Origin of the sequence: Streptomyces sp. NBC_01410 (genome assembly GCF_045040195.1) — a bacterium.
Classification (GTDB): domain Bacteria; phylum Actinomycetota; class Actinomycetes; order Streptomycetales; family Streptomycetaceae; genus Streptomyces.
In genome coordinates this window covers 2,456,102-2,571,444 of sequence record NZ_CP109530.1, presented here as the reverse complement: position 1 = coordinate 2,571,444, position 115,343 = coordinate 2,456,102, and the positions used below count along the sequence as shown (strand labels likewise).

Below are 115,343 nucleotides of genomic sequence, written 5' to 3'. Positions count from 1 at the left end.
GTCCCCAACCGCATCGGCAACCTGGGCAGTCTGAGCGAGACCTTTCTGCCATGGTTCGCCGTGTTCATCCCGGTGATCCTGGTTGTCGCCGTGGCGCGGCGTTCGGCCACCGCGCTGATCGCCCTGCTGCTGCCGTCGATCGTCTGGCTCAATCTCTTCGGCGGCCTGATCGCCGACAAGTCGGGCGGAACCGGCAATCTGACCGTCGCCACGCACAACGTCAACGCGGGCAACCCCGACCCCGAGGGCACGGCCAAGAAGGTCGCCGCGTCGGGCGCGGACCTGCTGGCCCTGCAGGAACTGCCGGTGGGTCAGGTCACCGCGTACGAACAGGCGCTGGCCGGGACGTACAAGTACCACTCCGTGCAGGGCACGGTGGGGCTGTGGAGCAAGTACCCGATGACCGACACGGCTCCCGTGGACATCCGGATGGGCTGGACACGCGCGATGCGCTCCACGGTGCGGACGCCCGAGGGCGCGGTCGCGGTGTACGTGGCGCACATGCCGTCGGTACGGGTCAAGCTCAACGCCGGCTTCACCGCGAACCAGCGCGACAACAGCGCGGACGCGCTGGGCGAGGCGATCGCGCATGACCGTACGGGCAAGATCGTGCTGCTCGGTGACCTCAACGGCACGATGAACGACCGCTCGTTGAGGTCCATCACCTCCCAGATGCGCTCCACGCAGGGGGCGGCGGGGGACGGCTTCGGCTTCAGCTGGCCGGCGTCGTTCCCGATGGCGCGGATCGACCAGATCATGGTGAAGGGCGTGGAGCCGGTGTCTTCCTGGACCCTGCCGCAGACGGCCAGCGACCACTTGCCGATCGCGGCGCGCATCAGGCTTTGAGCTTTCCCCAGCCCCGCCCGTTCCCTTAACCGGGGCTCCGCCCCGGACCCCTTGCGGGGGCGCTGCCCCCGGACCCCCGCGCCTCAAACGCCGGCGGGGCTAATTTCAGCCCGTCCGGCGTTTGAGGACATGCGGCCGAAGGTCGCATACGGGGAGGTTGGGGGTCCCCCCGGACGGAGTCTGGGGGAGGGCGGGGTGGGGGCAAAGCCCGCCGCAGGCGCGGGGGTCCGCGGAGCCCCCGCGAGGGGGCCGTCGCCAACGCTGGCAGCGACCGGCGAAGGGGGCCTCCCGCGTCATCGCCGCAGGCGGAGCCCCCCGCACCCCGGACCAGCAGCTCAGTGCGTCGTCTCCCGCCAGCGGTTCGTGATCGGCAGCCGCCGGTCCTTGCCGAAGCCCTTCGCCGAGATCTTCGTGCCCGGCGGGTACTGGCGCCGCTTGTACTCCGCCGTGTCCACCATCCGCAGTGTCTTGGCGACCAACTCCTCGTCGAAACCCGTCGCCACGATCGCGTCCTTGCCCTGGTCCCGGTCGACGTACAGCTCCAGGATCCGGTCCAGTACGTCGTAGTCGGGCAGTGAGTCGGTGTCGACCTGCCCCGGGCGCAGCTCCGCGCTCGGCGGCTTGGTGATCGAGGCCTCGGGGATCGGCGGGACCTGCCCGCGCTCCTCGGCGGCGCGGTTGCGCCACTTCGCGAGCCGGAAGATCGAGGTCTTGTAGACGTCCTTGATCGGCCCGTACGCGCCCACCGAGTCGCCGTAGAGCGTCGAATAGCCCACCGCCAGCTCGGACTTGTTGCCCGGCGCGAGCACGATGTGGCCCTCCTGGTTGGAGACCGCCATCAGCATCGTGCCGCGCAGCCGCGACTGGAGGTTCTCCTCGGCGAGACCGGTCAGGGAGAGCGAGCCCATGTACGCGTCGAACATCGGCTCGATCGGTACGGTGCGGAAGTTGAGACCGGTACGGCGCGCCAGCTCGGCCGCGTCGCCCTTGGAGTGGTCCGAGGAGTACTTCGACGGCATCGAGATGCCGTACACGTTCTGCGCGCCGACCGCGTCGCAGGCGATCGCCGCGACCAGCGCGGAGTCGATGCCGCCGGACAGCCCGATCAGCACCGAACGGAAGCCGTTCTTGGCCGCGTACGCGCGCAGTCCCACGACCAGCGCGGAGTACACCTCCTCGTCGTCGTCGAGCCGCTCGGCATAGCCGCCGGTCAGCTCGGCCTCGTACGCCTCGACGGGCTCCTCGGAGAGGACGACGCGCTCGATGCGCAGCCCGTCGTCCACCACGCCCGAGGGCGGCTCGGCCGAGGCCGCGGGCAGCTCCAGATCCAGTACGACGCTGCCCTCGGCGAACTGCGGGGCCCGCGCGACGACTTCGCCTGCCGCGTCGACGACGATCGAGTCGCCGTCGAAGACCAGCTCGTCCTGCCCGCCGATCATGGCCAGATAGGCGGTGGTGCAGCCCGCCTCCTGCGCGCGCTTGCGCACCAGCTCCAGACGGGTGTCGTCCTTGTTCTGCTCGTACGGCGAGGCGTTGATCGAGATCAGCAGCCCGGCCCCGGCGGAACGGGTGGCCGGGACCCGGCCGCCGTCCTGCCAGAGGTCCTCGCAGATCGCGAGCGCCACGTCGACCCCGTGCACACGGATCACCGGCATGGTGTCGCCCGGCACGAAGTAGCGGAACTCGTCGAAGACGCCGTAGTTGGGCAGATGGTGCTTGGCGAAGGTCAATACCACCTCGCCGCGGTGCAGCACGGCCCCGGCGTTCTGGGGTGCGCCCGCGGGCTGCCCGTAGCGGGGCTGGGCCCGCTCGGAGCGGTCGAGGTAGCCGACGACGACCGGCAGCTCGCCGAAGCCCTCCTCGTCGAGGCGCACGGCGAGCGCGCGCAGGGCGGCCCGGGAGGCTTCCACGAAGGACGACCGCAGGGCCAGATCCTCGACGGGATAGCCGGTCAGCACCATCTCGGGGAAGGCGACGAGATGCGCCCCCTGCTCGGCGGAGTGCCGGGTCCAGTGCACGATCGCCTCGGCGTTGCCGGCGAGATCGCCGACCGTCGAGTCGATCTGATTCAGAGCGAGGCGTAGTTGAGGCACGCGGCCCAGTGTAATCGTCTTTCTGACGCGATGTCCCGGCGGGGAGATGTGGGACGCCCCACGTACCGGCCCGAGCGGCGCCCCACGTACTGCTCCGTGGGGCGCCCCGGGGTGCTACTTCCGGTACCCGAGGACCGTCATCATCCCCGACTCCGAGTGGTAGACGTTGTGGCAGTGGGTCATCCACAGGCCCGGGTTGTCGGCGTCGAAGTCCACCACCACCGTCCTGTTCGGCAGGAGGCCCGCGGTGTCCTTGCGGGGGCCGCCCGGGACCTTCGCCAGGGCGAAGGTGTGGCCGTGGAGGTGGATCGGGTGCCACATCTTCGTGCTGTTGAAGAAGATCAGCCGGACCCGCTCGCCCGCCCGGACCGGATGGCGCTCGCCCGGGGTGTAGGGCTTGCCGTTGAAGGCCCAGTTGTACTTCGTCATGCTGCCCGTCAGGCGCAGCCGGATCAGGCGGTCCGGCTTCCGCGCGGAAAGGGCGACGGACTCGTCCGCCCTGAGCCGGTTGGGGGTCAGCAGCCTGCCGGACAGCTCCTCGGGACGTACGGAGGCGGTGGGTGCGCTGCCGCCGCCGGTGCGGAGCAGCGCCATCGCGGCCGCCTCCCTGCCCGGTGCGTCCTTGCCCTCCGCGACCGCCGTGAGCGGGAAGACGCCGTCGCCCGCGGTCACCAGCACGTCGTACCGCTCGCCCATGCCCAGGATCAGGGAGTCGGCCTTGGCGTGCCGGACGGGGAAGCCGTCGGTGTGGGTGATCGTCAGCTCATGGCCGCCGAGTGCCACCCGGAACGGGGTGTCCCCGCCGGCGTTGATGATGCGCAGCCGGATCCGGTCGCCCGGGCGGGCCCTGAAGACCGAGGGAGCCTCGGCCGTGCGCCCGTTGACCAGGTAGTACGGATACGCGACATCGCCCGCGTCGCCGCCGAGCAGTTTGCTGGTCGCGCCCATCATCATCCGGGACGGGCTCTTCGCCCTCGCGCTCGGGGACGGCGTCTCCATCGGCATGTCCATCGGCATGTCCGCGCCGGAGTGTCCGGCCATTCCGTGCCTCAGCTCGGCCAGCACCCCCTCGGGCGTGGAACCGTCGACGCCGTCGACCCAGTCGTCGAGGACGACGACCCACTCCTTGTCGTACGCCAGGGGTTCCCTCGGGTCCTCCACGATCAGCGGGGCGTAAAGCCCGCGGTCCTGCTGGACGCCCGAGTGCGGATGGATCCAGTACGTCCCCGGGTCCGGGACCGTGAAGCGGTAGTCGAAGGAGCCGCCCGGCCTGACCGGGTTCTGGGTGAGGCCGGGGACGCCGTCCATGTCATTGCGCAGGGCGAGGCCGTGCCAGTGCAGTGAGGTGGACTGCGGCAGATGGTTGGCGAGGGTGAGCGCGAGCGTGTCGCCCGCCGTGACGCGGACCTCCTGGCCGGGCAGCCGGTCGCCGTACGCCCAGGACGTGACCGTGAGCCCGCCGCCGAGGTCCAGCGGGGTGGGCGTGGCCGTCAGCTTCACGGCGCGGACGGGGCCGGAGCCCCGCTTCGCCTCGGCGGCCGCGACCTCGGGGCCGTCGGGGCTGACATAGCCCTTCGGGCCCGCCTCCGCGGCGGCGCCGTGGTTCATCGATCCATGGTCCGTGCCCGGCGATCCGGAACAGGCGGCCAGAACTCCCGTGCCGGCGGCGGCGATTGCCGCACCGAGGACGGTGCGGCGGGTGGGGACGGTGGGGTGAGTGCGCATGACTGAGAGCACCTCGTGGTGTGTGGTGATGCGTGCGGATGGGCGCGTCTGCTGCTTCCGGTGCACCGCTCGCGGCGCGGCGGTTTCCGGGCAGCGGGCCGACCTCTAGATCCGCAGCACCGACAGCCTGGCGAGGAGGGTCTTGCGGGGAGGCGGGTTGGGCCGCAGGGCGCGGAGTATCCGGGCGTGACAGCCCGCGAGCAGCGCGCCGATGTCGGTGCGCAGCAGTCCGGCGACGAGCAGGACGAACGTGAAGGTGTCCAGCACGGCGAGGCAGACGCTCATCGGATCCATGCCCATGCCGGGCACCTTCGGCCCGGCGTACGGGGGTTGGGCCTCGGCAGGGTCGGCGGCGTGGTGGTGTCCGGGATTCGCCATGGCGACGGGGTTCACGGCGCCCGTCGTGCCGACCTCGTGCGAGGGTGCGGCCACGTGCCCCGCCGCGCCCCCGCCGTGATTCGCGACCGGGTGGCCGAGCGTGTGCATCGTGGCGATGCCGAACAGCAGCGCCATGAACAGCAACAGCTGTCCGAACCGCGCGGGCCGACCGATCACCATGGTCCGCAGCTTACCCCCACCCGGTATGCGTCGAGCGCGGGCACACACGCCCGGTGATCCGCGTTCGGCGCCGGCTTGCAGCGGCGCCCGTATCCGCCGACGTGGGGTCGCGGTCAGCCCATGGTGGTCACGACGGAGTCTTCTCCGTGTCAGGGCCGGGCGGGGGTGTGCGGTCGACGGTGGTGAGCCACTGGGTGACGACGGCGTCGATGAACTCGTCGGTGACGTCCCGTCGGTCGAAGAAGAGGCGGGACATGACCGGTCCGAAGAGCAGGGTGTATTCGTCGGCGGTGATCTGGCGGCCTGACGGTTCCAGGAGCTTGTTGAGGGCTGCGAGCCGATCGGTCCCGATGCGTGTGAGGGCCTGGGCGCTGTCGGTGTCGTAGTCGGCCTGGGCGGTGACGGCCAGTACCGCGGGGCGGGTGGCCGGGTCGGTCAGGCCCGCCCGAAGGCTGGTCAGCCATGCGGTGGCGACCGTGCGCAGGTCGTCGCCGGGCTCGGGGTAGCCCACGTCGGGGCCTTCCAGGATCAGGTCGAAGAGCAGGGCGGCGCGGGTGGGCCAGTGGCGGTAGAGGGTCTGCCGGGTCACGGAGGCCCGTTCGGCCAGCAGGGCATACGTCAGGCCGGTGGGCCCGACCTCCGGCAGCAGCTCACGGGCCACGGTCAGGATGCGGGCGCGGGTGCGCTGGACCCGGGGGTTGCTGATCGACGGGCGGCGGGCCCAGGCAGGCGTCGGTTCTTCGGGCATGTGCCCATCATTCCATGTAAATCATACGCGACGTGTGATGCCCGGCGGGCTTACCGGCAGCACTCTCGCAATCATACGCTCTGTGTGATACACAGGAATGGCAATCATACGGACTGGATGAATCAGCTCGTGTGCTGTCTCTGTCCCTCAGGGAGTCCCCGATGTCTACAGCGATCACCTTCTCGGCATACGGCGCCCCGGACGTGCTCACCGTCTCGCAGGTCGAGACCCCCCAGCCGGGGCCGGGGCAGGTCCGGATCCGGGTGCGGGCCGGCGCCGTCAACCCGATCGACGCGCGGATCCGCGCCGGACTGATGGACGGCTTCTTTCCCGTCGAGTTCCCGATGACCCCGGGATGGGACGTGGCCGGCGTCGTCGACTCCGTCGGCGACGGAGCGAGCGCCGCCGTGGGGGACGAGGTCTTCGGGGTCGCCTCCGTCGGCGGCTACAGCGAGCACGCGCTGCTGGACCGGCCGGTGGCCAAGCCCGAGGCACTGTCCTGGGAAACCACAGCCGCACTGATCACCGTCGGTGAGGCCGCGTTCCGCGCGCTGAAGCACCTCGGTGTCCAGGCGGGCCAGACGCTGCTCGTCCACGGTGCCGGCGGCAGCGTCGGCACGATCGCCGTCCAGCTGGCCGCCGCCCAGGGCGTCACTGTTGTCGGCACAGTCGCCGAGGACGACATAGAGCGAGTCGCCGCGCTCGGTGCCACGGCCGTCCCCTACGGCGACGGCTGGGTCGAACGGGTCAAGGCCGCCGCCCCGGGCGGTGTGGACCGCGTCTTCGACGCTTCCGGCGCCGGCGTGCTCGCCGACTCCGTGACCCTCGTCGGGGATGCGGCCCGTGTCATCACCATCGCCGACCCGTCGTTCGCGCAGCACGGGGTGCGTTTCACCGGCATGGACCCGGCCGACCGCTTCCCCGAGTCCCTGCCCGTGCTGGCCGAGCTGGCCGCCTCCGGCAAGCTCACCGTGCCGGTCTGGCGGACCTACCCGCTGGCGGAGGCGGCCCGGGCACACGCCGACGTCGAAGCCCGCCGCAACGACGGAAAGATCATCCTGTTGCCGTGACCCGGCCGGGCCGGTGAGGAGCGAAGAGCGGGTGCCACGGCCCGACAAGGGCTGCGGCACCCGGCAGTTGTCACTTGGGAGCCGTTCGTCAACGGCACCTCGGTTCGTGGCAGGCTTGCCTCCGGTGCTCGCGCCGTCGTTGGCGCGGGAGGAGGAGCGACGTTGACGTTCGTACGAGTGGGAGACGTGCCGCACCATGTGGTCGTCGAGGGCAGCGGACCGGTCTGCGTACTGAGCGCCGGGCTCGCGATGAGCTGGTTCGACTGGGACCCCGTCGTCCCACTGCTCGCCCCGCACCGCACCGTCGTCCGCTTCGACCGGCCCGGGCACGGACTGAGCGGCCCCGCCACCGTGCCGCCGTCCGCGGCGGGCGAGGCCCACCGCATCGCGGGCGTACTGGACGCACTCGGTCTGGACGGGCCCGCCACCGTCGTAGGGCACTCGATCGCCGGGTTCCACGCCGAGGCCTTCGCCCGGCTGCACCCCGCCCGCACCGCATCCGTCGTCCTCCTCGACTCGTCCGTCGAGGAGCACGCGCGCGTGCCCGCCGCGCCCGCGGTGCGCACCGCCGCGGCCCGCGCACTCGGCACGGCACTGTCCGCCGCCGGAGTCCCCGCCGCGCTCGGCCCGCTCACCCGCCGCGCCGTGGTCCGCCTCTCCCGCACCGGCGGCGGCGACCCGGCCCCGGCCGCGCTCGTACGCCGCTGCTACGCCACCTCACGGGTGCTGCAGGGCGGCCTCCTGGAGAACACCCACTACCGCGCGGTCGCCGCCGAACTCCTCGGCCTGCGCGAGCGGTACGCCCTCCCCGACGTCCCGGTCACCGTGCTCGCCGCGAACGCCGCGGGCGAGCGCTGGATGGAGCGCCAGCACGCCCTCGCCCAGCTGCTCGGCGCCCGCTTCGAGACGGTCGCACCGGCGGGCCACCTCGTGATGCTGGACCGCCCGGAAGCGGTGGCCCGGGCGATCCTCGACGGACCGGCTGTGGCGAGCGCCGGACGGGCCGTACGCACGACATGGCCTCAGCCGTTCGCGTAGACCCGCTCCACAAAGGCGTGGATCTGCGCGTCGGACAGATGCTGGGCCAGATCGGCCTCGCTGATCATCCCCACGAGCCGCTTGTTCTCGATCACCGGCAGCCGGCGGATCTGGTGGCCCTGCATCTCCTGAAGCACCTCGCCCACGTCGGAGCCCGCGTCGATCCAGCGCGGCGTGCCCTTGGCCATGTCGCCCGCGGTGACCTGCGAAGGGTCGTGGCCCATGGCCACACAGCCGACGACGATGTCACGGTCGGTGAGAATGCCGCAGAGCCGCTCGTTGGAGTCGGCGATGGGCAGCGCACCCACATTGAGCTGCCGCATCAGCTGCGCGGCCCGGTCGAGGGTCTCGTGCGCGGGGATCCACTGGGCCCCGGGGTGCATGATGTCTCTGGCTGTGGTCATGGCTTCGTACCTCCTGGCATGCCTTGACGGCCCGAGCGAACCCATTGTCATTGGGCCGTTCGGAGTACGCGACCGCAGCAGGCTGAGCTCGCGGAAGGAGCCTTCGGACATGGCACGGCTGACCCTGCGGATCACGGGCCGCGAGCTGCCCGGCAGCTCGTGCGGCGAGTACCGCCACGTTCACGTCGGTACGCAGCGCGGCAGCGAGCCCGACCAGCTGGTGCGCGCCGACGCGGCCGAGGCGGTGTTCGAGATCCCCGTCGAGACCGTCACGGCGCCCGACGGCACGGCCGACTTCCGCGGGCCGTACGTACAGGGGCGGCGCGGTGAGCGCTTCGTCTACCTGACGTGGGGTGAGCTGCCGCCGGGCGGATCGTTCGCGATGTTCCGGCGGGCGAAGCTCTTTCTCGCGGACGTGCCGGTGGAGGCGGTGAAGGGCGGCGCGGCGGAGGCGGGGCTGGGGCTGACGGACGGGGCGGGCATGCCGTTGTGCGCGGGGGTGCGCCCGCCGCGGATCGTGTGGCGCGCGGGAAGCTAGGCGGGTGCCGGGTGCCGGGTGCCGGGTGCCGGGTGCGGGGTGCGCCTGCGGCGGGCTTGTCCCCGACCCGCCCTCCCCCAGACTCCGTCCGGGGGGACCCCCAACCTCCCCGTATGCGACCTTCGGCCGCATGTCCTCAAACGCCGGACGGGCTGAAGATGCGGCCGAGCCGCACAATCCAGCCCCGCCGGCGTTTGAGGCGCGGGGTCCGGGGCGGAGCCCCGGTTTAAGGCAGCGGTCTACGACGTACGAACCTCCGCGCCCCGCTTGTGCAGCAGGTCCACCATCAGTTCGACCTCCGAGCGCTGCGCCGCCACCATGCCCTCCGCCAGCGCCTTCTGAGGGCCGACCGTGCACTGCTTCGCGCAGCCCTCCGCCATCGAGATCCCGCCGTTGTGGTGGACGATCATCAGCTGGAGGTACTCGATCTCGGCCTGCTTGCCGTCGGCCTTGCCCAGCCGGTCCAGGTCCGCCCTGGTCGCCATGCCCGGCATCAGGGCACCGTCCCCGGCCTCGGACGACCCGCCGTGCGCGGAGTGTCCGGACCCGCCGTGCGCGCCCTCCCCGGTCATCCAGGCCATCGGCTCACGGTCCGCCGCCAGCTTCGGCAGCCCCCACAGGTCCAGCCAGCCCAGCATCATGCCCCGCTGGTTGGCCTGGGTGTTGGCGATGTCGTACGCGAGCCGGCGCACCTCGTCGTCCTGCGTACGGTCCCGGACGATGAACGACATCTCCACCGCCTGCTGGTGATGGACCGACATGTCCCGCGCGAAGCCCGCATCGGCCGAATCCGCGGACGGCGTACGCGATGTGGTGTCGCCGCCGCCCCCCGCCGAGGCCACCGTCGCGGCCCCGGCGAAGAGCAGCGCGAGCACGACGGCCGCGATCGCGGCCCAGTGCGTACGCGTCATGCGGATCATTTGCCGCCCAGTCCGTTGGTGCACGCGGCGCCCGGCTCGGGAGTCTGCGGGCCCTGCACGTACTTGGTGAAGAACTGGCTCACGCGCGGGTCGCTCGCGCTGTCGACCGTCACCTGCTTGCCCCATGCGCTCAGCATGATCGGACCGGCCTGGTCCTTGAACGGGCTCATCAGCGTGTACGGGGTCTTCTTGACCTTCTCGCTCAGCTTGCTCACGTCGCCCGCCGAAGCCTTGTCGTTGTACGTGACCCAGACCGCGCCGTGCTCCAGCGAGTGCACGGCGTTGATGTCGGGGATCGGCTCCTTGTAGACGTCGCCGTTGCAGTTCATCCACACCTGGTTGTGGTCGCCGCCGACCGGCGGCTTCATCGGGTAGGTGACCGCCTTGGTGACGTGCGTGCGGCCGAGCTTCTTCGCGTCCCAGCTCTTCTCGCCGGTGACAGGAGCCTTGGCCTCGGCGACCTTCCGGTCCTTGTTGTCCGACTCCTTGTTGAGCACGTAGACGCCGAAGCCGACGAGACCGGCCACGACGACACCGCTGACGGCGATCGTGATGATGCGGCTGCGGCGCTCGCGGGCCTGCTCGGCGCGGCGCATCTGCTCTATTCGGGCCTTGCGGTCGTTGGTGCGGGTAGCCATGATGTGTCGTCCTTCGTCAATGAAGTGATCAAGGGGCTGTGGGGGAGGCGGGACCGCTCAGGTCCGCAGCACTTGAAGGACGTGGAGGCTGGGAGCCCGCGGCTGCGCCCCCGAGCGGGGCAGCGAGGTCCCGGCGGGCGGTGCGCCGAGGTGCTGGGGCTGTGCCCCGGCCTCGACCGGCGCGTCCAGCGGGGGCGCGGTGAGTACGGCCGGTTTGACGAGCGGCATCAGGCCGCAGGCGCCCTTGTCGTACGGGCAGGTGTACTCGGCCGCCGCATCGCCGGGCGCGGACGTGGAGCCGGACGAGGCGCCGGTCGCGGAGGCGGCGGCGTGGTGCTCGGCGGGCGGGCTCAGACAGATGAAGAGCGCGCCGAGGAGCGTCGCCACGGCACTGAGCAGTGCCATGGGACGCGCGGTGTGCGCGATGTGGTTGAGCCGCGGACCCCCCATGGGCGCAGATCGTAGTGTGCGGGCGCCTCCGGCACCTCATACGGGGCCGCCAAAAAGCCATCGCCCGCCGTACCGGACGGGTTGGCAGGGGCCTCAGGGTCGTCTCGCCGCGGGCTCTGACCCACAATGGGCTCAGCCGGTACAGATGGCCGTGGGACGAGGCGCGCAACGCGCCTGAAACCCGCGGATGGCATGCTCGTGCGGAGCAGGCGGCTTGACCAGCAAGGATGGGTGGAAATGGATAAGCAGCAGGAATTTGTGCTCCGTACCCTCGAGGAGCGCGACATCCGCTTCGTGCGCCTGTGGTTCACCGATGTGCTCGGCTTTCTGAAGTCGGTCGCGGTGGCCCCCGCCGAGCTGGAGCAGGCCTTCGACGAGGGCATCGGCTTCGACGGCTCCGCGATCGAGGGCTTCGCGCGGGTCTACGAGTCCGACATGATCGCCAAGCCGGATCCCAGCACCTTCCAGATTCTGCCGTGGCGGGCCGAGGCCCCGGGCACAGCGCGGATGTTCTGCGACATCCTGATGCCGGACGGCTCGCCGTCCTTCGCGGACCCGCGCTATGTGCTGAAGCGGATCCTTGCCAAGACCTCCGACCTCGGCTTCACCTTCTACACCCACCCGGAGATCGAGTTCTTCCTGCTGAAGAACAAGCCGCTGGACGGCACCCGGCCCACCCCCGCCGACAACTCCGGCTATTTCGACCACACCCCGCAGAACGTCGGCATGGACTTCCGCCGCCAGGCGATCACCATGCTCGAATCCATGGGCATCTCGGTGGAGTTCAGCCACCACGAGGGCGCGCCGGGCCAGCAGGAGATCGACCTGCGGTACGCGGACGCGCTCTCCACGGCCGACAACATCATGACCTTCCGCCTGGTCATGAAGCAGGTCGCGCTGGAGCAGGGCGTCCAGGCGACCTTTATGCCGAAGCCGTTCAGTGAGTATCCCGGCTCTGGGATGCACACCCACCTCTCCCTCTTCGAGGGAGACCGGAACGCCTTCTACGAGTCCGGCTCCGAATACCAGCTCTCCAAGGTCGGCCGCTCCTTCATCGCGGGCCTGCTCACGCACGCGGCGGAGATCTCGGCCGTCACGAACCAGTGGGTGAACTCCTACAAGCGCATCTGGGGCGGCTCGGCCCGCAGCGCGGGCGCGGGCGGCGAGGCCCCCTCGTACATCTGCTGGGGCCACAACAACCGCTCGGCGCTGATCCGCGTCCCGATGTACAAGCCGGGCAAGACGGGCTCGGCCCGCGTCGAGGTCCGCTCCATCGACTCCGGCGCGAACCCGTATCTGACGTACGCGGTGCTGCTCGCCGCGGGCCTGAAGGGCATCGAGGAGGGCTACGAACTCCCGGCCGGGGCGGACGACGACGTGTGGGCGCTGTCGGACGCGGAGCGCAGGGCGATGGGGATCGAGCCGCTGCCGCAGAACCTGGGCGAGGCGATCACGCTGATGGAGCGGAGCGAGCTGGTCGCCGAGACGCTGGGCGAGCACGTCTTCGACTTCTTCCTCCGCAACAAGAAGCAGGAGTGGGAGGAGTACCGCAGCGAGGTCACGGCCTTCGAGCTGCGCAAGAACCTTCCGGTGCTGTAAGCGGGTTGTGGCACCAGAGAGGGCCGGCGGCTGGTGACCGTCGGCCCTCTCTGCGGTGAGCCGTACCGCTCCTGGGAGACTTCAGCGGCTCGCGGGCGCGGGAGCGAGTACCGGCTCGGGGTGAGGCTGCTCGGCGTCCTCGACGCCGATGTGGGGCAGCCGAGCGTCGAGCCAGCGGGGCAGCCACCAGGTCGCTCGCCCCATCAGCGCCATCGCCGCGGGTACGAGCACCATGCGGACGATCGTCGCGTCGAGCACGATCGCGGTCGCCAGGCCCAGGCCCATCATCTTCACGAGCGGCGACGGGTTGGCGACGAAGCTGAGGAACACCACCGCCATGATCAGTGCGGCAGAGGTGATCACACGGCCCGTGGCCGCCATGCCGCGTGCCACCGACTCGGTGGTGTCGCCCGTGGCGGCGTACTCCTCGCGGACGCGAGAGAGCAGGAACACCTCGTAGTCCATGGACAGTCCGAACAGGACCGCGAAGAAGATCGTCGGCATGGGCGAGGCGATGAGGAAGGTGTCCTGCAGGTTGAACAGGCCCCCGAGCCAGCCCCACTGGAAGACGGCGACCACCACGCCGTATGCCCCGCCGATGGACAACAGGTTGACCAGGGCGGCCTTCAGCGGCAGTGCGACGGAGCGGAACACCACCATCAGCAGCAGGAACGACGCTGCCAGGATCGCGGCGATGAAGACCGGCAGGGTGTCGGCGAGTTGCTCGGTGAGGTCGTCGGTCATGGCGGTCAGGCCGGATACGGCGACGTTGTCGGGGACGAGGTCACGGACGCGTTCAAGGGTCAGGGAGGTCTCGGCGTCGGCGGGGGCGGTGGTGGGGAACATGGACAGCACGACGGTGTCCCCGGCCGCGGAAGTCTGTGGCTCGCCGACCGTGGCGATGCCGGGGTCGGCGGCGATGCGCCGGGACAGAGCGGGCACGTCCTCGGCCTCCGCGCCGGGGCGGGTCAGGTCGGCGACGATCAGCAGAGGGGCGTTGAAGCCCGGGCCGAAGCCCTCGGCCAGCAGGTCGTAGGCGCGGCGGTGGGTGGTGCTGGTGGAGTCGTCGCCGGCGTCGGGGAAGCCGGTCTCCATGCGCAGCGCGGGGGCGGCGAGTGCGAGCAGGACCGCGGACGCGGCGAGCAGGTAGCGCCACGGCCGGGCGGACACACGGTGGGCGAAGCGCCACCATGCCGTGTCCTCGGCCTTCTTCACAGGGCGCTTGCGGCCGCGGCGGCTCCTTTTGTGGACACGCTCGCCCAGGAGTGACAGCAGGGCGGGCAGCAATGTCAGGGCGGTCGCCACGGCGAAGAGAACGACCAGGGCGGTACTCAGGCCGATCGACGTCAGGAAGCCCAGGCCGGTCAGCCCGAGAGCGGCCATCGCCACGATGACGGTGCCGCCGGCGAACAGGACGGCCGCGCCCGAGGACCCCATGGCGTTCGACAGCGCGGCGCTGTTGTCCTGGCCGGCGGCGCGGTTCTCGCGGTGACGGGCCACGATGAACAGGGCGTAGTCGATGCCGACGCCCAGGCCGATCATCGCGCCGATCGTGGGGGCGGCGGTCGAGACGTCCAGCGCGTTGGCCAGCAGCATGACGCTGCCCAGGCCCGCGGCGACGGCCACCAGGGCGAGCACGATCGGCACCAGCGCGGCCAGGATCGTGCCGAACGCCACCACCAGGATGACCAGTCCGGTCAGCAGGCCCGCCGCCTCCGCGCCCGAGGTCTCTGTCTCGGCGTTGATGAAGACGGCGTCACCGCCCAGCTCGACGACGACGCCGTCCCCGCGTGCGGGCTCGATCGCGTCGGTCAGAGCCTCGATCTCCTTGGGGTCCACTTCCATCGCGGGCACGTCGAACGTGATCCGGGCGAAGCCGATACGTCCGTCCGGCGAGAGCGTGCCGGCGGTGAAGGGGCCGGCCGCGGTGGCGACGTGTTCCACGCCGGCGATCCGGGCGACCGCGGCGTCGACGGCAGGCCGGTGGCGCTCCAGCCGCTCCCCCTCCGGCACGGCGAAGACCGCCATGGCACTGCCGCCGGACGCTTCCGGGAAGCGCTCTTCGAGCAGCTCCATCGCCTCCTCGCTCTGGCTGCCGGGAGCGACCAGGTCGTCGACGAACGAGCCGCCGACGGTTGCGGCCAGGGGCAGTACGAGGAGGAGGGCAACCGCCCAGGTGGCGATGGTGACCCATGGTCGGCGGGCGCTCGCGCTGCCGATGCGACGGGTGAATCGGTTCATGGCTGTGTGGGCTCCCGTGAGATGGCCGCTGTCCGCCGCCGGCCGGTGGCGCGCTGGAGGCAGGAGTTGTGAGCGGTTCCATCGTGGGTTTCCGGCGCCGGTGCTGTCCCCCGCCACCGGACGGGACGGGGGCTCCCGCGCGGGACGGGGACAACGCGGCGGCACCTCCCCCCGGCGGGGGAGTCGGGCATCCGCCCGCGGGCGGGTGACTGCGCCCGTGACCTGGACCTACGATGGCGTGCCCGGTGCACCCTGATGACCAACGTCAGGGCGCCGGAAAGCCTTTTGAGGGAGCGATGATGAACCGCACGGCGCTGCCCTCGGAGACGCTGGTCCGCGGCGTCCCGGGCAGGTTCCGCGGACCCTTCGCCCGGTGGCCGCGGACCGCGGACGCCGTCCTCGCTGCCGCCATGCTCCTGGCCGCGGTGTTCGTGGAGGAAGCTCCCGGCGATGCGCTCCGCATCCGTCCGATCACCGACGTGCCCGTCCCGGTCCTGCTGCTGTACGCCGTGGCGGGCGCGGCGCTCTACTGGCGTGGCCGCGAACCTGTCGCGGTCGTGGCAGTGGCGCTCGTCGCCTGGGGGCCGACGCTGGGGAGCAGCTACTCCACCTCGGGCGGGATCGTGATCGTGGCGCTGTACAGCGTCGGGCGATACGCCCCGGACACCCGGCGGAGCCGACTCTGCACCGCCGCGGCCATCGCCGGCGCCATCGCCGCGGTCGTCATCGACGGCCTGCTGAACTCCGTCCCCTGGGGGGAGATCGGCTTCGGCGCCCTGGTCATGTTCGGGGCCTGGTACTTCGGCCGGCGGCTGCGGCTGCGTGCGCAGCGCGCCGTCCGACTCCGCGAGGAGCAGGCCGCCGAGACGCGCCGGATCGTCGCCGAGGAGCGCACCCACATCGCCCGCGAACTGCACGACGTCGTCGCCCACCGGGTGAGCATGATGACGGTGCAGGCGGGTGCGGCCCGGATGGTGGCCGCCAACGATCCCCAGGAAGCCCTGGAAGCGATGGCGGCGGTGGAACAAGCCGGGCGCCAGGCGCTGGACGAACTGCGTCACCTGCTGGGAGTGCTGCGGCCGGACGCCGACCGCGACCGGCTGGGCCCCCAGCCCCGGCTGGCCGACCTTCAGCAGCTCGTCGAGCAGGTTCGCGAGGCGGGTCTGGACGTTTCGGTCACCGGCGGTGTCGAGGCTGCTCTCCCGGCCCGCGTGGAGCTGTCGGCGTACCGCATCGTCCAGGAGGCACTGACCAACGTGCTCAAGCACAGCGGACGCGGGACCCACACCGAGGTGCGCCTGAACTGCGAGAGTGCCGGCCTCACCATCGAGGTGCTCGACGACGGTCGCGGAGCCGCCGTCCAGTCCGTGTCGGCAGGCGCCCACGGCGGGGTGCCCGGCCATGGGATCGTCGGCATGCGGGAGCGGGCACTCCTCCTCGGCGGCAGCCTCGAAGCGGGGCCGCGTCCCGGCGGCGGATTCCGGCTGGCCGCCCGTCTGCCCACTGGAGGAGAACCCGCGTGAGCATCCGTGTCGTTGTCGTGGACGACCAGGCGCTGGTCCGCCGGGGCTTCGTCATGATTCTTAGGGTCCATGACGACATCGAGGTCATGGCCGAGGCCGGGACCGGACTTGAGGCCGTCGAGGCGGCACGCAAGCATCGTCCGGACGTGATCCTCATGGACATCCGCATGCCCGGCATGGACGGCATCGAGGCCACCTCCCGGATCCTGCGGGAGGCGGACTGGGACGTGCGGGTCCTGATCCTGACCACGTTCGACCCGGACGAGTATGTCTACAAGGCGCTGCGTGCCGGTGCCAGCGCCTTCGTGCTCAAGGACATTCCCCCCGAGGAGCTCGCCACCGCCGTGCGCACCGTGGCCGAGGGCGGGGCGCTGCTGGCACCGTCGATCACCCGGCGCCTCATCGACCAGTTCGCGGAGCGACGTGTCGTCAACACCACCGTGGCGGGCCGCCTGGAGCGACTCACCGAGCGCGAACTCGAGATCGTGGTCGCCGCCGCGCGGGGTGCGAGCAACTCGGAGATCGCCGCCCAGCTCTTCATCGGGCCCGCCACCGTCAAGTCGCACGTGTCGAGCATTCTCACCAAACTCGGTCTGCGTGACCGCATCCAGATCGTGATCTTCGCCTACGAGAGCGGACTCGTCGAAGCGGGCGACCACGACGTCGGTCACTGAGACGTGGGCGTGGTCCCCTCAGTCGCTGTCGGCCGTGCTGGGGCGCAGCACCTCGTACAGCGGCTTCGTGGCCCGTACGCGGTACTCCTGCACCGCCCAGGCGTTGCCGTCCGGGTCCGCGAAGTGCATGAAGGTCCCGCCGTCGCCCGGTGCGACCTCGACCGGTTCGGAGACGTCCACACCACGCTCGACGAGCTCGGCATGGGCCGCCTTGATGTCCGCGACGACCAACTGCAGCCCGGAGTACGAGCCGGGCTCGGAGCCTTTGCCGTCGGGGCCCCCGATGCCCTCGCCGATGACGATCGAGCAGCCGGAGCCGGGAGGCGTGAGCTGGACGATGCGCATGGTGTCGGTGACGCGGGTATCGATGTCGACGTTGAAGCCGACCTTGTCGCGGTAGAAGTCCCTGGCTCGGTCCACGTCCGAGACGGGGACCACGATCACTTCGAGCGTCCAGTCCATGCGGGGGCCTCCGGGGTCAGTGGTCGGCTGCGTACGTGACAAAGTCTGCCCACGTACGGGTCGCGAAGGCGAGTTGTGGGCCGGGTGTGTTCTTGGAGTCCCGTACGTGGATGGTGCTCGGGGTGCCCGCGACCTCGACGCAATCCGAGTCGGGCTCGGGGCTGCTGTAGCTGCTCTTGCGCCACGCCACCTCCACACAGTCGGAGCCGGCTTCGCCGGTGCTGTAGCTGCTCTTGAACCACTCCAGCTCGGGCTCGATACTCATGTCTCTCCCCGCACTTTCTCGATGAGGGCCAGCGACTCTCGTGGCGTGAGAGCCTGCGCTCGGATGCTTCCATACTGCATCTCCAGGAACTGCACCTCCCTCGGCTCGGAGATCAGGCGCGTGAAGTGCAGCACCTCCGAATACCCCAGCGTCGCGCCGCTCCGGAGCTTGAAGATCCTGAACCCACCGGTCAGACCGGCATGTTCCTCGCGGTCCGTCGGCATCACCTGGATCTCGACGTTCCGGAACTGTCCGACCTCCAATAGCCGTTCGAGCTGCCGCCGCTGCACCATTCTGCCGCCGACCGGGCGGCGCAGCGTCACCTCGTCCTGAACGAAGCTGAAAACAGGCAGGGTCTTCGTCTTGTCGACGATGTCCTGTCGTGCCATCCGTGCGCCCACTTCGCGTTCGATGACGTCTTCGGTGTACAGCGGCCGCCTCATGCGGAACAACGCCCGCGCATAGTCCTCCGTCTGCAACAGACCCTGGACCACAGAGCTGTTGTACGCGCCGAGCTCGACCGCCTCCGCCTCCTGCTTCGCCAAGTCCCGGACCTTCTTCGGATACCTGGCCTCCGCCACGTCCCTCTGCATCGCGATGATCTTGCCGCCCGCGCCCAGGACGTCATCCGTCCTCTGCAGATACACATCCTTCGGAGCACGCCGACCGCGCTCCACCGAGGAGACCAGGTCCTCGCTGTACCCGATCGCAGTCCCCAGCTCCGCCTGCCTGAGCCCCGCCGCCTCCCGCCACGCCTTCAGCTGACGGCCGACAATCCTGAGGACCGCCCCGCCCTCGTCGTCCCAACTCTGCTGCTCCGTACCGTCGTCCATGCCGCCGACCTCCACCCGTCCGCACTGTCCGGACGCACCCGGGCGCCGCCCGGACAGTTACGCTGCGTACCGACTTCATTACTCTTCAGAGTAGGTGCGGGCGGCCACGCTGAGTGACGTGAACCAAGAAATCACCCGAACCGTGGCTGCTGTACGCCACTTTCGAGAGCGACCAGCCCGCCGCGTCACTCTGACGCGCCTGTGGTGAGCACGGTGACGTGGTCGACCAGCATCGAACTGCCGGGGCGGGTCCCGGAGGTGGGCGTGCTGTGCCCGGCGATGGCTTTGGGGAAGCCGCCGCCGATGGCCAGGTTGAGGAGGATGAAGTGCCCGTGGCCCGTGGCGGCGTCCCAGGTGGCCTCGTTCATCTGTGCCGAGCTGACGGAGTGGTAGCGCCTCCCGTCGACGTACCAGCTCACCCGCTCCGGCTTCACGCTGCGGTCCCACTCGACGGCGTAGGTGTGGAAGCGGCCGGTGCAGTTCGAGCCGGGGCAGGTGGTGTCGGCGGCGAGGCCCGTGCTCTCCTCGCAGGGGCCGCCCTCGCTCGTCCCGCAATGCATGGCACCCCAGATCCGGTTGACGCCGTTGGCGTTCTCCAGCACGTCGAACTCGCCGACGGTGGGTGATACTCCCTCGCCGGTACGGAAGGGCCTGCCCAGGGTCCAGAAGGCCGGCCAGTAACCCGAGGCCGCGGGGCCGGTGATTCCGGGGAGCTGGATGCGGGCCTCAATGCGGAGCTTCTTGCCGTCCGGTGGCCGAAAGTCACTGCGGCGCGTCTCGATGCGGCCGGAAGTCCATCGTCCGGCGCTGTCCTTCAGCGGTGTGATGCGCAGGTTGCCTCGGCCGTCCTGGCTCAGATTGGCGGGGTCGGCCGTATACCGCTGGACCTCACCGGTTCCCCAGTGGGGCGGACCGCCGGGATAGCCGGTGCCGACGTCGGTGATCCAGTTCTTGGGGTCCGGCGCGGTTCCGGCTCTGCCGTCGAAGTCATCGGTCCACTCGAGGGCCCACCCGTCGGCGGACGGCGGGGTGGCACGCGCCACCGACGGGCCGAAGCCCACGGCGAGGACGGCGAGCGCGGACGTCACCGCCGACAATGTGCGGCGGCTCCTCAGGGGCAGCTTCATCGGGTTGCACCTCCTGCCTGGCCTGAACAGCCGACCCTGCGAGGGCAGTTCAGGGGGCGTTCACGGTCTCGGGCGCGGCCACCCGCGGGAGCCGTGCGGTCACCGTCGTGCCCTCGCCCTCCTGGGAGTGGACTTCCGTCGTGCCTCCGTGGTTCGCCACGATCGTGTGGACGATGGTCAGCCCGAGTCCCGTGCCCGGGATGGCCTGGTCCACGGCGTTCGAGGCCCGGAAGAACCGGCTGAAGAGCTGCTCGCACTCCTTCTGGGGGATGCCGATACCGGTGTCGCTGACGCTGAGGACCACCTCGCCGTTGTCTGCGGCAGCCTGGACGCGTACGTGCCCGCCGCTGGGAGTGAATTTCACCGCGTTGGACAGCAGGTTCATCAGGACCCGGTCGAGCTGGTCGCTGTCCGCCTCCAGCACGAGCGGCTCTTCGGGGCAGTCGGTCTCCAGGACGACGGAGGCCGCCTCGGCGGCGGGCCTGATGGTGTCCACGGCCGAGCCCACCAGTTGGCGCAGGTCGACCTCCACCTTCTGCGAACTGAAGGTGCCGGCTTCGATCCGGGACAGCGTGAGCAGATCCTCGATCAGCGCGCGCAGCCGGTTGGCGTTGCGGTCGACGATGTCCAGCATGCGATGCTGCGGCTCCGAGAGCGGGCCCGTTTCGTCGTCCCTCAGCAGCTCGACATATCCCACGATGCTGGTCAGCGGAGTGCGCAATTCATGGGAGACGGTCGACAGAAAGTCGCTCTTGGCCTGGTCCAGCGCGCGCAACTTCTCCACCAGGGCCGCTTCTTGCCCATAGAGCATCGAGTTGTGCATCGCCCGGCCGACACCGGAGGCCATCGACTCGGCGATGTCGATCTCCACAGCGCGCCAGGGGTGCTCCGGCCCACTGCGGGAGAGGCACACGGCTCCGAGCGGTTCCTCCCCCACTCCGATCGGCGTGAGCAGGACGGAATACAGGCCCATGGCCCTCGCGGCGTCGCGATTCGCCTCCGGCAGGCCCGTCCTGCCGAAGGAGCCGGGGGCGTCCGGCAGTGGCACGCCGTCGGAGAGATAGTCGGGGAGATTGTCGATGGACCAGGTCGTTCCTCGCTGGTAGTGGTCGCGGACCACCTCTGCGGGGATGGGAGGCAGGGCCTGCAACCCCTCGGCCGTGAGCAGACCTTGCTCCGCGTTCCATGCCCGCGCCACCGGGACCACTGCGCTGTCCTCCTGCATGAGCAGGATGAACACATGGTCGGCTTCCAGACCCTCGCCCATCCCCCCGCAGGCCACGTCCAGGACCTCATCCACATCGAGGCGCTCGCGGATCCGGATGCCGACGTCCCGCGCAATCATCGACAGCCGGCGCCGCTCCTCGTCGATCCCGCGCAGCCGCGCGCTCTCGTCGGCGAGCAGGTTCACCGACCGGGCCACCGCGCGGATCTCGGCGGGCCCGTGCTCCTTGGCCCGTGCCGAGTGCTCCCCGGCGGTGAGCCGGCCGAGTGTCCGCTCCACGCCCCTGAGGGGCCGGACCAGGGAACGGGTGGTTCGCACCGACGTGTACACGGCGATGGCCAGCGCAGCGAGCAGCAGGGCAGCGACCCATACGGCACCGACGCGGATAATCCCGTCGGCGCGCTCGTCCATCCGCAGGACTTCCTCGCTCAACCGTTCTTCGAGCTCGTGGTTGGTGGCCTCGAACGCGTTGAACAGGACCGTGCCCTCCCGGGTGAGCCGCGCCGCCTGCTCGCTTCTCGGTGTGGCTCTCGCCTGTTGGTCGGTGATGCGCACATATGCCTGGAGCTGCTGTTGCTGTGTCCTCAGACTCCGATCGGTCGCAGGATCGCCATGCTCAAGGGCGGAGGCGAGTACGGCTGGGTATGCCTGGCGCGCCGTCAGGTAGGCATCCAGCTGCCTCCGATCGCCGGTGAGGAGATAGCCGCGCATGGAACGCTGCATGTCGGAAGCCTCGCCGTGCAACCGCAGATTGTCGGCGAGGGCCGGCTGTGTCCGGTCGACGATCTCGTCGCTCGCCCCGTATCCGATGAACGTGGCGGTCAGCACTCCGGCCGCGACCAGCAGGATGAGGCCGATCAGCACGCCGAAAGCGGTGCCGAGCCGCCGCGTGACGGAGTTGCCGCCCCGTCCCTTGTGTCCGCTCATGCACGATCACCTCCGCCCGTGCGCGTCTGCCCGGTCTCGGCGAATCCGGTGCGCGGTATGGACTCCCACACCTGCGGAGCGCCGCGCAGCCCCTGCAGCATGCCGCGCAGTCGCCACCACGCGGTGAGCTGGCGGTATCCGATGTTCTCGGCAATCGCCCCGACGACAGCACCCCAGATGTCCCGCGACCGCGCGAACCGGTGGAAGGCGAACTCCTCCACCGCCAGCGACACCAGACTGACCACCAGGGCGTAGCCGTACGCGACGAGCAGGAAGCGCCACACGAAGTCCGGATCGACCGCGCCGAGCAGCACGCTCACGGGTACCAGGACGAGACCGGCCAGTTCGATGACGGGGGCGAGCAGTTCGAAGACCACGTAGAAGGGCAGCGACACCAGCCCGATCCGGCCGTACCGGGGGTTGCCGATCATGCGGCGGTGCTTCAGCAGGATCTCCGTCAGCCCGCGATGCCACCGCCGCCGCTGTCCCGACAGGGACTTCCTCGTCGACGGCGCCTCGCTCCAGGAGATCGGCTCACTGACGAAGACGATGCGGTAGTCGCGGCCCTGGTCACGCAGATGCCGGTGCATGCGGACGACCAGCTCGGCATCCTCGCCGATGCAGCCCGCGTCCATGCCGCCCACCGCCACCACGATGTCCCGCCGGAAGAGACCGAAGGCACCGGCGATGACCAGCAGGCCGCCCACCTTCGACCACCCCGTACGTCCGAGCATGAAGGCCCGCAGATACTCGACCACTTGGATCCGGCCCAGCAGCTCCCGGGGCACGCGCGGCTCGACGACCCGGCCCGCGACGACGGAGCAGCCGTTGGCGATGCCGACCACGCCGCCGCTGGCGACCACCCGAAGGGGGTCGTCGCAGAACGGCTTGGCCACCGCCAGCAGCGACTCGGAGTCCAGGATCGAGTCCGCGTCCACCATGCACAGCAGCGGATAGCGTGCCAGGTTGATTCCGGCGTTGAGCGCGTCGGCCTTGCCTCCGCCGTTCTTCTTGCGGGCCACCACGAGCGGCACCGGTCCGCCTCTGGGCAGATGGACCGACTGCACCGCACCGCGCACCGGTACGTCGTCGGGCACGACGCGCTCCACCTCGACGAGGTCGAACGCGTCCCGCAGGGCGTCCAGCGTCCCGTCGGCGGAGCCGTCGTCCACGACGACGACCTCGAAGACCGGATAGCGCAGCAGGAGCATGGCCCGGACCGCCTCCGCGATCGACGTCTCCTCGTTGTACGCGGGCATGATCAGCGACACCGGCGGGGTGAAGGGACTCGCGGAGGCGTCTTCGTAGCCCGCGAAGGATGCCCGGCGCAGCCTCCTGACGAGCTCTCCGAAGGCGACGAGGATCAGCAGCAGATAGCAGGTGTTGATGACCGCGAAGTACACGAGGATCGCGCCGTCGCTCACCGTGATCAGGGTGTGCCCCGCGTCCCGCAGCCAACCCAGCGACGCGTCGCTCGCCAGGCTCCAGGCGCCGGGTGCGTGCACCGGGCTCAGGATGTCGGCAGCGCTCACCGCACTCACGGGGCCGCCTCGGCGACGTGGGCGGAGGAGGCGCCGATGACGGACGACTCCGCGAGCGCCGCCCTGGCCTGTGCCGCCGCCCGAAGGCCCCAACGGCCGTCGGCGGCTGCCCGCAATTCGACGCCGCCCACGTCGCCGAGCCGCAGCAGCGACCGGGCCGCGGTGCCCGCCACATGATCATCCGGGTCGCCGAGCAGCCCCCGCAGCCTGGCCGTGGCGGCCACGGCACCCAGGCTGCCCAGGGCCCCGGCGGCCACCCTGCGCAGGGCGATCGGCTGACCGGGGCCCACCGCGGCCAGCAGCGGCTCGAGGCCGTCCGGCATGCCGAGCCTGCCCAGCGCGCGAGCGGCTCTGATACGTACCTCCGCATCGGGATCCTCGCTCAGAGCGCTCGCGATCTCGGCGGTCCTGGAGACCCCGCCGATCGCGCCCAGCGTCTCGATCGCCACCGCCCGGACGAGCGGCTCCGGGTGGTCCAGGCCCGCCGCGATGCTCCGCAGGGCCTCAGGACCGAAGGACGTCAGCGCCCGGGTGACCACGGCGGGAGGTACGGTCCGCGGTCCGTAGAGGCAGTCCAGCAGCTGCGGAACGACCGAGGGTTCTCCGATCAGGCCCAGCGCCCGCGCGGCGACCAGCCGCACCTCCGGGTCGCGGTCGTGCAGCAGGCGGCAGAGCGGTGGGGCCGCGGGCGTGTGACGGAGCTGGCCGAGCACTTCCGCCGCGCGGCCCCGCCGGACCGCGCCCCGGCGGCCCAGATCCGCCACGGCATCCGCGGTGGCTCCGCGGCGCTCGAACAACTCGATGAGCGCGGCCCTGGCCTGTCCGGAGACCTTGCCGAACATCAGCGCCACCGTTGGCTCCAGCGCCCCCCAGGTGCGGTCGTCGAGCTCCGAGAGCCTGTCCAGCGCATCGCGCTGCTCGTCCTCCTCCGCGCACAGGAGTTCCAGCAGCACGCCTCGCACCGGGGCCACGATCCGGTCTTGTCGGCGCTGCCGGTAGTGACGGACGACGCGCAGGCCGACGATCAGTACCCCCAGCAGCACCACGACGGTCACCAGGCACATCAGTGCGCCGGTGACGAGACTGGTCGCGATCACCGGGAGGCCCTGGTGAGCACGGCCTGGACCCGGCTGCTCAGTTCGCGCGGGCTGAACGGCTTGATGATGTAGTCGTCGGCTCCCGCGGCGAATCCCGTCTCGACGTCTCCCTCCTGGGAGCGGGCAGTGATCAGGATGACGGGGAGCGAGGCGGTCTCGGGCGCCGCGCGGAGGGCGCGGCACACATCCAGGCCGGACATCCCGGGCATGCGTATGTCGAGCAGAGCGACATCGACCGGTTGGCTCTGCGCTGCCTTGAGCGCGGCGGCGCCGTCCTCCACGGCGATGACCTCATGACCGCTCTGGGTCAGTTTGAACGCGACGAGGTCCCGTATGTCGCCATCGTCATCGGCTATGAGGACTCGAGGCATTACGTCTCCTGGGCTGCGGAATTCCGGAAGGAGTCGAGAAGGACCATCACGCTTGAGCGCCGGAACGGTTTGGCCAGCATCGCGTCCACCGCCAGCTCGGACAGGTCCTGCTGGTCGAGCACTGAGGAGACGACGAGGTGGCACTTGTCCGTACGGCTGTCGGCGCGCAGCCTGCGGATGACTTCCCGGCCGTCGATACCGGGGAGCATGATGTCGATGATCGCCATGTCGGGTGGGTCCGCGAAGGCGAGCTCGAGGCCCTGTTCACCCGTGTCCGCGACGGCCACCTGGCACCCCAGCCCCCGCAGATGACGCTCCAGCAGGGCACTGACGTCCGGATTGTCTTCGATCACAAGTACGCGTGGAGTGCCCATTACTGTCCTTGTCACGGAAGTATCGCGTCACCTGCCATCAAGGTATGTGCGTTTTGCCTTGCCTGCCACATTTATGATCACTGTGGGTAACGCCCGGCCGGTGCCCCCGGGACCCGGCGCGCACCGGCCAACTGACGCTGAGGGGCCTGGATTACTGAGGGTGACGAAGGGCGGGGCGGGGGAAGACGGTCAATTCGGCAGGGAGGCAGGCGGGTTGGGTAACGGGCTTGTCAGGAGCGGGAGTTGTGTGACGCCGCACGGCGTCACACACTCGCCTCCGCTCAGCGCTCCGAAAGCGGAGCAGGAGCCTCCTGGATGACCCAGCCGTTGCCGTCCGGGTCCTCGAAGAACATGAACGAATTCCATGTGCCGCCCGGGCCGTCCTCCCAGCCGCTCGCGCCCACGTGCTGGATCTCGCTGACCTCCACCGACCGCTCGACGAAGGCCGCGCGGGCCGCCGCGATGTCCGTCACGCACAGTTGGAGGCCCTGGAGCGAGCCGGGGGCCATGGGGGTCTGGCCGGGAGGGCCCGGGAGGCCGCTGCCCATGGAGACGGAGCAGCGCGAGCCCGGCGGGGTCATCTGGATGATGCGGATGCCCGGAGCCACTTCCTGGTCGAGGTCGACCTTGAATCCGCAGCCCTCCTCGTAGAACTTCTTCGACCGGTCGAGATCCGTGACCGGGATCATGATCACTTCAAGCGTCAGTTCCATCGGTTCCGTGGGTGCCATCGGTGGAGCTCCTCTATGCGGTGAACTGCCAACGGGTCTGGCTGTACGGGCTCTTCGCGAAGCCGAAGGCCGTGCGCGGCTCCACACGGAAGACAAGAGCGGTGCCGGCCTGGTGCACGAACTCGCCGTCACGGACCTCGAAGGTCCAGTCGGAGCCGTACTTCTCGACGTACGCGTCCGCCAGCGCGCGCAGTCGCGTCTCGTCGCTCACGCGTGCCGCCGCGCCCTCGACCACCACGTCGTAGCCCTCGTTGAGGGCGTTGGCCCCGGTGGTGAGGACCACCTCCCGATTGTCGCGGAGGTTCTTCGCCTTGCGCTCGTCGGCGCCGGTGCAGAAATGCAGCCCGCCGTCGTGCCAGACGCCGATCAGCGGGGTGACATGCGGACGGCCCTCCGGGCGCACGGTCGACAGCCAGTAGATTTCGGCCGCCTTCAGGCGCTCGACCGCATCGGTCCAGTCGTCGGCGGTGGCTTTTTCGTCGCTGTAACGGGCGTCCAGCTTGGTCAGGGGTTCGTTCTCGGGCATGGTGCGGTCCTCTCCACTCGGGTCACCGAATGTGTAGACCGCGCGCGGCGCCCCTATTCATCGGCCGACGGGCCGGGCGGGATCACGGGGGTCCTGATCGACCGGACAGGGCCTAGGCTCGGATCAGGGCCTTGAACGGGCGCGACGTTCCTTGAGCGGGCAGGACGGGAGACGACGGGATGACGGTGTCGGGGCGCAGAAGCAGCACCTTCACGCGACTGCTGCGGCACGGCTTCACCGATCCGTCCGCCGCCGAACGGCTTCTCGGCCTCTCCGACATGGCCTCCGTACGCTCCGACCCCGTCCTCCTCGACGCGCTCGGCGCCGTCGCCGACCCCGACCTCGCGCTGCGCGCCCTCGTACGGCTCGTCGAGGCGCAGCCCCCCGCGGGCCGGCAGAGTCTCCTCGACACCCTGATCACCGCGAAGCCCCTGCGCGACCGGCTGCTCGGCGTGCTCGGCGCGTCCGAGGCACTCGGCGACCATCTCGCCCGCCACCCGCGCGACTGGCAGGCGCTCGTCACCTACGAGGCGGCCGATCTGCACCCGGGCGTCGCCGACTTCGAGCGCGGCCTCGCCGATGCCACCGATACGGTGTCGCTGCGGGTCGCCTACCGGCGGTGCCTGCTGTCCATAGCGGCCCGCGACGTGTGCGGTACGACCGATGTCGCCCAGGCCGCCGCGGAACTGGCCGATCTGGCCACAGCCACCCTTCGCGCCGCCCTCGCCATCGCACGCACCTCGGCGCCCGGCGATGCGGCGCAGTGCCGACTCGCAGTGATCGCCATGGGCAAGTGCGGCGGCCACGAACTCAACTATGTCTCCGACGTGGACGTCATCTTCGTCGGCGAACCCGCCAACGGCGCCGACGAGAGCAAGGCCATGCAGGCCGCGACCCGGCTGGCCTCGCATTTGATGCGGATCTGCTCCGAGACGACCGTCGAGGGCACGATCTGGCCGGTCGACGCCAACCTGCGGCCCGAAGGACGCAACGGCCCGCTGGTGCGCACCCTGTCCAGCCATGTCGCGTACTACCAGCGCTGGGCCAAGACCTGGGAGTTCCAGGCCCTGCTCAAGGCCCGGCCGGTCGCCGGGGACCCGGGGCTCGGCGAGGACTACATCGAGGCTGTTTCACCCATGGTGTGGCAGGCCGCCGAGCGCGAGAACTTCGTCCCGGACGTGCAGAAGATGCGCCGCCGCGTCGTCGACAACATCCCCGCGGCCGAGATAGAACGCGAGCTCAAGCTCGGCCCGGGCGGGTTGCGGGACGTCGAGTTCGCCGTACAGCTGCTGCAGTTGGTCCACGGCCGCAGCGACGCGACACTGCACAGCGGCACCACGCTGGAGGCCCTGCGGGCACTGGCGGCGGGCGGCTACGTGGGACGCGCGGACGCCGCCCAGATGGATGCGGCGTACCGCTTTCTGCGCGCAATGGAGCACCGCATCCAGCTGTACCGGCTGCGGCGTACGCATCTGGTGCCCGAGGCCGAGTCCGACCTGCGACGCCTCGGGCGCTCGCTCGGGCTGCGTACCGACCCGGTCGCCGAGCTCAACAAGGAGTGGAAGCGGCACGCGGCCGTCGTACGGCGGCTGCACGAGAAGCTCTTCTACCGGCCGCTGCTGGACGCCGTCGCCCAGCTCACGCCCGGCGAGACGCGGCTCAGCCCGAAGGCGGCGGGGCAGCGGCTGGAGGCGCTCGGTTACGCGGATCCCGCGGCGGCCCTGCGGCATCTGGAGGCGCTCTCGTCCGGCGTGACGAGAAAGGCCGCGATCCAGCGGACCCTGCTGCCGGTGCTGCTCGGCTGGTTCGCAGACTCGGCCGATCCGGACGCCGGTCTGCTGGGCTTCCGCAAGGTGTCCGACGCGCTCGGCAAGACGCCCTGGTATCTGCGGCTGCTGCGCGACGAGGGCGCGGCCGCGGAGAACCTGGCGCGCGTGCTGTCCGCCGGGCGGCTCGCCCCCGACCTGCTGCTGCGGGCCCCCGAGGCGGTGGCGCTACTCGGCGATCCGGAGGGCCTGAGGCCACGCGGCCGCGAGCACCTGGAGCAGGAGATCCTGGCGGCCGTCGGACGCGCCGACACCCCGGAGGGTGCGGTCGCGGCGGCGCGTGGCGTACGCCGCCGGGAGCTGTTCCGTACCGCGGCGGCCGACCTGATCGGTTCCTACGGCACCGAGGAGAGCCCCGCCGAGGCGGACCCGGGCGCGCTCGTGGACCGGGTCGGCAGCGCGGTCACCGAGCTGAACGCGGCGACGATCGCGGGCGCGCTGCGGGCCGCGGTGCGCGAGCAGTGGGGCGACGAGCTGCCGACCCGGTTCGCGGTCATCGGCATGGGACGCTTCGGGGGACACGAGCAGAGTTACGGCTCCGACGCGGACGTGCTCTTCGTCCACGAGCCGCGCGAGGGCGTGGACGAACAGGAAGCGACGCGGGCGGCGAACACGGTCGTCACGGAGATGCGCCGGCTCCTCCAACTGCCCACGACAGACCCGCCGTTGCTGATCGACGCGGATCTGCGGCCAGAGGGCAAGAGCGGTCCGATGGTCCGCACGCTCGCCTCCTACGAGGCGTACTACCGGCGGTGGTCGCTGGTGTGGGAGAGCCAGGCGCTGCTGCGCGCGGAGCCGATGGCGGGGGACCAGGAGCTGGGGCGGCGCTTCATCGACCTGATCGACCCGCTGCGGTATCCGGCGGAGGGGCTCGGGGAGGACGCCGTCCGCGAGATCCGGCGGCTGAAGGCCCGGATGGAGTCCGAACGCCTGCCGCGGGGGGCGGACCCCACGCTCCACGCGAAGCTCGGGCGCGGCGGGCTGAGCGACGTGGAATGGACGGTCCAGCTGCTCCAGATGCGCCACGGCTGGGCGGAACCGGGCCTGCGCACGACCCGCACCCGCGAGGCCCTGCGGGCGGCCCACGCGGCGGGCCTGATCGACACGGAGGACGCGCAGATCCTCGACGAGGCATGGGTCCTGGCAACCCGCGTCCGCAACGGCGTGATGCTGGTCCGCGGCCGCCCGGGCGACACCTTCCCCTCGGACGGCCGCGAACTGGCGGCGGTGGGGCGGTACTTGGGGTACGGGCCGGGGGTGACGGGGGAGCTGTACATGGGGCACAGCGGGGACATGCTGGACGACTACCGCCGGATAACGCGGCGGGCGCGGGCGGTGGTGGAGGTGCTGTTCTACGGGGCGTAGGGGTGCGGGCTGAGGGAAAATCACCCGCCCGAGCGTCGGCTTCGCGGCGGGGAGGGCCCGGGCCCAGGGTCCGGGTAGTGGATGGTGGCCGACGCCTGCGGCGCCCGAGGCCCGGGCTGTCCCGAGCCGGAGACGGCGCGGCACGCACCCGGCTACCGGAATCCGGCTGACGCGCCAGCCGGGCGGCGGGTCATCTTCCCGCGGTGATGCGGGGGAGCCGCCGCGCCTCGCGGTCCGGCCGGTCCACCTGCCGGGGCAGCTGGTGCGGAAGCGCCCGGTACCAGGCGTACGAGACCGCGAAGCCGAAGGCCAGGCAGATCATGCCGCCCACCGCGTCCAGCCAGAAGTGGTTCGCCGTCGCCACGATGACCACGAGCGTGGTCACCGGGTAGAGGACGCCGAGGATCTTCGCCCAGGGCGCGGACGCCAGCGCGAAGATGATGAGGCCGCACCACAGCGACCAGCCGATGTGCATGGACGGCATGGCGGCGTACTGGTTCGACATGTTCTTCAGGTTGCCCGAGGCCATCGAGCCCCAGGTGTGATGGACCAGCACGGTGTCGATGAAGTCCTGGCCGTTCATCAGCCTCGGCGGAGCGAGCGGATACAGGTAGTAACCGACCAGTGCCACCGCGGTCGTTGCAAAGAGCACCAGACGCGCGGCCGCGTAACGCCCGGGATGGCCGCGGTAGAGCCAGACCAGCACGCCGATCGTCACAATGAAGTGCAGCGTGGCGTAGTAGTAGTTCATCGACACGATCAGCCATGACACCGAGTTCATGGCGTGGTTGACCGACTGCTCGAAGGCGAGGCCCAGGGAGCGCTCGACGGCCCAGATCCAGTCCGCGTTGCTCAGGGCCGCGGACTTCTGCTCCGGTACCGCATTGCGGATGAGTGAATACGTCCAGTAACTGACCGCGATCAGGAGTATCTCGAACCACAGCCGTGGACGGCGCGGTGAGCGAGCCCGACCGTTCGGCGCAGGCGTCGATGCCGGGCGTTCCTCGTCCACGATGGGTGAGGGGGTGGCCGTCCGGCCTTCCAGTGTCTTCACGGTCGCTTCACCCATGGGGAGAGAGTCTGCCAGATTCGCGTCCCACACCGATCATCCCTCGGTCTGGTTCAGTACGCATTCTCTCCACCCTATGGACTACTGCTTCCGCGGGTCACACCGAGGGGCGCTGTACGGGTCCCGAAGCGGTTGATCCCCGTACCACCAGCTCAGGCATGAAGACGAACTCGCTGTGCGGGGCCGGGGTGCCCCCGATCTCCTCCAGCAGGGTCCGGACGGCCGCCTGCCCCATGGCGAGGACCGGCTGCCGGATGGTGGTCAGCGGCGGATCCGTGAACGCTATGAGCGGGGAGTCGTCGAAGCCCACCACGGAGATGTCGCGCGGCACCTCCAGGCCCAGCCCCCGCGCGGCCCGGATCGCGCCGAGCGCCATCATGTCGCTCGCGCACACGACGGCGGTGCAGCCGAGACCGATCAGGGCGCCGGCCGCCGCCTGGCCGCCTTCGAGGGAGTACAGGGAGTGCTGGATCAGCTGCTCGGACTCCTCGGCGGAGAGGCCGGGTTGGACCTCCATGGCCTGCTGGAAACCCTCGATCTTCCGCAGGACGGGCACGAAGCGCTTGGGCCCGACCGCGAGTCCGATCCGGGTGTGGCCGAGTGAGGCGAGGTGGGTCACGGCGAGGTGCATCGCGGCCCGGTCGTCGGGGGAGACGAAGGGGGCCTTCACCTTGGGCGAGAAGCCGCCAAGCAGGACATAGGGGACACCCTGGCCGCGCAGCTGGTCGTAACGCTGCATGTCGGCGGTGGTGTCCGCGTGCAGGCCCGAAACGAAGATGATCCCCGAGACCCCGCGGTCCACCAGCATTTCGGTGAGCTCGTCCTCGGTGGAACCGCCCGGGGTCTGGGTGGCCAGGACCGGTGTGTACCCCTGCCGGGTCAGGGCCTGGCCGATGACCTGGGCGAGCGCCGGAAAGATCGGGTTGTCGAGTTCCGGAGTTATGAGGCCGACCAGTCCCGCGCTGCGCTGCCGCAGCCGTACCGGCCGCTCGTATCCGAGGACGTCGAGCGCCGCGAGTACGGATTCACGGGTGGCCGCGGCCACACCGGGCTTGCCGTTGAGCACGCGGCTGACTGTGGCTTCGCTGACCCCCGCCTGGGCTGCGATGTCGGCGAGCCGTGCGGTCACGGGATTGGACTGTACCGGTCGCATGTCAGATTGCCCACCACGCGCAGGAATCGGCCGGAATACGGGCTGTGTCTCCCGATGGTTCCATACCGTCGGAGCAGAGCAACAGCCGTCCCGGCAGCGGGACTTCGATGACGGATCCGGTGGTGTTGAGCGTGCAGACCAGGCCCGGCCGGGACAGTGCGAGCAGCCCGTCGGGCCCGGGCAGCCAGCGCATCGGCCCGCCCGGCAGCCGGCGCCGCAGCTCCAGCGCCGAGCGGTAGAGCTCGAGCGTCGAGTACGGGTCGCCGCTCTGCGCCTCGACGGACAGTTCCCGCCAGCTGTCGGGCTGCGGCAGCCAGCTGGATCCGGGACCGAAACCGTACGGCGCCTCCTGGCCGGCCCACGGGATCGGCACCCGGCAGCCGTCGCGGAAACCGTCCTGGCCCGCCGCGCGGAAGAAGGCGGGGTCCTGGCGCACCTCGTCGGGCAGATCGGTGACCTCGGGCAGGCCGAGCTCCTCGCCCTGGTAGACGTACGCGGAGCCGGGCAGCGCCAGCATCAGGAGCGCGGCCGCGCGGGCCCGGCGCAGCCCGCGCCGCCCGCCGCCGTAACGGGTGGGGTGGCGGACCACGTCGTGGTTGGAGAGCACCCAGGTGGTGGTCGCCCCCACCGAGGCGGTCGCGGCCAGTGACTCGTCGATCACGGCGCGCATCGCCGCCGGGTCCCAGGGGCACCGCAGGAACTGGAAGTTGAAGGCCTGGTGCAGTTCGTCGGGGCGTACGTACAGCGCGAGCCGGTCCGGGCTCGGTGCCCAGGCCTCGGCCACGCCGATCCGGTCGCCGGGGTAGGAGTCGAGGAGCCTGCGCCAGGAGCGGTGGATCTCGTGCACGCCGTCCTGGTCGAAGAAGGGCAGTTTCTGCGCGCCGATGAGCCTGGCCTGTTCCTTGTGGCCGATGTCCGGCAGTCCGACCGCCTTGACCATGCCGTGCGCGACATCGATCCGGAAACCGTCGACGCCGAGGTCCAGCCAGAAACGCAGGACGGACTCGAACTCCTCGTGGACCTCCCGGTTGTCCCAGTTGAGGTCCGGCTGCTCGGGGGCGAAGAGATGGAGGTACCACTCGCCGTCGGCCGTGCGGGTCCAGGCGGGGCCGCCGAAGACCGACTCCCAGTCGTTGGGCGGCAGCTCGCCGGCCGGGCCCTTGCCGGGCCGGAAGTGATAGCGCTCGCGGGCCTGCCCCCCGGACGGGCCCGCGAGCGCGGCCCGGAACCACGGGTGCTGGTCCGAGGTGTGGTTGGGGACGATGTCCACGATCACCCTCATGCCCAGCTCATGGGCGGTGCGTACGAGATCGTCCGCGTCGGCGAGGTTCCCGAAGAGCGGGTCGACGGCACGGTAGTCGGCGACGTCGTAGCCGCCGTCGGCCTGCGGAGAGGCGTAGAACGGCGTGAGCCAGACGGCGTCGATGCCCAGCTGAGCGAGATACGGCAGGCGCTGGGTGGTCCCGCGCAGATCGCCGATGCCGTCGCCGTCGCTGTCGGCGAAGGAGCGCACGTACACCTGGTAGATGACGGCATCGCGCCACCAGCCGCGGCCCTTGCTGGAATTGCTTGCAGGAAGCGGCCCCTCGGCCGCCGTGGGGGCGGGAAGTCCGACGGCGGAAGCGAGCTCGTGGGTCATTCGGGGTCCCTCTCGTCAGGTCCGGGGCGGGGGGACTTACAACTAACGAGGTCAACGTGGGTACGGGCTCGGTGGTGACGGTGCTCCGGGAACCAAAATAACAGCCCTGCAAGAGCTTGCGAAAGTGGTTGCAGCCCACTGTGGAGCGCCCTGGACGGCAGAAACAGCCGCCGTCAAGCGATGCAATGGCAACTGTCAGGACACGTGGATGTAACGATCCCCTGCTCTTGCAGAAAATTGCCGCAAGGTCTTTCGGGTCTCTTTCATCCTTGTTACGTTCTGGCCCGAACCCGGCGCCGCGAGGGAGCGGTCGGCAGGGGGCCTGGTCGCCTCCGCCATCTCGGGCATCTCTGAAGGAGTTCACATGCGGCGTGGCATAGCGGCCACCGCGCTGGTTGCGGCACTGGCAATGGCAGCGACAGCGTGCGGCGGAGACGGCGACAGCGGTGACAAGGCCGGCGGCCCGGTCACCCTGACCTGGTGGGACACGTCGAACGCGACCAATGAGGCGCCTACGTACAAGGCGATGATCGCCGAGTTCGAAAAGGCGAACAAGGACATCAAGGTCAACTACGTCAACGTCCCGTTCGACCAGGCTCAGAACAAGTTCCAGACCGCGGCCGGCAGCAAGGGTGCCCCCGACATCATCCGCGCCGAGGTCGGCTGGACCGCCTCCTGGGCCAAGTCGCAGTTCCTGGCCCCGCTCGACGGCACGGACGCGCTGGGGAAGACCGAGGACATCACCCCCTCGCTCCTCAAGCAGGCCCAGTACGAGGGCAAGACCTACGGTGCCCCCTTCGTCACCGACTCCCTCGGCCTGATGTGGAACAAGGAGATCCTGAAGAAGGCGGGCTTCGACAAGGCCCCGGCCACCTGGGAAGAGATCAAGACGGTCTCCAAGGCCGTCAAGGAGAAGGCCGGCGTCGACGGCTTCCAGCTCCGCGCCGACTCCTACTTCGAGCTTCCCTTCCTCTTCGGCGAGGGCACCGACATGGTCGACGCCGCCTCGAAGAAGATCACCGTCAACTCGCCCGAGGCCGTCAAGGCCGTCGACGCGAGCAAGGCCCTCCTCGCCGCGCCGGGTGTCGCCAAGCTCGATGTGACCGCCGACTCCTACGCCCACATGATGGACGCCTTCAACACCGGCAAGGTCGCGATGATCGTCCAGGGCCCGTGGGAGCTGACGAACATCTACAAGGGCACCGCGTTCAAGGACAAGGCCAACCTGGGCATCTCCGGTGTCCCGGCCGGCTCCACCGGCAAGGCCGGCGCCCCGACCGGTGGCCACAACCTCTCGGTCTACGCCGGTTCCGACAAGGCGCACCAGGCCGCGGCCCAGAAGTTCGTCGGCTTCATGACCTCGGGTGCGACCCAGGCCAAGATCGCGCTGAAGAACGGCACGCTGCCGACCCGCACCTCCGCGTACACCGCCGAGGTCAAGGCCACCCCGGGCATCGCCGAGTTCCAGGCGATCCTCGCCGGCTCCGCCCGGCCGCGTCCGGAACTGCCCGAGTACAGCTCGCTCTTCGCCGACCTCGGCACCAACCTCACCGCGATCCTCCAGGGCAAGGTGAGCACCCAGAAGGGCCTGGACACCACCGCCGAGTCCTACAAGAAGCTGCTCAAGGACTTCTCCTAAGTCTGCCGCCCGTGGTGGTACGGCCGGGAAACCCCGGCCGTACCACCACGGCGCACTCCGTACACCCTCCTGAGAATCTGTCGTAAAGGTGTCGAAGATGACCGTCGCCGTCGAGGGCGGAAGCGAGAAGACCCGCCGTGGCTCTGCGCCGCGCCGCGGGCCGATCAGCCGTATCAGGCAGTCGTACAACCGCAATTGGTATGCCTGGGCGATGGTGGCCCCGGTGGTCGCGGTCATCGGCGTGCTGGTGGTCTACCCGCTGATCCGCGGCATCTATTTGTCGCTGACCGACGCCAACAGCAACAACGTCGGCAAGACGATCGGCGTCAACAAGATCCCCGACAGCTTCTCCTGGGTGGGTTTCGACAACTACACGGAGATCCTCTCCGGGGGCGACCACCAGTTCTGGCCCCACTTCACCTGGACCATCGTCTGGACCGTGGTCTGCGTGGCCCTGCACTACAGCATCGGCATGGGGCTCGCGCTGCTGCTCAACCGCAAGCTCCGCGGCCGCACCTTCTACCGGATGGTGCTGATCCTGCCGTGGGCCGTGCCGACCTTTGTCACCGTGTTCGCCTGGCGGCTGATCCTCGCCGACGACGGCGGCGTCCTCAACCTGGCGCTGGATTCGCTCCATCTGCCCACCGCGCCCTGGCTGAGTGACCCCTTCTGGCAGCGGACCGCCGCCATCATGGTCAACACCTGGGTCGGCGTCCCCTTCATGATGGTCTCGCTGCTCGGCGGTCTGCAGTCGATCCCGTCCGAGCTCTACGAGGCGGCCGAGGTCGACGGTGCGACGCCCTGGCAGCGCTTCCGCCATGTCACGGTTCCCGGCCTGCGCTCCGTTAGCAGCACGGTCGTGCTGCTCGGCATCATCTGGACCTTCAACCAGTTCGTCGTGATCTTCCTGCTGTTCGGCGCGACCGGAGCGCCCGAGGCACAGATCCTCGTCACCTGGGCCTACCGCCTCGGCTTCGGCCAGGACCCGCGCGACTACGCAGGCTCCGCCGCGTACGGCGTCATCATCCTGTCGATGCTCATCGTCTTCGCCTCCTTCTACCGGCGCTGGCTGGCCCGCAACGAGAAGGCCGTCTGACGGCCGCCCCGGAAAAGGAACCAGCCATGACGAAAGAGAGGGGAGCGACCCCCATGAGCACCACCGCAGATGCCCCGGTCGCGGCCGCCGAACGGGCAGCCGCCGTCCCGCCCCGCAAGCCCGCCGCGGGCAAGCGGCAGCTGAAGCGCGGCGAGCGCCCCCGTTCCGCGTCCGTGCTCATCCACACCGTGCTGATCGCCGCCGCCTTCATAGCGGCCTTCCCGATCGCCTGGATCGCCTGGATCTCGCTCGGCCCGGACAAGACCGACTACCTGCACCCGGGCGACATCGCAGACAAGATCAGCTTCGAGAACTACACGACCGTTCTCGGCGACACCGAGTTCCTCCAGTGGTTCGCCAACTCGCTGATCGTCGCGCTCGGTACCTGCCTGCTCGGCGTCTTCATCGCCGCCAGCTCCGGCTACGCGGTCTCCCGCATGCGCTTCCCCGGGCACCGCCAGCTGATGTGGACCTTCCTGGTCACGCAGATGTTCCCGGTCGCCATCCTCATGGTGCCGCTCTACAACATCCTCGCCAACCTGGGTCTGCTGGACACCTACTGGGCGCTGATCCTGGTCTACTGCACCACCGCGATCCCGTACTGCGCCTGGCTGCTCAAGGGATACTTCGACACCATCCCCAAGGAGATCGACGAAGCCGGCCGGGTCGACGGCCTCTCGCCCTTCGGCACCTTCTACCGGCTGATCCTGCCGCTCGCCCGGCCCGGCCTGGCGGTCGCCGCCTTCTACACCTTCCTCACCGCCTGGGCCGAAGTCGCCTACGCGTCGGTCTTCATGCTCAGCGAGGACAAGTACACCCTCGCCGTCGGCCTGACCAGCTTCATCAGCGAGCACGACACCCAGTGGGACCTGATGGCCGCGACCTCCGTGCTCATCGCCATCCCCGCGTCGCTGTTCTTCTACCTGGTCCAGCGCCACCTGGTCACCGGTCTCACCGCCGGCGCCGCCAAATCCTGACCCGTACGACCCGGGGCACCCGGCCCGAACACCGGCCGGGTGCGCCCTGCTGTCCGACGTTTCGCCCGAACCGCTGCACCGAGCCTCCGAGCCTCCAAGGGATCGAGAATGACCCACTACCTGGCTGACGCCCATCGCACCACCGACCGGACCGCTTCGGCGGACTGGTGGAGAAGCGCCGTCATCTACCAGGTGTACCCCCGCAGCTTCGCCGACGGGAACGGCGACGGCATGGGCGACCTTCCAGGCATCCGCAGCCGGCTGCCGTATCTGAAGGAACTCGGTGTCGACGCCGTCTGGCTCAGCCCCTTCTACGCCTCCCCGCAGGCCGACGCCGGGTACGACGTGGCCGACTACCGCGCCATCGACCCGATGTTCGGCACGCTGCTGGACGCCGACGCGCTGATCCGCGACGCCCACGACCTCGGGCTGCGCATCATCGTCGACCTGGTGCCCAACCACTCCTCCGACGCGCACGAATGGTTCAAGCGCGCACTGCGCGAGGGCCCGGAATCGCCGCTGCGCGAGCGCTACCACTTCCGTCCCGGCAAGGGCGCCGCTGGTGAACTGCCGCCCAACGACTGGGAGTCCATCTTCGGCGGCTCCGCGTGGACCCGTACCCAGAACCCGGACGGGACCCCCGGCGACTGGTACCTGCACCTCTTCGCGCCCGAGCAGCCCGACTTCAACTGGGAACACCCGGCCGTCGCCGACGAGTTCCGCTCGATCCTGCGGTTCTGGCTCGACATGGGCGTCGACGGCTTCCGCATCGACGTCGCCCACGGCCTGGTCAAGGCGGCGGGTCTGCCCGACATTGGCTCCGGCGACCAGCTCAAGCTGCTGGGCAGCGATGTCATGCCGTTCTTCGACCAGGACGGTGTCCACGAGATCTACCGCGCCTGGCGCACGATCCTGGACGAGTACCCGGGCGACCGGATCGCGGTGGCCGAGGCCTGGACCCCGACCGTCGAGCGCACCGCCAACTACGTCCGCCCCGACGAGCTGCACCAGGCCTTCAACTTCCAGTACCTGGGCACCCATTGGGACGCGGCCGAACTGCGCGCGGTCATCGACGTGTCGCTGGGCGCCATGCGGCCCGTCGGCGCCCCGGCCACCTGGGTGCTCTCCAACCACGACGTGACCCGGCACGCCACCCGCTTCGCGAACCCGCCCGCCGGCACCCAGATCCGCGAGCCCGGCGACCGTGAACTCGGCCTGCGCCGGGCCCGCGCCGCCACCCTGCTGATGCTGGCGCTGCCCGGCTCCGCGTACCTCTACCAGGGCGAGGAGCTCGGCCTCCCCGACGTCACCGATCTGCCCGACGAGGTACGCCAGGACCCGGCCTTCGGCCGCACCGAGGGCCAGGACGGCTTCCGCGACGGCTGCCGGGTGCCGATCCCCTGGACCGCCGAGGGCTCCTCGTACGGCTTCGGCACGGGCGGCAGCTGGCTGCCCCAGCCGGACAGCTGGGCCGCGCTCAGCGTCGAGGCGCAGACCGGGGTTCCGGGCTCGACCCTGGAGCTGTACCGCAGCGCGCTTGCGCTGCGCCGGGAGCACCCCGCGCTCGGCGCGGGCGACGCGGTCGAGTGGCTGGACGCCCCCGAGGGCGTGCTCGCCCTGCGGCGCCCGGGCGGCTTCGTCTGCACCGTGAACACCACGGGCGCGGCCGTACGGATCCCCGCCCCCGGCCGCGTCCTGCTGGCCAACACCGCCGTCGAGCCGGCCGGCGGCAATGTCGAACTGCCCGCGGACAGCACTGTGTGGTGGACGGAGTGACCATTCCCCCCGCGCGGGGCGAGTCGTCGCGGGGCGGTGCCGTCCAGACCGGCGCCACCCCGCGGCTCGCGGACATCGCGGCCCAGGCCTCGGTCAGCGAGGCGACGGCCAGCCGGGTCATGAACGGCAAGTCGGGCGTCGCGAGCGGTACCCGCCAGCGGGTGCTCGCGGCGCTCGACGTGCTCGGCTACGAGAGGCCCGTACGGCTGCGGCAGCGCAGCGCGGGCCTCGTCGGGCTGCTGACCCCCGAGCTCACCAACCCGATCTTCCCCGCCTTCGCCCAGGCCGTCGAACAGGTCCTGGCCGGGCACGGCTACACGCCGGTCCTGTGCACCCAGCTGCCGGGCGGCGCGACCGAGGACGAACTGGTCGAACAGCTCCAGCAGAGCGGTGTCAACGGCATCGTGTTCCTGTCCGGGGTGCACTCCGACACCTCGGCCGACCACTCGCGGTACGCAGAACTCGTCGGCCGGGGCGTGCCGTTCGTCCTCATCAACGGCTACAGCGAGCACATCAGCGCGCCCTGCGTCTCCTGCGACGACCGGGCGGCGATGCGGATGGCCGTACACCATCTGGCCGAGCTGGGGCACGAGCGGATCGGTCTCGCGATCGGCCCGCTGCGCTATGTGCCGGCCAGCCGCAAGGCCGAGGGGTTCACGGACGCCCTCGTCGGCATCCACGGCTACACCGCCGCGGCGGCCGAACAGCTGGTCCAGCGCTCGCTGTTCAGTGTCGAGGGCGGCCATCAGGCGGCCGGAGCGCTGCTGGACAAGGGCTGCACCGCGATCGTCTGCGGCAGCGACATGATGGCCCTCGGCGTGGTCCGGGCGGCCCGGGAGCGGGGCCTGGACGTGCCGTACGACCTCTCGGTCGTCGGCTTCGACGACTCGCAGCTGGTGGCCTTCACCGATCCGCCGCTGACGACGGTACGCCAGCCGGTGAAGGCGATGGCCGCGGCGGCGGTGGGTGCGCTGCTTGAGGAGATCCAGGGAAGTCCCGTACAGAGCACGGAATATGTCTTCCAGCCGGAGCTCGTGGTACGGGGCTCGACGGCGCAGGCGCGGCGGTAGGTTCTGGCGGGGCTTGTTCCCCACCCCGCCCCTTCCCGTAACTGGGGGCAAGCCCCCGGACCCCGTGCGGGGGCTCCGCCCCCGGACCCCCGCGCCTCAAACACCGGCGGGGCTGAATTTCGCGCCCAGGGCCACGCCTCAAACGCCGGCGGGGCTGAAATTTCCCGCCGGTCGGCCTGAAGAACAGGCCGACCGGCGGAAATTCAGCCCGTCCGGCGATTGAGGACATGCGGCCGAAGGTCGCATACGGGGGTCCAAGGGGCGAAGCCCCCATCCGCGCCGCGAAGCCGGCGCGCGGGGTCTGGGGCTTGCCCCAGTTCGGGAAGGGGCGGGGTGGGGAACAAGCCCGCCGCAGGCGCCCCGATCCGCCGGGACCGGACCGGCCGGCCGGGCGCGTGGGGCCCGGGGCTGCCGGGCCCCCGGCCGACCGGCCCGGAGTCAAGGTTGAACGTAACACCACTGCAAACCTTGCGAAAGGTCTTGCAGTGAGGAACGGCAAGATTTCCGCGGTGCTACGCCAGCATGTCCAAAGGGTTGACCTCGGCCCGCGGGAATCGTACGGTCGCGACCGCAATAACTTTCTGCGTTCTTGCAGCAAGAATCATCAGCACCACAAAGGCCTTACGGGCATGGCGCGTTGCCGGGCAAGGCTCACCGTCACCCGCATTCCCCCACGTATGCACAGTGCTGTGCAGGAGGACACATGGCCAGCAGACCTCTGGCTGCCGCGCTCGCCCTGGTGGCGGGCACGGCGGTCGCAGTGATCGCGCCACCCGGAGCCGCCCGGGCGACGCCGCCCGGCGACAAGGACGTGACCGCCGTCCTGTTCGAGTGGAACTTCGCCTCGGTCGCCAAGGCGTGCACCGACCAGCTCGGACCCGCGGGCTATGGATTCGTCCAGGTCTCCCCGCCCCAGGAGCACATCCAGGGCCCGCAGTGGTGGACCTCGTACCAGCCCGTCAGCTACAGGATCGCGGGCCGCCTCGGCGACCGCGCCGCGTTCAGCGGCATGGTGAACACCTGTCACGCGGCGGGCGTCAAGGTCGTCGTCGACAGCGTCATCAACCACATGGCATCCGCGTCCGGCACCGGCACGGGCGGCTCGAATTACGAGAAGTACTCCTACCCCGGCGTCTACTCCGGCGCCGACATGGACGACTGCCGGTCGACGATCACCAACTACCAGGACCGCGCCAACGTCCAGAACTGTGAGCTCGTCCAGCTAGCCGACCTGGACACCGGCGAGGACTACGTACGCGGACGCATCGCCGCCTATCTGAACGATCTGCTCACGCTCGGCGTCGACGGCTTCCGTGTCGACGCCGCCAAGCACATGCCCGCCGCCGACCTCGCCAACATCAAGTCCCGGCTCAGCAACCCCGGCGTGTACTGGAAGCAGGAGGCGATCTACGGAGCGGGCGAGGCGGTCTCGCCGAGCGAGTACCTCGGCAACGGCGACGTCCAGGAGTTCCGTTACGCCCGGGGCCTCAAGCAGGTCTTCAACAACGAGAACCTCGCCTACCTGAAGAACTACGGCGAGGGCTGGGGCTACATGGAGTCGGGGAAGTCGGCGGTCTTCGTCGACAACCACGACACCGAGCGCGGCGGCGACACCCTCAACTACAAGGACGGCGCCAACTACACGCTCGCGAACGTCTTCATGCTGGCCTGGCCCTACGGCTCCCCGGACGTCCACTCCGGCTACGAGTGGTCCGACAAGGAAGCGGGCCCGCCGGGCGGCGGCGCGGTGAACGCCTGTTACAGCGACGGCTGGAAGTGCCAGCACGCCTGGCGGGAGATCACCTCCATGGTCGCCTTCCGGAACACCGCGAGCGGTCAGGCCGTGACGAACTGGTGGGACAACGGCGCGGACCAGATCGCCTTCGGGCGCGGCACGAAGGCGTACGTCGCCATCAACCACGAGGGGTCCCCGCTGACCCGGACCTTCCAGACCTCGCTGCCCGCCGGCGACTACTGCGACGTGCAGTCCGGCAGGGGTGTGACGGTGAACGGCTCCGGCCAGTTCACGGCGACGCTCGGCTCGAACACGGCGCTGGCGCTGCATGTCAACGCCCGTAACTGCGGGTCGAGTTCGGCGTCCGGCGCGTCCTTCAACGTCAACGCGACGACGGTGACCGGACAGAACATCTACGTCACCGGCAACCAGGCAGCGCTCGGCAACTGGAACCCGGCCGGCGCACTGAAGCTGGACCCGGCGAGCTATCCGGTCTGGAAGCTGGACGTCGCGCTGCCCGCGGGGACGGCGTTCGAGTACAAGTACATCCGCAAGGACGCGGCGGGGGCGGTGACGTGGGAGACGGGCGCGAACCGGTCGGCGACGGTGCCGGTGAGAGGTTCGGTGACCTTGTCGGACACGTTCCGCACGTAACGCTGCGCCGCCTGCCCCGGGGGCGCTGCCCCCGGACCCCCCGCGCCTCAATCGCCGGCGGGGCTGAATATTCAGCCCGTCCGGCGTTTGAGGACACGCGCGAAGCGCGTTCGGGGTCTGGGGCGGAGCCCCGGTTCGGGAAGGGGCGGGTAGGGGACAAGGCCCGCCGCAGGCGCCCCGCACCCGCACCCCGCACGCCCGCCCCCCAACACCCCCGCCCCGCCCAAGGAGACCCAAACCGGTGACCACCATCCGCCGCACCGCCGCCGGAACCGCCCTCGCGATTCTCGCCGCGCTCATATCCGCCGGCCCCGCCGCCTCCGCCCCCAGACCCCCAGCCCCACCCTCCGACGCCGCGCTCGCCGCGCAGCCCGCCCGGCACGATCTGACCCGGGAGCAGTTCTACTTCGTCCTGCCCGACCGGTTCGCCAACGGCGACACGTCCAACGACCGCGGCGGGCTGACCGGTTCGCGCCCGGAGACCGGTTACGACCCCGCCGACAAGGGCTTCTACCAGGGCGGCGACCTCAAAGGGCTGACTGGGAAGCTCGACTACATCAAGGGCCTCGGCACCACCGCCATCTGGCTCGCGCCGATCTTCAAGAACCGGCCCGTCCAGGGCACCGGCAAGGACGCGTCGGCCGGGTACCACGGGTACTGGATCACCGACTTCACCCAGGTCGACCCCCACTTCGGCACCAACGCCGATCTCGAGAAGCTGATCGACAAGGCCCACGGCAAGGGCATGAAGGTCTTCTTCGACGTCATCACGAACCACACCGCCGACACCGTCGACTACGCGGAGAAGAAGTACGGCTACCGCCCCAAGGGCGCCTATCCCTACCTCGACAAGGACGGCCGCCCCTTCGACGACCGCACGGCGATCGGCAAGGTCGACGCCGACTCCTTCCCGTACACCCCCAAGGCCAGTGGTCAGAAGGTTCCCGCCTGGCTCAACGACCCCACGATGTACCACAACCGGGGCGATTCGACCTTCGCGGGCGAGAGCTCCGAGTACGGCGACTTCTCCGGCCTCGACGATCTGTGGACCGAGCGTCCCGAGGTCGTGAAGGGCATGGAGCAGATCTACGAGAAGTGGGTCCGCGACTTCGACATCGACGGCTTCCGCATCGACACCGTCAAGCACGTCGACATGGACTTCTGGACCCAGTGGGCCACCGCGCTCGACGCGTACGCCGCCAGGCACGGCCGTGACGACTTCTTCATGTTCGGCGAGGTCTTCTCCGCGGACACGGCGATCACCTCGCCGTACGTCACGCGCGGCCGGCTCGACGCCACCCTCGACTTCCCCTTCCAGGACGCGGCCCGCGCCTTCGCCTCGCAGGGTGCGCCCGCCGAGCGTCTCGGGAAGGTCTTCGCCGACGACTACCGCTACACCAGCGGCAAGGCCAACGCCTATGAGCAGGTGACCTTCCTCGGCAACCACGACATGGGCCGGATCGGCACCTTCCTCAGGCAGGACCATCCGCAGGCCGACGACGCCGAGCTGCTGAAGCGCGCGCGCCTGGCGAATGAACTGATGTTCCTGAACCGCGGCAACCCGGTCGTCTACTACGGCGACGAGCAGGGCTTCACCGGCGCGGGCGGCGACAAGGACGCCCGCCAGAGCCTGTTCGCCTCCAAGACCCCCGACTATCTGGACGACGACCAGCTGGGCACGGACCGTACGCACGCGTCGGACGCGTACGACACCGGGCACCCGCTCTACCGCTCGATCGCCGCGCTGTCGAAGCTCACCAAGGAGCACCCGGCGCTGCGCGACGGCGTCCAGAAGGAGCGGTACGCCAAGGACTCGGTGTACGCCTTCTCCCGTACGGATGCCAGGACGCGCACCGAGTACATCGTCGCCGCCAACAACCAGGCCGTGCCCACGACCGTGACCGTCCCGGCAGACGCGGCCGACTTTGTCACCCTGTACGGCGGTTCGGGCGCGGTGCACGCCACCGACGGGAAGATCACCCTCGCCGTCCCCGCGCTGTCGTCGCTGGTACTGAAGGCCGCAAAGCCCCTGGCTCAGCCCGCCGCCAAGCCCACCCTCACCCTCAAGGCCCCGCCCGCCGGAGCCACCGGCACCGTCGAGATCAGCGCACAGACCGGCGGCGGGCAGCTCGACCGTGTCGTCTTCGCCGCCCAGACCGGCAACGGCCCTTGGCGCACCCTCGGCTCCGCCGACCACGCCCCGTACAAGGTCACCCAGCACATCGACGCCACGGTGGCGGCCGGAACCCCCCTGCGCTACAAGGCAGTTGTGGTCGACAGCGCGGGACGCACAGCGAGTGCCCCGGCGCAGACGACCGCCGGGCAGGCCCCGCCGCCCGAGAAGCCGGTGGCCGTCGAGCGCGACTTCGCGGTCGTCCACTACCAGCGCCCCGACGGCGACTACGACGGCTGGCAGCTGAAGGCCGGCGAGCAGCAGGCCGCGTACACCGGGCGGGACGCGTACGGCGCGTTCGCCTGGGTCAAGCTCGCCGAAGGCGCCTCGGCCCTGACGTACACCGTCGAGAAGAACGGCTCGGCCGACGGCCCGCAGCGCACGATCGACCTCGCCCGCACCGGCCAGGTCTGGATCGCGCAGGGCAAGGACGGCCAGTCCGCCACCGCGCCCGACGGCGCCTACCCTCCGCAGGACAAGACCAAGGCCGTCCTGCACTACCACCGGCCCGATGGGGGTACCTCCCAGGCCGAAGGCTCTGGGGGAGACTACGACGGCTGGGGTCTGCACACCTGGACCGGCGCGAAGGATCCGACCGACTGGTCCAGGCCGCTCCAGCCGGTGAAGAAGGACGCGTACGGAGTGACCTTCGAGGTGCCGCTCGCCGCGGGCGCGACCTCGCTCAGCTATATCGTCCACAAGGGCGACCAGAAGGACCTGCCGAACGACCAGTCCCTGGACCTCGCGACGTATACGAACGAGGTCTGGCTGCTGGCCGGGCAGCCGAAGTACCTGCTGCCGCAGACCGGCGGCGCCCCCTCGCTGGACCTGGCGAAGGCCGAGGCCCAGTGGATCGACCGGGACACGGTCGTCTGGAAGGTGAAGGCCACCGACGCGACCAGCCAGCAGCTGGTGTACGCGCCGAACGGCGGCATCTCCGTCGTCGACGGGGCGCTCAGCGACGAGGGCCGCTGGCTGCGGCTGAACGCCGCCGCCCTGACCGACGCGCAGAAGGCCAGGCACCCGCATCTCGCAGCGTATCCGGCCTTCAGCGTCGACCCGCGCGACCGCGACCGGGTGCGCGATGCCCTGCGCGGCCAGCTGATCGCCACCCAGCGCGCCGCGAACGGCGCGCTGCTCGGCGCGACGGGCGTACAGATCCCGGGAGTTCTCGACGACCTGTACGACGCGACCGGCGCGAAGCTCGGTCCGGTCTTCGACCGCGGCCGCCCCACCCTGTCCCTGTGGGCCCCCACCGCTCAGTCCGTCTCCCTCGAACTCGGCGGCACGAAGGTCGCGATGCGGCGGAACGGCACCAGCGGCGTCTGGTCCGTCAGCGGTCCGAAGAGCTGGGCGGGCAAGCCGTATCGCTATGTCGTCAAGGTCTGGGCGCCCAGCGTCCAGAAGGTCGTCACCAACAAGGTCACCGACCCGTACTCCACCGCCCTGACCACCGACTCGGCCCGCAGCCTGGTCGTCGACCTCGCCGATCCGCGTCTCGCCCCCAAGGGCTGGGCGGCTCTGAAGAAGCCGACCGCGGTGCCGCTGCGCGACGCGCAGATCCAGGAGCTGCACATCCGCGACTTCTCGGTCGCGGACCGCACCTCCAGGCACCCGGGCCAGTACCTCGCCTTCACCGACCGCGATTCGGCCGGGACGAAGCATCTGCGCGCGCTCGCCGCGTCCGGGACGTCCTACGTGCACCTGCTGCCCGCCTTCGACATCGGCACCATCCCCGAGAAGAAGTCCGGCCAGACCGTCCCCGACTGCGACCTGAAGGTGTACGCGCCCGACTCCGAGGAGCAGCAGGCCTGCATCGCCAAGGCTGCCGCGAAGGACGCGTACAACTGGGGCTACGACCCGCTGCACTACACCGTCCCCGAAGGCTCCTACGCCTCCGACCCCGAAGGAACCCGGCGCACGGTCGAGTTCCGGCAGATGGTCCAGTCCCTCAACGAGGGCGGCCTGCGCACGGTCATGGACGTCGTCTACAACCACACGGTGGCGAGCGGCCAGGCAGACAAGTCCGTACTCGACAGGATCGTGCCCGGCTACTACCAGCGCCTCCTCGCCGACGGCACCGTCGCCACCTCCACCTGCTGCGCCAACACCGCGCCCGAGAACGCCATGATGGGCAAGCTCGTCGTCGACTCGGTCGTCACCTGGGCCAAGGAGTACAAGGTCGACGGCTTCCGCTTCGACCTGATGGGACACCACCCGAAGGCCAACATCCTCGCGGTCCGCAAGGCACTCGACGCGCTCACCGTCGAGCGTGACGGCGTGGACGGCAAGAAGATCATTCTCTACGGCGAGGGCTGGAACTTCGGAGAGATCGCCGACGACGCCCGCTTCGTCCAGGCGACCCAGAAGAACATGGCCGGAACAGGGATCGCGACCTTCTCCGACCGGGCCCGTGACGCGGTCCGCGGCGGCGGCCCCTTCGACGAGGACCCAGGAATCCAGGGCTTCGCCTCCGGCCTGTACACCGACCCCAACGCGTCCGCGGCGAACGGCACTCCCGCCGAGCAGAAGGCCCGCCTGCTGCACTACCAGGACCTGATCAAGGTCGGCCTCACGGGCAATCTCGCCGCGTACACCTTCACCGACAGCTCCGGCCGCACCGTCAAGGGCTCCGAGGTCGACTACAACGGCGCCCCCGCCGGATACGCGGCCGCCCCCGGCGACGCCCTCGCCTACGCGGACGCCCACGACAACGAATCCCTCTACGACGCGCTCGCCTTCAAGCTCCCCCGGGCCACCTCACCGGCCGACCGGGCACGGATGCAGGTCCTCGCGATGGCGACCGCGGCGCTCTCGCAGGGGCCCGCGCTCTCCCAGGCCGGGTCGGACCTGCTGCGCTCCAAGTCGCTGGACCGCAATTCGTACGACAGCGGCGACTGGTTCAACGCGATCCACTGGGACTGCAAGGACGGCAACGGCTTCGGGCGCGGACTGCCTCCGCAGGCCGACAACAAGTCCAAATGGCCCTTCGCCAAGTCGCTGTTGACGGCGCCCTCGCTCACAGTGGGCTGCGACCGGATCGACGGCGCGTCGGCCGCCTACCGGGACCTGCTCACCATCCGCGCCACCGAGAAGGCCTTCAGCCTGGCGTCCGCGGGCGAGGTGCAGTCCACTGTCTCCTTCCCGCTCTCGGGCAGGGACGAGACCCCCGGCGTGATCACCATGGCCCTTGGTGACCTGGTGGTCGTCTTCAACGCGACACCGGACACGCAGACCCAGCGGGCCGAAGACCTCGCCGGCCGTTCGTACGGCCTGCACCCCGTCCAGACGGCGGGGGCGGACCCTACCGTCAAGAAGGCCTCGTTCGAAGGGAGTTCGGGAACCTTCGCCGTTCCAGGGCGTACTGTCGCCGTCTTCGAACGGAAGTGAGGCCCGCGGCGATACGGTGACCGGATGGACGGCACCACCGTGCTGGTGGTGGACGACACCGATGCCAACCGTTACGCCATGGGCGCGGTCCTTCGCAGGGCGGGGCATCTCGTGATCCCCACCGCAAGCGCCGGCGACGCACTGGTCGAGCTCGACACGAGGCTCAAGGCCGGTGCGTTGCCGGACGCCGCGCTGGTGGACGTCGGACTGCCCGACATGAACGGATTCGAACTGTGCCGCCGCATCAAGCAGCTCCCCGTCGTCGCGACCATGCCGGTGGTGCACTTCTCCGCCACCGCCCTCACCCCGCAGGACCGCACCCGCGGCCTGGACGCCGGGGCCGAGGCGTATCTGACGGTCCCCGTCGAGCCGGAGGAGATCCAGGCCGTCATGCGCGCCGCCCTGCGCGGGGCCCGCTCCCGCCACGACGCCGAGGCCCAGGCCGAGCGGATGACGCAGCTGGCCGCCGCGACCATGGAGGTGCACACCGCACGCAGCCCGCAGGAGCTGGCCGACGCGGCCACCGCCGGGACCGCGCGGCTCGTCGGCGGTCCGGCGGTCGCTCTCGTCCTCGGCTCCGGCGGCGAACTGTACGTGGGGCGCGCGGGCGAGCGCGGCCCCCGCCCCGACGAGAGCACGCGCACGGCCGTGGCGCGACTGCTCCAGCGCGCCATGTCCGGACGCACCGGCGTCCAGAGCCTGGTCGCACCCGAACCGCTGTGGCCGGCCGGCTTCTTCCGGCGCGGCCTCGCCACCGACGCCCGGCTCCTGCTCGCCCGCAGCAGCGAGGACCAGCCGCCGGTCTGCCTGGCCACCCCCGGCTACCGCAGGGCCGATCCGGAGGCCGCGCTGCTGCTCACCCAGCTCGCCCGGGCCACGGCCCTGGCCGCCGAATCACTGCGTACATCCGCGGAGGAACGGCATCTCGCCCTCACCCTCCAGCACAGCTTCCTGCCGCAGCGGCTGCCCGAGATCCCCGGCGCCGAGATTGCCGTACGGTACGTCCCCGCCTCCACCCAGGCCGAGATCGGCGGCGACTTCTATGTGACCCTGCCGACGCCGCACGGCGTCCTCGTCGGCGTCGGCGATGTCGTCGGCCACTCCCTGGACGCGGCGACCGTGATGGTCGAACTGCGGCACGCCCTGCGCGCGTACGCCACCGACGAGAGCGACCCGGCCGTGCTGCTGCACCGCCTGGACCGGATGCTCCAGCGCTACCACCCGGATTCCACGGCCACGGTCTGCCTCGCCCTGATGGACCCCCGCGGCGGCCGCATCAAGATCGCGAACGCGGGCCACATCCCCCCGCTGATCGTCTCCGCCGGAGCCACGGCGACCTACGTCCAGACCGCGGGCCCGCTGCTCGGCCTCGGCCTGGACCGGCCCCCGCCGACCGACGCCCGACTGGTCGGGGGAGAGCGGCTGTTGCTGGTCACGGACGGCCTGATCGAGACCCGCGGTACGGACCTCACGGTCTCGCTCGAATGCCTCCGCAATGCCGCGGCCCACGCGCCACCGGGTGTCTCCCCGCTCTGCGACACCCTGCTGGACTGCTTCGGCACGGGCGAGGACGACGTCGCTCTGCTGGCGCTCGAGCTGACCGGCTGCGGCTGAGGGACGTCCGCTGAGGGGCTTGAGCCGAGGGGCTTGAGCCGACGGGGGTTCAGTTGACCTGTTTCTCCAGCAGGACCACCGCGTAACGGCTGCCGTCCTCGGCCACCTTGCGCGGCTCCTCGCCGGCGACCCGGTAGCCCGCCGCCTCGTAGTACTTCCGCAGCGCCGGATTGCTCGACAGACAGTCCAGCCGTACGAACTCCCGCCCCGAGTCGGCGATGCGCTGCTCCGCGTGCGCCAGCAGCAGTCGGCCGAAGCCCTCCGGTGCCGTGTCCCGGTCGATCATCAGGCGGTGCACATACCCCGCCACCGGAGGCTGGATCCCCCAGGCGGGCTGGTCCTCCCACCACAGTTCGTACGCCCCGATGGCGTCGCCGTCCTCTCTCTCCGCGATCCAGACCTCCCCCTCCTTGATCCAGTGCCGGAAATGGTCGGCGTCCTTGTCGCCGGGCTTCCACTGCGCGATACCGTTGAGCTGCATCCAGCGCGCGGCCCCGTCGAAGAGCGCGACAAGGGTTTCCGTATCGGAATGGGCGGCGAGCCGACAAGTGATCTTCACTCCCGCATTATTGACGGGATCGTGGAGACCCGCGAAAGGGTGGGTCCCGCAACCGCCCGGTCCCACTGACCACCCGTGCTGGAGCGCCCGATGCCGCAGATCACCGTCGACTACTCCGACAGCCTCGAGTCCGCATTCGACCGCCGCAGATTCGCGCTCGCCCTGCACCCGCTGATCGTCGAGACGATCGACACCCAGCTCTCCGCCTGCAAGACCCGCTTCCGCCGCGTCGACGAGACGGTCGTCGCCGGGGGCACGCCCGCGGACTCGCTCGTCCACATCGGGATCGCCGTGCTGCCGGGCCGCAGCCCCGAGCTGAAGGCCCAGTTGTCGGAGGCCGTCCTCGAACTCCTCGCCGGTCATCTCGATCCCGCGGAGGGCATCGCGCCCGTCACCACCGCCGAAGTGCGCGACCTGGAGCCGTCCTACCGCAAGCGCTGAGTCGGCACCCGGTCCAGCGAGGGCGCCAGCGAGGGCGCCAGCGACACGAGCCGGCCGACCAGATCGCCGAAAGGCCCATCGGTCGGCTCGTCGCGCAGGACGCGCAGGAGGATCCCCGCCATCTCCTCGTCGTAGGCCGCGCTCACCGCGCACAGCGCCGCGAAGTCATGCACCAGCTGCAACTCCAGCTCGGCGCGCGGGATCCTCCGCCCGTCCAGCCAGATCAGCGCCGTCGACTCGGCGAGCGACACCCAGGACCGTACGACCAACTGAAGCCGCGCGGGCGGCTCGCCGATCCCCAGATGCGCCAGGATCTGCTCGTACGCCGCCTGCCTGACCTCGTCGATCATCGCGTTCGTCGTCGAACAGCCGACCGCGGGACCGCCCCGCATCAGCGCGGAGAACCCGGCCCCGTGCTCGTCCACGAAGTCGAAGAACCGGCCCATGACCCGCAGCAGCCGCGCCCCCAGCGGCCCCTCCGGCGGCTCGTGGAAACGCCCGGCAAGCTCGTCGGCGGCGCGGCGCAGCGCGGCCTCGTACAGGCTCTGCTTACCCGGGAAGTAGTGGTAGACGAGAGGCCGCGAGATACCGGCCGCCGCGGCTATCTCGTCGATCGACACGTCGTCGGGGGAGCGGTGGCTGAACAGCTCGAGAGCCACGCCGATCAGCTGCTGCCTGCGCTCGTCGACGCCCATCCTGCGGCGTACCCCGGTCGTCATGCGCACAGCCTACCCACGGCGGCCGCGCACCTGTTCTAGAGGTCTGGCACCGGCCGCCAGCCCGGAAGCGCGAACGGTGGGCCGGGGGTCTTCCCCGCCCGCCCGCCCCAAGTTGAGGGGCGCGGGGGGTGGGGCGCCCCCGCGGCCCGGGCGCGGCAGCTTCGCGCCGCGGGGGCGCGGGGTCGCGCCGCAATGGCGCGGGTGCGGTGGACTTGGGGTGCCGGGGCCGCGGTGCCGTCGCGCCGCCGGGGACGGCCCCAGACAGGCCGCACAAGCGGTCGGACCACGGTGCGGCAGCGGGTGCCTTGGCTTCGCCGGGCAGCTCATCAGGCCGCGGAGCGGCCGAGATGCCGGGACCGCGGAGCGGTTAACTGGTCCGGCGCGGAGCGCTGGTGTGCGGGCCGTGCGTCCCCTGGTGCCGGGCAACCCGGCACCACATATGGCCGCGGAGCGACCGGGAGACGGGACCGCGGAGCGGTCAACTGGTGGACTGGGCCCGCCGGGGCTCCATGGTGCCGGGCAACCCGGCACCACATCTGGCCGCGGAGCGGCCGAGATTCGTGACCGCGGAGCGGTCAACTGGTCCGGCGCGGAGCGCTGGTGGCGGCCCCGGGAGAGGGACCGCGGAGCGGGCCACAAGCGGGCCACAAATGCACCCGGGACCGGGAAGCCGCGGCTAGTGCAGGGCGCCCACGCGACTCCCGTCGCCCAGGCTGCCGTTGAGCTCCGCCCGGGCCCCCTCCTTCGCCGGGACCGCCAGCACATTGCCCCGCGCGCTCCCGTCGACCCCGCCCGATGTGGTCAGCGACCTGAACTGGTCGCTGCCCGCCGCGAGCACGTACCAGTGGCCCGCCCGGGACTTCCACAGGACGCCCGCCAGGACCTTCGCGTCCCGCACCCCGCAGGACGGCGAGTCCTCGGAACGCGCGGCGATCGCACCGGGGGCGCCCGCCTGCGCGCCGGGTGCCTGGAACTGGGCCATCACCCGGCTCCCCGTGCCCCGCCAGGTCTCCGCCCGCGTGCACAGCCACGCCGCGGTGCCGTTCGACTCGGGCAGGGACTGCTTCGCGTACGTCCACGAGTTGACGCTGCGTACACCGTGCGCCCGCACCCCGGGCAGCAGACAGGCCGTACGGGCCCACGAGGCCCGGGCCGTTTCCCCGGTGACGTCCCGCGGCGCCGACGGCGGGCCCGAGGTGAGCCGGGCCGGAGTCAGTTCGCCGAGGTCGGTGAGCAGCCGCGCGGCCGTGCCGTCACGCAGCTCCAGCACGTCCCAGGTCTTGCAGTCCCTGGCCTGCGCCGGGCTCGGCAGCGGTGAGGTGACCCCGTCCGGGCCCCGGGTCAGCGGCCGCGCCCCGCCCGCCGGGTCGAGCAGGTCCCGTACGGACGTCGCCCGCACCCAGGGCGCCGTCAGATAGCGGACGTTGCTCGGGGTACGCCCCGCCACCAGCGCCCCCGACGAAGCCGCGTCCGCGGCGTCCGTGCGGGCGAAGTCGAGCGCCACGCCCCCGCCGCCGTCCTTCGGCTCGGCGTAGCGGACCACCCGCAGCCCGTCGTGCAGGAGCACCACGTTCGCCCGGTCGACCTCGCCCGCGTACAGCAGCTGCGGCGAACCCATCGGCGGTCCCGGCGGTGTGCCGGGCGTCGCGGAGACCTGGACGGTGCTGCCGGGCCGCGCCCACACGGCGAGCGCCCGGCGCAGCAGGGCCGCGTCATCGGTGAGGCCGCCACGGGTCGGCCAGACGGAGAAGTCCGTACGGGAGGACTGCTGCCATGCCGCGGGGGAGACGCGGATCAACTTGGCCGGGTCCAGGGCGGTTTCGGCGGTGGGATTGCGGGCGTAGGGAGGCGCGGCCGCTCCGTCGGGGCCCCAGCCGTCGCCCGGCAGCCCGAGCAGCGCCCCGCACACCGCGAGAGCCGCGGCCGCGACCAGGGCCGCCTTGACGTGCTGACGGCGCCGCATCAGATCGGTGGGGCGGGCCTGGAGCGAGCACGGATCGAACTCGGCGGATTCGAGCAGCGCGGCCGCGCCCGCCCCCACCGCCGCCTCCATCCCGTCCGCCTCGGCCAGCGCGGCATGCGGGTCCGCCACCCCGGCCGCGCTGAGCACCTGACGTACGTCGGTGTCGGCCAGCTCCTCCAGGCCGCGCAGGACATAGGCAGCGCGGGCGGGCCCGGTGAGCGCGGAAAGGTGCTGGTCCAGGGCGAGTTCGTCGGCTCCGCCGGAGCGGGGGAAGACCCGCAGCCCCCACACATGGGGCAGCAGCGGCGGGAGCTGGGCGCGCCTGGGCCGGGCGAGCCGCTTCAGCGGGAGCCCGGCGTCCAGGGCCTGACGCAGCACCCGTCCCCGTACGTACACATAGCCGGGGTCGGCGTCGCCGGGCGCCCGGCGCGAGCCGGGGATGGAGTCCGCGGGGTCGGCGGCGCCCGCCGGCGTGGTGCGGCCCCGCGGCAGGGAGCGCTGCACGAGCGCGTGCGCGGTGAGGACGCGGCGATTGCGGCCGAGGGTGGGGGGCAGTACGAGATACGCGATCCGTACGAGCCGGGTGTAGTGCTCGACGAGGGCCGCCTCGGCCTGCTCGACCCCGACCGGGCCGGGGTCGGGAGCGGGGGCGGGAGCAGACGGGGCAGGGGTGGTGACGACATCCTGTGGGCGCACGTTCAGCAGAACGAGCGAATGGTCCTATGGTCACCCGCCGCCCCCTGATCGGGGGCCGCCAGTCTCAGGTCCTGTCCGGTCGATCTTGCCGGGCTCGCGTGCCCTGGCACGGCACCTCTCCCCCGTAGCCCTTCGGGCACGGGAGGTACCCCCACCGTTGTCGTAGTCGCCTACGCTCCGTGTGGGCTCGCCCCCTGCCTTCGGCGGGGGGACCCCCATCCTCCGGCCTGCGATGCTCCCCCGTAGCCCTTCGGGCACGGGAGGTGCCCCCATCGCCAGACCCCGCTCACTGATCCGGCCTGATCGACCGGACAGGACCTAGCCGGCCAGCCGTTCGTGGATTTGCTCGATCGCCTGGACCGGCACGCCGAGCCCTTCGACCACGTATTTCTCCATCGTGCCGTAGCGGGCCTCGACCTCGTCCAGCGCGGCCGCCAGATACTCGGGCACCACCCCGATGACCGCGAGGGCGGTCTCGGGGTCGCCGCCCTGTGCGATGAAGCCTTCGATGAGCGGTGCGAAGGCCTGCCGTACCGCCGGATTGACGGCGAGATACTCCGCCTCCACCGCCTCGGGCAGCGCGCCGAGCAGGGTGAGGACGATCGTCGCGGCCCAGCCAGTGCGGTCCTTGCCCGCCGTGCAGTGGAAGAGCAGCGGGCCCGCGTCGGGGTCCGCGACCTCGATCAGGAAGGCGCGGTAGGCGGCGCGCGCCGAGTCTGCGGTGACGAAGCCGCGGTAGGTGTCGGCGAACATCTGCTGGGCCCGGCCGCCGCCCAACTCCCGCTCGGCGAGCACCGGATCGGCCAGCACCTGCTTGAGCCTCGCGGCGGCAGGCAGCAGCCCGGAGGAGACCCGGTCGGCGAGCACGTCGGCGAGGAGCAGCCGGCCACCGGCGGGGATGCGGTCCGGGCGGGCGAGGCGTTCGGCCTGCGTGCGGAAGTCGACGATCGTACGGATCCCGAGGGCGGCGACGACCGGATCGGCGGTGGGATCGAGCCGGTCGAGCTGCCCCGAGCGGAACAACAGACCCGAGCGCACGGCATGGCCCGCGGGCAGGGGCGTGCCTCCGAGGTCGCGGAGATTGGCGACGGTGGTGGCGGGGATCGCGGTCATGGCGGGCGGCTCCCTGGCTCGGACAGGCCCCGAAAGGATCGGAAGGGGGCGATATCAATGTAAACAACCTATGTGACCGACCACCCGCTGAAGTGGACCGTGCTCCGCGCTCCGCCGCCGCCGTTGGCCGCGCTCATGAAAAGTCCCACGTCCTGGACGTCCGCGGCTCCCGGAACGGACACCGTGGCGACCGTGCGCCAGGTGGCGCCGCCGTCCGTCGAGCAGGAGCCGGTGAAGGAGGTCCCGGCGTCGCGGGTCAGCCGGAGCAGCACAGGGGCCTTGACGCCGAGGATGCGTTTGTACGTGTCCAGGGTGCCGTCGCCGTTCGTGTCGTACGACAGGACGACGCCCTGCCCCGGTGTGGCGGCGAGATTCAGGAAACCGGCGTCGCCCGGCCGTGCGAGGCCGTTGCGGACGACGATGCCCGCCCGGGCCCAACTGCTCGTGTTCTCCTGGGAGTCCACCCGCAGCCCGACGCTCGCGCCCGCCCTCAGACCGCCCTGGCGATAGGCGGTGCCGAAGTGGGCGGTGCCCCGCCACAGGTCGGTGCCTCCGCCGTTGATCGCGAACCGGTCGCCGGCCTGCCCGAAGACGGCTGCGTTGCTGGTGTACGTACGCCACCCGGCATCCAGCGGCGACGCGAGGAAGAGTGAGCCCTGCTGGGGGACGGTCACGCGCTCCTCGCCGCGCGGCCCGTACTGCGTGCGCAGCGCGTACGGCATCGCGCGCAGCGGCTCGTCGATGGGCTCGGCCGGGGCCGTCACCCGCCAGGAGACCGTGCCGGTGCCGCCCGCCGGGACACTGTCCAGGAAGGGCTCGCCCTGCGGCTCGGCGTCCAGGCCGGTCAGCTCGAAGTCGACGCGGCCGGTGGACCGCAGCCCGCTGAGGTTGCGGAAGGCGGCCGTGACCGTGCCGGTGCTGCCGGGCGTGAAGGCGGGCGGCTTCACGGTGACGTCGACGTAGCCCTGGTAGGGGGCGGTGGCGAGGGTGTCGTACACCCTGCGGGCCGTGCGGTACGCGTCACCCGTGGCCCGTACCGGATAGGCGCGCCGGTCCTTTGTCCAGGCCTCCTCGGCCGGGTACCAGTCGAAGGGCGCCGGGGCGCGGCCCTCGGCCAGGGCGGTGGCCAGTTCCTCCAGATAGGCCTCCCACTGCGGCAGATGGACGTCGTTGATCAGCCCGTGCCAGTCGCGGTTGGCGTAGTTGCTGAGCTGATTGGCCGCCGCCCGGTCCGCCCAGGTGGTGATCAGCGCCCGGGCCGTGCGCTCCAGCTCGACCGCCTCGTCCGCGCTGGTGGCCAGCCGTTTGGCGTCCTCCAGCCAGGGGCCGAGCAGGAAGGAGCGGTGACAGCCCGCCATCGTGTCGCTCAGCCGCATGAGCCTGAGCCACAGCGCCGAGACGGCGCGGAAGGTGTCCACGTCCTTGTTCTGATAGGCGGCCCGCAGCGGAAGCTGAAGCGTGCGGGAGCGGTTGGCGAGTGCCTGGCGGGCCAGGTCGGTCACATCGTGCCGGTAGGCGTCACTGTCCCGCAGCGAGGGCCGTACGCCGAGCAGCGCCGCGAACGCCCGGTCGAAGCCCGCCGGATCGAAGGCCGTACCGATCGATGAGGTCATGCCGGGGCGGCGGCAGAACAGCGAGTCGTAGGGCCGCCCGTCGGTGCTCGTGAGCTTGTATGCCGTCGCCGCGAGCGCGGCGAAGGCGGCACGCGCCGAGCCGTCCTCGCCGCCGTAGCGGATCTCGGCGTACTCCTCGAACCACGCGTCCCGGTCGATCGTCTCCTCGCGCCAGGCGAGCTCGCTGAACAGCTCCAGCGCGGCCGGGTCGCGCTCGGCGGCCTCCGGCATGTACGCGGTTCCGGCCAGCGCGCTGCCCGGCTTGTCGCGCCAGGCGGTGAACTTGGCCGTCCAGCGGTCGGTGTTCGCGCCGATGGTCGTACGCCCGCCGAAGTTCGGGATGGTGCCGAAGGCGTACGGAGCCCCGCCCCACTCCTTCTCGCGGTCGGTGACCGTGTCCAGGTCGGAGAGCCCGTCCACGATCAGCACCCGGTCGGTGTCGATGGCGTCGAGCAGCGCCGGCCGCGGATTGGCCTGCCAGCCGAGGATCACCCAGGTGGCGCCGGGCCGGGCGGTCTGAAGCGAGGTCTCGACCGCACGGGCGGCGTCGGCGACCGGGACGTCGCCCGGTGTGCCGCCCTCGTGCAGCAGATCCATCTTGAAGTGGAAGGTCTCGCCGAACAGTTCCTCCTGGTGCCGGTAGAAGGCCGCGGCGACATCGGAGAAGCTCTGGGTGCGCGGGTCCAGCCAGTCGGGTCGGCGCAGCCCGTTCCAGGTGCCCTGGGGGACGACACGGGCACCGGGATTGCGGGCGGTGAAGCCGTCCGGGACCGTGCCGAAGTAGCCCGGCAGGACCGGGTGCATCCCGAGCTCGCGCATCCGGTCGGCGATCCGTCTGCCGAGGTCCGCGCGTCGGCCGATGAGCTCGGGGGAGAGCGGGCCGCCGTACCCGCTCATGTTCTGCAGCAGCCACCACGGCTGGTGCGAGGGCGCCGGCAGCCAGGTGCGGGCCTCGGTGTCGGAGTATCCGAAGTCCATCAGGAGGCGGTGGTAGACGGCCTCCTGGCCGGGTGTGACCAGGACTTCGTTGCAGCCGTGCAGGGCGAGGACGTCGAGCAGGCGCTCCCAGCGGGCCCAGTCGGCGTACGGGGCGGTGTAGCCGTCGTGCGTGTCGTTGTACGCGAACCGGTGCGGGACGGTCGCGGAGCGCTCCAGCGCCGTGCGCGGCGCGGGCAGCAGCGCCGGCAGGTCGAGCTGACTGCCCGACCAGGAGATGTGCGCCCGGCAGACGTACTTGAGGTACCAGTGCACCCCGGTGAGCAGTACGGCCGCACTGGTGCCCTCGACCTCGACACGGCCCCGGGAGCCGGTGACCCGGAAGCGCTCGGGGCCCTCCAGCGCCCGCAGCCGGAACTGGCCGGCGTGCCGGGGCAGCAGGCGCCCGAGGGCCTCCCGGGCGGGCGAGGTGGCGAACGGCGCCTCGGGCGCGGCGGCCGCCGATGCGTGCCCGGTGAGTGCCGCACCTAAGCCGATTGCTCCCGCGGTGCCCAGTACCGTACGTCTCGACAACCCGGCCATCGGCGCTCCTCCATGTTGCTCCCGTCACAACAGGTGCGTGCGTCGCGCAGGTTACCGGGAGTTCGGCGGCGCGAAAGGCGGCCGACAAGGCACGATGGCCGGATGCGGACGAGTACGAACACGGGCGCGAGGCGGACGGCCCGCGCAGCACTGGCAGTTCTGGCACTGACCCTTGCCGCGGCCTGCGGATCGGGCGACGAGGGCGACGGGCGTGGCGGGGACGGCGACAAGGCCCCCACGACGGCGACCGGCACCCTGGAGCAGCTGGCTGAGCAGGCGAAGTGCAAGCCGAACATCCAGACGGACGCCGCCGAGCTGCGGCAGGCCAACTGCACGACCGGCGACGGCAAGTATGTGCTGGCCACCTTCGCCACCGACCGGGGCCAGCGCGAATGGATCAACGAGGCCAATGACTACGGCGGCTCGTACCTGGTGGGCCGCAGGTGGGTTGCGGTCGGCGACGCCAAGGTGGTGACCGCGCTGCGCGGCCGGCTCGGCGGGACGGTGGAGACCGGCTCGGAGCACCACTCCGGGAGCACCGGTGACAGTGCCGGGAGCGAGGGCGGCCACTCGGGACACCACGGGAGCTGACAGAAAACGACCGGATCGGCTCCCCTTCCCAGGGGAGCCGATCCGGCCGTTTCAGGCGCTTCGTGTCAGTGGGTCACTGGCACTTCTGGCCGTTGTTGATGCAGTTCACCACCTTGTTCATCAGGTTCTCGTCGAAGACGTTGATGAAGTCGCCGTGGTCCGTGATCGGCTTGTGCAGCTGCTCGGGGAAGGAGTCGACCGCGAAACCGGGACCCGGCGGGACGTCATAGACGATCCGCTGGACCAGCTGGGGAATCGCCTGGAATCCATTGCCGCAGTTGCCGTTCTCGTCCGCGAAGGCCACATGCGTGCGGTGATTGGCGCTGTCGGTGTTCTGGCCGTCCCAGCAGCTCTGGAACTTGAAGGAGCGCACCACCTGGCTGCCCTCGGGGCAGATCGGGTACTTGTCCTTCAGCTGACGGTCCTCGAAACCGGTGCAGCTCCAGGAGGCGTTCGCGTTCGCGTCGCCGTTGACGAATGCCTTCGCGTCACCGGTGATGATGCGCAGGAAGCGGGGCATCGCGGTCACCTTGCTGACCGGGTTGCCGACGAAATTCAGCGTGACCTCGGACGGAGTCTGGATCTCTCCGACGTTCTGGTCCTTGCCGCCGCCGTCCGCATCGGCGTCATTCTCGTTCTGTCCGTTCTGCAGACGCAGCACCGGCCAGTAGTACGTGGACTTGTCGCCCTGATTCTGGCAAGTGGTGTCCCCGTTCGCGAGATCGTCGTCGCTGGCGAAGGCGTCATTGGCCTGATTGCCGACGTAGTCGTGCATATGGTGCGCGCCATTGCTCACACCAGGGGCGACGATGACATTGTCCGGATTGAACTTGCCGTTCTCGTTCGTTCCGCACTCGGTGGCGAACGACCCTCTGGAGCCGCCGCGGCGCTGCTGCGGCTGCTGGACGTTGGGCTGGACGGACTGGATGTCTACGAAGTCGGCTGCTTCGGGGCCATTGCCGGCCTGTCCGCCGCCGTTGCCCTGATCGTCGCCCTGACCATCGTCATTGCCCTGGTCATCGCCCTGATTGTCGTCCTGGCCGCCATTTTGGTCACCATCCTGACCGCCGTCCTGGCCGTCGTTCTGACCGTCGTCGTTGTTCTGGTCGCCGTTCTGGTCGCCCTGGTTGTCGGCGTTGTCGTCGCCGCGCAGGCTGCACTGAGCGAGGGAGTCAAGTCCCTGGGGCGGCTGGCCGGACCGGCCGATCGCGATGGAAATACGCTCGATGCTCGCCGTCCGCTTGTCCTTCAGCGGATTCAGAATGGCGTTCTGAGCCAGCTGTGGATCCCGTTCGATCTCCTCCTTCTGGTCTGCGAACTGCTTGTACGCGTCGGTGATCTGGCTGTCCATCTTTGCCAGCTCGCCGTCGACCTCCGGACGTGCCTGATCTGGCACCTCGCGGATATCGTTCGCGACCTCGGGGCAGTCGATCGTGGAGATCTCAGCTCCGGCGTTCTTCGTCTGCGTCTGCTCGTTTTCCTGACCGGACCAGGACCAGCCTTCGCCCGCGGATGCATACGTATTGACCGCGACCAGCCCACCCCCGCCCAGGATCAATGCGGCCGAGGCAACGATCGCCCGGTTCGCCAGCGTCGAGCGTTTTCTTGTGCGTCCCATGGAACTCCTCTGCTTCGTCGTCGGGTGTGGGTATAAGGGGGTCCCGACTGAGGGAGAAGCGCGACCATCCATACGGGTGGGGCTCATGGGGTGTTCAAGCCGAGCGGGTTTGAAGCAGGAATTCGTAGAATTCTCCAGAAGCAAACCCGGTGGATTGCGCCGAAGTCGGACGGCGGCCGGGATGGCAGGATGGGGCGCATGACCGAGATCCACACCCCCAGGCTCCTGCTGCGCCGCTGGCGCGAGGACGACCTCGCCCCCATGGCCGAAATCAACGCGGACCCGCAGGTCATGCAGTGGATCGGAGACGGCTCCGTGCACGACGCGGAGCAGACCGCCGAGGAGATCGAGCGCTGGGAGGAGGAGTGGGACGAGGAGGGCTTCGGACTCTTCGCCGTCGAACTGCTTGCCTCGGGCGAACTGGCGGGCTTCGTCGGCCTGTCCGTGCCCACCTTCCTGCCCGAGGTACTGCCCGCTGTGGAGATCGGCTGGCGGCTCGGCACCCCGTACTGGGGCCAGGGGTACGCCTCCGAAGCCGCCGCCGCCACACTGGAGTTCGCGCTCAGGGACCGCGGCCTGGACCGGGTGATCAGCATCGCGCGGCTGGGCAACGACGCGTCGGAGAACGTGATGCGCAAGCTCGGCATGGAGCTGGACCACGAGACGACGCACCCGGTGTACGGCTTCCCGCTGCACGTCTACGCGATCGACCTCAGCGAGTACGAGGCCTGACGGGCCGTCGCTCAGCCGCGGTCGAGATACGCCAGCACGGCGAGCACCCGCCGGTTGTCGTCGTCCGACACCGGCAGGCCCAGCTTCACGAAGATGTTGGACGTGTGCTTGGCCACCGCCCGCTCCGTGACCACCAGCTGTGAGGCGATCGCCGCATTGGAACGGCCCTGCGCCATCAGCTCCATGACCTCCAGCTCACGCGGGGTCAGTCCGCCCATCGGCTTGTCCTGCGACCGCCGCGACAGCAGCTGGGAGATCACCTGCGGATCCATCGCCGTCCCGCCGGCCGCCACCCGCCGTACCGCGTCGATGAACTGCTCCGCGTCGAAGACCCGGTCCTTGAGGAGATAGCCGACCCCGCCGTTGCCGTCGGCCAGCAGCTCGCGCGCGTACAGCTGCTCCACATGCTGCGAGAGCACGAGCACCGGCAGTCCCGGCCGGGCCCGCCGCGCCGCCAGCGCGCACTGCAGGCCCTCGTCCGTGTGCGAGGGCGGCAGCCGGACGTCGACGACGGCGACGTCCGGCTCCAACTCCGCGAGCGCCCTGGTCAGTTCGGGCCCGCTCTCCACGGCCGCCAGGATCTCGAAGTCGTACGCCTCCAGCATGCGGACCAGTCCGTCACGCAGCAGGAACAGATCTTCGGCTAGAACAACGCGCAAGGGATCTCCATGGTGACCATGGTGGGGCCGCCCGCAGGGCTGCTGACGGCCAGTACGCCGTCGAATGTACCGAGCCGGCGTTCGATGCCGCTCAGTCCCGACCCGGTGCCGATCGTCGCGCCGCCCTTGCCGTTGTCCGTGACCGCGATCCGCAGCGAGCCGCCCGAATACGTCAGGTCGACCCAGATCCGGTCGGCCCCCGCGTGCTTGACCGCGTTGGTGAGGGTCTCGCTGACGGCGAAGTACGCGGCCGACTCGACCGGGGCGTCGGCGCGGCCGGGCAGCTCCACGTCCACCTCGGTGCTGACCGGGAGCCGCAGCGCCAGAGCCTTGACCGCATCCCCGAGCCCGCGCTCCGCAAGGACCGGCGGGTGGATGCCGCGTACCAGGTCGCGCAGTTCGGTCAGCGCCTCGGCGGAGGACTCGCGGGCATTGGTGATGAGCTCCTTGGCCTGTGCCGGGTCCTTCTCGATGAGTGCCTCGATGGTGCCGAGGTTCATGCCCATCGCGACCAGCCGGGCCTGCGCCCCGTCGTGCAGATCCCGCTCGATACGGCGCAGTTCGGCCGCGGAGGTGTCCAGGGCGTCGTGCCGGGTCTCCGTGAGCCGGTCGATGCGCTGCTCCAGTTCCCTCTCGTGGTTCGGGGCGAGCATGGTGCGGGTCAGCCTGAAGTGGGCGCGGACCAGCAGGGTGTTGGCGTTCATCGCGACGGTCAGCCAGACCACGCCGAGGAGCGCGGCGAGGCCCGCCGTGGCCCAGCTGTCGACCGGGACGAACGCGTACCAGTATGTGCCGTCCGCCTCGACGATCGGCTTCCACAGGCCGGTCAGAAGCAACAGCCCGAAGATGCCGTCCAGTACCAGCGCGGGTGCGAGGATCGCGACGATGGCCCCCGCCGTCATGTCCACGAGCAGCCACTGCATGTCCCGCCAGGTCGCCGGGTCCTTCAGCATCAGCGTGCAGCGCTCGACCTGCCCGATGACGCCGGTGCGCAGGTCGCGCGGGAAGGGGCGGTACGGGACGGGGATGCGCAGCGACGACCACCGGGCCGCCAGCAGCCGCCGCTGGTTGGCGTGGGCCCGCACCAGGGTCAGCACGGCGGGAGTGGTGAAGACACCCACACCGATGGGGATCAGGGCGATGGAGACCACCGACAGGACGAAGAGAGTGATCGACCCGATCAGCCCCATCAGTGCCAGGGCCAGGCCCTGTGCGCCGGCCACCACCGCGTCACGTGCCTTCGTCGCCTTCATGGCTTCCCCTCGTTGATCGGTCTCGGACACCAGTGTGGGCGCAGCCCGTGGTCGACCGCACTGGGCTTCGCCCCCGGGTGGGGGTGTACCTGGCACCACCCCTCTGAGCTCGCCTTTCGTCTCCACGAGAGGGGGCTCTGACGGCTGGGGCGCGGGCCCGCGGATTCCTAGCGTCGTACTCGACTTATTCGGCGCTTACCTCTGGGGGCAGAAGCCATGAGGCGTAACCTCGCGGCACGTATGGGTGTGTGGAGCGCACACCATCGCAAAACGGCGATCATCGGCTGGCTGCTCTTCGTCGTCCTCGCCGCGGGTGTCGGCGGGGCATCGGGGATGGTCGAGATGTCCGAGTCCGAACAGGGCACGGGCGACTCCGCACGAGCCCAGAAGATCCTCGACGACGCGGGCCTGGACCAGCCGGCCGGCGAGCTGGTGCTGGTCAGCAGCAGGACGGCCGGCGGCTGGAAGGACGCGGCGCGCGAGCTCGCGGCGGCGATCGAGAAGACCGGCGAGGCACAGAAGGTCGAGCCGCCGCTCGCCTCGAAGAACGGCAGGGAAGCGCTGATCCGTTTCGAGATCAAGGGCGACTCCAAGACGGCCGCTGACCGGGTTCAGCCGGTGCTCGATGCCGTACGGGACATCGGCGAGGCCCAGCAGGGCGTCGAAGTCCACCAGTTCGGGCAGGCCAGCTCGGAGAAGTGGCTCGGGGACCTGCTCTCCGAGGATTTCCAGCAGGCCGAGTTCACCGCGGTGCCGCTGGCGCTCGGCATTCTGCTCGTCGCCTTCGGCGCGGTCGTCGCCGCGCTGCTGCCCGTCGGCCTCGCGCTGACCGCGTGCATGGCGGCCTTCGGTCTGCTCTCGCTCGCCAGCCACCGGCTGCATCTGTTCCAGACCACCTACTCCGTGATGTTCCTGATGGGTCTCGCCGTCGGCGTCGACTACTGCCTCTTCTATCTGCGGCGCGAGCGCGACGAGCGGGCCGCGGGCCACGACGCCGAGACCGCGCTGCGGATCGCGGCCGCGACCAGCGGCCGGGCCGTCCTGGTCTCCGGTGTGACCGTGATGCTCGCGATGGCCGGGATGTTCCTGTCCGGGCTGATGCTCTTCAAGGGCTTCGCGCTCGCCACGATCCTCGTCGTGTTCATCGCGATGCTCGGTTCGGTGACCGTGCTGCCCGCGCTGCTGGCCTGGCTGGGGGACCGGATCGACGCGGGCCGGATCCCGTTCCTGAACCGCCGCGGCAAGAAGGGCGCGCACGCGAGCGGCTCCGTGGCGGGGGCGGTGCTGCGGCCCGTACTCGACAGGCCGAAACTCTTCGCCTTCGGCGCGGTGGCCGTGCTGCTGGCGCTCGCGGCACCGGCGCTGGGGATGAAGACCGAACAGCTCGGAATGGAGAAGCAGTTCGGCTCGGACGCGGCGCTGTCGGTGGCGTACAAGAAGATCACGGAGGCCTTCCCGGGCGGGCCAGAGCCGGCGCGGGTGGTCGTCAAGGCGGACGACATCGGCTCGGAGCGCGTGAGGGGGGCGCTGGCGACGTTCGACAAGGTCACCCTTCACCCGGCGCAGAACATCGCGGAGATCGAGGTGCCGCTGACCGGCAAGGACGCGCTGTCCCGGCTGCGCGACAAGACGGTCCCCGAGGCTTTCGACGGCACCGGCGCACAGGTTTATGTCGGCGGTGAGCTCGCGTCGTCGGTCGACTTCAACGACCAGCTGAAGCGGGGCATCGTGCCGGTCCTCGCGTTCATCACGGCCGTGACGTTCCTGCTGATGCTGTTCTGCTTCCGCTCGTACGTCATCGCCGTCACGTCGATCCTGCTCAACCTGCTCTCGGTGGCGGCGGCATACGGCGTCATGGTCGCGGTCTTCCAGCACGGCTGGGGAGCGTCCGCGCTGGGCACGGAGGCGGTCGGCGCGATCGAGGGCTGGATGCCGCTGTTCGTCCTGGTGGTGCTGTTCGGGCTGTCCATGGACTACCACGTCTTCGTGGTCTCCCGGATCCGCGAGGCGCGTGACAGGGGCGCGACGACGCGGGACGCGATCCACGAGGGCATCCGCCGCACGGCGGGCGCGGTGACGGGAGCGGCGGCGATCATGGTCGCGGTGTTCGCGGTCTTCGCGACGCTGTCCATGCAGGACATGCAGCAGATGGGCGTGGGCCTGGCGGTGGCGGTGCTGCTGGACGCGACGATCGTACGGATGGTGCTGCTGCCGTCGGCGATGGCGCTGCTGGGCGAACGGAACTGGCGCACGCCGAGGGGACTGGGGTGGCTGCCGCGGGTGGACCACGGCGAGGTGGATGCGGCGGGGTCGTCCCGGGCGGGCGAGGCGGTGCGGGTGGGCTAGGCGGTCGTGGTGCGGGCCGGGGGTTTGTTCCCCTACCCGCCCCTTCCCGTAACTGGGGCTTCGCCCCAGACCCCGTATGCGACCTTCGGCCGCATGTCCTCAAACGCCGGACGGGCTGAATAGTTCAGCCCCTCCGGCGTTTGAGGAGCGGGGGTCCGGGGGCAGCGCCCCCGGTTACGAGAAGGGGCGGGGTGGGGGAAAAGCCCGCCGCAGGCGGACCGTTCACGCGCCCAGAACCTTCGCCTCCACCTCCCGCGGCAACCCCACCACCGGCCGGTCAGGCCGCTGCGGCGCCGTCCCCCCGATCGACTGGAGCCACCCCCACGTGTCCGCCACCGTCTCGCCGACCGGCCGACACCTCAGCCCGGCCCCCACCGCCTTCGCGACGCCGACGCGGTGCACCGCGTTGTAGAGCTCGGGCTGCTCGGCCCGGGGGATCCAGATCGGCAGGTCCGTCCAGGGCCGGATGCCCGCCGCGAGGATCGCCTCGGCGGGGGTCCACCGGAGCTCGGGCACCGAACCCGTCGCCCGCCCGCACGCCTCCAGCAGTTCTCCGATCGTCGTCTGCCCCTGCTCGCTCACCAGGTTGTACGGACCGCTCAGCCCCCGCTCCGCCGCCTGGAGCATCCAGTCCGCCAGGTCGCGTACGTCGATGTACTGCAGCGGCGTCTCCCGCGGTCCCGGTGCGAGGACCGGGCCGCCGCGGGCGATCCGGCCCAGCCACCACGGAAGGCGGCCGATGTTCTCCCAGGGCCCGATGATCAGGCCCGCCCGGACCAGCAGCGCGCGGTCCTCGCCGAAGGACTGGACCGCGGCCAGTTCACCGCCCCGCTTGGACTCCGCGTACGGCACATCGCCCGCGTCGGCCGAGCTCTCGACGACTGGGCTGGTCTCGTCGTAACCGGCCGCCGGCGGCCATGCGTAAACGGAAGAGCTCGACACATAGACATAGCGACCGACGCGCCCCGCGAGCAGCCGGGCAGCGTCCCGTACGGCGGACGGCGCCGCCGACCAGGTGTCGACGACGACGTCCCACTCGCCCTCGGTGAGCGCCGCCAGGCCGTCCGGCGCCGTGCGGTCGCCGAGCAACGTGGCCGCACCGGCCGGTGCTTCGTGCCGCCCGCGGTGGAAGACGGTGACCTCCCAGCCGCGGGCCAGTGCCGACTCGACCACCGCACGGCCGACGAACTCCGTGCCCCCCAGAATCAGAAGTCTCATACCGCCGACTCTGCCTGGTAGGGCGGCCTTCGGCACAGGGATTCCGCTGCCAGGGAAAACACCGGGGCGACGGACTGCGGCGCGTCGGGCCTACGGCGTGTACTTGTAGCCGACCCGCCGCACGGTCTGGATCGTACGGCGGTGCTCGGCGCCCAGCTTCCGGCGCAGCCGGGCCACATGGACGTCGACGGTCCGGCCGTCGCCCACATGCCCGTAGCCCCACACCGTGGTCACCAACTGGTCGCGCGTGTGCACCCGGTGGGGGTGCGCCACCAGATGCGCGAGCAGTTCGAACTCGAGGTAGGTCAGATCCAGCGCCTGCCCGTCCACCAGGGCGGTGCGCTGCGAGGCGTCGATCCGTACGGGACCGTCACCCTGCTCGCCGGGCTCCTGCTCCCGCTGCGGCGGCTGCTGCTCGGCCGGTACGAGGACAAGATAGCCGACCATCGGCGGCCGGCCCGGAAGAGTGGGCAGGGTGTGCGGCGGCGCGGGCAGCCAGGTGGCACCCGGCGGCAGGAAGTCGGCGACATCGACGAGGGCGGCCGGTGCGACGACCTCGTCGCGTTCGACGGAACGCAGTCGGTGACGGCCCTCGGGGGGCAGGGTGGTGGCGGGGAGGGCAGAGACGGAACGGGAGTTCGCCATGAGAGGTCAGCTCTTTCGCGCGGAGGAAGTCGTCGAGTCGAGAGGACGGACGTACGTCGTGCGCGCTGGCCGAAGACCGGGGTGAGCGGCTTTAGAGGGCCCGCGCGTTCACCGCGCGGCAACACACCCGGTCGAAGTCGTGGTGCTGCCGGGTAGGCCAGAACGGCTCGAGGTCGGTGCGACCTGTCGCGGTGTGCTGGTGGCTGGCCATGTGCCCATTGAAGCAGATGACATGGTGCGGCAGCACTCGGCTTCCGCTCCTTGATACGGCTCTTGCGTTCCCTTTGCGTGAGGCACGCCGAAGGGCGCCCACCGGCCGGACCGGTGGACGCCCTTGTGTACGCGGCGTGGCGGCGAGGTCAGACCTGGCCGGCCTTCTCCAGCGCGGTGCAGCAGGTGTCGACGATCAGTTGCGTGACGAGGTAGGGGTCGACGTTGGCGTTCGGGCGGCGGTCCTCGATGTAGCCCTTGCCGTCTTGCTCGACCTGCCACGGGATACGGACCGAGGCGCCGCGGTCCGAGACGCCGTAGCTGTACTCGTTCCACGGGGCGGTCTCGTGCAGGCCGGTGAGGCGGTCGTCGATGCCCGCGCCGTAGTTCTTGACGTGGTCGAGCGGCTTGGAGCCCTCGCCCAGCGACTCGCAGGCGGTGATGATCGCGTCGTAGCCCTCGCGCATCGCCTTGGTCGAGAAGTTGGTGTGCGCGCCCGCGCCGTTCCAGTCGCCCTTGACCGGCTTGGGGTCGAGGGTCGCGGAGACCTCGAAGTCCTCGGCGGTGCGGTACAGGAGCCAGCGGGCCACCCACAGCTGGTCGGAGACCTCCAGCGGGGACAGCGGGCCGACCTGGAACTCCCACTGGCCGGGCATGACCTCGGCGTTGATGCCGGAGATGCCCAGACCCGCCTTGAGGCAGTTCTCCAGGTGCGCCTCGACGATGTCGCGGCCGAAGATCTCGTCCGCGCCGACACCGCAGTAGTAGCCGCCCTGCGCGGCCGGGAAGCCGCTCTCGGGGAAGCCGAGGGGACGGGCGCCCTTGAAGAAGGTGTACTCCTGCTCGATGCCGAAGATCGGCTCCTGGGCGGCGAACTTCTGGGCGACCTCGGCGAGCGCGGCACGCGTGTTGGACTCGTGCGGCGTCATGTCCGTGTTGAGGACCTCGCACATCACAAGGACGTCGTCGCCGCCGCGGATCGGGTCCGGGCAGGAGAAGACCGGCTTGAGCACCCGGTCGGAGGCGTGCCCCTCGGCCTGGTTGGTGCTGGATCCGTCGAAGCCCCAGATGGGCAGCTCGGCGCCGTCCGTAAGGATCTTCGTCTTCGAGCGAAGCTTGGCGGTCGGCTCGGTGCCGTCGATCCAGATGTACTCAGCCTTGAAGGTCACGGTGCCTCATCCTTTGCGGGTGCAGCGGTATGTCGCGCAGCTTCGCAATACGGGATTTCCCTTCCATTGCCCGTTTGTGAACCCCACGTTACGCCGGACCGGTGGCCCGGCCCGGCTTCGCGTGAGCCCCCTCTACCCCCTGTTTCACCTGCGGATTTCGTCTCCGGCCAGCCGCTTGACCCCCTACTTGAGCAGCGGCCATGTCGTATACAAGGGTTCGGCAGGACACGGCCTCCGGCGGGATCGAGGAGCCTGCGGCGTTCACGGGCAGACTGGGCCGCATGACGAAGCCCGCGAAGCAGCTGCGTATCGGACTGATCGGCGCCGGCCCCTGGGCGGAGCGCACCCAGGCTCCCGCGCTCGCCGCGCACCCGGGGGTCGACTTCAGCGGGGTGTGGGCCAGACGGCCCGAGGCGGCCGCCTCCCTGGCCGGCGCGCACGGTACCGCCGCGTTCTCCGGTGACGACGGCGTGGACGCCCTCCTCGCGGCCAGTGACGCGGTCGCCTTCGCACTGCCGCCGGACATCCAGGCACCGCTCGCCGCCCACGCCGCGGCGGCGGGCTGCCATCTTCTGCTGGACAAGCCGGTTGCCACCAGCGTGGCGGCGGCGAGCGAGACGGCACAGGCGGCCGAGCGCGCCGGGGTCGCTTCGGTGGTCTTCTGTACCTTGCGCTTCGCCGCGGACACGGCGTCCTGGATCGCCGAACAGGTGGCGGCCGGCGGCTGGTTCACGGCTCATGCGCAGTGGCTCGGTTCGCTCTACGCGCCGGGTGGGGACAGTCCGTACGCCGCCTCGCCGTGGCGGCGTGAGAAGGGCGGACTGTGGGACGTCGGCCCGCATGTGCTCTCCGTACTGATTCCGGCGCTCGGCGATGTGACGGAGGTGACCGCGGCGCGCGGGCCCAAGGACACCGTGCATCTGGTGCTGCGGCACACGTCCGGGGCGTCGAGCACGGCCACGCTGGGCCTGAGCGCGCCAGTGCGGGCGTCGGGCGTGCGCATCGAGCTCGTCGGCGAACGGGGGAAGGTCCAACTGCCGGTGTGGGGAGACGCGGTGCGCTCGTTCGGGGCGGCGGTGGACGCGCTGCTGGAGTCGGCGCGTACGGGGCGGGCGCACGACTGCGACGTACGGTTCGGGCTGCGGGTGACGCAGATCCTGGCGGAGGCGGAGCTCCTGCTCGATCGGTGACCAGGACGGTGCCGTGGGGGGTGCGGCACCGTCCTGGGTTCCGGTTGACGACCGTCAGGATCAGCCGACGCGCTCGATCCTGGCCTTGCGGATCAGGAACTTGCCGGGCTCGCGGACCTGCTCGAAGGCCGCGTTGTTGAGCAGGGCGCAGCTGCCGGACGTCGAGGTGACCTTGACCGTGGTCGACTTGTTGTTGTCGAGGTTGGTCACCTTGAGGCTGGTGCCGACCGGGAACTGGTTGCTGGAGGCGGCGGGTGCGCCGGCTTCGCCGGACAGGGTCACGGTCGACCCGGCGCAGACGACTTCGCCGCTCGCCTGTCCGCCGCCTGCCTGGTCACCGGCCTGGTTTCCGCCCTGGCCGCCGTTCTGGCCGGTGTTCTGGTCACCAGCCTGGCCGCCACCCTGATTGCCTGCCTGGTCGCCGCTCCCGATCTTCTCGATCCTGGCCTTGCGGATGAGGTTCTTGCCGGGCTCGCGGACCTGCTCGAAGGCCGCGTTGTTGAGCAGGGCGCAGCTGCCGGAGGTCGAGGTGACCTTGACCGTGGTCGACTTGTTGTTGTCGAGGTTGGTCACCTTGAGGGTGGTGCCGATCGGGAACTGGTTGCTGGAGGCGGCGGGTGCGCCGGCTTCGCCGGAGAGGGTGACGGTCGATCCGGCGCAGACGACTTCGCCGCTTGCCTGTCCGCCGCCGGCCTGGTCACCGGCCTGGTTTCCGCCCTGGTCGCCGTTCTGGGCGCCGCCCTGGTCTCCCGCAGGCGGCTGAGCGGCCTCACCTCCCCCGCCTCCCACCTCGCACCCGGAAGCCGCCTGCTTCCGCTTGATCTCCTCGATGACCGCCTGCCGGTTCGCGATCCGGGCCTCGGACTGCGCGTCCGGATTGGCACGCTGGCCCGCGATGAAGCTCTCGTTGTTCTTCAGGGCCTGGGTCAGTCCGTCGCAGGCCACCGACGCGTTGCTGGTGCCGGTCATGGCTACTGCCGTACCGCCCACTACTGCGGCGGCGCCGACGAGCAGAGCGATCTTCTTCTTACCGCTGAGGGTCTTCTTGCGCGACACGTGGGACTCCTGTCGGGTCGGTTCCGTGTGCCGTTACGTACGAGTACGCATCGCGTGTTTCTCAGCCCTCGCACCCACAACTTCCTTAACTTTCCTTAAGGTTGGCGCAGCTCAGAGGGTTCCCGGAGGCGACTCACTCCGGCGGCAGCGCGCGGCACAGCGCGTCCAGCGCTCCCGCGTAACCGTGCTCGGGCGGCGTGGCGTACCCGACGACGAGCCCGTCGCGCCGGTCGTGGCCGTCATGCCTGTCGGCCGGGACGTCCGGGTGGCGGTAGTCGGACAGCCCCTCTACCGCCAGCCCCTGCCAGGCCGCGGCCTTCACCACGGCCCGCTCGGTCCCCGGCGGCAGTTCGAGCACGGCATGCAGCCCCGCCGCGATCCCGCTGACCCGCACGTGCGGAGCCCGCTCCGCCAGAGCCGCGACCAGCTGATCGCGCCTGCGCCGGTGGCGCCGGCGCATCCTGCGCACATGGCGGTCGTACGCCCCCGAGGTGATGAAGTCCGCGAGCGTGAGCTGCTCCGTGGCGCTGGAGTGCTGCTCGCGCTCGCCCTTCGCGGCCACCACGTCGTCCACCAGACGCTCGGGCAGCACCATCCAGCCCAGCCGCAGGGTGGGGGAGAGGCTCTTGCTCACCGACCCCATCAGCACCACCCGGTCGGGATCGAGGCTCTGTACGGCGCCGACCGGCTGACGGTCGTAACGGAACTCGCCGTCGTAGTCGTCCTCCAGGACCAGCCCGCCCGTCGAGCGGGCCCAGTCCACGACGGCCGCACGCCGCTCGGCGTGCAGTGGCCCGCCGGTCGGGAACTGGTGCGCCGGAGTCAGCAGCACGGCGCGGACCTTCCCCAACTCGCCGACCTTCGCGCCGTGTTCGTCGACCGCCAATGGCACGGTGCGTACGCCCTCGTCCGCGAGCAGCCCGCGGTGGAAGGGCAGCCCGTACGACTCCACCGCCCACCGGCCGCCCACGACCGACGCCATCAGCCGCAGCGCATGGGCGGCTCCCGAGCAGACGACGACCCGGTCCGGGACGGTCCGCACGCCCCGCACCCGCGCCAGATACTCGGCGAGCGCCTCCCGCAACTCGGCCCGCCCGCGCGGATCGCCGGGCCCGAAGGCGTCGTGCGGCGCGAGGGTCAGCGCCCGCCGCGCCGACGCCAGCCAGGCGCCACGGGGGAAGGCGGCAGGGTCCGGCCGCCCCTGCACCAGGTCGTACGCCGGGCGCCCGGCCCGCGCCGGGGTGCGCTGTCTGCCCACGGGAGCCACGGGCGCGACCTGCTGGGCGACCCGGGTCCCCGAGCCCTGACGCGCGGTGAGCCAGCCCTCGGCGACGAGCTCGGCGTAGGCGTCGGCGACGGTGTTGCGGGCGATCCCCAGGTCGGCGGCGAGGGAACGGTACGGCGGCAGCCTCGTCCCGGGCGCAAGCCGCCCGCTCCGCACGGCCTCCCGCAGAGCCCGCATCAGCACGGCCCGCCGACTGCCCGCGCCGCTCAGCTCCAGATGCAGATCGGCGCCGAGACTCTCCGCCGAATTGACCCATGATTCCGCCACTGAAATGCACCCCGCTCCCGGTCGCCTGCGCCTCTAGATTCGTACACATGACGACGACAGAGATCAAGCAGACCGTGACCCGGGTCAACTTCGCCAAGCTGGCCCCGAAGGCCTTCCGCGCCGTGATCGGCCTGGACGCGGCGGCCCGCGAGGGCCTGGACCCGACGCTCGTGGAGCTGGTGCAGATCCGTTCCTCGCAGCTCAACCACTGCGCGTACTGCCTCCACATGCACACCGGCGACGCACGCAAGGCGGGCGAGAGCGAGGAGCGCCTGCACATGACGTCCGTCTGGCGGGAGGCGAAGCACTTCTACACGCCGAAGGAACAGGCGGCGCTCGCCCTGACGGAGGCGGTCACTCTGGTCGCGGACGGCGGGGTGCCGGACGCGGTGTACGCGCAGGCGGCGGCGCACTTCGAGGAGCAGGAGCTGGCTCACCTGCTCGCGCTGATCTTCACCATCAACACGTGGAACCGGATAGCGCTCGCGACGGGAAAGGTCGCGGGCACGGACGAGCGCTGACGCACCGCCGCCGGTACTCCGTGCCGCGGTGAGCTCGTACCGGTCCGAGCTACTGCCAGGACCGGCCGAGCACGTCCCGTACCGCCTCCTCCGTACGCCCCACGACCGCCGTCCCGTCGTCCGCGGTGATGATCGGCCGCTGAATCAGCTTCGGGTGCTGCGCGAGCGCGGTGACCCACCGGTCCCGGGAACCCTCGTCCCGTGCCCACTCCTTGAGCCCGAGCTCCTTCGCCTCGGCCTCCTGCGTCCGCGTGATGTCCCACGGCTCAAGCCCGAGCCGCGCGAGGACGGCCCGGATCTCCTCCTCGCTCGGCACGTCCTCCAGATAGCGCCGGACGGTGTACGACGCGCCCTCGCCGTCGAGCAGATCGACAGCACTGCGGCACTTGGAACAGGCGGGGTTGATCCAGATCTCCATGCCGCCACGGTACCGCTCACGCGCCACTCAAACACCGCCTGGCCAGGGCCGATTGTCAGTGGTGGCCAGTAGACTGAACAGTAGTTCGGGATGGTCCCGCCACCGCGCCAGGAGGTTGCCGATGGCCGTTGCCACACTCATTTCGAAGCCCGTGTCCGTGTCCGCGTCCGCGTCTCTGTCCTCGTCCATGTACCAGCCGCTGAAGAAGAAGCCGCTCCCGGCCGGACAGCCGCGCGAGTGGTACGTCTCGCACAACCGCCGGCTCAAAGCCATGCGCCTGGCGATCGCCCTGCTTGACTCGGGGGTCTATCACCCGGCGACGGCGGACAACCGCAGGATACGAGCGACGGCGGAGAGCATCGGAATCCATCCGCCGTCGGACACGACGTGCCGGATGGTGCGGGCGCTGATCCGTTACGGCCGCTGATCCGTTACGTGCCCCGATCCATTGCGGGCGCCGACGAGTTCGCCGGTTGAGGCATGCCCTCCCGCCGCTGTCACCCGGGCGCTCCTGGGTGACAGCGGCGGGACGGCGGCAGGTTGCTTTCGACAAAATCCCGGTGTCGCAGGGTCCGATCGGCGCAGAACCGCGCATTCTGGTCTCACGGTCCGAGTCACTCCGGGGGCAGCCATGTCGCATCCGCACCACGGCCTTCGTATCCGCCGCAGATTTCTCGTGTTCACGGCCGCCGGCCTACTGAGCGCCGGCTCCGCCCTCACCTTCGGCCCGCCCGCCGCGGCCGAACCGGCCACCTCCGTCGCGTATGCCGCGGGGGCGAGCGCGACCCGCTACTCCGGACTCGCCTTCGACACCTGCACGGCGCCACCGCTGTCGGCGATCCAGGCGTGGGGCGCCTCGCCGTACCGCGCCGTCGGGGTGTACATCGGGGGCATCACCCGCACCTGCGCCCAGCCGCAACTGACCGCGTCGTGGGTCGCGTCCGTGTCCGCGCTGAAGTGGCGTCTGCTGCCCATCTACAAGGGCCTGCAACCGCCGTGCGGCGGCAGGCCCACCGACGCCAAGATCAGCCGGGCCGCCGCGACCGCCAAGGGCCAGGGCACGGCCGCGGCAGCCGACGCCGTCGCCAGGGGCAAGGCGCTGGGCATGCAGCCCGGCAGCGCGTTCTACAACGACATCGAGGCGTACTCGCAGACCGACGCCACCTGCCGGACCGGCGTGCTGTCATTCCTCTCCGGCTGGACGAAGGAACTGCATCGGCTCGGCTATGTCTCGGGCGTGTACATGAACCTCAACCTCGGGGCGAAGCAGCTCTCCGACGTGTACACCTCCACCTCGTACGCCCGCCCTGACGCGCTGTGGATCGCCCGCTTCGACGGGGTCGACTCGCTCAAGGGCTGGACCAACATCGCCGATTCCAAGTGGGCGGTGCACCAGCGGGCCAAGCAGTTCAAGGGCGACCACGACGAGACGTACGGCGGCGTCACCCTCAACATCGACACCGACAGGCTCGACGCGCCGGTCGCCACCGTGGCGTACACCTACACCGCGACGAGCGCCACCACGCTCAACGCCCGCACCGGCCCCTCGACGAGCTACCCCGTCGCGAAGACCTACGCGCCCAGGTCCGCGCTCAAGGTGGTCTGCCAGGCGCCCGGTTCCGCGGTCGGCACCACGGCCATATGGGACAAGCTCGCGGACGGCACGTACGTCACCGACTACTACGTCAGCACCCCGTCCAACACCACCTACAGTGCCCCGCTGCCGCGCTGCACGTACCCCTACCAGACCACCGCGACCGTCGCCGAACACACCGGCCCCGGCACCTCGTCCTCCATAGCCGGCACGTCCCCCAACGGGGCGCTGGCGTGGGTGGTCTGCCAGAAGTCGGGCTCGGCGGTCGGCACGACGAAGATATGGGACCGCATCGAGAACGGCCGCTACGTCACCGACTACTACGTGGCGAACCCCAGCAACACGACCTACAGCAAACCGGCTCCCCGCTGCTGAGCGAGGGCCTTCAGTCAGCTTCGGGCAGCTTCAGGCAGCCGTCCCTGACGCCCACGTCGGCCGAACCGCATCTCCCACCGACAGCGACCCGAGCTCCGCGACCGCCGCCTTCATGCCGAAGCTGACCTTGTTGTCGTACTCCGGCTCCCGCCGATACGTCGCCAGCGTGCGGATCGGCTCGGGGCCCGCGCGCAGGCCCGTGAGCTGGTCGACCAGCGGGACGCTGCACCGCATCGCCCTGACCGCGTACGCGAGGTGCACCGTACCGATCTCCAGACGGCGCATCTCGTCCTCGGCGTGCGGCTCGGCGCAGCCGTCGAGGACGATGTTCGCCCGGAAGCGGTCCATCGGCACCGGGGCCGTGCCCCGCGCCGTGATCCGCGCGTTCAGGCCGTCGAGCGAGGCCTGGGACGCCACCAGCACCGCATGCGCGTCCGCGAAACCGACCTTGCCGGGCGTCTCGCCCCACCCGTCCCGGTCGAAGTCCGAAGGCACCCGCACCAGCCGGGACTTCGCCCCCAGCACCTGCGAGAACCACTCGGCGGCTGCGTCCCCTTGATCCGCGCCCTCCCCGATGTCCCGCCCGAACATGCTCACCGGCCGCCGCTCCCCGTCCGGGTCGACGTCCAGTAGTACGCTCTCGACCCCGTCCGCGGACAGCCGCAGCGCGGCGCCCCCGCCGACGATCTCCGGCCGGACCGCAGCCATGGCGGGCAGCGCCCGCTGACTGCGGAACGTCCCGTCCGCGGCGTCGACGACCATGAACGTCCGGTCGTGCTCCAGCCCCATCACGCCGACCCTGGCCGACTCGACTCCGGTCCCGGCACAGCCCTTGACCGGGTAGTACGTCAGCTTCTGCACGGTGATCCCCATGCGACCCGATCGTATGTGCGCCCCGGCGGCGTTCATCCTTCAGAACCCCGGAGCCGGAGCCGGTCGCTGAGGCGCGCCTTCACCCCGGGCCACTCGTCGGCGAGGATCGAGAAGTAGACGCTGTCCCGCCACGTCCCGTCCGGGCGCTGCTTATGGCGGCGCAGGACGCCTTCCCGCTGCGCCCCGAGGCGGGCGATGGCGGCCTGGGACCGCTCGTTCCTGTGGTCCGTCTTCAACTGGACGCGCCCCATGCCCAGTTCCTCGAAAGCGTGGTTGAGCAACAGCAGCTTCGTCTCGGTGTTGACCGCCGTACGCCACGACGCGCGGCCGTACCAGGTCCAGCCGATCTCCAGGCGCTCGTCTCCCGTGTCGACGTCCATGTACGTGGTCCAGCCGACGGCCCTGCCGGTCGAGCGACGGATGACGGCGAACGGGAGGTACCTGCCCTGTTCGGCATCCTTCAGCAGTTCACGGAGCTTGTGGCCGAGCTCGTCCTCCGTGTGCGGAGTGGGTCCGCCCTGCCAGCGCCAGACCTCGTCGTCACCCCCGCCCGCGGCGAATAGGTCTGAGAGGTGATCCGTCGTCAACGGTTCAACGCGTACGTGGTGGCCGGTCAGCGTCACAGGCTGCGGTGTCTTGGCAGGCATGATCCGAACCGTAGCCCGGTCCTGCACTAGCCGCAATGGACTATTGCACTAGTGCAAACCTGGAGGCCGTCAGGGCGACCGTGCCGCTAGGGTGCCCCATCTGTCCAAGCTGCCCAATCGGCCCGACCCACCGACCGATTGACCGACGAGGGGATCGCAGTGGCCCAGCCGAACACCGAGAACCGCCCTCCGGCCCTCCCGCCCGCGCTCGATGCGATGACCGTCCTCGTCGCCGCCGTCATCGTCCACGACCGGGAGACCGACCGCGTCGTCCTCCTTCAGCGCGGCCCCGGCAACAAGTTCGCCCCCGGCCGGTGGGACCTCCCCGTCGGCAAGAGCGAGCCGGGCGAGCCCATCACCGAAACCGCGGTCCGCGAGCTCCGCGAGGAGACCGGTCTGATCGTCAGGGCCGACGATCTCCGCCTCGCCCAGGTCGTCCACGGCGCCTGGGGCGTCGAAGCGCCCAACGGGTTCCTCACCGTCGTCTTCGCCACTCATCAATGGGCCGGGGAACCCGAGAACCGCGAACTCGCCAAGCACACCCAGGTCCGCTGGGTCGACACGGTCGACCTCCCCGAGGAATTCGTACCCACCTCGGCCACGGCCCTGCGCCACTACCTGTCCGGTGGCCCCCAGATCTCACTGCGCGGCTGGGCATCCTGAGCCGACGCCAAACGGCCCCCGGCGCGTGTGACGTGTCACAGACATCCTCGCGGCACTGTGGGAGCTTCAACTCCGTTACTTCTCAGTTGAGTTCGGGCGTTGAGAGGATCGTATGAGCACTCTGGAAGCCGTCATGCTCGACCAGGTGGTCGACACGGCCCGCTACCCCCTGTCGGAACTCGAAAGCGCCGAGGGACAGTCCGTCGTCTCCCGTGCCCGGCGCGAACTGTCGACCGTCGGCTGCACCGTACTGCCGGACTTCATCCGCCCCTCACTCCGCGACGTCCTCCGGCAGGAGTGCTCGGCCATCGCCCCGCGCGCGCACTTCGACACCGAAACCGTCAACGTCTACAACATCCCCGTGGACTCGGCTCTGCCTGAGGACCACCCGGGCCGGCACACCTTCGAGCGGGGCAACGCGTTCGTCGCACGGGACCGTATCCCCGCGGCCTCCCTCATCAGCCGGCTCTACTCCCACACCGCGTTCCAGAGCTTCGTCGCCCGCTGCTTCGGACTGCCGCAGCTTCACGAACTGGCCGATCCGCTCTCCGGGCTGGTTCTCAACGTCGTCGAGCCGGGCATGGAACATCCCTGGCACTTCGACACCAACGAGTACACCGTCAGCATGCTCACCCAGGAGGCGCAGTCCGGCGGCGTCTTCGAGTACTGCCCGAACATCAGGTCCGCGCAGGACGAGCGCTTCGACGACGTCCGCGACGTACTGGACGGCCGGGGCGAGCGGCTGATCCGGTCCCTGTCCCTGCAACCCGGTGACCTGCAGCTGTTCAAGGGCCGCTACTCGCTGCACCGGGTCAGCCCCGTACGGGGCGACATCGCGCGCCACTCCGCGATATTCGCCTACAGCGAGCGCCCCGGCGTCATCGGGAGCGTGGCACGGACCCGGCAGCTCTTCGGCCGCGTCCTGCCCGAGCACGTGGCGGCCGAGGGCCGGGCCGTCCGCGGCGACCGGCTGCTGGACTGACGCCCGTCGCAGACCGCGTCCCCCCCCCACTCTGCGATCCACGCGATCCGCCGCGATCCATGGAGGAGTAAGCCCTGTGCGTTTCGACGCGACCGGAAAAGTCTCGCTCGACCACATCTACACCCAGCCCGATCCGCGCGCCTATTTCAGCGTGCTGCGCCCCCTCGGCTACTGCGTTCCGCAACTGGCCAAGCCCTACTTCGCGAAGCTCATCAAGGAGTACCGGGACTCCCAGCATGTCGCCGTGCCGAAGGTGCTGGACATAGGCTGTTCGTACGGAATCAATGCCGCCCTGCAAAAGTACGACGCGACCATGGACGAGCTGTACGCGCGCTACGGTGACGAGAAGTGCGACGGGGAGAGCCGCGAGGCCCTGCTCGCCCGCGACAAAGAGCTGGCCCGCTCGCGGCAGCCCGCGCAGCCCGTAAGCTTCGTCGGCCTCGACACCTCCGCCAGTGCGCTCTCGTACGCACTCGACGCCGGATTCCTCGACGACGCCGTGCACGCCGACCTGGAGGCGCACGAGCCCACACCGGAGCAGCGCGCCCAGTTCGCCGGGACGGACCTGGTGATCTCGACGGGCTGCCTCGGCTACGTCACCGAGCGGACGCTCAAGCGCGTCGTCGAGGCGCAGGACACCCACCGGCCCTGGATGGCGCACTTCGCGCTGCGGATGTTCCCGTTCGACCCGATCGAGCAGGCGCTGGCCGAACTCGGCTACCGGACCATCCATGTCGAAGGCGTCTTCAAGCAGCGGAGGTTCGCCTCCCTGGAGGAACAGACGCTCGTCCTGGACACGATGTCGTCCAACAGGGTGGATGCGCGGGGCCTGGAGGCGGAAGGCTGGATGTACGCACAGCTCCACCTTTCCCGGCCGCACCGCCCGTCCGGCCCCAACGATCCGAATCGAGAGCAGAGTTGAAGATCAGTCAGGATGTAACAGGCAACGCGACCTTCGCCCAGGAGGACAGCCTTCCGCGCGTGTCGCTGCCCACGCTGGAGGCGAGCTGCGAGAGGTTCCTCGCCTGGAGCGCGCCGTTGCTGACCGCCGACGAGCGGGCGGCGACGGAGGCGGAGGTGGCCGCCTTCCTCAGGCCCGACGGCCCCGGCCGGGTGCTGCACGCGGCGCTTGAGGCGTACGACGCCACTGAGGGCGTGCACAGCTGGCTCGACACCTTCTGGCCGTACCGCTACCTGGGCCGCCGGGACCGGATCGCGCTCAACGCCAACTTCTTCTTCCTGTTCAAGGACACCGGCGAGGCGCAGCTGGAACGGGCGGCCGGGCTCGTCGCCGGGGCGCTCAACTACAAGCGGCAGCTCGACCAGGGGCTCATCCCGCCGGTGGTCCAGCGCGGCGTGCCCCAGTCGATGGTGCAGAACAAGTTCCTGTTCTCCACCACCCGTATCCCCGGCGCCGAGCTGGACACCGTACGCGCCCCCTACACCGAGGCATGGCCGGGCCCGTCCGACGCACGGCACATCGTGGTGTTCTTCCGGGGCGGCATGTTCCGGCTGGACGTGCTCGGCGAGGACGGTGTCCCGCACAGCCTGGACGACATCGAGGCGGGCCTGAGTGCCGTCATGAAGGCCGGCGCGGAACCGGCGGACGTGCCGGTGGGCCACCTCACCACGATGGCCCGCGCGGAGTGGGCGGCCGCCCGGCAGTCCCTGATGGCCTCCCACCCCCGCAACGCCGAGGCACTCGACGACATCGAGACCGCGCTGTTCTGCGTCTGCCTGGAGGACTTCGCACCGGCGGACACCCAGGAAACCTGCGACGAGCTGCTGTACGGCGACCGCGGCAACCGGTGGTTCGACAAGGCGGTGTCGTTCGTCGTCTTCTCCGACGGCCGGGCGGGCATCAACATCGAGCACTGCGAGCTGGACGGGACGACCATCCTCAGCTTCACCGACGCCCTGCTCAGCTCCCCGCCCGAGGAACACTCCCAGCAGTCCGGGGCCCGCTCCCAGGGGCTGCCCGCGCTGGAGCCTCTCGTGTTCGAGCTGGACGACACCCTGCGGGCCCAGGCGCGCTCGGCCGCCGAAGCGTTCGCCGCGTACGGGCAGGCCACTGCGACCGCGACCGTGTCGTTCGACGACTTCGGCGCCACAACGGCCAAGGCGCTGGGGGTCTCGCCCGACGCGTTCGTCCAGGTCGCCTACCAGCTGGCCCACCAGCGGGCCAAGGGCCACTTGGGCGCGACGTACGAGTCGATCGCCACCCGCCAGTACCGGCACGGGCGTACCGAGGCGATGCGGGTCGTCACCCCGGAGATGGTCGCTTTCGCCGCGACGATGGAGAACCCCTCGGCGGACTCGGCCACCCGCCGCGCCGCCTTCCAGGCCGCCGCCCAGGCCCATGTGACCCGCGCGAAGGAATGCCAGGCCGTTCAGGTGCCCGAACAGCACCTGTGGGAACTGGAACTGATCCAGCGCCGCCGCGGCACGGAGCTCGGAGTGACCGAGCAGCCCGCGCTGTACCGGACACCGGGCTGGCTGACGATGCGCGACGACTACCTGAGCACGAGCTCGGCTCCGTCCCACAACATCCAGTACTTCGGCTTCGGCTCGACGAGCCTCCAGTGCATCGGCGTCGCGTACGTCCTGCTGCCGGAGCGCTTCAACGTCTACCTGAGCACGCCGCGGCCGGTGGCCGACCAGATGGACACGTTCGCGGACAGGCTCCGGGAGGCGGTGGCGGAACTGAGGGAACTGCTGGCGCCGGAGCAGTAGGCGTACGCGGAGCGACTGAGGCCCCGTCACTCGGTGGAGAGTGACGGGGGCTTTTGGCCGACCGCCAACGACTCTGGGCCACCAGACTGCCCGTAACCGGCGCCGCAAGCCGAAACGGCCCACCGGACCGACGGACCGTCATGAATGCCCGTCCCGCTTCGAGGAAGGTTCGCCCGCCGCGGGACCTGATACATGCCTGCCCAAGAACCGTCCGTCGAAAGACCCTTCTTGCGCTCCCGCGGCGCGGCGTCCCGAGTGTCAGATGCGAAGGAGTTGCCCTCCGTCGAGAACGAACAAGTGGCCGCACACGAAATCACTGAGGACGAGATAGGCGATCGCTTCCGCCACTTCATCCACACTTCCCAGTCGGCCGACCGGAGTTGTCTGGACGGCCCAGTCGACCACCGCAGATCCGGCCGCACGCGTCATATCCGTATCGATATTTCCCGGGGCCACCGCGTTGACCAGCACGCCCTTCCCGCCCAGTTCGGCTGCCATGGCGGTCGTCACCGCATTAACTCCTGCTTTTGCCGCGGTGTAGCCGAGGACGGCGGCCCCACCGTTGAATGAGTACGTTGAGGTGAGGTTGACGATACGACCCCATCCTCGCTCGACCATGGCTGGGGCAAAGGCACGAATCCCATGAATTACCGACAGCAGATTGACATCGACAGTACGCCGGATGTCCTCGTCGCTCTGGCTTGACCAGTCGCTGGGGCGGGAGATTGCACCGGCGTTGTTGATGAGGATGCTGACCGGACCCAACTTCTCTTCGATCTCGATGCGCGCCTTCCTCACCTCATCAGGTACGGCGGCATCGCACTGGACCGCGCGCGCTCTGCGACCGAGCGCCTCGATCTCTCCCGCCACCTCCGCAGCCGCCGCGGCGTTTTCGTAGTAGGTGATGGCGACATCAGCGCCTTCTGCGGCAAGGCGCTTCGCCGTCGCACGACCAATTCCACGCGCCCCTCCGGTAACGACGGCGATCTTGCCCAACAATTTCATCTGCACTCCTCAGAAATCAAAACGAAATGGGCAGCACAAGTGGCCCGATTCCGAAAGGGTGATCAGTCGACTGACCTACTCTGCGAAGGATTCGTCGGCGAGATTGAATGCCGGCCCGCAGATGATGAGGATTTTGGCGCTCTCACCGACGAGCTCGACCCAGCTGCCTGGGGGCACCAGAACTCCGCTCAGCGGGCCGGCCTCCCGCTCGACGCCGTCCGCATTGACGCGAAGTTTGCCACTGATCACGAAATACAGTTTCGCACTCCGGTGATTCACTCGATTCGAGTGAAGGCCGTCAAGTTCCGCGGTGACCAGACTGACCTGCCTGCTGTCGGACTCCGAGAAGTACTCGAACACGGTCATCGCCTCATCCACGGGAATATCCCTGGCATCGGCCGCATTTACGATCCTGACGTCCATGCTCATTACCACCCCTTCTTGAGTAATCGAACCTTTGACTTGTCAGAGCGAACTCGACCTCAAGAGGGAGTCTATCTGCTCCGCGAGTTCCGCGACCGTAAATGGCTTCAGTTCCACCACGGATTCTTTCCCCAAGGGATCGTTGGTCAATACTTCACAGTCAGGTCCCAGGGCCGCCGTCTGCAGCACTAGCGTCGCAGCAAGATCTTCACGAGGGACGGTGATACGATGGAACACATTGCCTCGGAGCCAGTAGCTGGCACCGGACCCTAATGTTCCGGCAAATGTCGAGCGTATCTTCACGCGGTCCACGAACTGTGTGCCGAACCTGCTCGAACCGAGGCTGCGCGAATACCGATGGCGCTCCAGTTGCGGACCGCCGGAGTGGTCGGATGCCAGCTCGAAGAACTCCATTTGCATCTCACCGGCGAGGACGATGGAGCTGAACATCCATCGGTGATTGTGGATGTGCTCGCTGTGCGGTTCCCGATGTGGCCGCCACAGATGCAGCCGCAGCTTGTATTCCCCGCCCGCGCCCGTTGCCAGTACTATCTTGTTAAAGCCGTTGTTGTGCATGTAGGACGCGGCGGCGACTTCCGCGAGATAGGAACCGTCACGCAGGACCGATGCCAGTAGAGAATGAATCCCATCGGGCACAGCGATTTCACGGATGAGGCGGTGCGCTTCCCGGCCGGCATCGGGAGCCGAACCATCGAACGAAGCATTCAAGTGATCACGTAATTTCCTCATTGTCTTCATGGGAGAACTCCGGCGTAGATGGGCCGTGCGGCATTGGATTTGTTCCTGTTCCGGCAGGTTTGACGCATCGAGCGGAGACGACAAGAATGCTGCCGACTCCCGGAAGCAGGCGGGCCATTGATCTCGACTGCAGTCGGTGGCCAGATTTCCTTCGCCAGACCACAAAATTGGACTTCAGCTCTATCACATCAAATCCTGTCTTGCAGAGGACCGAACGTAGAGAATGCGACGTGAAGGGCCGAATGTGGAGCCACAGATACCGATGCAGAGGATTAACATGGCGCGGGGACCTGCCGGCGACGAAGCAAATCCGATCCTGCAGTGCCGCCAGGTTCGGAGTGGTTATGATGAGGGCCCCGTTCGGGACAAGAACACGGTGGCAGTCCTCCAATAAACGCCTCGTGTCATAGATGTGCTCGATCAACTCGCCCATAACCACGGCGGCGATCGACGCATCCCGGAAAGGCAACCCCTCCGCGACATCGGAGCACACGCGAATTCGTCCGCCGGACTCGGCGGAACCCAGCGCTGACGGATCGATGTCCACGTAGATCACCGGGCGTGACCCCAACAGCTTCATGAGACGGTTGCCCGCCACGATGCGCCCGCCCCCGGCTCCCAGCTCGACCACCGGTCCATGCGGCGCGGCTGTGGCACTGCTCATCAGGGCCGACCCGAGCTGCCGACGGGCGATCATCACACGCACCGCGTGATAACGCTTGGCGAAGTAGCCGCGCACCTCGCCACCACCCTCGTAGAGGAACATATTGGCTGTGCGCCCGTCCCGCTCTGCGCTCGCGCTTATCCGTGCGTCACGGTTGATCGTCATGGGCGGCTCCCTGGGATGCAATCGATTCCTGGATCTCTCGCAACTCTTCGAGTTCGGGCCAATTCGCGGACTCGGGATCCTCCGCGAGGCGGTCCAGAATAACTGTCAACTCCCCCATGCACTCGCGCATGACAAGTGCGTACTGCTCCCTGGATATATCTCGATATTGCCAGAGTTCCACGAGGGTGAACAGATTGAGCCGCCAGCATTCGCGGTCCGTCTCGGTACCCACAAGGTAAATGAGTCGCCGAACCGTGCGTTGGCAACTCTCGAACCCCTGGTCGATCTCCGGCCGGAACGCATCGGTCGCCTGATCGCCGAAGAAGGTGAGCGTATAACCAATGTTTACTTCATTCTCAGCCAGACTACGGCCACGGATCCGATTTTCCCGTAACCGCTCGACATATTTCCTCAATGGTTGCACGGTGCCGCCGAAGGCTAGCCCGAGAATGATTCCTCGCTGGATCCAGAGATCCTGCTCCTGCTCTAGCTTCTCTTTCAAGAATTCTGTGATGCGCTTCGATCTGAGATTGCCAAGATAGTACGCCAACTGCTGGCGGGCGACTCGGGAACGCGCATTATCGTCGGGGTCGTTGCCACAGCTTCCGGCACTGTTGTTGATGAATGCCTCGAAGCAGACGTCACATACTTGCGACAGAACCCGGCTGTTCTTGTTGACACGTTCCAGATATTCTTTGACGAACTCCGACACCTCCGCCGATATCAACTTCCGGAAATCGAAAGTCGTGGCCCAGGCATCTGTACTCATGCAATTGAAGAGGTGGCGCGCGACAAAGTATTCCTGGAATGACTTGTGAGTGAATCGCACAACGGTTGGCTCGAGCGATTGGAACTGCTCACTTTCGACACCGAGCAAGGTACGGAAAATGAGATCCTGTACGATGCTGTGCGCATCCCCGGAAGCGACTTCCAATCGATTGGTGATGAGGTCGGAGAGTTCACGCAGCGTGAATATGTCCGCGCCGTCGTCCCCTGTCCCGCCTTCGTCGTAGAAGTGCCAGGCAATGTCTGTGAGGAGGTCAAGCTTCTGATTGACTTCTAGAACGCTGCCGATTTTTGCGGATTCGATTTGCAGGAGTTGACCGACATAGGCGTGGTACAAACCCAGGGTGTCGCTTATGGCAGGAATTCGATCTCCGCCTTTGAACATCAACTCAAGTGCCATATTGACACGAAGAGGAGCGTGGCACAGATCGCGCACCGGCCTGGACTCTAGGCGGAGCTGAACGTTTTGTGCCTCCCACGTGTCATATTCCGGGAAACAGTAGTCGACATATCCGCCTACATAGTCACGCCGCTCGGCGTCACCCCACTCCGCCAATTCGAACCTTTCCATGCTGTCCGCGAAAGGGGAGTGTGCAAGGAATCTACCGAAGTACTGCGTGCGGCAGCACACAAGACTGGCGTAGGTGAAGATAAATTTGTTCAGCTCGCTGAGCACATGTGAGTAAGTGAGCTTGGAAAGATACTCATCGAGAGAGTCGAGTATGAGAACCGGTCGTATCGGCATGCCCTCACGTTCGGCAACGCCGAGCCAGGACACGGGTCCACATCCGTCGACCAGATTGTCCAGATATCGGCTCAACCAATCCGCCGATCCGAAGTCCCGGTCGACGGGACGTGTGCCGACTGCCCTGAGATCGATGCGTACGGGCAGAACGTTGAATTCATCCGTCGACCAGTTCCGGAGGAGTTCCACGTACAGGCAGTAAGTCAGGGTGGTCTTTCCCATGCCAGGATCGGAGAGCAGCAGGACCCCACGTCTTCGGTACTCACCGTGCGCCGGGGGACCGATGATGCGGCTGCTGATCTCATTGAGGATCGGGACCCGTTTGGTGCCTTTGTCGGCTGCGCGCCAGGGAGCGGCCACGAGTAGCCCCGGTCGCGTGAGAAGGTCACCGACCGTGATTCGCGAGGAGCCGGGCACGCCCCGGGAGAGCAGCCTGCTTTGCTCCTGTTGCATCCGGGCCCAAAGCGTCTCGCGCGTCGTGATCGAACCGAAGGACAACGCCCCTGCCTCGACCCTGGCTCCGACCGTGTCCGCAGGCTCGGAATGCCGCGCCAGTCCCGGAAATTCGGACAGCACCGTCCGCGTCGGGATGGCCCTGCCGCCGAGATCGCTGCCGCGGTCACGGGTCGCCACCGTGATGCCGCATACGGCACCGGTCCGGAGATTGAGGATTCCCGCGCCACTCATGCCGGGTCGCACCTGGCCGGCTTTCAGCTTCAGCAGCGGCAGGTGAACGCCGGTCACGCCTTCGTACTCGGTAGTGAGTGAGTCGCCCTCTCCGTAGAGGTCGGTATAGCCGTAGGCGTACAAGAGGTCGCCCAGTTCGATCTCGTGGTGGAGCTCGATCACCGGATGGCTCCTCAGCGAGGTGACGCTGAGGAGAGCGAGGTCGGGATAAGGGCGATCCCGGAAGCTCACGACCTGCCCGGTGTATTCCTTGTACTGCCAGACGATCGTGATGCTCTCTCCGCTGGTGACCGCGCGTTCGACCACATGCGCACAGGTGAGGACCAGCCCAGGGCCGACGAAGGAACCGGTGCCGAAACCCTGCACCCCGGTGAGGACTTTGACCGTGGACACACGGAGCTGGGCATCATCCATAACAGCTAGTTCCGTTCGCCCGGATCCGGCGATAACGACGTCGGCGACGGAGTAGGCAGTGACGGCGGATCTTCATGAGTGGCAGGCTTGTCGTTCCGCCATTCAAGCGTCAGCTTGAGATTGGCTTTGCCAGTTCCTTTCACCAGCATCGCAGTGAGCCCACCTGGCTCGATTCCCACCTCGAATCCCAGCTCAACCGTAGCGGCGTCGGGCCCCACAGTTCTCAGGACCTCTCCGAGCTCACTCGCCACGCTGGAGATCCTTTGCGTCAGGTCGCTGAAATCGAACACCCGGCTCGCAACAAGCTCCTCGCCGGTCTCGACTTCGACCTGCAGGACGGAACCGTCTCGGAGAACCACTGGGACAAAATCTGATCGATCGCGCATCGACCCTCACAAACGGTCAGCCAGTATTCCTGCAGGGCACTTTCCCACCAAGGGCTGCCCCTTCGGGCCGGAACCGGCAACTTCTCTTGTAGAGCTCGAAGCACGATCGCCAGCGGCGATGCTTCGCGTGCGCCCCAGGGAGGTCTCAACAAGACCTCGCAGGAGTGCTAGCATGGAAGCTTTATGACGGTCCGTCAGTTGTTCGGCGGACTGTTTTCTCTTTTCGTTTTCGGGGCGGTGGATATTGGCGTGCCACGGTCCCCTGGCAATGCTGGCGTGGTGAAAGCCGCGTACGCAGACGAAACGGCCGTCGGCTGTGTCCTCCCTTGACGGGACGACACAGCCGACGGCCGACAGACAGCCCGGGCGAGCGGAACCCCGCTGCGACCCGACGCGATCCTAGATGTCGAAGTACAGCTCGAACTCGTGCGGGTGCGGCCGCAGCTGGATCGGGGCGATTTCGCTCGTCCGCTTGTAGTCGATCCACGTCTCGATCAGGTCGGACGTGAAGACACCGCCCGCCTGCAGGTACTCGTTGTCCGCCTCCAGCGCCTCGAGCACCGCCGGGAGGGAGGTCGGGACCTGCGGGACGCTCGCGTGCTCGTCGGGCGCGAGCTCGTAGAGGTCCTTGTCGATCGGCTCCGCCGGCTCGATCTTGTTCTTGACGCCGTCGAGGCCCGCCAGCAGCAGCGCCGAGAACGCCAGGTACGGGTTCGAGGACGGGTCCGGGGCGCGGAACTCGACGCGCTTGGCCTTCGGGTTCGAGCCCGTGATCGGGATACGCATCGCAGCCGAGCGGTTGCGCTGCGAGTAGACCAGGTTGACCGGGGCCTCGAAGCCGGGGACCAGACGGTGGTAGGAGTTCACCGTCGGGTTCGTGAAGGCCAGCAGCGACGGGGCGTGCTTGAGGATGCCGCCGATGTAGTAGCGGGCGGTGTCCGACAGGCCCGCGTAGCCCTGCTCGTCGTAGAACAGCGGGACGCCGCCCTGCCACAGCGACTGGTGGACGTGCATGCCCGAGCCGTTGTCGCCGAAGATCGGCTTCGGCATGAAGGTCGCGGTCTTGCCGTTGCGCCAGGCGACGTTCTTCACGATGTACTTGAAGAGCATCAGGTCGTCGGCCGCGGCGAGCAGCGTGTTGAACTTGTAGTTGATCTCGGCCTGGCCGGCGGTGCCCACCTCGTGGTGCTGGCGCTCGACCTGGAGGCCGGACGCCTCCAGCTCCAGGGAGATCTCGGCGCGCAGGTCGGCGAAGTGGTCGACCGGCGGGGCCGGGAAGTAGCCGCCCTTGTAGCGGACCTTGTAGCCGCGGTTGTCCTCCAGCGCACCGGTGTTCCAGGCGCCTGCCTCGGAGTCGATGTGGTAGAAGCCCTCGTTCGCCGTGGTGGCGAAGCGCACGCTGTCGAAGACGTAGAACTCGGCCTCGGGGCCGAAGTACGCCGTGTCGGCGATGCCGGTGGAGGCGAGGTACGCCTCCGCCTTCTTCGCGATGTTGCGCGGGTCACGGCTGTACTGCTCGCCCGTGATCGGGTCGTGGATGAAGAAGTTGATGTTGAGCGTCTTGTCCTTGCGGAACGGGTCGAGCCGCGCCGTCGACAGGTCCGCGCGCAGCGCCATGTCCGACTCGTGGATCGCCTGGAAGCCGCGGATCGACGAGCCGTCGAAGGCCAGCTCGTCGGACGGGTCGAACGCCGTCGCCGGGATCGTGAAGTGCTGCATCACGCCGGGAAGGTCGCAGAACCGGACGTCGACCATCTTGACGTCGTTGTCCGCGATGAACTTCTTGGCGTCATCGGCGTTCTGGAACATCCAACTCCTCCTACTCCCGACCCGGGACGGGCGGGGTGGTAGCTCGTCGTGCGGCCAGTGCGGTGGCACACGCTGGAACCGACCTTAGGCAGGCCGGATTTCTCAAGCATGACCCATTTGTTTCGCCCAAGTTAACCGGACCGGGGGGCCAGGGTCTCGTCGCGGGGGTTCAGGGTCCTGTCGAGGACCCGGACCGAAGTGATCCAAACCGGGCGCAGTACCGTGGTCCGGTGGACAACAGGCAAGCAATCGGATCGTGGCTGTCCGGGCCGCGCGCGGCCGCCGAGGACATGGGCGCCGACTTCGGCCACCGCGGTATGCGGCTCGGCCTGCCGGAGACCGGACCGGGCTCCATCGCCCCTCTCGGGCGGCGCTTCGGCGCCGTCTTCGTCGACTGGGGGCTGTGCCTCCTGATCGCATACGGACTGTTCGCCAATGGTGACCGGCAGGCCGCCGGGAACTGGGCGCTCGGCATCTTTCTCGCACTGAGCGTGCTCACCATCGGTACGGTCGGCTTCACGCCGGGCAAGCGGCTCCTCGGACTGCGCGTCGTCGCCGAGGACGGCGGACGGCTCGGGGCCGGCCGGGTCCTGGTGCGCAGCGTGCTCCTCTCCCTCGCCATCCCGGCCCTGATCTGGGACCGCGACGGGCGCGGGCTGCACGACCGGCTCGCACGCGCCGTTCAGGTGCGGATCTAGAGCGCAGACGCAGCAGATGCAAAGGGTGGTGGCCCGGGGCTTCGTCCCGGGCCACCACCTTTTGACCTCAGGGGGACGTACTCGGGGCTTCCCGCGTCTCCGCCAGCACGCCGACCTTGTCGATCCGGTGCTCGGGATTGCCCCGGTCGTCCCGCCAGTGGTTCCCGGCCGCGGTGTCCTCCGGCGTCGCGCAGGTGGAGATCGTGATCATCGCTCGGGTGGCGCGCTCCCCGGGGCGGCCGGGAACCGCCGCCCGCTGCTCGGTGAGCGACTGCGGGGAGCGGAAGGAGGTCTCACGGGTCTCGGTGATCTTGTACTCGTAGACCTTGCCGCCCGACGTGATGAGGACCGAGTCACCCTTCTCGACGGCCGGGAGATCGCGCAGCGGCCCGCCGAAGGAGATCCTGTGGGCCGTGACCAGGTGGTTCCCGACCTCCCCGGGCCCGACACCGCCACCGTCCCCGTACGGGCTGGCGGCCACGCCTTCGTTCTGGATCCGCGTACCGGGCCAGTCGTCGGTCGTCCCCTTGTAGGGGACGACCCGCAGATCCTCGAGCCCGATCGACGGAATGCTCATCGTCGAGGTCTGGGTCCGCGTGGAGGTCTTCTTCGGGGTCGGCTCCGGAGGCGTCGGGGCGGGGGCCGGCTCGACGACCTTCACTGCCCGTGTCGAGGGGCTGTCCGTGGCGGCTGCGGTCTCGTCGGCAGCGGCCCCGCTGCTACTGGAGAAACAGCCGGTGAGCACGGCGACGAGCGCACTTGTCAGCGCGGCGGGAACAACTCGGGAAAGGTACATCGCGGTCCGGATCGGTAGCCGGGCAGATCAGGGGCCTTGGCGCCTCGATAACGGCAGCCTCGTTCCAGTACAACAGAAACCGCTCAGATGTTCTCAACGGGTCCGGCTGAGGGGCACGAATGCCGCCCGGGAAAAGGCGGTGGCCCGGGACCAGAGTCCCGGGCCACCGCCTTGTTCCACAGGGATCAGCGCATCTTCCCGCCCCGCGGCATCCGCGTGCCCTTCGGCATCGGACCCTTCGGCAGCGGCATGTTGCTCATCAGGTCGCCCATCGCACGCAGGCGGTCGTTCGCCACCGTGACCTGCGGGCCGGTGAGCACGCGCGGCAGCTTCAGCATGGTGGTGCGCACCTTCTTCAGCGGCACCTGGCCCTCGCCGTCGCCCACGATGATGTCGTGCACCGGCACGTCCACCACGATGCGCGCCATCTTCTTCTTCTCGGCCGCCAGCAGCGTCTTCAGCCGGTTCGGGTTGCCCTCGGCCACCAGCACGATGCCGGCCTTGCCGACTGCCCGGTGCACGACGTCCTGGCTGCGGTTCATCGCAACCGCGGGAGTCGTCGTCCAGCCGCGCCCTACGTTCTGCAGCACCGCGGCCGCCGCGCCGGGCTGGCCCTCCATCTGTCCGAAGGCCGCCCGCTCGGCGCGGCGTCCGAAGACGATCGCCATCGCGAGGAAGCCCAGCAGGAATCCGAGGATGCCCAGATACACGGGGTGGTCGATCAAGAAACCGATCGCGAGGAAGACACCGAAGGTGACGATTCCCACAGCCGCGACGACAAGACCGACCTTCGGGTCGGCCTTCCGGGTCATCTTGTACGTCAGGGCGATCTGCTTCAGTCGCCCGGGGTTCGCAGCAGCGTCAGCGCTGTCTGTGTTTGCCTTCCTCGCCATGACTGGAAGTTTACGTGGCCTAGGAAGTGCGTCCCGCCACGGCCTCCAGTACATGCTGTGCATCGACCCGGTCCTTGGCCCTGCGCCGGTCTTCGAGGACGGCGGTCCATGCGTTCCTGCGGGCGGTGCGCTGCCCGCTGCGAAGAAGCAGCGACTCCATGGCGCGCAGAGCATCGGTGACGGACGGGAGGGCGTTTGCGCGTACGGGTCGAACCGGCGCGGCCTGCATGGTGGAGGTCCCCCTCGGGGTGAGGATCGACGTGGTGCGGACGGTGCGGGGGGTACGGGGTGAAAACGGGGAGGCGGTGCGTGCGGGGTGACGCGGCGTGGTGCGTGCTGTGCGTAGAGCCAGCGTCACTGATTGGTGTTACCAGGGCGTGACCCCGGGGTCAAACACCGATGAAACGTTTACGCCCGTGCCGGAAAGACTGACGCGGCCCGTACGCCGCCCCGACCTGCGGGGGGAGTACGGGCCGCGCCCAACTCGCCATTACTCGGCGGTAGTTGCTTGTGCCTGAATTCACACAGTCTGCGACGTCGCCACCTCGGCGCCGCGCCGCTCCATCGCCTGCTGGAACAGCCGCCCCGCGCGGTACGAGGAACGCACCAGCGGGCCCGACATCACACCGGAGAAGCCGATCTCCTCGGCCTCCTCCTTCAGCTCCACGAACTCGTGCGGCTTCACCCAGCGCTCGACCGGGTGGTGGCGCACGGAAGGACGCAGATACTGCGTGATCGTGATGAGCTCGCAACCCGCCTCGTGCAGGTGCCGCAGCGCCTCGCTGACCTCCTCGCGCTCCTCGCCCATGCCCAGGATGAGGTTCGACTTGGTGACCAGACCCGCCTCGCGGGCGCGCGTGATGACCTCGAGGGAGCGCTCGTAACGGAAACCGGGGCGGATCCGCTTGAAGATCCGCGGCACGGTCTCGACATTGTGCGCGAGCACCTCGGGGCGGGCGGAGAAGACCTCGGCCAGCTGCTCGGGCACCGCGTTGAAGTCGGGGATGAGGAGCTCGACCTTGGTACGGCCGGCCTCGCGCTGCGCGGTCATCGAGTGGATCTGGCGCACGGTCTCCGCGTACAGCCAGGCGCCGCCGTCCTCCAGGTCGTCGCGCGCGACGCCCGTGATGGTGGCGTAGTTCAGGTCCATCGTGACGACGGACTCGCCCACCCGGCGCGGCTCGTCACGGTCCAGCTCCTGCGGCTTGCCCGTGTCGATCTGGCAGAAGTCGCAGCGCCGGGTGCACTGGTCGCCACCGATGAGGAAGGTCGCCTCGCGGTCTTCCCAGCATTCGTAGATGTTCGGACAGCCGGCTTCCTGGCACACGGTGTGCAGACCCTCGCTCTTCACCAGCTTCTGCATCTGCGTGTACTCGGGGCCCATCTTCGCCCGGGTCTTGATCCACTCGGGCTTGCGCTCGATGGGGGTCTGGCTGTTGCGGACCTCCAGGCGCAGCATCTTGCGTCCGTCGGGTGCGACTGCGGACACGACCGGCTCCCTACAGCTTCGATTCTTCGGCGAACACCAGGGTACGCCCGTAATTCGTACGGCTTTACGTCTGGCCAACCTGCGGCCGGACGGCCGCATTCCTCAGACGGTCGCCTTCTCCGCCTCGCGCGGCTGCTCCACCTCGCGCTCGATCACCCGCGGCTTGAGGTCCGCGTGCTCCAGTACCTCGCGCAGCTGCCTCTCCAGTACGGGGAGCACCTCCGCGATCGTGATGTCGCGGCCCAGCTCGTTCGCCAGTGAAGCCACGCCCGCGTCCCGGATCCCGCACGGCACGATCCGGTCGAACCAGGTGTTGTCCGGGTTCACATTGAGCGCGAAGCCGTGCATCGAGACGCCCTTGGCGATACGGATGCCGATCGCCGCGAGCTTGCGGTCCTCGCGGCGCTGGCCCGCGTTGGACGGCGCGTACTCCGGGCCGTTCAGCCGCGGGTCGAACTCGTCGTCCTGGAGCCGTGGGTCGAAGTCGAGCGAGAGACCGCCGATCGCCGGGCGCTGTTCCACCGGGTCGCCCAGCACCCAGACGCCGCTGCGGCCCTCGACCCGGCTGGTCTCGATGCCGAACTCCGCGCAGGTCAGGATGAGGGCGTCCTCCAGTCTGCGGACGTGCGCGACGACATCCACCGGACGCGGCAGCTTGAGAATCGGGTAGCCCACCAGCTGGCCGGGGCCGTGCCAGGTGATCTTGCCGCCGCGGTCGACGTCGACGACGGGAGTGCCGTCGAGGGGGCGCTCGCTGTCCTGCGTACGCCGCCCCGCCGTATACACCGGCGGATGCTCGAGCAGCAGACAGGTGTCCTCGATCTCGTCGGCGAAGCGGGCGGCGTGGACCTCGCGCTGCTTCTGCCACGCCTCCCGGTACTCGACGGCTTCGTCGCCGAACCCCAGATGGACGAACCGGAGCTCACTCACGGCTGTGCCTCCCTAGAACCTTCAGCGTGCACTCATCACGCCCCAGCCACTGTACGGCGGGCCTCGGGAAAGCGGCCGGGCAGGGATGTTCGCCGGATGTCCGTCAGTGGCGACCTCAATCCTCACACGATCGGATGAATGTGAAGCGAAGGTGGCGGTGTGGGTGGGAAGTGCCGCTAAATTCGCGCCGTTCCATGAGGGCTGCTCCCCGGCCCGGAAGGCAGGAGACCGCACAGCTGATGACGGAACGACCCCCACAGCGCATCCCCAACCGACAGCTCGCCGCGCTCATCGCAGAAGCCGGATTCTCCAACGCAGGACTCGCCCGCCGGGTGGACCAGCTCGGCCTCGAGCACGGACTCGATCTGCGCTACGACAAGACGTCCGTCACCCGCTGGCTGCGCGGACAGCAGCCGCGCGGTACGACGCCCGCGCTGATCGCCGAGGTCTTCACACGGCGGCTCGGCCGCCGGCTGTCGGCGCAGGACCTCGGCCTCGACGCCTGCGCCCCCGTCTACGCCGGTCTGGAGTTCGCGGCCACCCCCGAAGAGGCCGTCGACATCGTCAGCGGGCTGTGGCGCAAGGACTCCGGCAGCCATGTGGAGCTGCGCAAGATCGCTTTCACCCCGGCCGGTCTGGTGGTGCCGAGCCGGGACTGGCTGATCGGCCGGGCCGACGAGCGTGTGAGCCGGGGAGAAGCCGTACAGAACGGCACGATCCGTGTCCCCCAGCAGGGCCGCGCCTCCGTCCCCCGCCAGCGCGGCACCGAACGGGGGCCCGGCCAGAAAGTCTCCGGCGGCGACATCGCGGCGCTGCGTTCGGTCGGCGAGCTCTTCCGCAGCCTCGACAACGCATACGGCGGCGGGCACGCCCGGCAGGCCCTCGTGCGCTATCTGGAGCACGAGGCCGAGCCGATGCTGCGCGGCACATACGGGGAGGTGACCGGTCGGCGGCTGTTCGCCGCGGCCGCGGATCTGACGCGGCTGGCTGGCTGGACCTCGTACGACATCGCGGCGCACGGGCTCGCCCAGCGCTACTTCGTCCAGGCGCTGCGGCTCGCCCAGGCCGCGGGCGACCGGGCGTACGGCTCGTATGTGCTGGTCACGATGAGCCGCCAGGCGGTCTACCTCGGGCACGGGCGCGAGGCGGTCCAGCTGACCCGCGTCGCCCAGCAGGGCGTGGGCTCCTCGGCGCCGCCGGTCGTGCAGGCGCTGCTGCACGCCGTCGAGGCGCGCGGGCACGGGGTGCTCGGCGAGGTGCGGGCGTGCACCGCCGCGCTGGTGCGGGCCGAGCGGGCACTGGAGACGGCGCGGCCGGGGGACGATGTGCCGCACTGGGCGCGCTTCTTCGACGAGGCCCAGCTCGCGGACGAGTTCGGGCACTGCCACCGGGATCTGCAGCAGTACCGCTCGGCGGTGCAGCACGCGGAACGCTCGCTGCAACTGCGCGCGCCGGCGTACGCGCGCAGCCGCCTCTTCTGCCGGGTGGTGCTCGCGTCAGCCCGGCTCGGGCTGGGCGAGCTGGACCAGGCGTGCGCGCTGGGCGCGGAGGCGGCGTTGCAGGCGTCGGAGATGCGGTCGGCGCGGGCGGTGGAGTACGTGCGGGACTTCGAGCGGCGGCTGGAGCCGTACCGGGACGCGGCGGCGGTGCGGAACTATCGGGACCGGGTCGCTGCGCTGGGCTAGGGCGGGGGGTGTTCCTTGACCCGCCCTCCCCCAGACTCCGTCCGGGGGGACCCCCAGCCTCCCCGTATGCGACCTTGGGCCGCATGTCCTCAAACGCCGGACGGGCTGAATTTCCGCCGGCGTTTGAGGCGCGGGGGTTCGGGGGCGGAGCCCCAGAGAGGGTGCGCTAGGCGGCCGTCGAGAGCGCGGCCGCCTCCTGGCGGGGGGACTGGACGCCGAAGTCGCGCAGGATCGCCTCCGCCGCCCTTCTGCCCGAGAACAGCGCCCCCTGCACCGTGCTCGTGTCCCGGTGGTCCCCGCAGACGTACAGGCCCGACAACAGCCGCACCGGGCGGCGCAGGTCGTGGGGTGGGGGCATCGCCGGGACCGCCTCGGGGTCGTGGTGGACCGACAGGAGTTCCCAGTCGTCGGTGGGCGTGCCGTACAGCGTGGCGAGGTGCGCGCGGACCCTGCGGTCCAGATACGGCGGGGGAGTCCCGAGCACCGTCGAGGAGATCAGCACCCGGCCGGCCGGTGCGCGCGAGGGGTCGACCTCGCTCATGACCGCGGTGTGCGAGACGGGCCCGCCGCGGTCCGCGTCCAGGACGAGGGCCGGGTCGGCGAGCGGGGCCCCGGGCGCGGTGTGGTGCAGCACCGTCACCGGGTGGAAGGGCGGCACCCGCAGGCCCGGCAGCAGTTCGGCGGCCGCGCGGGCGCCGGTGGCCAGCAGCAGGGCGCGGCAGCGCAGTTCGCCGTACTCCCGGGTTCTGACCCGGCTGATGGAGGCGTCGCTGACGCGGATGCCCGTGTGGACCGTGCCGGGCGGCAGGGCGGCAGCCAGCTGCCGGGGCAGGACCGCGGCGCCGCCCTCGGGCACGCACATCAGGCCGCGTGCGAAGCCGCGCAGCGCGATATCGGCGCACCGGCTGGACGTGATGAGCGCCGGGTCGCAGAGCAGCGTGGAGAGCAGCGGCCGCAGGAAGCCGTGGACCGTGCGCGCCGGCAGTCCGCGGGCGCAGAGCGAGCCCGCCGTGGCCCGTTCGGGGCGGGCGAGCAGGCGCTCCACCGAGGTGCCCGCGAGGCGGGCCAAGGACGCGCCGAGCCGCGCCTGGTCCAGCGGCCTGGGGGCGCTCGCGAGGGCGCGCGCGACGGTGAATGCTCCCCCTACGCCCCGGAGGGCGTGGGGAGACCCCCATCGCGCGCCCCCCGGTTCGCCGGTGCGGCGGACCACTTCACCGGTGCGCTGCAGCCGTCCCCCGCTGTGCACGAGCACGCCGGGCGAGAAGGGCCGCAGGACGACGTCCCCGAGCCCGCCCGTACGGCGCAGTTCGGGATACGAAGTGTTGAGCAACTGGCCTATGCGGTCGAGCCGGAAACCGTCGAGCTCCTCGGTGGCCATCCGGCCGCCCACCTCGGGGGCGGCCTCCAGAACCCTGACCGAGACGCCTGCGCCGGTCAGTTGATGAGCCGCCGAGAGGCCGGCGATCCCGGCCCCGACAATGATGACGTCCGCATGATGAGCGGTGCTGAGCACGTGCCCCTCCCCGAGGTCGGCGCGGCTGGTGGGAGGCTCATGCCCCCAACAGGCCCGAGGAATACCCGAGTTCCGCCCGAGACTAGGCAGGGGTGGCCGAACCGGGAGTCGCGCATGCGGTGGAGCACCGGTGCGCGGGGGCGCACGCCTCCTTCTGGGAGCGCCGCCCGGGCTCCCGCCCCGCGATCGACCCCCGCGATCGCCCCCCGCGCTCCCGCCCCGCGATCGAGCCCCGGACCCGAACCTCAGTCCGACGCGTGCACGGCCGCGCCGATCGCCTCGTCGATGCCGGGGAACGCGAACGAGAAGCCCGACTCCAGCAGCCGCGTCGGCAGCACCCGCGCGCTGGTCAGGATGTCCCCGGTCAGCTCCCCGAGCGCGATCCGCAGTGCCGGGGCCGGGACCGCGAAGACCGTCGGACGGTGCAGTGCGCGGCCCATCGCCGCCGTGACCTCGCGATTGGTGACCGGGTCCGGGGCCGTCAGGTTGAAGGGCCCGGACAGCGACTCCGTATCGAGGAGATGCCGCAGCGCCGCGACCTCGTCGTGCAGCGAGATGAAGCTCCAGTACTGCCTGCCGTTGCCGAGCCGCCCGCCGAGGCCGGCCTTGAACAGCGGGAACATCCGGCCCCAGGCCCCGCCCTCGCGTGCGACCACAAGTCCCGTGCGGGCGATGGCAGTCCGGATGCCCGCCTCCTGCGCCGGAGCCGCCGCCTCTTCCCACTCCACGGCCATGTTTGGCAGAAATCCGTCGCCCGGGGGCGCGCTCTCGTCCACCGCGCGGTCCCCGGTGTCGCCGTAGTAGCCGATCGCGCTGCCGCAGACCAGCACCCGCGGCGGTTCGGCCAGCGAGGCCAGGGCCTCCGCCACGGCGGCCGTTCCGAGCACGCGGCTGTCCCTGATCTTCTTGCGGTACGCGTCGTTCCAGCGGCGCTCGCCGATCCCGGCGCCCGCGAGGTGCACGACGCCCTCGCAGCCGACCAGTCCCGCCGCGTCGACGTACTGCCGCTCCGGATCCCACTCCACCTCGTCCCCGGCCTGCGGTGGGCGGCGCACCAGGCGCACGACCTCGTGCCCGTCCGAGCGCAGCGAGCGTACGAGTGCTGTACCGATGAGCCCGGTGGAGCCGGTGACCGCGATTCGCATGGGCTCATCCTGCCCCGCGGTAGCCGCATGGCACAGTGACGTCCATGTCCGAGTCGCACATACGTCCCGCACTGCTCGCCGACGAGGCGGCCCTCGGTGAGCTCGACCGCGACACCTGGTCGCCGCTGCACGCCGTACGGCAAAAGCCGGAGCCGCCCTACGATCCGTTCTTCGACTCGAACCACCGGCCCGAGCACTTCCTGGTCGCCGAGGACGCCGACGGCAGCGTCGTCGGCTACATACGGCTGATCCCGCCCACCCCGCTCGCCTGCAACCAGCATGTGCGCCAGATCCAGGGGCTCGCGGTGGCCGGCCGGGCGCGCGGGCGCGGCATCGGGCGGGCCCTGCTGCGGGCGGCGTTCGACGAGGCGCGGCGGCAGGGCGCGGTGCGCATGACGCTGCGGGTGCTCGGCCACAACAAGCCGGCGCGGGCGCTGTACGAGTCGGAGGGCTTCGTGGTGGAGGGCGTGCTGCCGGGGGAGTTCTACCTGGACGGGCAGTACGTCGACGACGTGATGATGGGCCGCAGGCTCACCCGCTGAGCGGCGGCGAAAGCAACTCGCCCGCCGCGCACGGGAGTTCTCACGGCTCCCCGAAACGCTCCCAGAGCTTGGGGAAACGCCCCGCCAGGGCCGCGTCGTCGTCGAAGTCGAACGGTGTGCCGACCGGCTCGGCCGCCTGCGGCGGGATTCCCAGATCCGGTGCGACAACGCCGGTGAGCTGCTCGTACGCCTCGTCGGCCGCGTAGCCCAGCTCCTCGCCGTCCCCGTCGATGTCCTCGTCGAACTCGTCGAGGAGCTCGGCGAGCGTGTCCGGATCGTGCACCGCCCCCTCGAAGATCTCCCGGCCCTGACCGATCAGCCAGCAGCGGAAGTAGTCGAACGCGTCGTCGCTGGCGCCGCCGAGCAGCACGGCGGCCGCACCCCACAGATCCCAGGTGTACGCGCGGTTGTAGCGGGCCTCGAAGTGCCGTGCGAAATCCAGCACGGAGTCGGGGTCGAGCTGCAACAGCCGCTCGACCAGCAGCTCGGCATGGTCCTCGGGGTCGCCCTCGGCGGCCTCGCGGGTGCTGTCGATGATCTCCCAGAACTCCGTCTCGTCCATCACGGGACAAGCATCGTGGTTGGCGGGGGGCTGCGCACGCGGAGCCGCCGAAATGCTGAGTCTTTCGATGAGCTGATGAATGGCGGACAGAGGATGTCGGGTATCCGTGCGACGGTCGGTCCATGACGACGAAAACACCCCTGGCAGGGAAAGTCGCACTGGTCGCGGGCGCCACCCGGGGCGCGGGCCGTGCCATCGCCGTACAGCTGGGCGCCGCGGGCGCGACCGTCTACGCGACCGGAAGGACCACCCGCGAGCAGGTCAGCGAGGTCGGCCGGGCGACGGAGACCATCGAGGAGACCGCGGAACTGGTCACGGCCGCGGGCGGCGAAGGCATCGCCGTACCGACGGACCATCTGGAGCCCGGGCAGGTGCGGGCGCTGGTCGGGCGGATCGAGCGGGACCACGGCCGGCTCGACATCCTGGTCAACGACATCTGGGGCGGCAACTTCCTGCTCGACTTCAACACGAAGATGTGGGACGTCGAGCTGGACCGTGGGCTGCGGATGCTCGATCTCGGAGCCAAGAGCCACATCATCACCAGCAGCATCGCGCTTCCCCTGCTGGTGAAGCAGCCCGGCGGTCTGGTCGTCGAGGTCACCGACGGCACGGCCGCGACCAACAAGGGTTTCCGCGAGAACTTCTACTACGACCTCGCCAAGAACGCCCCCATCCGCATGGCTTTCATCCTGGGCGAGGAGCTGAAGAGTGTGGGCGCCACGGCCGTCGCGGTCACTCCGGGCTTCATCCGCTCCGAGGAGATGCTCGACATCTTCAAACTCACCGAGGAGACCTGGCGCGACGGGATCGACAGGCAGCCGCACTGGGCGCTCTCCGAGTCGCCCGTCTATCTCGGCCGGGGGGTCGCCGCGCTCGCCGCCGATCCGGAGCGGGCACGCTGGAACGGACAGTCACTGTCCAGCGGAGACCTGGCCAAGGAGTACAGAGTCACCGACGCCGACGGCAGCCGGCCGGACGTCTGGGCGTACATGATGGCGGAGAAGGCGGCGGAGCGGACCGGGGACAAGCCGTCCTTGGAGGACTACCGGTAGAGCTGCGCGGCGCGTTCCGCCGACTCGGCGAACAGGGCGCGCAGTTCCGCGGGCTCCAGCATCTCCACATGGGGTCCCAGACCGAACAGCTGGCCGTACGCCACCTCGTGGGACTCCACCCGCAGCGTGAGCGTCACCCGGCCCTGCTCGTCCGGCGGTTCCGCGGCGGCCAGCGCCTCGCGGGCCGCTGCCCGGTCGGTGACGTACGGCAGCCGGCGCGCGCCTTCCTCGGTGAGCCGCACCACCACCTCGGCACGCAGGATGGAGCGCGCGAACTGCGCAGCGCGCTCCTCCCAGAAGGCGGGCAGGTCGAACTCCTCGTCGCGCTCGAAGACTTCGCCGTCCGGCTCCACGCCCGTGAACCGGTCGATCCGGTACACCCGGAAGGCCGTGCCCGCGCGGGCGCACAGATACCAGACGCCCGCCTTGAGCACGAGTCCGTACGGCTCCAACTCCCGCTCCACCTCGGCGTCCTGACGCCGGTAGCGGGCCCTGATCCGTCGGTCGTCCCACACCGCCTCCGCGACGGCGGGCAGCAGATCCGGCGTCCGCGGCTCCTGGTACCAGCCGGGGGCATCGAGATGGAAGCGCTGCGCCGCGTTCTGCGGGGCGTCGCGCAGTGAGGGCAGCAGCGCCGCGGACACCTTCAGGCGCGCCGCGGACGCCGCGTCCTGAAGGCCCATCTCCCGCAGCGCGCCCGGCAGCCCCGACAGGAACAGGGCCTCGGCCTCACTGCGCGCGAGCCCGGTGAGCCGGGTGCGGTAGCCGCCGACGAGCCGGTAGCCGCCGGCCCGGCCACGGTCGGCGTAGACCGGTACCCCGGCCTCCGACAGGGCGAGCGCGTCCCGGGTGATGGTCCGCTCCGACACGTCCAGCTCGTGTGCCAGCTCGGCCCCGGTCATCGAGGCCCTGGCCTGGAGGAGCAGAACCATCTTGATCAGCCGGGCGGCGCGCATGGAGACATTGTCATGGGTGGGGGGCGCGCGGGGCGGACGATCGGCGCACGGACTGCGATGCGCTCCCGGTCAGGGAAGCGCCGGGCTGCTGAAACGATCAGCCTTGCGACTGCGGTTAGTAACTTCGATGCATGGGAGTTCAACGCGAGCCGGTCGGTGATGCGCGCGCCGTCAAGGTCAGCGTCTCGATGCCGGGGACGACGGTCGTCCAGGTCTGACCACGAAGGGGGCGGCGCGCACCGCGCCGCCCCTTCGCCATGGAATCCGTGGCCTTTACAGGCCGTAGCGCTCGCGCGCCTCCTTCACCGCCGAGGCCGGGACCTCACCGCGCTTGGCCAGCTGAGCCAGCGCCGCGACCGTGATCGACTGGGCGTCCACGCCGAAGTGGCGGCGGGCCGCCGCACGCGTGTCCGAGAGGCCGAAGCCGTCCGTGCCGAGCGAGGAGTAGTCCTGCTCGACCCACTGGCTGATCTGGTCGGGGACCTGGCGCATCCAGTCGGACACCGCCAGGACCGGGCCCGCCGCTCCCTCCAGTGCCTGAGTGACGTACGGGGTGCGCTGCTCGCCGTGGAGCAGCGCCTCGTCGGCCTCCAGCGCGTCCCGGCGCAGCTCGCCCCACGAGGTCGCGGACCAGACGTCGGCCGTGACTCCCCAGTCGGCGCTGAGCAGTTCCTGCGCCTCAAGGGCCCAGTGGATCGCCGTGCCTGAGGCGAGGAGCTGGAGCCGCGGCGCGTCGGCGGTGGCGGGCGCGCCCTCCTTGAAGCGGTAGAGACCGCGCAGGATGCCCTCCTCGACGCCCTGAGGCATCGCGGGCTGCACCTTCGGCTCGTTGTAGACCGTCAGGTAGTAGAAGACGTTCTCCGCGTCGGGGCCGTACATCCGGCGCAGACCGTCCTTGACGATGACCGCGATCTCGTACGCGAAGGCCGGGTCGTAGTTGAGCGACGCCGGGTTCGTGGACGCGATCAGATGCGAGTGGCCGTCGGCGTGCTGCAGGCCCTCACCGGTCAGCGTCGTACGACCGGCCGTCGCGCCGACGATGAAACCCTTGCCGAGCTGGTCGGCGAGCTGCCACATCTGGTCCGCCGTGCGCTGCCAGCCGAACATCGAGTAGAAGATGTAGAAGGGGATCATCGGCTCGCCGTGCGTCGCGTACGACGTCGACGCAGCGATGAAGTCGGCCATGGCTCCGGCCTCGGTGATCCCCTCGTTGAGGATCTGGCCGTCCTTGGCCTCCTTGTAGTACATCAACTGGTCGCGGTCGACCGGCTCGTACGTCTGGCCCAGCGGGGAGTAGATGCCGGCCGACGGGAAGAGCGACTCCATACCGAAGGTGCGGGCCTCGTCCGGGACGATCGGGACCCAGCGCCTGCCGGTCTCCTTGTCCCGCATCAGGTCCTTGACCAGGCGTACGAAGGCCATGGTGGTGGCCATCTCCTGCTTGCCTGAGCCCTTTTCGAGCGCCTTGAAGCCACGCTCCTCCGGTGCGGGCAGCGCGACCGCGTGCACCCGGCGGGCCGGGGCCGGGCCCCCGAGGGCGGCGCGGCGCTCCTGGAGATAGCGGACCTCGGCGGAGTCGGCGCCGGGGTGGCCGTAGGGCACCAGGCCGTCGGCGAAGGCGCTGTCCGCGATCGGGAGTCCGAGCAGATCACGCATGCCCTTGAACTCGTCGGTCGTCAGCTTCTTCATCTGGTGGTTGGCGTTCTTGGACTCGAAGCCCTTGCCGAGGGTGTAGCCCTTCACCGTCTGCGCGAGGATCACGGTCGGCGCGCCCTTGTGCTCGACGGCCGCGCGGTACGCCGCGTACACCTTGCGGGCCTCGTGGCCGCCGCGGGAGGTGTAGAAGCACTCGGCGATCTTCGCGTCGCTGATCAGCTTCGCCAGCTCGACGAGCGCGGGCTCGGCGCCGAAGAAGTGCTCGCGGATGTACGCGACGTCGCGGGTGGCGTACGTCTGGAACTGCGCGTCCGGGACCTCGCGCAGGCGGCGCACCAGCGCGCCCGTCGTGTCCAGCTGGAACAGCTCGTCCCAGGCGGAGCCCCAGAGCGACTTGACGACATTCCAGCCGGCGCCGCGGAACTGCGCCTCCAGCTCCTGCACGATCTTGAAGTTGGCGCGGACCGGGCCGTCGAGGCGCTGCAGGTTGCAGTTGATGACGAAGGTCAGGTTGTCCAGCCGCTCACGCGACGCGAGCGCGAGGGCGGCGGTCGACTCGGGCTCGTCCATCTCACCGTCGCCGAGGAAGGCCCAGACGTGCGAGTTCGCCGTGTCCTTGATCCCGCGATTGTGCAGATAGCGGTTGAACCGCGCCTGATAGATCGCGGAGAGCGGGCCGAGGCCCATGGAGACGGTCGGGAACTCCCACAGCCACGGCAGGCGCCGAGGGTGCGGGTAGGAGGGGAGGCCGTTGCCGCCGGCCTCCTGGCGGAAGTTGTCGAGGTGCGCCTCGGTGAGGCGTCCGTCGAGGAAGGCGCGGGCGTAGATACCGGGGGACGCGTGGCCCTGGATGTAGAGCTGGTCGCCGCTGCCGTCGCCCTCCTTGCCGCGGAAGAAGTGGTTGAAGCCGGTCTCGTAGAGCCAGGCGGCGGAGGCGAAGGTGGCGATGTGGCCGCCGACGCCGAAGCGGGAGCCGCGGGTGACCATCGCGGCCGCGTTCCAGCGGTTCCACGCGGTGATGCGGGCCTCCATCGCCTCGTCACCGTCGAACGCGGGCTCGGCGGAGGTGGGGATGGTGTTGACGTAGTCCGTCTCCAGCAGCCGGGGCACGGGAACTCCGGCCGTCTCGGCGTGCTGGAGGGTACGGCGCATCAGATACGCGGCGCGGTGCGGTCCTGCGTGCTCCGTGACGGCGTCGAGAGACGCCGCCCACTCGGCGGTTTCCTCGGCGTCGCGGTCCGGGAGCTGGTCGAGCTCGCTCGGAAGCTTGCGTACGCGTACGGGGTCGGGCATGGTCGCCGCCTTCCGGACAGGAGGGGGGTGGAGATAGGGGGTGCCGTGTCTGGCAGGACAGGGCGGGTGGGTCGGTGGACCCGGAGACGACTGTAAGTCCCTGATCGATGATCGATCAAAGCTTGGCGGGAAATTGGCATCCAGTGCCGCGAAATGGGGCACAGGGTGCCGTCACGAAACGGGGCGTTTCCGGCAGACGCGGGTCGCCGCCATTCGCCCGGTCACCCTGTGTGTTCGTCCTCCGGACGGGCCGAAAATCAGGCTCGCGGCGCGCAGCCCAGGACGTGGGCCTTGACCAGCGTGCCGATCTCCGGGTCGCGCCGCCGGAACGCCGCCACCAGTTCCTCGTGCTCCTCCGCGTACGACTTCTGCACCGTCCCCAGCCACCGGATGGACAGAGCCGTGAACACCTCGATGCCCAGCCCCTCCCAGGTGTGCAGCAGTACGCCGTTGCGCGCGGCCCGTACCAGCTCCCGGTGGAAGGAGACCGTGTGCCGCACCTGCGCCGCCGAGTCCCCGGCCCGGTCCGCCTCGTACAGCGCCGCCACATGCGGTTCGAGCGCCGAGCAGTCGTCGGCGAGACGCCCGGCCGCCAGCTCGGCGGCGATCTGCTCCAGACCGGCCCGTACGGGGTAGCTCTCCTCCAGATCGGCGGCGGTGAGGTTCCGTACGCGTACGCCCTTGTTGGGCGCCGACTCGATCAGCCGCAGGCTCTCCAGCTCCCGCAGCGCCTCGCGCACGGGCGTCTGGGAGACCTGCAGCTCGGTCGCGATGCGCCGCTCCACGATCCGCTCGCCGGGCTTCCAGCGGCCGCTGACGATCCCCTCCACGATGTGCTCGCGGATCTGTTCGCGCAGCGAGTGGACGACGGGCGGGGTCATGAGGGCTCCTCCGGAAATGATCTGGCACCCCTGACAATACGGCGCCCCGTCCGGAACAACTCCGGACGGGGCGCCGTCGTACTGCTGTTGAGCCCTACAGGCCGAGTTCGACCTCGAACTCGCCCGCCTCGAGGATCGCCTTGACGGCCGTCAGGTAGCGGGCCGCGTCGGCGCCGTCCACCAGGCGGTGGTCGTAGGAGAGCGCCAGGTACGTCATGTCACGGACGCCGATGACGGTGCCCTCGGCGGTCTCGATGACCGCCGGACGCTTGACGGTGGCGCCGATGCCCAGGATGGCGGCCTGGTTCGGCGGCACGATGACCGTGTCGAACAGGGCGCCGCGCGAGCCGGTGTTGCTGATGGTGAAGGTCGCGCCGGACAGCTCGTCCGGAGTGATCTTGTTGCCGCGGACCTTGCCGGCCAGGTCGGCGGTGGCCTTGGAGATACCGGCCAGGTTCAGGTCGCCCGCGCCCTTGATGACCGGCGTCATCAGACCCTTCTCGGAGTCCACGGCGATGCCGATGTTCTCCGAGTCGAAGTACGTGATGGTGCCCTCGTCCTCGTTGATCCGGGCGTTGATGACCGGGTGGGCCTTCAGCGCCTGGGCAGCGGCCTTGACGAAGAACGGCATCGGGGACAGCTTGACGCCCTCACGGGCGGCGAAGGCGTCCTTGGCCTGGTTGCGCAGCCTCATCACCTTGGTGATGTCGACCTCGACGACCGAGGTCAGCTGGGCCTGAGTGTGCAGGGCCTTCATCATGTTGTCGCCGATGACCTTGCGCATGCGGGTCATCTTGACCGTCTGACCACGCAGCGGGGACACCTCGAGGGCCGGAGCCTTCGCGGCGGCCGGTGCGGCGGCGGCAGGAGCCGGAGCGGCAGCGGCGGCCCTGGCGGCCTCCGCGGCTGCGACGACGTCCTGCTTGCGAATACGGCCACCGACGCCGGTGCCCTTGACCGAGGCCAGGTCAACGCCGTTCTCGGCGGCGAGCTTACGGACCAGGGGGGTCACGTACGCGTCGCTCGCTTCGGCGGCGGGCGCGGCCGGAGCAGCCGGGGCCGGGGCGACCGGAGCCGGAGCGGCGACCGGGGCCGGCGCGGGGGCAGCGACCGGAGCCGGAGCCGCCGGGGCCGCGGGAGCCACAGGGGCAGCCGGAGCCGGGGCAGGGGCGGGAGCAGCCGGAGCCGGAGCAGCGGCCGGGGCCGGGGCGGCGGGCGCGGGAGCCGCGGCCGGAGCCGCACCCGCGGCGCCGATCACGGCCAGCTTGGCGCCGACCTCCGCGGTCTCGTCCTCACCGACGGTGATCTCCAGCAGCACACCGGAAGCCGGGGCCGGGATCTCGGTGTCGACCTTGTCCGTGGAGACCTCGAGCAGCGGCTCGTCGGCCTCGACGCTCTCGCCGACCTGCTTGAGCCAGCGGGTGACGGTGCCCTCGGTGACGCTCTCGCCGAGCGCCGGAAGGACGACGTCCGTACCGGTGGCGCCGCCCGCGGGGGCAGCAGCCGGAGCGGGCTCGGCGGCCGGGGCCGGAGCCTCGGCGGCCGGGGCCGGAGCGGCGGGGGCGGCCGGGGTCTCGGCCACGGCGGTGGGGGCCTCGGCGGCAGCCGGAGCCGGGGCGGCGGCGGGCGCGCCGCTGCCGTCGTCGATGATCGCCAGCTCGGCGCCGACCTCGACGGTCTCGTCCTCGGCGACCTTGATGGAGGCGAGGATGCCCGCGGCCGGGGCCGGGATCTCGGTGTCGACCTTGTCGGTCGACACCTCGAGCAGCGGCTCGTCGGCCTCGACTCGTTCGCCCTCGGCCTTCAGCCAGCGGGTGACAGTGCCCTCGGTGACGCTCTCGCCGAGCGCCGGAAGGGTTACGGAAACCGACATGGTTTCTGTTGCTCCTAACGAATGTGCGGAAGTGGTCGTCGGGCCCGCGGGGGCTCAGTCGTGGGAGTGCAGGGGCTTGCCCGCGAGTGCCAGGTGGGCCTCGCCGAGCGCCTCGCTCTGCGTCGGGTGCGCGTGGATGAGCTGCGCGACCTCGGCCGGCAGAGCCTCCCAGTTGTAGATCAGCTGAGCCTCACCGACCTGCTCGCCCATACGGTCACCGACCATGTGGACGCCGACCACGGCACCGTCCTTGACCTGGACGAGCTTGATCTCGCCCGCGGTCTTGAGGATCTTGCTCTTGCCGTTGCCCGCGAGGTTGTACTTCAGGGCGACGACCTTGTCCGCACCGTAGATCTCCTTGGCCTTGGCCTCGGTGATGCCCACGGAGGCGACCTCGGGGTGGCAGTACGTCACCCGGGGCACACCGTCGTAGTCGATCGGAACGGTCTTCAGACCGGCCAGCCGCTCTGCAACCAGGATGCCCTCGGCGAAGCCGACGTGCGCGAGCTGGAGGGTCGGGACGAGGTCGCCGACCGCGGAGATCGTGGGGACATTCGTCTGCATGTACTCGTCGACCAGGACATAGCCGCGCTCCATCGCGACGCCCTGCTCCTCGTAGCCGAGACCGGCGGAGACGGGACCGCGGCCGACGGCGACGAGCAGCACCTCGGCCTCGAAGGCCTTGCCGTCCGCGAGCGTGACGCGCACGCCGTCCGCGGTGTACTCGGCCTTCTCGAAGAAGGTGCCCAGGTTGAACTTGATGCCGCGCTTGCGGAACGCGCGCTCAAGAAGCTTCGAGCTGTTCTCGTCCTCGACCGGGACGAGGTGCTTCAGGCCCTCGATGACGGTGACGTCGGAGCCGAAGGACTTCCACGCGGAGGCGAACTCGACGCCGATGACGCCGCCGCCCAGCACGATCGCGGACTGCGGGACGCGGTCCAGCACCAGCGCGTGGTCCGAGGAGATGATGCGGTTGCCGTCGATCTCCAGGCCCGGCAGCGACTTCGGTACGGAGCCGGTGGCGAGAAGGACGTGGCGGCCCTGGACGCGCTGGCCGTTGACGTCGACGGAGGTGGGGGAGGACAGCCGGCCCTCGCCCTCGATGTAGGTGACCTTGCGGGAGGCGATCAGACCCTGGAGACCCTTGTACAGGCCCGAGATCACCTCGTCCTTGTACTTGTGGACCGCCGCCATGTCGATGCCCTCGAAGGCGGCCTTGACGCCGAACTGGTCGGCCTCACGAGCCTGGTCGGCGATTTCGCCGGCGTGCAGCAGTGCCTTCGTGGGGATGCATCCGTTGTGCAGGCAGGTGCCGCCGACCTTGCCCTTCTCGATCAGGGCGACGTCCAGGCCCAGCTGAGCTCCACGCAGCGCCGCAGCGTAACCGCCGCTACCACCGCCGAGGATCACTAGGTCGAAAACGGTGCTGGCGTCGTTCGCCACGTCACGTCCTCCATGCATGTGCGCCGGTCGCCGGTCCTCTGTGACCGGGCGGCGGCTGGTGTTCGGCCGCTGTTTCTTCGGCCCTGTGGTGGGGCCCTGTCCTGCCGAGAACCCATCTTCGCACTTGTTGACGGACGGCGGGACCCGGGGCCGGTTTAGGGGTATCCCCCTACCGCGGGCCCGGACCCTGGACCTCCGTGTCCTCAAACGCAGTACGGGCTCAAAGATTCCCTCCGCCTGCGATCGGGCACGGGTCCGGGGTCCGGGCCCGGCGGTGACTAGCCCAGGTCGCCGTCGGCCGTGCGCTCGGCCAGCTTCACCAGCGTGCGGATCGCCGAGCCGGTGCCGCCCTTGGGGGTGTAGCCGAACGGCGCGCCCTCGTGGAAGGCCGGGCCCGCGATGTCCAGGTGCGCCCAGGTGATGCCCTCGCCCACGAACTCCTTCAGGAACAGGCCGGCCACCAGGCCGCCGCCCATCCGCTCACCCATGTTGGCGATGTCGGCGGTCGGGGAGTCCATGCCCTTGCGCAGCTCGGTGGGGAGCGGCATCGGCCAGGACTGCTCGCCGACCTCCTCCGCGATCTCGTGGATCGAGGTACGGAAGGCGTCGTCGTTCGCCATGATGCCGAAGGTGCGGTTGCCCAGTGCCATCACCATCGCGCCGGTCAGCGTCGCCACGTCGACGATCGCGTCCGGGTTCTCCTCACAGGCCCTGGTGAGCGCGTCGCCCAGAACGAGACGGCCCTCGGCGTCGGTGTTGAGCACCTCGACCGTCTTGCCGCTGTACATACGCAGCACGTCGCCGGGGCGGGTGGCCGAACCCGACGGCATGTTCTCGGCGAGCGCGAGCCAGCCGGTGACATTGACGGCCAGACCCAGACGGGCGGCCGCGACGACGGCGGCGAACACCGCGGCGGCGCCGCTCATGTCGCACTTCATCGTCTCGTTGTGGCCGGCCGGCTTGAGCGAGATGCCGCCCGAGTCGTAGGTGATGCCCTTGCCGACCAGGGCGAGCGTCTTGGCCGCCTTGGAGTGGGTGTAGGAGAGCTTGACCAGGCGCGGCGGGTTCTGCGAACCCTGGCCGACGCCGAGGATGCCGCCGAAGCCGCCCTTGAGGAGCGCCTTCTCGTCCAGGACCTGGACCTTGATGCCGTGCTCCTTGCCGGCGGCGGTGGCCACGGCGGCGAAGGCCTCGGGGGTGAGGTCGTTCGGCGGGGTGTTGACCAGGTCGCGGGCGCGGTTGATCTCCTCGGTCAGCGCGATCGCGCGCTCGGCCGCGGCCTTGTACGCCTTGTCGCGCGGCTTGGCGCCGAGCAGGGCGACCTCGGCGAGCGGCTGCTTCGGGCCGTTGCCGTTGCCGGTCTTGGCGTTCTTCGCGTCCTTCTCGCCGCCCTGGTAGGCGGTGAAGGAGTACGCGCCGAGCAGCGCGCCCTCAGCGATGGCCTCCGCGTCCTCGGACGCCTCGACGGGCAGCGCGAAGGCGGCCTTCTTCGAACCGGCCAGCGCGCGGGCGGCGACGCCCGCGGCACGGCGGAGCGATTCGGCGGTGAACGCCTCGTCCTTCTCGGGGACCGGGCCCAGGCCGACGGCCATGATGACCGGCACCTTGAGTGAGGAGGGGGCCGGGAGCTTGGTCACCTCGCCCTCGGCACCCGAGGCGCCGAGGGTTTCCAGCACGGAGGCGAGCTTTCCGTCGAACGCCTTGTCCACGGCCTCGGCGCCCGGCGCGACGACCGGGCCCTTGGCGCCCTTGGCGACCCCGACGACGAGGGCGTCGGCGCGGAGCGTCGCCGCGCCGGCGGTGCTGAGAGTGAGAGCAGTCACGGTGGTGAAATCTCGCTTCCGTTGAGTTCCGGGGCCGTAGAGCCGTGTACAGGGGATGGATCGGCATCCCACGCCGGGCAAGAGCCTACGCGCGGTCACATGTCTCGCTCACGGCGGCGGTGGTTCACCCGTCCGTGGCGCCTCTGTCATGTTCTGCGCCGGGGTGGCGAGACCTCGGTCACACTCGCCCCGTTCGGGCGAGGGAGCAAGGGGCTCCTTCGCATCATCTCCCCCGGGTCCTCCGTACGCTTCGCCTGTGTCCGAGAAGCATTCCGTGAAGAACGTGCCGGCGCCCTACGACGAGCATCCCGCCGAACGGCCCCGCGGCCCGAGACGTCTGCCGCTGCTGCCGGCGCTGCTCCTGCTCGTACTCGCGGGCTGCACCACATCACCTCACAGCGACAGGCCGACCCCCGGGCCGACCGCCGGGCGCTGGCAGCCCGAGCCCGGTGTGGCCTGGCAGTGGCAGCTCAGCGGCAGGCTCGATCCGACCGTGGATGTGCCGGTGTACGACATCGATGGCTTCGACCACCAGAAGGCCGCGGTCGACGATCTGCACCGCCGTGGCCGCAAGGTCATCTGCTATCTCTCCACCGGCGCCTGGGAGGACTTCCGCCCGGACGCCGGGAAGTTCCCGAAGTCGGTTCTCGGCAAGGGCAACGGCTGGGACGGCGAGCGCTGGCTCGACATCCGCCGTACCGACATCCTCGAACCCCTCATGGCGGCACGCATCGACATGTGCCGCACCAAGGGGTTCGACGCGGTGGAGCCGGACAACATGGACGGCTACGCCAACACCACCGGCTTCCCCCTCACCGCCGCCGACCAGCTGCGCTACAACCGCCTGATCGCCCGCCTCGCCCACGACCGCGGCATGTCCGTGGGCCTCAAGAACGATCTGGACCAGATTCCGCAGCTGCTGGGGGACTTCGACTTCGCGGTCAACGAACAGTGCGCGGAGCACGAGGAGTGCGAGGAGATGACGCCGTTCATCGAGGCGGGCAAGGCGGTCTTCCATGTCGAGTACGAGCTGAAGACCAGTGAGTTCTGTCCCGAGGCCCGGCGGCTGAAGCTCAGCTCGATGCTGAAGAAGTACGAACTGGGGGTCTGGCGCCAGCCCTGCTAACCGAGGGCCAGCGCGATCAGCGCGGCCGTCGCAGCGGTCTCGGCCAGCGCGCCGAAGACGTCCCCGGTCACCCCGCCGAAGCGCCGTACGCAGTGACGCAGCAGGAGTTGGGCCGCGCCCAGACCGGCCAGGACCGCCACGGCCTGGTGCAGTGCGCCGTATCCGCCCAGGAGCGTGCCCGCGGCCGCGCAGCCTGCGGTGACCAGTGCCGCGACGGCCAGCCCGGTGCGTACGGGAACGCTTTCCGCGACCGCCGCGCCCAGGCCCTCCGGGCGGGCCGCCGGGATGCCCGTGCGGGAGGCGAGGGTGAGGGCGAGTCGGGCCGTCACGGCCGAGACCGCCGCGCCGAGCGCGCCGTACGCCCAGCCCTCGGCGTACAGCCCGGCCACCGCTGCGACCTGCGCGAGCAGCACGAACAGCAGCGTGATGACCCCGAACGGACCGATGTCCGACTGCTTCATGATCCGCAGCGCGTCCTCGGCGGGCTTGGCGCTGCCGAGACCGTCGGCCGTGTCGGCGAGGCCGTCGAGATGGAGGCCGCGGGTGAGCGCCGCCGGGACGGCGACGGTGGCGACGGCCGCGAGCAGCGGGCCCGAGCCCAGCAGCGTCAGCACTCCGCCGATGCCCGCCGCGCACAGGCCCACGACCAGACCGGCCACCGGCGCGCACAGCATTCCGGTGCGTGCCGCGTCCCGGTCCCAGCGCTTCACGCGGACCGGAAGGACGGTCAGGGTGCCGAAGGCGAAACGTATACCGGCCGAAGAGATCACCGGCGAAGGGTAGCCCGGCCCACCAGTCGGCCCGGCAGAGGGTAAATTGCGCAAGAACCACATATCGGGAGCAGGTGGCATGGGTCACTGGTTTTACCGCAACATCACAGAGCCGGGAAAGCTCCCGATGCTGCTCGCGCTGACCTCGTTCGTGCTCACCTTCCTGATCACCCGCACGATCGTCCGGATGATCAGGGCGGGGCGCGGGCCGTTCCGGAACGTCACGCCCGGCGGCATGCACATCCACCATGTAGTCCCCGGCGTCATCCTCACCGTCATCGGCGGCTTCGGCGCGGTCGGCAGCGGACGGCACGGCGTCGCCGCCGCCGTCTGCGCGGTCATCTTCGGCATGGGCGCGGGCCTCGTCCTGGACGAGTTCGCGCTGATCCTCCATCTCGACGACGTCTACTGGAGCGAGCAGGGGCGTCAGAGCGTGGAGGTCGTGGTGCTCGCCGCGGCCCTGGCGCTGCTGGTCCTCAGCGGCTTCGCGCCGCTCGGCGTCAACGACATGAGCGCCGACGAACGCCAGGACCGTGCCTCGCTGATCCTGACGCTGGTGATCAACTTTCTGCTGGTGCTCATCACGATGTTCAAGGGCAAGCCGCGGATGGCCCTCATCAGCGTTCTGGTGCCGTTCGTGGGGATGTTCGGGGCGGTACGTCTCGCCCGGCCCGGCTCGCCCTGGGCCCGGCGCTTCTACCGCAACCGGCCCAAGGCCCGTGCCAAGGCCCGGCTGCGCTCCTTCCGCCACGACCGCCGCTGGGACCGCAAACGGCGCAAGCTTCAGGACCTGATCGGCGGCGCGCCCGACCGGCCCGCCGTGCGCGAGCGCTGAAGTCTGCGCCGCCTTCGCCGTCGTAGCGCCGAAATCCCGATCACCGCGAACACGGCGACGATCGCCGCCAGATGCTCCCTGCCCGCGAGGTTGTTCTTGACCAGCACCTCGATGATCATCGCGGCGATCACCAGCGAGGCCGTGAACCAGGCGTGGTAGCGCCAGCAGACGAAGAGCGCGAGACCGATGACGGCCGCGGACGGCCCGGTGTCGACGACCTGGGCGTCGGAGGGGGGCAGCCCGAGAACATGGTCGGGACCGAGCGAGATGCCGATCCGTGCGTACGTCGTCCCGGCCAGCGTCGCCACGTACGCGATGACCAGCGTCCGCCACACGCCCAGACAGATCTCCGCGATCCCGAACACCAGCAGCACCTGTGCCAGCGCTCCCCACACCGGCAGGTCCAGCGCGGGCACGAACAGCGACAGCGGGGTGCGCAGCAGGGCCACCCACAGCGGGTCGTCAGCCTTGACGAAGCCGATGTCGCGCACGGGGCCGAAGCCCCAGGACTGGTTCTGCACCACCTGGAAGAGCGCGGTGAGGCAGACCGCCCCGAGCGTCATCGGAACGGCCCGCCACTTCTTGGTGACGATCGCCGTCCGAAGCGTCGAGTACAGGGGCTCCCACTCGCGGCGCGCGAACGCGTTCAGTGTGCTCAACGCTTGGTCTCCAGGTGTCTGCGGTGCATCCACTTGGGCAGACCGGGCGCCTCCAGGAAGCCCTCGGCGCGGCCCGCGGCGATGCCGATGCGCAGCAGGTCGGCGCTCTTCTCGAAGAGCATGAAACGGGGCTCCCAGATCGGTCGGTACTTGGCGTTGGCGCGGTAGAGCGACTCGATCTGCCACCAGCGGGAGAAGAAGCTGAGCAGGGAGCGCCACAGCCTCAGCACCGGACCGGCGCCGAGCCTCGAGCCGCGTTCGAAGACCGACCTGAACATCGCGAAGTTCAGCGAGACCTGTGTGATCCCGATCTCGCTCGCGCGCTGCAGGAGTTCGATGACCATGAACTCCATCAGGCCGTTCTCGGAGTCCCGGTCACGCCGCATCAGATCGAGCGAGAGGCCCTTGGGGCCCCAGGGCACAAAGCTCAGCACCGCCCGCAGCGCGCCGTCGCCGTCCGTGCATTCGAGTATCACGCAGCGGCCGTCGCCCGGATCGCCGAGCCGGCCGAGCGCCATCGAGAAGCCGCGTTCGGTGGCCCCGTCGCGCCAGTCGTCCGCCCGCCGGAGAAGGACGTCCATCTCCTCGGGCGCGATCTCCTCGTGGCGGCGGATCCGCACCTCGTAACCGGCGCGCTTGACCCGGTTGCAGGCCTGCCGCACGGTCCGCATCGCGCGCCCGTCCAGGGTGAAGTCGTCGGTCTCGACGATCGCCTCGTCGCCCAGTTCCAGCGCGTCCAGGCCGTGCCGCGCGTAGATGGTGCCCGCTTCCTCGCTCGCGCCCATCACGGCGGGGATCCAGCCGTGTTCGCGGGCCTCTGCCAGCCAGGGGGCGATCGCGCCGGGCCAGGCCTCCGGGTCGCCGATGGGGTCGCCCGACGCGAGCGAGACCCCGCCGACGACCCGGTAGACGACGGCGGCCTTGCCGGTGGGGGACCAGACCACGCTCTTCTCCCGGCGCAGCGAGAAGTAGCCGAGCGAGTCCCGGTCGCCGTGGCGCTGGAGCAGCACGCGCAGCCGTTCCTCGTCGTCCTCGGTGAGCGGGTCGACGGCCCGCCGGGAGCGGAAGGCCGCGTACAGCACGGCGAGCAGCAGCAGCGTGGACAGGACGTTGATGGTGACGTTCACCCAGCCGGGCGTCGCGATCCCGGCGAAGCGGGAGTCGTCGGCGGCGAGTGAGACCAGGCGCATCGTGCCGTAGCGCCAGCGCTCAAGGAAGGTGGAGTGGCCCGTCGAGGAGTTGGTGGCGGTGACGAGTATGGCGGCGAGCAGCGAGGTGACCAGCAGCCCGCCGGCGGCGACGGCCGCGGCCAGCCGGGGGTTGGAGCGGTCGCCCTTCGCGTAGAACTCCCGCCGCCCGAGCGCCAGGGCGAGCACGAAGGCGGTGGTCAGGCCGAGCGACATCCAGTTCTGGGCGTGCTCGCGGATCTCGGGGTCGACGGCGATCGCGAGGACGAAGAGCAGCAGAAAGAGCCCCGCCAGTACGAAGTTGAG

97 protein-coding genes (2 of these 97 running past the window's edge) are annotated in these 115,343 nt (G+C 69.9%); 34 read left to right on the top strand and 63 right to left on the bottom strand.

Annotated features, from left to right (window positions below; genetic code table 11):
- On the top strand, positions 1-846 hold the 3' portion of the coding sequence (locus tag OG741_RS11825) for an endonuclease/exonuclease/phosphatase family protein (protein WP_405596818.1). 177 nt of this gene lie to the left of the window's left edge; 846 of the gene's 1,023 nt are visible here — the last part of the coding sequence; its start codon lies beyond the left edge, outside the window; the stop codon is at positions 844-846.
- A gap of 335 nt (positions 847-1,181) precedes the next feature.
- Here the strand turns inward: OG741_RS11825 and OG741_RS11820 are convergent, their stop codons facing one another.
- From OG741_RS11820 to OG741_RS11805, 4 genes are all read right to left on the bottom strand, one after another.
- Entirely contained in the window at positions 1,182-2,939 is a 1,758-nt protein-coding gene (locus OG741_RS11820; RefSeq protein ID WP_405596817.1) for an NAD+ synthase, read from the bottom strand.
- A gap of 114 nt (positions 2,940-3,053) precedes the next feature.
- Complete coding sequence (locus tag OG741_RS11815; protein WP_405596816.1) at positions 3,054-4,664, bottom strand: multicopper oxidase family protein; 1,611 nt, start codon at positions 4,662-4,664, stop codon at positions 3,054-3,056.
- 105 nt (positions 4,665-4,769) lie between these two features.
- Positions 4,770-5,222, bottom strand: a complete 453-nt coding sequence (locus OG741_RS11810; RefSeq protein ID WP_405596814.1) for a hypothetical protein — start codon at positions 5,220-5,222, stop codon at positions 4,770-4,772.
- 127 nt (positions 5,223-5,349) lie between these two features.
- Complete coding sequence (locus OG741_RS11805) at positions 5,350-5,970, bottom strand: TetR/AcrR family transcriptional regulator (RefSeq protein ID WP_405596812.1); 621 nt, start codon at positions 5,968-5,970, stop codon at positions 5,350-5,352.
- A 161-nt stretch (positions 5,971-6,131) separates the two neighbouring features.
- On the opposite strand from OG741_RS11805, the gene OG741_RS11800 reads away from it, so the two are divergent.
- Both OG741_RS11800 and OG741_RS11795 read left to right on the top strand, forming a co-directional pair.
- The gene (locus OG741_RS11800; RefSeq protein ID WP_405596811.1) at positions 6,132-7,040 is read left to right on the top strand and encodes an NADP-dependent oxidoreductase; all 909 of its coding nucleotides are present in this window, start codon (positions 6,132-6,134) and stop codon (positions 7,038-7,040) included.
- 162 nt (positions 7,041-7,202) lie between these two features.
- Entirely contained in the window at positions 7,203-8,078 is an 876-nt protein-coding gene (locus OG741_RS11795) for an alpha/beta fold hydrolase (protein WP_405596810.1), read from the top strand.
- Here OG741_RS11795 and OG741_RS11790 read toward each other — a convergent pair.
- Positions 8,063-8,482: a CBS domain-containing protein gene (locus OG741_RS11790; protein ID WP_266477093.1), complete on the bottom strand. Its 420-nt coding sequence runs from the start codon at positions 8,480-8,482 to the stop codon at positions 8,063-8,065. The two genes, OG741_RS11795 and OG741_RS11790, sit on opposite strands and share 16 nt — an antisense overlap.
- A 109-nt stretch (positions 8,483-8,591) precedes the next feature.
- Between OG741_RS11790 and OG741_RS11785 the strand changes: the two genes are divergently transcribed.
- Entirely contained in the window at positions 8,592-9,020 is a 429-nt protein-coding gene (locus tag OG741_RS11785) for a DUF5990 family protein (protein ID WP_405596809.1), read from the top strand.
- A gap of 239 nt (positions 9,021-9,259) precedes the next feature.
- Here the strand turns inward: OG741_RS11785 and OG741_RS11780 are convergent, their stop codons facing one another.
- The 3 genes from OG741_RS11780 to OG741_RS11770 are packed head-to-tail and all read right to left on the bottom strand — an operon-like array spanning position 9,260 to position 11,028.
- Entirely contained in the window at positions 9,260-9,931 is a 672-nt protein-coding gene (locus OG741_RS11780) for a DUF305 domain-containing protein (RefSeq protein WP_405596808.1), read from the bottom strand.
- Positions 9,932-9,936: 5 nt separating this feature from the next.
- Positions 9,937-10,578, bottom strand: a complete 642-nt coding sequence (locus tag OG741_RS11775; RefSeq protein WP_405596807.1) for a DUF3105 domain-containing protein — start codon at positions 10,576-10,578, stop codon at positions 9,937-9,939.
- 57 nt (positions 10,579-10,635) lie between these two features.
- Positions 10,636-11,028, bottom strand: a complete 393-nt coding sequence (locus tag OG741_RS11770; RefSeq protein WP_405596805.1) for a hypothetical protein — start codon at positions 11,026-11,028, stop codon at positions 10,636-10,638.
- 237 nt (positions 11,029-11,265) lie between these two features.
- Between OG741_RS11770 and glnA (OG741_RS11765) the strand changes: the two genes are divergently transcribed.
- A complete protein-coding gene (gene glnA, locus OG741_RS11765; protein WP_405596803.1) occupies positions 11,266-12,627 on the top strand; it encodes a type I glutamate--ammonia ligase in 1,362 nt (453 codons plus the stop codon).
- A gap of 81 nt (positions 12,628-12,708) precedes the next feature.
- On the opposite strand, the gene OG741_RS11760 is transcribed toward glnA (OG741_RS11765), so the two are convergent.
- On the bottom strand, positions 12,709-14,868 hold the full coding sequence (locus OG741_RS11760; RefSeq protein WP_405596802.1) for an MMPL family transporter: 2,160 nt from the start codon (positions 14,866-14,868) through the stop codon (positions 12,709-12,711).
- A 299-nt stretch (positions 14,869-15,167) separates the two neighbouring features.
- Here OG741_RS11760 and OG741_RS11755 point away from each other — a divergent pair, with 299 nt between their 5' ends.
- Entirely contained in the window at positions 15,168-16,391 is a 1,224-nt protein-coding gene (locus tag OG741_RS11755; protein ID WP_405596800.1) for a sensor histidine kinase, read from the top strand.
- Positions 16,388-17,065: a response regulator gene (locus OG741_RS11750; protein ID WP_405596798.1), complete on the top strand. Its 678-nt coding sequence runs from the start codon at positions 16,388-16,390 to the stop codon at positions 17,063-17,065. Before OG741_RS11755 ends, OG741_RS11750 begins: the two co-directional genes overlap by 4 nt.
- 18 nt (positions 17,066-17,083) lie before the next feature.
- Here OG741_RS11750 and OG741_RS11745 read toward each other — a convergent pair whose 3' ends face one another.
- The 11 genes from OG741_RS11745 to OG741_RS11695 form a co-directional block, all read right to left on the bottom strand.
- Positions 17,084-17,527 (bottom strand): VOC family protein, encoded by a 444-nt coding sequence (locus OG741_RS11745; protein WP_405596796.1) that lies wholly within the window; start codon positions 17,525-17,527, stop codon positions 17,084-17,086.
- Positions 17,528-17,543: 16 nt separating this feature from the next.
- Positions 17,544-17,792 carry a DUF397 domain-containing protein gene (locus OG741_RS11740; protein WP_405596795.1) on the bottom strand — a complete coding sequence of 83 codons (249 nt, stop codon included), beginning with the start codon at positions 17,790-17,792 and terminating at the stop codon, positions 17,544-17,546.
- Positions 17,789-18,625, bottom strand: coding sequence for a helix-turn-helix domain-containing protein (locus tag OG741_RS11735; RefSeq protein WP_405596794.1), 837 nt, complete (start codon positions 18,623-18,625; stop codon positions 17,789-17,791). Before OG741_RS11735 ends, OG741_RS11740 begins: the two co-directional genes overlap by 4 nt.
- A 185-nt stretch (positions 18,626-18,810) precedes the next feature.
- Positions 18,811-19,752: a glycoside hydrolase family 16 protein gene (locus OG741_RS11730; protein WP_405596792.1), complete on the bottom strand. Its 942-nt coding sequence runs from the start codon at positions 19,750-19,752 to the stop codon at positions 18,811-18,813.
- Between the two features lie 49 nt (positions 19,753-19,801).
- Positions 19,802-21,904 (bottom strand): ATP-binding protein, encoded by a 2,103-nt coding sequence (locus OG741_RS11725; protein WP_405596790.1) that lies wholly within the window; start codon positions 21,902-21,904, stop codon positions 19,802-19,804.
- Positions 21,901-23,445, bottom strand: coding sequence for a glycosyltransferase (locus tag OG741_RS11720; RefSeq protein ID WP_405596788.1), 1,545 nt, complete (start codon positions 23,443-23,445; stop codon positions 21,901-21,903). The genes OG741_RS11725 and OG741_RS11720 overlap by 4 nt, the downstream gene beginning before the upstream one ends.
- Complete coding sequence (locus tag OG741_RS11715; protein ID WP_405596787.1) at positions 23,442-24,542, bottom strand: HEAT repeat domain-containing protein; 1,101 nt, start codon at positions 24,540-24,542, stop codon at positions 23,442-23,444. Before OG741_RS11715 ends, OG741_RS11720 begins: the two co-directional genes overlap by 4 nt.
- Positions 24,539-24,913, bottom strand: a complete 375-nt coding sequence (locus OG741_RS11710; protein WP_405596785.1) for a response regulator transcription factor — start codon at positions 24,911-24,913, stop codon at positions 24,539-24,541. The genes OG741_RS11715 and OG741_RS11710 overlap by 4 nt, the downstream gene beginning before the upstream one ends.
- A complete protein-coding gene (locus OG741_RS11705; RefSeq protein WP_405596783.1) occupies positions 24,913-25,287 on the bottom strand; it encodes a response regulator in 375 nt (124 codons plus the stop codon). The genes OG741_RS11710 and OG741_RS11705 overlap by 1 nt, the downstream gene beginning before the upstream one ends.
- A gap of 281 nt (positions 25,288-25,568) precedes the next feature.
- The gene (locus OG741_RS11700; protein WP_405605518.1) at positions 25,569-26,000 is read right to left on the bottom strand and encodes a VOC family protein; all 432 of its coding nucleotides are present in this window, start codon (positions 25,998-26,000) and stop codon (positions 25,569-25,571) included.
- 31 nt (positions 26,001-26,031) lie between these two features.
- Complete coding sequence (locus OG741_RS11695; protein ID WP_405596781.1) at positions 26,032-26,544, bottom strand: pyridoxamine 5'-phosphate oxidase family protein; 513 nt, start codon at positions 26,542-26,544, stop codon at positions 26,032-26,034.
- A 179-nt stretch (positions 26,545-26,723) separates the two neighbouring features.
- Between OG741_RS11695 and OG741_RS11690 the strand changes: the two genes are divergently transcribed.
- Entirely contained in the window at positions 26,724-29,735 is a 3,012-nt protein-coding gene (locus OG741_RS11690; protein ID WP_405596779.1) for a bifunctional [glutamine synthetase] adenylyltransferase/[glutamine synthetase]-adenylyl-L-tyrosine phosphorylase, read from the top strand.
- A 190-nt stretch (positions 29,736-29,925) separates the two neighbouring features.
- Here OG741_RS11690 and OG741_RS11685 read toward each other — a convergent pair whose 3' ends face one another.
- From OG741_RS11685 to OG741_RS11675, 3 genes are all read right to left on the bottom strand, one after another.
- Positions 29,926-30,804 carry a phosphatase PAP2 family protein gene (locus OG741_RS11685; RefSeq protein WP_405596777.1) on the bottom strand — a complete coding sequence of 293 codons (879 nt, stop codon included), beginning with the start codon at positions 30,802-30,804 and terminating at the stop codon, positions 29,926-29,928.
- 97 nt (positions 30,805-30,901) lie between these two features.
- Positions 30,902-31,933: a LacI family DNA-binding transcriptional regulator gene (locus tag OG741_RS11680; protein WP_405596775.1), complete on the bottom strand. Its 1,032-nt coding sequence runs from the start codon at positions 31,931-31,933 to the stop codon at positions 30,902-30,904.
- Positions 31,934-31,958: 25 nt separating this feature from the next.
- Entirely contained in the window at positions 31,959-33,596 is a 1,638-nt protein-coding gene (locus OG741_RS11675) for an alpha-amylase family glycosyl hydrolase (RefSeq protein ID WP_405596774.1), read from the bottom strand.
- Between the two features lie 364 nt (positions 33,597-33,960).
- Here OG741_RS11675 and OG741_RS11670 point away from each other — a divergent pair, with 364 nt between their 5' ends.
- The 8 genes from OG741_RS11670 to OG741_RS11635 all read left to right on the top strand — a co-directional run bounded on the left by OG741_RS11670 (position 33,961) and on the right by OG741_RS11635 (position 49,720).
- Complete coding sequence (locus tag OG741_RS11670; protein WP_405596773.1) at positions 33,961-35,235, top strand: extracellular solute-binding protein; 1,275 nt, start codon at positions 33,961-33,963, stop codon at positions 35,233-35,235.
- A gap of 97 nt (positions 35,236-35,332) precedes the next feature.
- Positions 35,333-36,331 (top strand): carbohydrate ABC transporter permease, encoded by a 999-nt coding sequence (locus tag OG741_RS11665; protein ID WP_266477140.1) that lies wholly within the window; start codon positions 35,333-35,335, stop codon positions 36,329-36,331.
- A gap of 53 nt (positions 36,332-36,384) precedes the next feature.
- Positions 36,385-37,308, top strand: coding sequence for a sugar ABC transporter permease (locus OG741_RS11660; RefSeq protein ID WP_405596771.1), 924 nt, complete (start codon positions 36,385-36,387; stop codon positions 37,306-37,308).
- Positions 37,309-37,416: 108 nt separating this feature from the next.
- The gene (locus OG741_RS11655; protein ID WP_405596769.1) at positions 37,417-39,084 is read left to right on the top strand and encodes a glycoside hydrolase family 13 protein; all 1,668 of its coding nucleotides are present in this window, start codon (positions 37,417-37,419) and stop codon (positions 39,082-39,084) included.
- Positions 39,069-40,154: a LacI family DNA-binding transcriptional regulator gene (locus OG741_RS11650; protein WP_405596767.1), complete on the top strand. Its 1,086-nt coding sequence runs from the start codon at positions 39,069-39,071 to the stop codon at positions 40,152-40,154. Before OG741_RS11655 ends, OG741_RS11650 begins: the two co-directional genes overlap by 16 nt.
- A gap of 703 nt (positions 40,155-40,857) precedes the next feature.
- The gene (locus tag OG741_RS11645; protein WP_405596766.1) at positions 40,858-42,543 is read left to right on the top strand and encodes a carbohydrate-binding module family 20 domain-containing protein; all 1,686 of its coding nucleotides are present in this window, start codon (positions 40,858-40,860) and stop codon (positions 42,541-42,543) included.
- Positions 42,544-42,784: 241 nt separating this feature from the next.
- Positions 42,785-48,106, top strand: a complete 5,322-nt coding sequence (pulA, locus tag OG741_RS11640; protein ID WP_405596764.1) for a pullulanase-type alpha-1,6-glucosidase — start codon at positions 42,785-42,787, stop codon at positions 48,104-48,106.
- A gap of 24 nt (positions 48,107-48,130) precedes the next feature.
- Positions 48,131-49,720: a SpoIIE family protein phosphatase gene (locus OG741_RS11635; RefSeq protein WP_405596762.1), complete on the top strand. Its 1,590-nt coding sequence runs from the start codon at positions 48,131-48,133 to the stop codon at positions 49,718-49,720.
- A gap of 49 nt (positions 49,721-49,769) precedes the next feature.
- Here OG741_RS11635 and OG741_RS11630 read toward each other — a convergent pair whose 3' ends face one another.
- A complete protein-coding gene (locus OG741_RS11630) occupies positions 49,770-50,279 on the bottom strand; it encodes a GNAT family N-acetyltransferase (protein ID WP_405596761.1) in 510 nt (169 codons plus the stop codon).
- A gap of 90 nt (positions 50,280-50,369) precedes the next feature.
- On the opposite strand from OG741_RS11630, the gene OG741_RS11625 reads away from it, so the two are divergent.
- Positions 50,370-50,720 (top strand): 5-carboxymethyl-2-hydroxymuconate Delta-isomerase, encoded by a 351-nt coding sequence (locus OG741_RS11625; protein WP_405596760.1) that lies wholly within the window; start codon positions 50,370-50,372, stop codon positions 50,718-50,720.
- Here the strand turns inward: OG741_RS11625 and OG741_RS11620 are convergent.
- The 4 genes from OG741_RS11620 to OG741_RS11605 form a co-directional block, all read right to left on the bottom strand.
- Positions 50,705-51,439, bottom strand: coding sequence for a TetR/AcrR family transcriptional regulator (locus OG741_RS11620; protein WP_405596759.1), 735 nt, complete (start codon positions 51,437-51,439; stop codon positions 50,705-50,707). The two genes, OG741_RS11625 and OG741_RS11620, sit on opposite strands and share 16 nt — an antisense overlap.
- A 676-nt stretch (positions 51,440-52,115) precedes the next feature.
- Complete coding sequence (locus tag OG741_RS11615; RefSeq protein WP_405596757.1) at positions 52,116-54,098, bottom strand: hypothetical protein; 1,983 nt, start codon at positions 54,096-54,098, stop codon at positions 52,116-52,118.
- Between the two features lie 318 nt (positions 54,099-54,416).
- On the bottom strand, positions 54,417-55,211 hold the full coding sequence (locus OG741_RS11610; RefSeq protein WP_405596755.1) for a tyrosine-protein phosphatase: 795 nt from the start codon (positions 55,209-55,211) through the stop codon (positions 54,417-54,419).
- 68 nt (positions 55,212-55,279) lie between these two features.
- Positions 55,280-58,342 carry an alpha-N-acetylglucosaminidase gene (locus tag OG741_RS11605; RefSeq protein WP_405596754.1) on the bottom strand — a complete coding sequence of 1,021 codons (3,063 nt, stop codon included), beginning with the start codon at positions 58,340-58,342 and terminating at the stop codon, positions 55,280-55,282.
- A gap of 102 nt (positions 58,343-58,444) precedes the next feature.
- Here OG741_RS11605 and OG741_RS11600 point away from each other — a divergent pair, with 102 nt between their 5' ends.
- Positions 58,445-58,933 carry a hypothetical protein gene (locus OG741_RS11600; RefSeq protein WP_405596753.1) on the top strand — a complete coding sequence of 163 codons (489 nt, stop codon included), beginning with the start codon at positions 58,445-58,447 and terminating at the stop codon, positions 58,931-58,933.
- 73 nt (positions 58,934-59,006) lie between these two features.
- Here OG741_RS11600 and OG741_RS11595 read toward each other — a convergent pair whose 3' ends face one another.
- A complete protein-coding gene (locus OG741_RS11595; RefSeq protein ID WP_405605516.1) occupies positions 59,007-60,551 on the bottom strand; it encodes a DUF1996 domain-containing protein in 1,545 nt (514 codons plus the stop codon).
- 198 nt (positions 60,552-60,749) lie between these two features.
- Between OG741_RS11595 and OG741_RS11590 the strand changes: the two genes are divergently transcribed.
- A complete protein-coding gene (locus OG741_RS11590; protein ID WP_405596752.1) occupies positions 60,750-61,283 on the top strand; it encodes a GNAT family N-acetyltransferase in 534 nt (177 codons plus the stop codon).
- A gap of 11 nt (positions 61,284-61,294) precedes the next feature.
- Here the strand turns inward: OG741_RS11590 and OG741_RS11585 are convergent, their stop codons facing one another.
- Positions 61,295-61,942, bottom strand: coding sequence for a LuxR C-terminal-related transcriptional regulator (locus tag OG741_RS11585; protein WP_405596751.1), 648 nt, complete (start codon positions 61,940-61,942; stop codon positions 61,295-61,297).
- Entirely contained in the window at positions 61,927-63,195 is a 1,269-nt protein-coding gene (locus OG741_RS11580) for a sensor histidine kinase (RefSeq protein ID WP_405596750.1), read from the bottom strand. Before OG741_RS11580 ends, OG741_RS11585 begins: the two co-directional genes overlap by 16 nt.
- Positions 63,196-63,411: 216 nt before the next feature.
- On the opposite strand from OG741_RS11580, the gene OG741_RS11575 reads away from it, so the two are divergent.
- A complete protein-coding gene (locus OG741_RS11575; protein WP_405596749.1) occupies positions 63,412-65,541 on the top strand; it encodes an MMPL family transporter in 2,130 nt (709 codons plus the stop codon).
- A 222-nt stretch (positions 65,542-65,763) separates the two neighbouring features.
- Here OG741_RS11575 and OG741_RS11570 read toward each other — a convergent pair whose 3' ends face one another.
- From OG741_RS11570 to glnII, 3 genes are all read right to left on the bottom strand, one after another.
- Positions 65,764-66,759 carry an NAD-dependent epimerase/dehydratase family protein gene (locus OG741_RS11570; protein ID WP_405596748.1) on the bottom strand — a complete coding sequence of 332 codons (996 nt, stop codon included), beginning with the start codon at positions 66,757-66,759 and terminating at the stop codon, positions 65,764-65,766.
- 90 nt (positions 66,760-66,849) lie between these two features.
- Complete coding sequence (locus tag OG741_RS11565; RefSeq protein WP_405596747.1) at positions 66,850-67,404, bottom strand: winged helix-turn-helix domain-containing protein; 555 nt, start codon at positions 67,402-67,404, stop codon at positions 66,850-66,852.
- Positions 67,405-67,763: 359 nt separating this feature from the next.
- Complete coding sequence (gene glnII / locus OG741_RS11560) at positions 67,764-68,783, bottom strand: glutamine synthetase (protein ID WP_405596746.1); 1,020 nt, start codon at positions 68,781-68,783, stop codon at positions 67,764-67,766.
- 281 nt (positions 68,784-69,064) lie between these two features.
- Between glnII and OG741_RS11555 the strand changes: the two genes are divergently transcribed.
- Positions 69,065-69,973, top strand: a complete 909-nt coding sequence (locus OG741_RS11555) for a Gfo/Idh/MocA family protein (RefSeq protein WP_405596745.1) — start codon at positions 69,065-69,067, stop codon at positions 69,971-69,973.
- A gap of 60 nt (positions 69,974-70,033) precedes the next feature.
- On the opposite strand, the gene OG741_RS11550 is transcribed toward OG741_RS11555, so the two are convergent.
- The gene (locus OG741_RS11550) at positions 70,034-71,029 is read right to left on the bottom strand and encodes a hypothetical protein (RefSeq protein WP_405596744.1); all 996 of its coding nucleotides are present in this window, start codon (positions 71,027-71,029) and stop codon (positions 70,034-70,036) included.
- A 133-nt stretch (positions 71,030-71,162) separates the two neighbouring features.
- A complete protein-coding gene (locus OG741_RS11545; RefSeq protein WP_405596743.1) occupies positions 71,163-72,581 on the bottom strand; it encodes a PLP-dependent aminotransferase family protein in 1,419 nt (472 codons plus the stop codon).
- A 47-nt stretch (positions 72,582-72,628) separates the two neighbouring features.
- On the opposite strand from OG741_RS11545, the gene OG741_RS11540 reads away from it, so the two are divergent.
- A complete protein-coding gene (locus tag OG741_RS11540) occupies positions 72,629-73,102 on the top strand; it encodes a carboxymuconolactone decarboxylase family protein (RefSeq protein ID WP_405596741.1) in 474 nt (157 codons plus the stop codon).
- Between the two features lie 49 nt (positions 73,103-73,151).
- Here the strand turns inward: OG741_RS11540 and OG741_RS11535 are convergent, their stop codons facing one another.
- Positions 73,152-73,520, bottom strand: a complete 369-nt coding sequence (locus tag OG741_RS11535) for an arsenate reductase family protein (protein WP_405596739.1) — start codon at positions 73,518-73,520, stop codon at positions 73,152-73,154.
- Positions 73,521-73,641: 121 nt separating this feature from the next.
- Here OG741_RS11535 and OG741_RS11530 point away from each other — a divergent pair, with 121 nt between their 5' ends.
- Together OG741_RS11530 and OG741_RS11525 are read left to right on the top strand one after the other, a co-directional pair.
- Positions 73,642-73,947 carry a hypothetical protein gene (locus tag OG741_RS11530; RefSeq protein WP_405596737.1) on the top strand — a complete coding sequence of 102 codons (306 nt, stop codon included), beginning with the start codon at positions 73,642-73,644 and terminating at the stop codon, positions 73,945-73,947.
- Positions 73,948-74,151: 204 nt separating this feature from the next.
- Complete coding sequence (locus tag OG741_RS11525) at positions 74,152-75,489, top strand: glycoside hydrolase domain-containing protein (RefSeq protein WP_405596735.1); 1,338 nt, start codon at positions 74,152-74,154, stop codon at positions 75,487-75,489.
- A 30-nt stretch (positions 75,490-75,519) separates the two neighbouring features.
- Here OG741_RS11525 and OG741_RS11520 read toward each other — a convergent pair whose 3' ends face one another.
- A complete protein-coding gene (locus OG741_RS11520; RefSeq protein WP_405596734.1) occupies positions 75,520-76,362 on the bottom strand; it encodes an MOSC domain-containing protein in 843 nt (280 codons plus the stop codon).
- A 32-nt stretch (positions 76,363-76,394) separates the two neighbouring features.
- Entirely contained in the window at positions 76,395-77,009 is a 615-nt protein-coding gene (locus OG741_RS11515) for a GNAT family N-acetyltransferase (RefSeq protein WP_405596733.1), read from the bottom strand.
- Positions 77,010-77,168: 159 nt separating this feature from the next.
- Here OG741_RS11515 and OG741_RS11510 point away from each other — a divergent pair, with 159 nt between their 5' ends.
- The 4 genes from OG741_RS11510 to OG741_RS11495 all read left to right on the top strand — a co-directional run bounded on the left by OG741_RS11510 (position 77,169) and on the right by OG741_RS11495 (position 81,387).
- Positions 77,169-77,672: an NUDIX domain-containing protein gene (locus tag OG741_RS11510; RefSeq protein WP_405596732.1), complete on the top strand. Its 504-nt coding sequence runs from the start codon at positions 77,169-77,171 to the stop codon at positions 77,670-77,672.
- Positions 77,673-77,784: 112 nt separating this feature from the next.
- The gene (locus OG741_RS11505; protein WP_405596730.1) at positions 77,785-78,654 is read left to right on the top strand and encodes an arpA protein; all 870 of its coding nucleotides are present in this window, start codon (positions 77,785-77,787) and stop codon (positions 78,652-78,654) included.
- 76 nt (positions 78,655-78,730) lie between these two features.
- Positions 78,731-79,576 (top strand): class I SAM-dependent methyltransferase, encoded by an 846-nt coding sequence (locus OG741_RS11500; RefSeq protein WP_405596729.1) that lies wholly within the window; start codon positions 78,731-78,733, stop codon positions 79,574-79,576.
- 59 nt (positions 79,577-79,635) lie between these two features.
- Positions 79,636-81,387 (top strand): choline/carnitine O-acyltransferase, encoded by a 1,752-nt coding sequence (locus OG741_RS11495; protein WP_405596727.1) that lies wholly within the window; start codon positions 79,636-79,638, stop codon positions 81,385-81,387.
- Positions 81,388-81,645: 258 nt separating this feature from the next.
- On the opposite strand, the gene OG741_RS11490 is transcribed toward OG741_RS11495, so the two are convergent.
- The 7 genes from OG741_RS11490 to glnA (OG741_RS11460) all read right to left on the bottom strand — a co-directional run bounded on the left by OG741_RS11490 (position 81,646) and on the right by glnA (OG741_RS11460) (position 89,230).
- Positions 81,646-82,392, bottom strand: coding sequence for an SDR family NAD(P)-dependent oxidoreductase (locus tag OG741_RS11490; protein ID WP_405596725.1), 747 nt, complete (start codon positions 82,390-82,392; stop codon positions 81,646-81,648).
- A 75-nt stretch (positions 82,393-82,467) separates the two neighbouring features.
- Positions 82,468-82,821: a hypothetical protein gene (locus tag OG741_RS11485; protein WP_405596723.1), complete on the bottom strand. Its 354-nt coding sequence runs from the start codon at positions 82,819-82,821 to the stop codon at positions 82,468-82,470.
- Positions 82,822-82,857: 36 nt separating this feature from the next.
- Entirely contained in the window at positions 82,858-83,574 is a 717-nt protein-coding gene (locus OG741_RS11480; RefSeq protein WP_405596721.1) for a hypothetical protein, read from the bottom strand.
- On the bottom strand, positions 83,549-84,403 hold the full coding sequence (locus tag OG741_RS11475; RefSeq protein WP_405596720.1) for a class I SAM-dependent methyltransferase: 855 nt from the start codon (positions 84,401-84,403) through the stop codon (positions 83,549-83,551). Before OG741_RS11475 ends, OG741_RS11480 begins: the two co-directional genes overlap by 26 nt.
- The gene (locus OG741_RS11470; RefSeq protein ID WP_405596718.1) at positions 84,387-87,035 is read right to left on the bottom strand and encodes a trypsin-like peptidase domain-containing protein; all 2,649 of its coding nucleotides are present in this window, start codon (positions 87,033-87,035) and stop codon (positions 84,387-84,389) included. Before OG741_RS11470 ends, OG741_RS11475 begins: the two co-directional genes overlap by 17 nt.
- A gap of 5 nt (positions 87,036-87,040) precedes the next feature.
- The gene (locus tag OG741_RS11465; protein WP_405596717.1) at positions 87,041-87,421 is read right to left on the bottom strand and encodes a CU044_2847 family protein; all 381 of its coding nucleotides are present in this window, start codon (positions 87,419-87,421) and stop codon (positions 87,041-87,043) included.
- Between the two features lie 399 nt (positions 87,422-87,820).
- Complete coding sequence (gene glnA, locus OG741_RS11460) at positions 87,821-89,230, bottom strand: type I glutamate--ammonia ligase (protein ID WP_266477200.1); 1,410 nt, start codon at positions 89,228-89,230, stop codon at positions 87,821-87,823.
- Positions 89,231-89,460: 230 nt separating this feature from the next.
- Here glnA (OG741_RS11460) and OG741_RS11455 point away from each other — a divergent pair, with 230 nt between their 5' ends.
- The gene (locus OG741_RS11455) at positions 89,461-89,928 is read left to right on the top strand and encodes an RDD family protein (protein WP_405596715.1); all 468 of its coding nucleotides are present in this window, start codon (positions 89,461-89,463) and stop codon (positions 89,926-89,928) included.
- A 67-nt stretch (positions 89,929-89,995) separates the two neighbouring features.
- Here OG741_RS11455 and OG741_RS11450 read toward each other — a convergent pair whose 3' ends face one another.
- The 5 genes from OG741_RS11450 to lipB all read right to left on the bottom strand — a co-directional run bounded on the left by OG741_RS11450 (position 89,996) and on the right by lipB (position 94,036).
- Complete coding sequence (locus tag OG741_RS11450; RefSeq protein ID WP_405596714.1) at positions 89,996-90,724, bottom strand: sortase domain-bontaining protein; 729 nt, start codon at positions 90,722-90,724, stop codon at positions 89,996-89,998.
- A gap of 185 nt (positions 90,725-90,909) precedes the next feature.
- Positions 90,910-91,617 (bottom strand): DUF4191 domain-containing protein, encoded by a 708-nt coding sequence (locus OG741_RS11445; RefSeq protein WP_405596712.1) that lies wholly within the window; start codon positions 91,615-91,617, stop codon positions 90,910-90,912.
- 19 nt (positions 91,618-91,636) lie between these two features.
- Positions 91,637-91,846 (bottom strand): hypothetical protein, encoded by a 210-nt coding sequence (locus OG741_RS11440; RefSeq protein ID WP_405596711.1) that lies wholly within the window; start codon positions 91,844-91,846, stop codon positions 91,637-91,639.
- Between the two features lie 291 nt (positions 91,847-92,137).
- Positions 92,138-93,106, bottom strand: coding sequence for a lipoyl synthase (gene lipA, locus OG741_RS11435; protein ID WP_405596709.1), 969 nt, complete (start codon positions 93,104-93,106; stop codon positions 92,138-92,140).
- A 102-nt stretch (positions 93,107-93,208) separates the two neighbouring features.
- The gene (lipB, locus tag OG741_RS11430) at positions 93,209-94,036 is read right to left on the bottom strand and encodes a lipoyl(octanoyl) transferase LipB (protein WP_405596707.1); all 828 of its coding nucleotides are present in this window, start codon (positions 94,034-94,036) and stop codon (positions 93,209-93,211) included.
- Between the two features lie 239 nt (positions 94,037-94,275).
- Between lipB and OG741_RS11425 the strand changes: the two genes are divergently transcribed.
- Positions 94,276-95,721 (top strand): regulator, encoded by a 1,446-nt coding sequence (locus OG741_RS11425; protein ID WP_266477211.1) that lies wholly within the window; start codon positions 94,276-94,278, stop codon positions 95,719-95,721.
- A gap of 166 nt (positions 95,722-95,887) precedes the next feature.
- Here OG741_RS11425 and OG741_RS11420 read toward each other — a convergent pair whose 3' ends face one another.
- Both OG741_RS11420 and OG741_RS11415 read right to left on the bottom strand, forming a co-directional pair.
- Entirely contained in the window at positions 95,888-97,234 is a 1,347-nt protein-coding gene (locus OG741_RS11420; protein WP_405596705.1) for an FAD-dependent oxidoreductase, read from the bottom strand.
- A 245-nt stretch (positions 97,235-97,479) separates the two neighbouring features.
- Positions 97,480-98,379: a TIGR01777 family oxidoreductase gene (locus OG741_RS11415; RefSeq protein WP_405596704.1), complete on the bottom strand. Its 900-nt coding sequence runs from the start codon at positions 98,377-98,379 to the stop codon at positions 97,480-97,482.
- Positions 98,380-98,423: 44 nt separating this feature from the next.
- Between OG741_RS11415 and OG741_RS11410 the strand changes: the two genes are divergently transcribed.
- Positions 98,424-98,921 (top strand): GNAT family N-acetyltransferase, encoded by a 498-nt coding sequence (locus tag OG741_RS11410; protein WP_405596703.1) that lies wholly within the window; start codon positions 98,424-98,426, stop codon positions 98,919-98,921.
- Between the two features lie 40 nt (positions 98,922-98,961).
- Here the strand turns inward: OG741_RS11410 and OG741_RS11405 are convergent, their stop codons facing one another.
- Complete coding sequence (locus OG741_RS11405) at positions 98,962-99,483, bottom strand: DUF4240 domain-containing protein (RefSeq protein ID WP_266478950.1); 522 nt, start codon at positions 99,481-99,483, stop codon at positions 98,962-98,964.
- A gap of 122 nt (positions 99,484-99,605) precedes the next feature.
- Here OG741_RS11405 and OG741_RS11400 point away from each other — a divergent pair, with 122 nt between their 5' ends.
- Entirely contained in the window at positions 99,606-100,535 is a 930-nt protein-coding gene (locus OG741_RS11400; RefSeq protein ID WP_405596701.1) for an SDR family oxidoreductase, read from the top strand.
- Here the strand turns inward: OG741_RS11400 and OG741_RS11395 are convergent.
- The 6 genes from OG741_RS11395 to OG741_RS11370 form a co-directional block, all read right to left on the bottom strand.
- On the bottom strand, positions 100,526-101,491 hold the full coding sequence (locus OG741_RS11395; RefSeq protein WP_405596700.1) for a helix-turn-helix transcriptional regulator: 966 nt from the start codon (positions 101,489-101,491) through the stop codon (positions 100,526-100,528). The genes OG741_RS11400 and OG741_RS11395 overlap by 10 nt on opposite strands.
- 273 nt (positions 101,492-101,764) lie before the next feature.
- Positions 101,765-104,440, bottom strand: coding sequence for a pyruvate dehydrogenase (acetyl-transferring), homodimeric type (gene aceE / locus OG741_RS11390; RefSeq protein WP_405596699.1), 2,676 nt, complete (start codon positions 104,438-104,440; stop codon positions 101,765-101,767).
- A gap of 257 nt (positions 104,441-104,697) precedes the next feature.
- Positions 104,698-105,321 carry a GntR family transcriptional regulator gene (locus OG741_RS11385; RefSeq protein ID WP_405596698.1) on the bottom strand — a complete coding sequence of 208 codons (624 nt, stop codon included), beginning with the start codon at positions 105,319-105,321 and terminating at the stop codon, positions 104,698-104,700.
- A 94-nt stretch (positions 105,322-105,415) separates the two neighbouring features.
- A complete protein-coding gene (sucB, locus tag OG741_RS11380; RefSeq protein WP_405596697.1) occupies positions 105,416-107,194 on the bottom strand; it encodes a 2-oxoglutarate dehydrogenase, E2 component, dihydrolipoamide succinyltransferase in 1,779 nt (592 codons plus the stop codon).
- 54 nt (positions 107,195-107,248) lie between these two features.
- Positions 107,249-108,637, bottom strand: a complete 1,389-nt coding sequence (gene lpdA, locus OG741_RS11375; protein ID WP_266477224.1) for a dihydrolipoyl dehydrogenase — start codon at positions 108,635-108,637, stop codon at positions 107,249-107,251.
- A gap of 278 nt (positions 108,638-108,915) precedes the next feature.
- On the bottom strand, positions 108,916-110,460 hold the full coding sequence (locus OG741_RS11370; RefSeq protein WP_266477226.1) for a leucyl aminopeptidase: 1,545 nt from the start codon (positions 110,458-110,460) through the stop codon (positions 108,916-108,918).
- Between the two features lie 337 nt (positions 110,461-110,797).
- Between OG741_RS11370 and OG741_RS11365 the strand changes: the two genes are divergently transcribed.
- Positions 110,798-111,586, top strand: coding sequence for an endo alpha-1,4 polygalactosaminidase (locus OG741_RS11365; protein WP_405605514.1), 789 nt, complete (start codon positions 110,798-110,800; stop codon positions 111,584-111,586).
- Here OG741_RS11365 and OG741_RS11360 read toward each other — a convergent pair.
- A complete protein-coding gene (locus OG741_RS11360) occupies positions 111,583-112,356 on the bottom strand; it encodes an adenosylcobinamide-GDP ribazoletransferase (protein WP_405596695.1) in 774 nt (257 codons plus the stop codon). The genes OG741_RS11365 and OG741_RS11360 overlap by 4 nt on opposite strands.
- Before the next feature lie 79 nt (positions 112,357-112,435).
- Here OG741_RS11360 and OG741_RS11355 point away from each other — a divergent pair, with 79 nt between their 5' ends.
- Positions 112,436-113,191, top strand: a complete 756-nt coding sequence (locus OG741_RS11355; protein ID WP_324977735.1) for a hypothetical protein — start codon at positions 112,436-112,438, stop codon at positions 113,189-113,191.
- Here OG741_RS11355 and OG741_RS11350 read toward each other — a convergent pair.
- Together OG741_RS11350 and OG741_RS11345 are read right to left on the bottom strand one after the other, a co-directional pair.
- On the bottom strand, positions 113,140-113,850 hold the full coding sequence (locus tag OG741_RS11350; protein WP_405596694.1) for a hypothetical protein: 711 nt from the start codon (positions 113,848-113,850) through the stop codon (positions 113,140-113,142). The genes OG741_RS11355 and OG741_RS11350 overlap by 52 nt on opposite strands.
- A protein-coding gene (locus tag OG741_RS11345; protein ID WP_405596693.1) for a phosphatidylglycerol lysyltransferase domain-containing protein crosses the window boundary here: on the bottom strand, positions 113,847-115,343 show its 3' portion. Its footprint extends 279 nt past the window's final position; only the last 1,497 of its 1,776 coding nucleotides appear in the window; the start codon falls outside the window, past its right edge; the stop codon is at positions 113,847-113,849. The genes OG741_RS11350 and OG741_RS11345 overlap by 4 nt, the downstream gene beginning before the upstream one ends.

What these genes read in the sequence shown, in the direction of transcription:
- OG741_RS11815 (WP_405596816.1), bottom strand. Translation starts at nt 4,664, where the DNA reads ATGCGCACTCACCCCACCGTCCCCACCCGCCGCACCGTCCTCGGTGCG.
- OG741_RS11810 (WP_405596814.1), bottom strand. Translation starts at nt 5,222, where the DNA reads ATGGTGATCGGTCGGCCCGCGCGGTTCGGACAGCTGTTGCTGTTCATG.
- OG741_RS11805 (WP_405596812.1), bottom strand. Translation starts at nt 5,970, where the DNA reads ATGCCCGAAGAACCGACGCCTGCCTGGGCCCGCCGCCCGTCGATCAGC.
- OG741_RS11800 (WP_405596811.1), top strand. Translation starts at nt 6,132, where the DNA reads ATGTCTACAGCGATCACCTTCTCGGCATACGGCGCCCCGGACGTGCTC.
- OG741_RS11790 (WP_266477093.1), bottom strand. Translation starts at nt 8,482, where the DNA reads ATGACCACAGCCAGAGACATCATGCACCCCGGGGCCCAGTGGATCCCC.
- OG741_RS11785 (WP_405596809.1), top strand. Translation starts at nt 8,592, where the DNA reads ATGGCACGGCTGACCCTGCGGATCACGGGCCGCGAGCTGCCCGGCAGC.
- OG741_RS11780 (WP_405596808.1), bottom strand. Translation starts at nt 9,931, where the DNA reads ATGACGCGTACGCACTGGGCCGCGATCGCGGCCGTCGTGCTCGCGCTG.
- OG741_RS11775 (WP_405596807.1), bottom strand. Translation starts at nt 10,578, where the DNA reads ATGGCTACCCGCACCAACGACCGCAAGGCCCGAATAGAGCAGATGCGC.
- OG741_RS11770 (WP_405596805.1), bottom strand. Translation starts at nt 11,028, where the DNA reads ATGGGGGGTCCGCGGCTCAACCACATCGCGCACACCGCGCGTCCCATG.
- glnA (WP_405596803.1), top strand. Translation starts at nt 11,266, where the DNA reads ATGGATAAGCAGCAGGAATTTGTGCTCCGTACCCTCGAGGAGCGCGAC.
- OG741_RS11760 (WP_405596802.1), bottom strand. Translation starts at nt 14,868, where the DNA reads ATGAACCGATTCACCCGTCGCATCGGCAGCGCGAGCGCCCGCCGACCA.
- OG741_RS11755 (WP_405596800.1), top strand. Translation starts at nt 15,168, where the DNA reads ATGAACCGCACGGCGCTGCCCTCGGAGACGCTGGTCCGCGGCGTCCCG.
- OG741_RS11745 (WP_405596796.1), bottom strand. Translation starts at nt 17,527, where the DNA reads ATGGACTGGACGCTCGAAGTGATCGTGGTCCCCGTCTCGGACGTGGAC.
- OG741_RS11740 (WP_405596795.1), bottom strand. Translation starts at nt 17,792, where the DNA reads ATGAGTATCGAGCCCGAGCTGGAGTGGTTCAAGAGCAGCTACAGCACC.
- OG741_RS11735 (WP_405596794.1), bottom strand. Translation starts at nt 18,625, where the DNA reads ATGGACGACGGTACGGAGCAGCAGAGTTGGGACGACGAGGGCGGGGCG.
- OG741_RS11730 (WP_405596792.1), bottom strand. Translation starts at nt 19,752, where the DNA reads ATGAAGCTGCCCCTGAGGAGCCGCCGCACATTGTCGGCGGTGACGTCC.
- OG741_RS11725 (WP_405596790.1), bottom strand. Translation starts at nt 21,904, where the DNA reads ATGAGCGGACACAAGGGACGGGGCGGCAACTCCGTCACGCGGCGGCTC.
- OG741_RS11710 (WP_405596785.1), bottom strand. Translation starts at nt 24,913, where the DNA reads ATGCCTCGAGTCCTCATAGCCGATGACGATGGCGACATACGGGACCTC.
- OG741_RS11705 (WP_405596783.1), bottom strand. Translation starts at nt 25,287, where the DNA reads ATGGGCACTCCACGCGTACTTGTGATCGAAGACAATCCGGACGTCAGT.
- OG741_RS11700 (WP_405605518.1), bottom strand. Translation starts at nt 26,000, where the DNA reads ATGGAACTGACGCTTGAAGTGATCATGATCCCGGTCACGGATCTCGAC.
- OG741_RS11695 (WP_405596781.1), bottom strand. Translation starts at nt 26,544, where the DNA reads ATGCCCGAGAACGAACCCCTGACCAAGCTGGACGCCCGTTACAGCGAC.
- OG741_RS11690 (WP_405596779.1), top strand. Translation starts at nt 26,724, where the DNA reads ATGACGGTGTCGGGGCGCAGAAGCAGCACCTTCACGCGACTGCTGCGG.
- OG741_RS11685 (WP_405596777.1), bottom strand. Translation starts at nt 30,804, where the DNA reads ATGGGTGAAGCGACCGTGAAGACACTGGAAGGCCGGACGGCCACCCCC.
- OG741_RS11675 (WP_405596774.1), bottom strand. Translation starts at nt 33,596, where the DNA reads ATGACCCACGAGCTCGCTTCCGCCGTCGGACTTCCCGCCCCCACGGCG.
- OG741_RS11670 (WP_405596773.1), top strand. Translation starts at nt 33,961, where the DNA reads ATGCGGCGTGGCATAGCGGCCACCGCGCTGGTTGCGGCACTGGCAATG.
- OG741_RS11665 (WP_266477140.1), top strand. Translation starts at nt 35,333, where the DNA reads ATGACCGTCGCCGTCGAGGGCGGAAGCGAGAAGACCCGCCGTGGCTCT.
- OG741_RS11660 (WP_405596771.1), top strand. Translation starts at nt 36,385, where the DNA reads ATGAGCACCACCGCAGATGCCCCGGTCGCGGCCGCCGAACGGGCAGCC.
- OG741_RS11655 (WP_405596769.1), top strand. Translation starts at nt 37,417, where the DNA reads ATGACCCACTACCTGGCTGACGCCCATCGCACCACCGACCGGACCGCT.
- OG741_RS11645 (WP_405596766.1), top strand. Translation starts at nt 40,858, where the DNA reads ATGGCCAGCAGACCTCTGGCTGCCGCGCTCGCCCTGGTGGCGGGCACG.
- OG741_RS11635 (WP_405596762.1), top strand. Translation starts at nt 48,131, where the DNA reads ATGGACGGCACCACCGTGCTGGTGGTGGACGACACCGATGCCAACCGT.
- OG741_RS11625 (WP_405596760.1), top strand. Translation starts at nt 50,370, where the DNA reads ATGCCGCAGATCACCGTCGACTACTCCGACAGCCTCGAGTCCGCATTC.
- OG741_RS11620 (WP_405596759.1), bottom strand. Translation starts at nt 51,439, where the DNA reads ATGACGACCGGGGTACGCCGCAGGATGGGCGTCGACGAGCGCAGGCAG.
- OG741_RS11610 (WP_405596755.1), bottom strand. Translation starts at nt 55,211, where the DNA reads ATGACCGCGATCCCCGCCACCACCGTCGCCAATCTCCGCGACCTCGGA.
- OG741_RS11605 (WP_405596754.1), bottom strand. Translation starts at nt 58,342, where the DNA reads ATGGCCGGGTTGTCGAGACGTACGGTACTGGGCACCGCGGGAGCAATC.
- OG741_RS11600 (WP_405596753.1), top strand. Translation starts at nt 58,445, where the DNA reads ATGCGGACGAGTACGAACACGGGCGCGAGGCGGACGGCCCGCGCAGCA.
- OG741_RS11595 (WP_405605516.1), bottom strand. Translation starts at nt 60,551, where the DNA reads ATGGGACGCACAAGAAAACGCTCGACGCTGGCGAACCGGGCGATCGTT.
- OG741_RS11590 (WP_405596752.1), top strand. Translation starts at nt 60,750, where the DNA reads ATGACCGAGATCCACACCCCCAGGCTCCTGCTGCGCCGCTGGCGCGAG.
- OG741_RS11580 (WP_405596750.1), bottom strand. Translation starts at nt 63,195, where the DNA reads ATGAAGGCGACGAAGGCACGTGACGCGGTGGTGGCCGGCGCACAGGGC.
- OG741_RS11575 (WP_405596749.1), top strand. Translation starts at nt 63,412, where the DNA reads ATGAGGCGTAACCTCGCGGCACGTATGGGTGTGTGGAGCGCACACCAT.
- OG741_RS11570 (WP_405596748.1), bottom strand. Translation starts at nt 66,759, where the DNA reads ATGAGACTTCTGATTCTGGGGGGCACGGAGTTCGTCGGCCGTGCGGTG.
- OG741_RS11565 (WP_405596747.1), bottom strand. Translation starts at nt 67,404, where the DNA reads ATGGCGAACTCCCGTTCCGTCTCTGCCCTCCCCGCCACCACCCTGCCC.
- OG741_RS11555 (WP_405596745.1), top strand. Translation starts at nt 69,065, where the DNA reads ATGACGAAGCCCGCGAAGCAGCTGCGTATCGGACTGATCGGCGCCGGC.
- OG741_RS11540 (WP_405596741.1), top strand. Translation starts at nt 72,629, where the DNA reads ATGACGACGACAGAGATCAAGCAGACCGTGACCCGGGTCAACTTCGCC.
- OG741_RS11535 (WP_405596739.1), bottom strand. Translation starts at nt 73,520, where the DNA reads ATGGAGATCTGGATCAACCCCGCCTGTTCCAAGTGCCGCAGTGCTGTC.
- OG741_RS11530 (WP_405596737.1), top strand. Translation starts at nt 73,642, where the DNA reads ATGGCCGTTGCCACACTCATTTCGAAGCCCGTGTCCGTGTCCGCGTCC.
- OG741_RS11525 (WP_405596735.1), top strand. Translation starts at nt 74,152, where the DNA reads ATGTCGCATCCGCACCACGGCCTTCGTATCCGCCGCAGATTTCTCGTG.
- OG741_RS11520 (WP_405596734.1), bottom strand. Translation starts at nt 76,362, where the DNA reads ATGGGGATCACCGTGCAGAAGCTGACGTACTACCCGGTCAAGGGCTGT.
- OG741_RS11515 (WP_405596733.1), bottom strand. Translation starts at nt 77,009, where the DNA reads ATGCCTGCCAAGACACCGCAGCCTGTGACGCTGACCGGCCACCACGTA.
- OG741_RS11505 (WP_405596730.1), top strand. Translation starts at nt 77,785, where the DNA reads ATGAGCACTCTGGAAGCCGTCATGCTCGACCAGGTGGTCGACACGGCC.
- OG741_RS11490 (WP_405596725.1), bottom strand. Translation starts at nt 82,392, where the DNA reads ATGAAATTGTTGGGCAAGATCGCCGTCGTTACCGGAGGGGCGCGTGGA.
- OG741_RS11485 (WP_405596723.1), bottom strand. Translation starts at nt 82,821, where the DNA reads ATGAGCATGGACGTCAGGATCGTAAATGCGGCCGATGCCAGGGATATT.
- OG741_RS11480 (WP_405596721.1), bottom strand. Translation starts at nt 83,574, where the DNA reads ATGAAGACAATGAGGAAATTACGTGATCACTTGAATGCTTCGTTCGAT.
- OG741_RS11475 (WP_405596720.1), bottom strand. Translation starts at nt 84,403, where the DNA reads ATGACGATCAACCGTGACGCACGGATAAGCGCGAGCGCAGAGCGGGAC.
- OG741_RS11470 (WP_405596718.1), bottom strand. Translation starts at nt 87,035, where the DNA reads ATGGATGATGCCCAGCTCCGTGTGTCCACGGTCAAAGTCCTCACCGGG.
- OG741_RS11465 (WP_405596717.1), bottom strand. Translation starts at nt 87,421, where the DNA reads ATGCGCGATCGATCAGATTTTGTCCCAGTGGTTCTCCGAGACGGTTCC.
- glnA (WP_266477200.1), bottom strand. Translation starts at nt 89,230, where the DNA reads ATGTTCCAGAACGCCGATGACGCCAAGAAGTTCATCGCGGACAACGAC.
- OG741_RS11450 (WP_405596714.1), bottom strand. Translation starts at nt 90,724, where the DNA reads ATGTACCTTTCCCGAGTTGTTCCCGCCGCGCTGACAAGTGCGCTCGTC.
- OG741_RS11445 (WP_405596712.1), bottom strand. Translation starts at nt 91,617, where the DNA reads ATGGCGAGGAAGGCAAACACAGACAGCGCTGACGCTGCTGCGAACCCC.
- OG741_RS11440 (WP_405596711.1), bottom strand. Translation starts at nt 91,846, where the DNA reads ATGCAGGCCGCGCCGGTTCGACCCGTACGCGCAAACGCCCTCCCGTCC.
- OG741_RS11425 (WP_266477211.1), top strand. Translation starts at nt 94,276, where the DNA reads ATGACGGAACGACCCCCACAGCGCATCCCCAACCGACAGCTCGCCGCG.
- OG741_RS11415 (WP_405596704.1), bottom strand. Translation starts at nt 98,379, where the DNA reads ATGCGAATCGCGGTCACCGGCTCCACCGGGCTCATCGGTACAGCACTC.
- OG741_RS11410 (WP_405596703.1), top strand. Translation starts at nt 98,424, where the DNA reads ATGTCCGAGTCGCACATACGTCCCGCACTGCTCGCCGACGAGGCGGCC.
- OG741_RS11405 (WP_266478950.1), bottom strand. Translation starts at nt 99,483, where the DNA reads ATGGACGAGACGGAGTTCTGGGAGATCATCGACAGCACCCGCGAGGCC.
- OG741_RS11400 (WP_405596701.1), top strand. Translation starts at nt 99,606, where the DNA reads ATGACGACGAAAACACCCCTGGCAGGGAAAGTCGCACTGGTCGCGGGC.
- OG741_RS11395 (WP_405596700.1), bottom strand. Translation starts at nt 101,491, where the DNA reads ATGCGCGCCGCCCGGCTGATCAAGATGGTTCTGCTCCTCCAGGCCAGG.
- aceE (WP_405596699.1), bottom strand. Translation starts at nt 104,440, where the DNA reads ATGCCCGACCCCGTACGCGTACGCAAGCTTCCGAGCGAGCTCGACCAG.
- OG741_RS11385 (WP_405596698.1), bottom strand. Translation starts at nt 105,321, where the DNA reads ATGACCCCGCCCGTCGTCCACTCGCTGCGCGAACAGATCCGCGAGCAC.
- sucB (WP_405596697.1), bottom strand. Translation starts at nt 107,194, where the DNA reads ATGTCGGTTTCCGTAACCCTTCCGGCGCTCGGCGAGAGCGTCACCGAG.
- OG741_RS11355 (WP_324977735.1), top strand. Translation starts at nt 112,436, where the DNA reads ATGGGTCACTGGTTTTACCGCAACATCACAGAGCCGGGAAAGCTCCCG.